We start from the raw sequence: 84,740 nt of genomic DNA, 5'->3' as shown, positions 1-84,740 counted from the left end.
CGTTCGCCGCTCGTGTACCCCGAAAGGCCTTACCGCTCGACTTGCATGTGTTAAGCACGCCGCCAGCGTTCGTCCTGAGCCAGGATCAAACTCTCCGTTGAAAACAACAACCACCCCACCACAAAAGCAAGGCAGCCAAGAGTTCCGAATCCCGACAAAAGAAACCATTGCTGGATCCTACTGTCATTCATCAAAGGAATCTCCACCCAAACCAACCCCACAGGGCCAGCCCAGGCACGAGACAAAAAAATATCGTCATTACATAGCATTGACTATAAAGCACGCTGTTGAGTTCTCAAGATTCGGGTGCGACCCACACATCCAACCCGTAGGCCATCCGCAAGGGGCAACTCGTGAAACTTTAGTGGGCCGAGATTGTGGAGTCAAATCCGCTTTCCTGGCCCCCCTCCAGGCATCATTCTCGAGGCCGACGAAGGCCTTCGTGGTGATGCTTGGTGGGTTGTGCCGCTCCGTGGAGCAACCTGAGTAACTCTAGACCTGCTGCACAGGCGAGTCAAATCGGCGTGGTGCCTGTCTGCTCATCGGCCGGCGACGTGGTCCTGACTAGCAGTGACGCCTCCCGGGGAGGGCACTCCCCCGGCGGTCACCCATGTCTCCGCTCTCCGACACGGTCACGTCGTCGTCCTCGGTTCGTCGCCCCCGCCCCCTGGAGACTGTCCTCAGCCGGTGTCCGCGACACCAGCTCGAACGCAGGCACGGACTGGGCGGCAACCCCACCCCCTGCTGCACGTGCACTCTCCTGCGGTCTCACGTCCGAGGCGAGCCGTCACGGTCGACCGGCGCCCTCCAGACCCGGCATCCTCCGGGCCCCGGGCCGGCGCGACGACGCCGTCGATGGACGGCGACCGGAAGGGACCGTGAACACAACAAGACCGGGGTCGCCCACGAAGGACGACCCCGGTCTGGAGTTCAGAGCAGGTGGAGGCTCAGGCCTCGACGGGCTGCACGTTGATCACGCGACGGCCGCGACGGGTGCCGAACTCGACGGCCCCCTCACGCAGTGCGAACAAGGTGTCGTCGCCACCGCGTCCCACACCCTCACCGGGGTGGAAGTGGGTGCCACGCTGACGAACGATGATCTCGCCGGCGTTGACGACCTGGCCGCCGAAGCGCTTCACGCCGAGGCGCTGCGCGTTCGAGTCACGACCGTTCTTGGACGAGGATGCGCCCTTCTTGTGTGCCATGTCAGTTCTCCCTCAGGCCTTGATGTCCGTGACCTTGACCTGGGTGTACCGCTGGCGGTGCCCCTGGCGCTTCTTGTAGCCGGTCTTGTTCTTGTACTTCACGATGCGGATCTTGGGACCCTTGGTCTCGGCCACCACCTCAGCGGTGATCGAAGCCTTGTCGAGAACGCTCTTGTCAGAGGTGACCTTGTCGCCATCCACCACCAGCAGAGCCTGCAGCTGGACGCTGCTTCCGACCTGGCCTGAAACCTTGTCGATCTCGACGACATCGCCCACGGCAACCTTGTGCTGGCGGCCGCCACTGCGCACGATCGCGTACACGTTGACCTCTTCCATTAGTTCAGTCTTGTCTCGGGTGGCGCTGCGCGCCCACACGTCCCACACGCTTCAGATGAACTGCTTCAACGCACGCGGGAACACCGAGGGACAAGTCTACGGGTGACCCCCCCTGACTGCAAACCCAGCGGCCGGCCACGACCTGTCACACCCACATCCTAGAGTGGAACCATGAGCGAAGACACACTGTTGTTGGGCCCTGCCCCTCGTCCCCAGACCAGCGAAGCACTCACCGCCGCCCTGCGCAGCGCCGTCGCCGCGCTCGTGCCCCGAGGTGTGCAGGGAGTTGACCGGGCGACGATCCAGGCGACGCTCGAGGGGTCGACGATCTCGAACCTCACGGTCGACCTGACGGGGGTCGAGGTGCCCAGCGTGAGCGACGACCTGCTGGACGTGCGCCTCCCTCAGGTGGAGACGAGGTCGTCCGAGCCTGCCACGATCAGCCATGCGACCCTGTCGGCCAACCCCATCACGGTCGCCGGTGCCCGGGTCAGCCTGTCGGGCCAGGTGAACGACCTGCCGGCGTTGTGGGTCGAGACCACGCAGGGGCAGGCCGGTCTGCAGGTGCTCGAACCGAAGGACCCGGCACGACCCGTCTCGGGAGAGGGCCAGGCGTCAGTGGCGAAGGCCGAACTGCAGGCCGCGGCCCTCAGGGTCGGACAGCAGTTCGCCAAGCAGATGGGCGTGACCCTGGACGACCTCACCCTCGACCTGGTGCAGGTCTCGCCGCAGCAGATCAAGTTCGGGGCCGATGCCCGCGTCAAGAAGGGATTCGTGGGCGCAAGCGCGCAGGTGTCCGGTTCCGCCACCCTCGACCAGGCGATGAACGTGACCCTGTCGAACATCGAGGTGGGCTCGAAGAACCCCATCATCAACGCGTTGCTGGGTGCGATGAAGGGTCGCGTCGAGCGCTACAACGGCAAGACCATCAGGATCAACGAGCGGCTGCCCCGGGGGGTACGCCTCACCCATGCCGAGTTCCAGGTCACCGACCAGGTGGTGGTGAAGGGCCGCATCGGCTGACCCTGCCAGAGGGCAAGGACGAGCCACGCAAGGGCGCCCCACCGACATGCATCGGTGGGGCGCCCATGGTGTCTCACAGCCGCAGGTGGGCGGCCTCAGTCTGCGTCGGATGAACCGCGGCGACGACGACCGCCCCGCCGTCCGTTGGAGCCGGAGTTGCCCGAGGAACCGTTGTTCCCCGATGAACCACGTCGGTCTCCACCGTCGGCCGGCGCCTGGGAGGCCACCGGCTCGTCCGAGCGGTGGTAGCCGCGACCGCCACAGTGCTCGCACTCCTCGGTGAAGGCCTCTGCCAGCCCGGTACCGATCTTCTTGCGGGTCATCTGCACCAGCCCGAGGCTCGTCACCTCCGAGACCTGGTGGCGTGTGCGATCCCGTCCCAGACACTCGACCAGGCGGCGCAGCAGCAGCTCGCGGTTGTTGGGCAACACCATGTCGATGAAGTCGATGACGATGATGCCGCCGATGTCACGCAGGCGCAGCTGACGGACGATCTCCTCGGCCGCCTCCAGGTTGTTGCTGGTGACGGTGGCCTCGAGGTTGCCCTGGGTGCCGGTGAATCGTCCGGTGTTGACGTCGATCACCGTCATGGCCTCGGTACGGTCGATGATCAGCGAGCCACCCGAGGGCAGGAACACCTTGCGCTCGAGCGCCTTGGTGATCTGCTCGTCGATGTGGTGGCTGGCGAAGATGTCGCCGCGCTCGGCGACATCCCAACGGGTGAGTCGTTCTGCCAGGTGTGGCGCCACGTGCGAGACGTAGGCCTCGATGGCGTCATAGGTGTCCTCGCCAGAGCCATTGCCCTGCACCGCCAGCTCCGCGAAGTCCTCGGTGAACAGGTCACGGACGATGCGAACCGTGAGGTCGGGCTCACCGTAGAGGGCTTGGGGCGCGGAGCCCTGCTTGACCTTCTTCTCGATGACGTCCCACTGCGCCTTCAGTCGGTTGACGTCGCGGACCAGTTCGTCCTCAGTCACTCCTTCGGCAGCGGTCCGCACGATGACGGAGGCCTTCTCGTCGATCAGGTGACCCAGGATGTCCTTGAGTCGCTGACGCTCGGTGTCTGCCAGCTTGCGACTGATCCCGGACAGGTGGCCACCCGGCGAGTAGACGATGTAGCGGCCGGGGATCGAGATGTGACTCGTGAGTCGGGCCCCCTTGGCGCCCACGGGGTCCTTGGTGACCTGGACGAGCACCGTCTGGCCCGACTTGAAGACCGTCTCGACCTTGCGCTGGTCACCCTGCGCCCCAAAGGCGTCCCAGTCGACCTCACCGGCGTACAGCACGGCGTTGCGGCCGCGGCCGATGTCGATGAAGGCGGCTTCCATGCCGGGAAGCACGTTCTGGATGCGGCCGAGGTAGATGTTGCCGATCATCGAGGCCGAGGTGTCGCGGTCGACGTAGTGCTCGACCAGCACGCCGTCCTCGAGCACCGCGATCTGGGTGTAGTCGTCCGCCTGACGGATCACCATGCGGCGCTCGACGGCCTCGCGACGGGCCAGGAACTCTGCCTCGCTCAGGATGGGCGCACGCCGACGCCCGGCGGCTCGTCCTTCCTGACGACGCAGGCGCTTGGCAGCCATTCGGGTCGATCCCTCGATCCCGGTGACCTCGTCGGACGACGACGAGCCACGTCCACGGCGCGGTTCACGAACCCGGACGACGACCTCACTGGGGTCGTCCTCGGCGCCGGAGGTGTCCTCGCCGCGACGACGGCGACGGCGACGGCGACGGCGACCGTCGCCCAACTCGTCCGCGCCCTCGTCGGTCGCCTCCGAGTCGTCCGCAGCCTCGCTGTCGGTGGAGTCATCGGCATGGTCGTTGCTGTCGTCGGTGGAGTCGGGGTTCTCGTCCTCGGCGACGTCCTGGTCGTCGTCGGAGTCATCGTCGGCCCCGCGGCGACGCCTGCGGCCCCCGCGGCGACGGCGACGGCGACGGCTGGATCGTTCGCCCTGCTCATCGAGGGCCGCGTCATCCTCGTTCGACTCGTCGTCCTCCGCGACGTCCGCTGGCTCGTCGGCCTGGTCGGTGTCGGCGTCCTGCCCCGTGCCGGCGTCCTCGGCCTCGAGGTCCTGGCCCTCAGGGTTCTGGGCGTCGGGGTTCTGGCCGTCGACGTCTTGGCCCGCACCCTCGATGTCCTCGGCATCCCCGGTCGGGACATCCAGCGTCTCGTCGGTGGACGCCGGTGACGGCAGTCCGGCGATGGAGGCCGCGAGCGATTGGAGCGCCAACTCGGGTGACCTGAAGGGATCGGCGATTTCGGGGGCAACCGTGCGCTGGCGACGGCTCGAGGCCTGGGCGCGAGCCGCCTCCAGCCGCGAGTCGAGGTCATCGGCGATCGAGGGGGCTGCGACGGCCTCTTCGCGGGCGGGCGCTTCGGTGGTGGCCTCGGACCTGGCTGGCGTGCGTCGGGTCCGCCGGCCACGCGTGGCCCGGGCTGCAGGCGCCGCGGGGGCCGATTCGACCGGAGCGGCATCGGATTCGGGCGACGCCTCCACCTCGGGGGTGGGCTCGGACACACCGAGTTCCGCCCCAGGGACCTCGACCGCGGAGGAGTCCACGGGGGTCGACTCGGCAGCGGGGCTGGTGGCCGTCCCTTGCGCCCTGGTGGCTCGGCGACGGGCCGGACGCTTCGCGGTGGAGGCCTCGGTCACCTCGACCTCCGGGGCAGGGCTCGCCTCGGCGGCGGCCTTCGTCAGGGGTTCCGCGGCGGGGGCGGCAGACTCGACCTGGGGAGCCTTCACGGGGGGGCCGGCGGGGCGGGATGCCGCTCGTCGGCGGCGGGGGGCCTGCGTGGCTCCGGACCGGGCCTGAGCAGCCCCGGTCTGATCGGGGTGGGTCTGATCGGGGTGGGTCTGATCGGAGGTGGCCGCCTCCGGCTGCACGGCACCGGGCTGTGCGTCGTTCGGCTGGTTCAGATCATTCTCGTCGAGCATGTGCGCTCCTCTGCATCCACGTCAGGATGCGGCCAAAGGCGCAGCCACGGCCGCGCCAGAAGTCGGTGGGCGGGCGAACACTCCCTGCGCCCCCGCGGTCGATCCCTCGTCGCGGTGTGGCTGGTGAACATCCGGCTCCGTCGAGCACCGGGTCGGTGCTCATCCCTACCCGGAAGTATGGCACAGACACCCCGATGGGGCGGTCAGCCGCGCCTCACCACGGTCGCCGGGCGGCACCTGTCAAGGGGTCCAGCAGCGTGGCGCCCACGCCCTCGCCGGTCAGGGTTCCCTGCATCAGACGGTTCAGCAGGGGCGGACGATCACTGGCCAGCGAGGGGCGCAACTGGCGCAGCGCCTTCACCACGTCGTCCGGTCGCACCAGCGGGGTCTGGTGCAGGCTGATCAGTCTCAGCTGTGCCGTCCCGACCGGGGAATCGTCGATGATGCCGAGTTCGACGACTGCCGATCGGATGTCGAACTCGCGCAGCCCGTTCTTGGTCATTCGCGTGACCAGCAGTGAGTCGGTGGCCAGCAGCTCAGCCACCGCTCCCTCGAGCTCGTGGCGGTCGACCGGACCCAGGTCGATGATCCACGCCGAGCCTGTCAGCCGATCCGGCAACGAGGTGCCCTCGGCCTCCCAGACCTCGAGGATGCGCAACCCCGGCGGCAGCACCTCGTTGAGAGCCGTCAACACTCGCTGCGGGTCACAGGCCTCGCTCAACCCGATCTCGAGGTACTCCGCCTCGGTGGCAGCCGAGGTCGGTGAGGCGTTCGCGTACGAGATGCGTGGGTGAGGGGAGAACCCGGACGAGTAGGCCATCGGCACCCCCGCACGACGCAGGGCTCGCTCGAACGCCCGCGAGAAGTCACGGTGGCTGGTGAAGCGAGCCGGCCCTCGTTTGGCGTACCGCACCCGCAACCGCTGCACGGGCGGCGCCTGTTGCTCGGGCTGGGAGCGTCGCTTCGAGTACGACTGACTGGCTTCTGACATCAGGCGACATTGAACCACAGGCACCACGGCGCACCCGCCACGAGCCGGGGCTGCGGAGGGGGGCGCGCAGGTAGACTCCGGCAACTGTGAGCACTCCCACCCCATCCCCCGTTCGAGCTCGGTGGGTCGCCTCCGCGGGCATGGTGGTCGCCATCGCCGTGCTCGCTTTCAACCTCCGCCCGCTGGCCTCGGCCGTCGGGCCGGTACTGCCCCAGTTGCAGGCCGACGTGCACCTGACCGGGGCCACTGCCGGAATCCTGACCAGTCTTCCCACGGCCTGCTTCGCCGTGATCGGGGCCGTGGCGCCCGCCTTGGCCCGCCGGTTCGGCGTGCACCGCGTCATCGGGGTTGGACTGGTGGCCATCCTGGTCGGATCGCTCGCCCGCACGCGGGTGTCGGACCCGGTCAGCTTCCTCGCCGTCTCAGCGGTGGGGCTGGCCGGGATGGCGCTGGCCAACGTGCTCGCCCCCAGCGTCGTCCGCCGCCACTTCTCGCGCCACGTGGGCCTGATGACGGCCGTCTACTCGTTGACCTTGTCGATCGGTGTCGCGGTGTCGAGCGCGTTCACCGTGCCGCTGAGCGAGGCGCTCGACGGCTGGCGCCCTGCCTTCCTGGTCTGGTGCGTGCCGGTCGTGGTGGCGCTGGTGGCCTGGCTCCCCGCTCTCCCCCACGACCGGGACCATGCCGAGCAACGGGCGAATGCCGGCCGCGGGATCTCACTCGCTGCCGTGGCCCGCACCCGCCTGGGTTGGCTGTTGGGCATTTTCTTCGGATTCCAGTCGGCTCAGGCGTACTCGATCTTCGGCTGGCTGCCCTCGATCTACATCGCTGCGGGGCTGTCCCAGGCCGGCGCCGGTGCCATGCTCGGCATCGCCACCGGTCTGGGGATCCCCCTGGCCTTCCTGTGGCCCGCCTACATGGGGCGCAACCCTCGTCCGAAGGGACTTCTGGTGCTGGTGGTGTGCTCGGGCGCCATCGGATACCTGGGCCTGCTGTTCGCCCCGGCGACGCTGCCCTGGTTGTGGGCCGCACTGATCGCTCTGGGGACCAGCAGTTTCCCGATGATCCTGGCCCTGTTCGGCATGCGCGCCCGCACCGCCGAGGGCACCGCCGCCCTGTCGGGTTTCGCTCAGGCGGTGGGTTACTGCATCGCGATCCTAGGCCCCTTGTCGCTGGGAATCGTCCACGACCTCACCCACGGCTGGTTCTGGCCGGTGGCCCTGCTGGGAGCCCTGCTGCTGCCCATGTCGGTGGCCGGTTTCCTGGTCGTCGGTTCCGGCGACATCGAGGACGAGCTACCGTCCCACCCGCACGCCGGGGAATAGCCGAAGGGTCGCACCCGTTGCAGGCAGCACACGCGTCACACATCGAAAGGGGGACGCGCCGTGTTCACCCTGCTCACCCTCGAAATGGCCATCCACGCCTTCGACAGCCGCGACTACAAGAACGCCGCCGAGCGATTCGAGAAGGTGCTCGAAGCCGACCCGACCAACCGCAACGCCCGTGAGTACCTGGCCCGTTCCTACTACCACCGGGCCTCTCTGCCAAAGGCCGAGGCGGTGCTGCGTCAGATCATGGACGAGGACCCGACCAACGACTACGCGCTGCTGCTGATGGCTCGTACCCTCGAGCGCCAGTCGCGCCACGACGAGGCGGCTGCGATCAGGCGCCGTCTCGCCGCGCTCACCGGCGATGAGTCACACTTGGCCGGGTACCGCTCGTTCAGCTGACCCGACCCGCAGCATCCTGCTCAGCAGGTGTGCCTGGCCCCGTCGGGGCCAGGCACACGGCGACCTCTCAGAGAGCGGGGCGCAGCGCGTCTGCGTAAGCGCGCTCCCCCGCGGCATTCGGATGGAAACTGGCCGGCGAGATGACCGGAGCCGAGGTGACTGGGTCGACCCCCAGGATGATCAGCGGGTTGATCCACGCGTCGGCTCCTCGACACAGGCCGTGCCCCTCGAACTCGTCGGTCACGTCGACGTACTCCACGTTCGGGTCACCCGCTGCGGTGACACCGGCTGAGATGGCCCGATTGAGGCCCAGCGCCAGCTGGTCCAGGGGTGCGAGGGCCGCGCTCTGGATGGCGAGTCCGGGAGCGACGGTGCAGGTCGCGGCTGCGGGGTCGAACAACTTCGGGTACCCGGTGACAAGGATCCTGGCGTGCGGTGCGGCCAGCCGGAGTTGCTGGACAGCGGCCGCGGTGCGTGCGGGCTGACTGCTGATGGCCAGCGCGGAGGCCTGCGTCGCCGCACCGCAGGACGGACTGGGGGCCAGACAGGAGCGCAGGACACTCAACCAACCGACGTCGTTGCCGCCCAGCGTGAGAGTGACCTGGCTGGCCCGGAACAGGGTTCGCCCGCCCTGGTCGCTGGCGGCGGGTGAGAGATCGTTCGCCGCTGCGATCTGTGCGGTCAGGGAAGCGGAGGTGGCCCCCGAACAGGCGACCGAGACGGCACGGGTGCTGAGCAGTTCGGGGTAGGCGCTGGAAGAAGCCAGGCAGGGACCGCTGGCGTCCCCCACCCCGGTACCGGCTGCGAAGGAGTCACCGAGAGCGACGTATCCGGAGTTCCAGCTGGCGGCACTTGCTGTCACGGGCGCGAGGCCGCTGGTGATGACGAGGACGGCGCCGATGATGGCCAGCCCGAGACGATGAAGCATGGTTCCCCCGATTGACGAGCTGGCCCGGACGACGCCTGGGCTGGGCGGGGATCAGGGCTGACCCCGTGCTCATCATCTGCGACAACTCGGGAGGCCACAAGCCCCCGCTGGGAGGTGACGTTGGCAGCGGGAGCGGTCAGCTGAGGTCGCGGCCCGCCACGCTCAGCGGCAGCAGTTGACGACCGGTGGGGCCGATCTGGATCTCCGTCGACATCTGGGGGCACACCCCGCAGTCGTAGCACGGGGTCCAGCGGCAGTCATCGACCTCGACCTCGTCGATGGCGTCCTGCCAGTCCTCCCACAACCAGTCGCGGTCGAGACCCGAGTCCAGGTGGTCCCATGGGAGCACCTCGTCGTACTCGCGCTCCCTCGTCGTGTACCAGGCGAGGTCGACCCCGGTGCCCTCGAGGGCGGTCGTGCAGGCCTCAGCCCACCGCTCGTGGCTGAAGTGCTCGCTCCACCCGTCGAACTGGCCGCCTTGGCGCCAGACCTCCTCGATCACCTTGCCGACCCGTCGGTCGCCCCGGCTCAGCAATCCCTCGATCTGGCCGGGCTTGCCATCGTGATACCTCAGGCCGATGGCCTTGCCGTACTGCTTGTTGGCCCGGATCTTGTCTCGCAACAGCATCAGCCGCCGGTCGATCGTCTCGGGGGAAGCCTGCGCCGCCCACTGGAACGGCGTGTGCGGCTTGGGCACGAAACCGCCGATCGAGACGGTGCAGCGGATGTCGCGGGACCCAGCCGCCTTGCGTCCGGTCTCGATCACCCGCGCCGCCATGTCGGCGATCGCCACCACGTCCTCGTCGGTCTCGGTGGGCAGGCCGCACATGAAGTACAGCTTGACCTGCCGCCAGCCGTTGCCGAAGGCGGTCGCCACGGTGTCGATCAGGTCGTCCTCGGAGACCATCTTGTTGATCACCTTGCGCATCCGCTCCGAACCACCCTCGGGTGCGAACGTGAGCCCGGAGCGGCGTCCGTTGCGCGAGAGTTCGTTGGCGAGGTCGATGTTGAACGCATCCACGCGGGTCGAGGGCAGTGACAATGACACGTTGGTGCCCTCGTACCGGTCGGCCAACTGCTTGGTGACCTCCCCGATCTCGGAGTGGTCGGCGCTCGAGAGCGACAACAGACCGACCTCTTCGAGGCCGGTGTTGCGCAAGCCCTCGGCGACCATGGTGCCGATCGTCTCGATCGAGCGTTCCCTGACCGGACGTGTGATCATGCCCGCCTGGCAGAACCGGCACCCGCGGGTGCAGCCACGGAAGATCTCGACCGAGTACCGCTCGTGCACCGTCTCGGCCAGCGGCACCAAGGGCTTCTTGGGGTAGGGCCACTCGTCCAGGTTCATCAGCGTGTGCTTGCGCACCTGGAAGGGCACCCCCTCGCGGTTCGGTGCGATCCGCTGGATGCGCCCGTCGGGAAGGTAACTCACGTCGTAGAACGCGGGGACGTAGAACGCGCCGGTCGCTGCCAGGCGCAACAACAGGCCCTCACGGCCACCGGGACGCTCCTCTGCCTTCCACTCCCGGATGATGTCCGAGATCTGCAGCGATGCCTCCTCACCGTCGCCGACCACGGCCACGTCGATGAAGTCGGCGATCGGCTCGGGGTTGAAGGCCGCGTGGCCGCCGGCCACGACGATCGGGTCGTCGTCGGTGCGCTCGTCCGAGTGGATGGGGATGCCCGCGAGATCGAGGGCATTGACCATGTTGGTGTAGCCCAGTTCGGTGGCGAACGAGACACCGAACACGTCGAAGGCACGCACCGGCCGGTGCTGGTCAAGGGTGAACTGCGGCAGACCGTGGGCACGCATGAGGGCCTGCAGGTCGGGCCACAGGGCGTAGGTGCGCTCGGCCAGGATCCACTCCCGCTCGTTGAGGATCTCGTAGAGGATGGCGACGCCCTGATTGGGCTGACCGACCTCGTAGGCGTCGGGGTACATCAGCGCCCACCGGACCGTGGGCTGGCCGACGGTCGTGCCGCAGTCCCAGTCCTTGTGGACGCTGTTGTGTTCCCCTCCGACGTACTGGATCGGCTTGCTGACCTGCGCGAGCAGGGGCTCCAGACGAGGGAAGAGCGATTCGGGTGCATTCATCCCGGCCGATTCTACGTCGGGGATGCCCGAAAGTTCACAGCGCCGGACGAGGTCCCGCCTGCTCGAGCACGGGACGGGTCGCCTGCTCGGGGCCGACCACGGCCGGGCGCAGGCGCCGCACGAACACCTCGGCGATGCCCACGGCGAGCACCAGGCACACCATGCCGGGCCACAGGTCGGCGAGGCTGGCCGCCCCCTCCTGACGATCGAACATGTGGCTGATGTCGGTGAACGGCATGCTCAGCTCGCTGGTGACGTTGTTGACCACGTGCACTGCTATGGCCGCCTCGAGTCCTCCGGTGCGCCAGACCAGCCAGGCGGCGACGAGCCCGAAGAAGAAGTAGTAGGCGTTGAGCGAGGCATCCCCGGCGCCGTGGGCAGCCATGAACAGCAAGGCCTGCACCAGCGCCCCGATCGGGATGCCGATCGCGGGCCGGCGGACGAAGCTGGCGAACGTCCGCATCACCCCTCCCCTGAACAGGAACTCCTCACCCGCTGCCTGGAACGGAGTGGTGAGCAGGATGCCGACCAGCAGGAGCCAGGTGTCGGTGGTGACGGAGAGCTCGGCCCGGCCCCACCACAGGTCGAGTCCGGTCATCACCAGCCATGGGAGGCTGATCGCGGCCGCATAGCCCAGCATGAAACGCCACCGGATCCTGCCGACGACGGAGGCGAGATGGCGTCCGGGTTGGCGGAAGAGCCAGCGGCTGATGAGCATCACCACGGGGATCGACAGGCCCAGGGCGACGTTGTTGGCGAGGAAGAAGACCGGGGTGACCGAGAACCGACCCTTGGACAGTTCGTCGAGGTAGGTCTTGAGGACGATCCGTCCGGTGGCGACGTCGATGGCCAGTGCCACCACCATCGCCAGAACCTGCAGCAGCAGGAAGCAGCCGAACCCGACGATGAACGCGAGGATCGGGCGCCAGACCGACCATGCCGGAGTACGCCAGAACATGGGGTATCGGGTCGGCACCACCGGCATGGGCGAGGGTGGGGGCGGCGGTGCCCATCCCCCCTCGGGGAGGTAGGCGGGATTCAGCAGGACGGGCGGAGGCTGGGTCGACCAGTGCTGCTCACCCATCACGCCTCTTCGGGGAACCAGATGCCGATCTCACGGGCTGCGCTCTCGGCCGAGTCCGAGGCGTGCACGAGGTTCCTGTTGTGGAAGACCGACAGGTCACCGCGGATGGTGCCCGGGGCGGCCTTGGCAGAATCGGTCGAACCGTTCAGCAGTCGGACGATCTCGATGGCCCGCTCCGACTCGAGGACCAACGCAACCAGGGGCGCCGAGGTGATGAAGTCGATGAGGGTGGGGTAGTAGTCGCGTCCCTCATGTTCGGCGTAGTGGGCTGCGGCCGTCTCACGGCTGGTGAGCAGGCGCTTGAGGGCGACGATGACGAGCCCCTTGGCCTCGTATCGGGCAAGGATCTGACCAGTCAGCCCACGGGCGACTGCATCGGGCTTGAGCAGCACCAGGGTGCGCTCGACCGGCTGGGCGTTCGACATGCTCACACCCTAGCGAGCGTCGGGACGGGCCTGCTTCTCGATCCTCTTGCCAAGGACGAAACAGCCGGCCCAGACCAGCGCGAAGATGCCACTGGCGGCGAACATCATCGGGGTGAGGAAGCCCAGCGACAGGCCGGCCAGTTGCGCCAGCCAGCCCAACGGGTAGCCGACCGGACGCCGTAGCGTGGCGGCGGCGGCGAGGGCCAGCACCATGGCCACCGTCGTGGTGGCGACCGCGAGCCCCACCGGCACCCGGTCGAGCAGCAGCATCCCTGGAATCCCGAGACCGAACACGATCACCTCGAAGACCAGCGCCGACAGCAGCGCCCGGTTCATCGGGTTGGTCGGCGCGAGCCGCAGCGCCCTCACGAGATGACCTCTCCGGGCTCGCCCTCGGGTGAGTCGAAGTCCGAGAAGTCCCACTCCCGGGTGGTGGCACCGGCCAAGGGGTTCGTCAGGCCGGTGGCCGGGCCTCGTCCGATCAGGTGGTCGCGTGCCTCGCCGGCCGCGATGAACGAGCCGACCACCAGGATCCCCGCGCCCTCCCCCGCCTCGTCGGCCAGTTGGATGGCCCGGTCGAGGGCGTCGACCATGGTGTCTCGCTGCTCGACCCGGCCGGGGCCGAAGGCGTCCTCGGCGAGATCGGCCAGTTCGTCGGGGCGGAGGGCTCGGGTGGTCGACTGCACCGTCGTCACGACGACCCGGTCCATGACCTCGGCGAACAGGTCGAGCACCCCGGCGGAGTCCTTGTCGCGCATCATCGCCACGACCCCGATCAGGGGATCGAAGCCGAAGGCCTCCTGGGTGGCCGCCAGGGTCGCGCGTACCCCATGGGGGTTGTGGGCGGTGTCGAGCACGACCGTGGGTTCCCGGTGCACGACCTCCATCCGTGCGGGGATGGCCGTGGCCGCCAGACCATCGGCGATCACGTCAGGGCTCAAACCCTTGGCGCCGAACAGGGCCTCCGCGGCGGCCACGGCCAGGGCGGCGTTGCTGGCCATGTGCAGGCCGTGGAGCGGCAGGTGCAGGTCTCCGAGCGGTCCGTCGGCCGTCTCGATCCTGATGACCTGTCCACCCAGGGCGACCTCGCGTTGCAGCAGTCCGAAGCCTGGCCCCTCGAGCACGGGCTCCGCACCCACCTGGGAGCACCGGTCGAGCAACACCTGGGCGACCTCGGGGCTCTGTCCGGCCATCACCGCGATGGCACCGGCCTTGATGATGCCAGCCTTCTCGCGAGCGATCTCGACGGTGGTGGAACCGAGGATGTGGGTGTGGTCGAGGTCGATGGGGGTGATGACGGCAACCTTGGCGTCGGCGACGTTGGTGGCGTCCCAGGAACCACCCATGCCCACCTCGAGGATCATCACGTCGACGGGGGCATCGGCGAAGGCCGCGAACCCGAGGGCGGTGTAGATCTCGAAGGCGGTCATCCTGACACCGTCGATGAGTTGGGAGTCGACGATCTCGATCAGGGGCGCGAGTTCGGTGTACAGCTCGTCGAAGTCGTCGACGGCCATGGGCTCGCCGTCGATCAGCACCCGCTCGGTCACGTCCTGCAGGTGCGGGGAGGCCATCCGGCCCGTGCGCAGACCGGCGGACCGCAGCAGGGCGTCGATCATGGCCGCCGTGGAGCCCTTGCCGTTCGTCCCGGTGATCTGGATGACGGGAGCGCACCGTTCGGGGTTGCCCATCAGGTCGCAGATGGCGCGCATGCGTCCCAGCGAAGGGGCGATCCGGTGCTCGGGCCAGCGGGCGTAGAGCGCCTCGACGATGGCCTGGTGCTGCTGTTCGTTCATCTCGTCCAGCCTACTGGCACGCACCCGAACGCGTGCCCGCCGAGGATCCGCTTCGCGACGCCCCGTAGACTCGTGGCCAGCACCGGTCGTTCAAGGCTCAACCAAGTTGGCGTGACGACCACCGCACCCACGACCCGCCGATTCCGGAGAGAGCAGATCGTTGAGCAAGAACACCTCCAGCGCTCGCGCAGACCAGACCCGTCGCGAACAACTGCGCGCCCAGCAATTGGCTGACGCCAAGCGGGCTCGCACCCGGATGCGGATCCTCTACGCCGTCGCTGGCTTCGTGCTGATCGCCATCGTGGCCACCGTCGGTGTCGTCATCTACAACGACCGACAGAACAAGCGTGACATCGCCGCCAGGGAGGCCGCGTCCCAGGTGAAGCCGCCGCACCTCAACGCTGACGGCTCGGGCATCGTGGTGAACCCGCAGGTCACCGGTGACGTGCCCACCCTGTCGGTGTACCTCGACTTCCAGTGCCCGGCCTGCAAGAGCGCCAACGACTACTTCGGCGCGACGGTCAACAAGTTGGCCGCCGACGGCAAGGTCAAGCTCGAGTACCGGGTGCTGACCTTCCTCGACACGAACCTGCGCAATGACTCCTCCGAGCGTGCCGCGCGGGCCTCGTTCTGCGCCGACATCGCGGGCTCCTTCGGCGCCTTCCACGACGCGGTCTACGCCAACCAGCCCGCCGAGGGCACCGGCTTCACCGACGAGCAGTTGCGGGTGACCTACCCCACCGCGGCCGGGATCACGGGTGCGAAGCTGACCGCTTACCAGAAGTGCTACGACGACAAGGCCACGGCGCAGGCCGTCCGCGACGAGGAGTCGAAGGCCCGCACCACGTGGGAGGGCTCCACCCCGCAGTACTCGGTCAACGGCAAGAGCCCCAAGGTGAAGAACGAGAAGGGCGAGGACACCGATTGGTGGCGCGTGCTCGAACCCACCGAGCAGTCCTGGGTCGAGGCCATCGACAAGATCAAGTGAGCCCCAACGGCTGGTCCGAGTCGCTGGTTCGGGCCGATCGTTAGGGTGTGGTCATGTCTGGACGCAAGGTCTCGCCGCCCTCCCAGCCCACCAGGCGGGAGCAGCTGAGGGCCGAACGGGAAGCCCAGTTGAGGAGATCCGACCGCCGGATGCGCATCATCTGGCTGGTGGCGGCGGTCGTGGTGGTGGCCATCATCGCGACCGTGGCGACGGTGGTCGTGCGCAACCGGTCAGCCGGGCACCGGCTCACCGACCAGCAACTGGCGGCGCAGGTCTCGCCGCCCAACCTGAATGCCGCCGGGAGCGCGATCGTCGAGAACCCCCGCACCACTGCCGACGTGCCCACCATCACGGTCTACCTCGACTTCCAGTGCCCCGCCTGCAAGAGCTTCAACGAGACCTACGGACCGGTGTTGAACCAACTGGCCGGCGCCAGCGAGATCAAGCTGGAGTTCTCCATCCTGACCGTGATCGGCAAGAGGCTGGGCAACGAGGACGCATCGGAGCGAGCCGGCAGGGCGGCCATGTGCGCCGACGTGGTCGGGGTGTACCCGACCTACCACGACGCGCTCTTCGCCGGACAACCCGAGCAGGAGGGAGCGGGTTTCACCGACGAACAGTTGCGGGTCACCTTCGCCAACCAGGCGGGGCTGCAGAATCCTGAGCTGGCGAAGTTCCAGCAGTGCTACGACCAGCGGGCCACCGCCAACGCTCTGGCCTCCCAGCAGGAGAAGGCGCTCCCCTCCTTCGACGGGTCGACCCCGCAGGTCAGCATCAACGGCAAGAACCCGATGGTGAACGCCGACGGCAAGCAGGTCGCCTGGTGGCAGGTGCTCGACCCGAGTTCCGCGGCCTGGGAACAGGCCATCGCCCAGTACAAGTGATCCCGCGGCAGTGGTGCCCGCGCCCAATCGTGCGGATCGTGTCGTCCCAGCACCACAGTGGCGCTCGGGGCGCAACAACTGCCACCGGCGCACACGATCTGCACGAATGGTCCTCGGGCCGGCGAACTGGTCGACTGTGAGCCTCCCGCCGTGGATCACTAAGCTGTGGCCCCATGAGCACAGCAGACCACCTCTCGTCCGAGCCCACCGCGACCGCCACCGCGTCGCAGGTACCGGACAAGCCTGTGCTCGAGGGTCTGGAGGCCAAGTGGGCGCAGACCTGGAAGGAACGTGAGACCTACGCCTTCGTGCAACCCGATTCGCGCGACGAGGTGTACTCGATCGACACCCCACCGCCCACGGTGTCGGGTTCCCTGCACGTGGGGCACGTCTTCAGCTACACCCACACCGACCTGATCGCCCGCTACCAGCGCATGCGTGGCAAGCAGGTCTTCTACCCGATGGGCTGGGACGACAACGGGCTGCCCACCGAACGGCGCGTGCAGAACTACTTCGGGGTTCGTTGCGACCCGTCGCTGCCCTACGTGGAGGACTACACGCCTCCGGCGAAGCCCGACCCCAAGAAGCAGCAGCCCATCAGTCGCCGCAACTTCGTCGAGCTGTGCGAGCAGTTGGTCGAGGCCGACGAGCAGGTCTTCGAGTCGCTGTGGCGCACCCTGGGCCTGTCGGTCGACTGGTCGCAGAACTACACGACCATCGGCGCCAAGGCCCAGAAGGTCTCGCAGACCGCGTTCCTGCGCAACCTCGGACGCGGTGAGGCCTACCTGCAGGAGGCACCCACCCTGTGGGACGTGACCTTCCAGACCGCGGTCGCCCAAGCCGAACTGGAGGCCCGCGAGTACCCGGGCGCCTACCATCGGGTCGCCTTCCACGGCGCCGACGGGCCCATCCACATCGAGACCACCCGACCGGAACTCATTCCCGCGGTGGTGGCCCTGGTCGCCCACCCCGACGACGAGCGCTACCAGCCGTTGTTCGGCACGACGGTGACCTCGCCCATCTTCGGCGTCGAGGTGCCGGTGCTCCCCCACCCTGCCGCCGAACCCGACAAGGGAGCCGGCATCGCCATGTGCTGCACCTTCGGTGACCTCACCGACGTGCAGTGGTGGCGCGAACTCAACCTGCCCGTGCGAACGGTGATCGGTCGCGACGGGCGCCTGTTGCGCGAGGTCCCGGAGTGGTTGGGTGGGGCCGAGTTCTGGACCGAGCTGGCAGGCAAGACGACGTTCTCGGCCCGCGAGGCCGTCGTGGCCAAGCTGCGCGAGACCGGCGACCTGGACGGCGAACCGAAGCCGACCCAGCGCATGACCAACTTCTACGAGAAGGGCGACAAGCCCCTCGAGATCGTCTCCACCCGACAGTGGTACATCAGGAACGGGGGGCGCGATGCCGGCGTGCGCGAGCAGATGCTCGACCGTGGCGCCGAGCTGAGCTGGGTGCCCACCCACATGAAGCACCGCTACGACAACTGGGTCAACGGACTCAACGGGGACTGGCTGATCAGCCGCCAGCGCTTCTTCGGCGTCCCCTTCCCGGTCTGGTACGCACTCGACGGCGATGGTGAGCCCGACTACGGCCACCCGCTGCTGCCCAGCGAGAAGCAGTTGCCGGTCGACCCCTCGTCCCAGGCCCCGCAGGGCTACGACGAGAGCCAGCGCGGGGTGCCCGGCGGATTCATCGGTGATCCCGACGTGATGGACACCTGGGCCACGAGCTCGCTCACCCCCCAACTCGCCGGTGGTTGGCTCACCGATGCCCAGCTGTTCGCGTCGGTCTTCCCCTATGACCTGTGCACCCACGCCCACGACATCATCCGCACCTGGCTGTTCAGCCGGGTCGTCCGTGCGCACTTCGAGGAGGGCTCCGCACCCTGGCGGGTGGCCATGATCTCGGGCTTCATCGTCGACCCCGATCGCAAGAAGATGTCGAAGTCGAAGGGCAACGTCGTGGTGCCCACCGAGATCCTCGACAAGTACGGCGCCGACGCGGTGCGGTGGCGTGCCGCCATCGCACGACCCGGGCTCGACTCCCCATTCGACGAGACCCAGATGAAGGTCGGACGACGCCTGGCCATGAAGGTGCTCAACGCCTCGAAGTTCGTGCTGGCGATGTCGAGCGCCGATGCCACCCGTGACCAGGTCACCAACGCCCTGGACCGGGCGATGCTGGTGGGACTGGCGATGACCGTCGAGCAGGCGACCTCGTCGTTCGAGGACTATGACTACACCGGCGCCCTCGAGGCGACCGAGCAGTTCTTCTGGTCGTTCTGCGATGACTACCTTGAGGTCGTCAAGGAGCGCGCCTACGGGGCCCAGGGTGACCAGGCCGCCGCTTCGGCCCGGGCGGCCCTGAGGATCGCCCTGACGGCGATGCTGAAGCTGTTCGCGCCGTTCCTGCCCTTCGTCACAGAAGAGGTGTGGTCGTGGATCTCGGACCAGTCCGTGCACCACCAGCGGTGGCCGAGAGTGGACGAGATCGCCGTGGAGGGCGATGCCCAGTTGCTCGCCGACGTGGCGGCGGCCCTGATCGCCATCCGTGGGGCCAAGTCCACCGCCAAGGTCTCGATGAAGACCGAGGTCACCCGGGCCGTCTTCACCGGTGCCGGGGTCGAGCGCCTCGCCGCCATCGAGAACGACCTGAGAGCCGTCGGACGCATCACCGGTGAGGTCAGCTGGGTCTCGTCCGAGGAACCGCTGACGGTGGCCGTCGAGCTGGTGCAGCCCGAGGGCTGATCTGCAGCAGAATGGCGCCATGTTCGACCTGACCCCGGCCACCGAGACCGATCTGGCCACCGCCTACGCGCACCCGCAGGGCCCGTGGCTGCGCGCCAACATGGTGATCTCGCTGGACGGTTCCGCCACGGTCGAGGGACGGGTGGGTGGTCTGACCAGCCCGGAGGACCAGGTGCTGCTGCACCTGTTGCGCAGCCTGGCCGACGTGACGCTGGTCGGCGCCGGCACCATCCGCGCCGAGGGCTACGGACCGCTGGGGGTCAGCGCTGAGGTGGCCGCGGCTCGGGCCTCCCGGGGTCAGACGCCCGAACCCGGACTCGCCATCGTCACCCACTCCTGCGACCTCGACCCGACCACTTCGTTGTTCACCGAGGCGACCACCCGTCCGATCGTGATCACCCACGAGGGGGCCGACCCGGGCCGTCGAGCAGCCCTGGCCCGGGTCGCCGACGTGGTGCTGGCGGGCGAGCGGCGGGTGGACCTGGCCGAAGCGGTGCGCGCCCTGCACGCCCGCGGCCTCACCCGGGTGCTCACCGAGGGAGGCCCGAGCCTGCTGGCTGACCTGTTCGACGCCGACCTGGTCGATGAACTGCTGTTCGTGCTGAGTCCACAGTTGGTCGGTGCCGGTGTACCCCTGACGACCGGAGCCCAGACCCCGCGGCGGCTCAGCCTGACGGCCGTCCATCGGGGGGACGACTTCCTGTTCCTGCAGTACCGCCGCGCCTGACGGCACTACCGTGGCACGGACACGAGGAGGCCCCATGCCACGCACCGTCCCGGACTGGGCCCGGGTCAGCTTCGCGTTGGGGGCGATCGGCTGGGGAGCCAACCAGTTCGCCCCGATGGTCCAGGTCTACAGGCAACAGGTCTCGCTCTCGGCGTCCACGGCTACGGCACTGTTCGGGCTGTACGCGGCGGGTCTGGTGCCGACCCTGTTGGTCGCCGGGTGGTGGAGCGCCCACCGGGGCAAGCGCCCCTTCGTCCGGTTCGGGGCGGTCACCTCGCTGGTCAGTTCGCTCGTGCTCGCCGTCAACACCCATCACACGGGCGGACTGTTGCTCGGCCGCATCCTGGCCGGTGTTGCCATCGGCGCCGCGATGGCTCCGGGCACCGCCTGGGTGAAGCAACTGTCGTCAGGTTCGCCGGGGATCGGGGCACGCCGGGCCACGGTGGCACTCTCGACCGGATTCGGGGGTGGTGCGCTGGTCGCGGCGCTGCTCACCGAGCTGCCCCACCCGACGGTGCTGCCCTACCTCGTGCACGTGTTGGTGGCCATGGCCGCAGCGGTGCTGGTCTGGCGTGCGCCGGAGCTTGACCAGGCGGCACTGGACCTGACAGAACGACCAGCGCCGCGGGCCGGCACCGTGGTCATGGCCCTGCGCTCCCGCTGGTTCCTGGCCTGGGTGCCCCTCACCGCCCCGTGGGTCTTCGGCTCGGCCACCCTGTCGTTCCTCGCCCTGCCGACGGCCGTCGGCGCCACTGCGGGCCCGCTCGCCGCCCACGTGGTGCTGCTGATCGGTGTCGGTGCCGCTCTCACCCTGGGTACAGGGGTGGCCCTGCAGCCCACCATCAGGCAGGTGGAGGACGCCCACCCGGGCGTCACGCTGCCGACTGGCCTTGCCGTGCTGATTGCCGCGCTGGCGCTGGCTGCTGTCTCGCGTACGCAGCATCCGTTGATCCCGGTGGCCTGGGTGGTGTTCGGCGCGGCCTACGGCCTGCTGCTGGTCGGTGGGCTGCGCACCATCGAGACCCACACCCCCGTCGAGGTGCTGGCGCCGGTGAGCGCCGTCTTCTACGCCCTGACCTATGTCGGATTCGCGGCGCCGTGGACGATGACCGTCGCCACTGGAGGACAGGGAGTCGGCCGGTTCAGCTTCGGGAGCGTGCTGGCGGCCGGCGCCGCGGTCGCCCTCCTGGGACTGGTGGTGGGCTGGTCAGTGGCGCGCCTCGATCGGCCAGGAGTCGAGCCGGCCGTCGGGGAAGACAGCCGTCAGACCTGACCACATGTTGACCGTACCGCAGGCATGGTTGGGCACGATCCGCACCAGGTCACCGACCTCGAGCCCCGACACCTCACCGGTGAGGAAGCCGTGCTCCTCGTTCGCCTGCTCGAAGTGGATCCCCTCCAGCGGTACCAGATCGGGATCGCAGACGATGCCGCCACCGGTCTGGGCCGTGAAGGCATCGGCAGACATGGCCTTCGTCCCAGCATCGATGATGACCCGGTCGGCGTGCTTCGAGACGACCGTCGCCAGCACCGACAGGGCGCACTCGTCGAGCGTGCAGGTACCCCCGCGCACCTGGTTGGCGTCGTAGTAGACGTAGGTGCCGGGGCGGCCCTCGCTCACCCCGGTGGCAAACGGAGCGGTCTGCCAGCCGGGGGTGCTTCCCACCGAAACGATGCCCAGATCGATCCCCGCGGCTCGCAGTGACTCAGCCACCTCCGCCATGTCGGAGCCCACCCGCGAGCCCAGGTCCGCCCGGGCCGGAGCCCCGGAGGCGGCACCCACATGCCCCTCGTGGGTGAGGATGCCCACGACCCGGATCCCGGGCAGCGCGGCAATGGCGCTGGCCACCCCGACGGCCTCGCCAGCCGTCACGCCCGTCCGGTGTTGCCCCGAGTCGACCTCCACCATGACAGCGAGGGTGACACCTGCCTCGATCGCCTTCTGGGAGAGGGGTTGCGCCACGGCCACCGAGTCGGCGATCAGGGTGACCCCCCATTCGCGGCCAGCCCTCACGGCGAAGTCGACCTTCGCCGGGCCGACCGGCTGGTGGGCCCACAGCAGGCCGGTGAAACCGGCACGGGCCAGCCACTCCACCTCGGCAGGGGTGGAGCACGTGTGGCCGATCGCACCGGCGGCGCGCTGCCGGGAGGCAACCTCCAGACACTTCGAGGTCTTCACATGGGGACGAAGGTCGACCCCGGCCTCGGTGAAGCGATGCTGCACCTGGGCGATGTTGCGGTCGAGCCGACCGACGTCGACGAGCAGGATGGGGGTGGGATGCTGGCCGACGAGTCCGGAGAGGTCCATGGCCACCATTCAACCGGGTCCCTCACTAGAGTGGGCCGCATGCCCGCGATCCACCTGCCCGACCAGCCCGCCCCCTCTGCACCCCTGAGCCCCGGCTACTCCGCCGGTGGCGTGCTCTACGTCTCGGGACAGGTGGCCAACGCCCCGGACGGAGGGATCCTCGTGGGTGACTTCGAAGCCGAGGTGGAAGGGACGCTGGACAACGTCGAGAAGGTGCTCGCTGCCGGCGGAGCCACCTGGGACGACGTGGTCAAGGTGGGTGTCTACCTGTCCAACTCGCTGCTGTTCGCGCCGTTCAACGAGATCTACGCCCGCCGACTGGGTGACCACCGTCCGGCCCGGACCGCCCTGATCGTCGACTTCGGGCACCCCAATGTCAGGGTCGAGGTCGACGCCGTGGCACACGTGGGCTCCGCCGCCTGAGTTCTGGCTGCGTCAGCCGCCCAGCGTTCCGAACAGCAGGCCGACACCGTAGGTGACGGCCATGGCGGTCGCCCCACCGAGAACATTGCGCAGCGTCGCGGGAACGGCAGGAGCCTCGCCGAGCTTGGCGCTGCTGGCTCCCGTGATGGCCAGCGCCACGGTGACGGCCAGCACGGTGACCGGAATCTTCCACGAGACGGGCGTGAGCAGCACCGCCGCGAGCGGGAGCAGGGCTCCCAGCGTGAACGACAACATCGACGCCCAGGCAGCATGCCAGGGGTTGGTCAGCTCCTCGGGATCGACCCCGAGGTCTGCTTCGGCGTGGGCGGCGAGGGCGTTGCGACTGGTGAGTTGCTCGGCGACCTGCTCGGCGAGATGGGCGTCCAACCCCTTGGCGCGATAGAGCGCAGCGAGCCGCTCCAGCTGCCCGTCAGGATCGGCCCGCAACTCCGATCGCTTGCGGTCGACGAGGCTGCGCTCCCCGTCGCGTTGGGTCGAGACCGACACGTACTCACCGGCTGCCATGCTGAGCGCACCCGCGATGACACCAGCCACACCGGCCACCAGGAGAGCGTGGCTGCTGGTGGTGGCAGCGGCAACGCCGACCACCAGACCAGCAATGCTGACGATCCCGTCGTTGGCGCCGAGCACCGCAGCGCGCAGCCAGTTCAGTCGGGTGTGGAACCCCTGGGTGCCCGAGTCACCCTCAGACGCGAGGGTCCCGAGCGAACTCGTCTGTGTCATGAGCCCACCCTGCACCCGAGTGAGATCTTTCACAAGCTAGCTTAGGCTGCCCTCACTAGGGGTGATGGTGCCGATCCGGGTCTGGTTCAGGAGTAGATCTCCTCGATGACGGGGCTCATCGCGTCGAGGAATTTCTGCCGCTTGAGCTTCATGGTCGGGGTCACATAACCCGCGTCCTCGCTGACGTCGGCGGCGACTGCCACCCAGTGGCGTACCCGCTCGGCATTGCTGACCTGGGCGTTGGCCCGGTCGACCAGGTGCTCGAGCGCCGTCAGGAGTTGGGGGTCGGTGATCTTCTCCCCGGGCAGTTGCCCCGGCTTGGCCCAACGCGTGGCCAGATCGGGGCGGTTGTTGGCCGATGCCCAGTCCGCCACCCCGGCAGGGTCAACCACCAGCAGGGCGGCGAGGTGGGGCCGCCGGTCACCGATGACGACGGCGTTGGCCACCAGGGCGTCCCGCTCGAGCACGCCTTGCCACTTCTGCGGGGAGACGTTCTTGCCCGAGTCGGTGATGATCATGTCCTTCGCACGGCCCGTGATGAACAGGCGACCGTGGTGGTCGACGCGCCCGAGGTCGCCGGTGCGGAAGAACCCGTCAGCGTCGAACTCGTCGCCGTCGCCATGGTGGTAGCCCGCGAAGACGCCGATGCCCTTCACCAGGATCTCGTCGTCCTCGGCGATCTTCAGCGTCGATCCCGGGACCAGGGTTCCGACACCGCCGATCACGCTTGCCCCCGGACGGTTGACCGTGACGGGAGCCGTCGTCTCGGTGAGCCCGTATCCCTCGAGCACCTCGATGCCGACACCGCGGAAGAAGTAGGCCAGTTGCTGGTCGAGGGGCGCGGCGCCCGAGACGAGGGTGCCGAGGTTGCCACCGAGGGTCGACCGAATCCTGGCGTAGAACAGCTTGTCGAACAGGGTGTGGCGCAGACGCAGGCTCAGGGGGGTGCGTCCCTTCCGGCCTTCCTGAACGGCCTCGAGATGACGACCCCACTCGATCGCGTCGTGCTCGGCGCGGTCGAAGACCTTGCCCAGCTTCTTCTCGGTTGCGCTCTTGCGCACTCCGGCCAGCACCTTGGCCATCACCCGCGGGACGACCACCATCATCGTCGGCCGGGCAGCCGCCAGGATCGGGATCACGCGCGAGGCGTCACGCACGTGCGTGATCCGGGTGCCGCTCACGTAGGCCCCCAGCTGCACGAACCTGGCCAGGATGTGCGCCAACGGCAGCAGCAGAACGGTGGACGCACCCTCGAACAGGATGTCCTGCAGGGTCTCGATGACATTGACGGCGAGATGGGCGAGGTTGCGGTGGGTGATGGCTGCCCCACGGGGCTCCGCTGTGGTCCCCGAGGTGTAGACCAGACTGGCGATGGTGTCGGGCGTCGCCAGGTCGGAGCGGGCGAGCAGGTCCTCGTCCGAGACCCCGGCACCCAGCGCGCGCAGGTCGTCGAGGTCGGACGAGCCGTGCATCCTCCAGATGGCGCTGAGCTCCACCCCGGCCTGTGCCGCCGCCTCGGTCACCACCTTCACGTGCCGGCCTCCCTCGGCGAAGGCGGCGACGGCTCCCGAGTCCTGCAGCACGAAGGCGGTCTGGCCCACCGTGTTCGTCTCGTAGACGGGCACCACCACACCGCCGGCGAACAGGATGGCGAAGTCACACACGGTCCACTCGTACCGAGTGGCCGACATCACGGCGACATGGTCACCGGGCTGGAGACCGTGGGCGATCAGACCCTTGGCCAGGGACTCGACATCGGCCAGGAACTCGGCCCCGGTCACGTCGACCGTTGCCTCGCCGCGGTGGACCGAGAACGCGACGGCGTCGGGATGCTCGGTGGCTCGACGCCTGACGAGTTGAGGGACGTTGCGCAGGTCGTCGGTGGGAACCGTCTGGGCAACATCAATGACAGGGGTACTCACGGTGGTCGTCCTCGTGGTGGTCTCGGGCGGCGGTGCGCGGATGTCTGCTCCACCCTACCGGCCGACCCACCCGCCCACCGGTAGGCTCGTCCGAGTGCGCGCGCTCTGGGAATTGGTCATCGGCGGCTTCCGCCGATGGGCCAGGTATCGCGTGGCCACGCTCACGGCGCTGCTGGCCAACTCCGTCTTCGGACTGATCCGGGCCAGCCTGCTGCTGGCAGCCGTCCAAGCCGCCGGGGGCACCGTCAACGGGTACACCGCAGCCTCGGCGGCCACCTATGTCTGGGTGACCCAGGCGATGCTGGGTCCCGTCGAGCTGTGGGGCAGCTACCCCCGCGAGGTCGGATTGCGCATCAAATCCGGAGACTTCGCGGTCGACCTGTTGAGGCCGGCGCATCCCTTGGCCCAGTGGTGGGCGACCGACCTCGGTCGAGGCGCATCGCAACTTCTCCCCCGGTTCATCCCGATGATGCTGGTCGGTGCCGTGACCACGGGTCTGGTGTTGCCCACGCAGCCGTGGCTGTGGCTGGCCTTCCTGTGCTCGATGGTGCTGGCCAACACGCTCTGCCTGTTCTGCTGGCTGGTGGTCAACCTGCTGGGGCTGTGGCTGGTCGACATCCGTGGCTTCCTCGTGTTCTTCATGGTCGTCTTCAACACGTTGTCAGGCTTCCTCGTCCCCGTGCAGTGGTTCCCCCACTGGTTGCGCACCCTGGTCGAACACACCTTCCTGCCCAGCATGTGGCAGACGCCCGCCGACCTGGCGACCGGCCTCGCCCGCGGCCGTGTCCTGGAGGTGCTGACCACCCAACTCGGATGGGTGCTGGTGCTGGGGCTCGTCGTGGTCCTGGTGCTGCGCTGGGGCACCCGCAGCCTGGAGGTGCAGGGTGGCTGAGCCAGTGGTCGGTTCCCGACCACGCACGGTGCTGGGCTTGGGCGACGATCGTCCGGTCACGTGGTTGGCCATGATCAGGGTGCTGGTCGGGTCACGGCTGCGCTCGCAACTGGCCTACCGCACCTCGCTCGCCCTCGACCTGTTCAGCCAGGCCTTCCTGGTGGCCAGCGAGTTCATCGAGATCTGGGTGCTGCTGGTGCACGCCCCGGTGCTGGGCGGTATGACCCTGTCGCAGGCGGCACTGGTCTACGTCTGCAGCCAGTTCGGTTTCGGACTGGCAGACCTGCTGTTCGGGGAACTGGAGAACGCTGGCGACTTCGTCAAGCAGGGCCGGCTCGAGACGCTGCTGGTACGCCCCACCTCGCTGCTGACCCAGTTGGTCACCACCGATTTCCAGTTGCGCCGACTCGGACGAGTGCTGGTCGGCGTGATCGCCTATCCGTGGTTGCTGGTGGCCACGGTGGATGACTGGACCGCCGCCAAGGTCGGTCTCGCGGTGATCGCACCCTTGGGAGGTGCGGGCATCTTCACCGGGCTGCAGGTCTGGGCCGGCGCCTTCACGATGGTGGTGGTCGACGGCAAACAGGCTTCGAACGCCGTCATGTACGGCGGCAAGTTCGCGTCGGGGGTGCCCGGAAGGGCCCTGTTCACCCCCGTTCGCGTGTTCTTCACCTTCGTGGCACCGACCCTGCTGTCGGCCTGGTTGCCGATGGCGGTCGTCTCGGGCGCAGGTCTGCCCCATGGCTGGCCCGCGTGGCTGGGGTGGTTGTCGCCTGTGGCCGCGTTGGTCGTCTGGGCGACGGGACTGGTCGCCTGGGGGCGGGCCATCAGGCACTACACCGGAGCAGGAGGGTGACATGATCATCGAGGCGAAAGAACTGGGCCGTGACTACGTGCTCCACGAGGGTTCACTGTGGCGACGCCGACGCGTGGTCAAGCCTGCACTCGACGGCTTGGACCTCACGGTGGAGGCGGGGGCCGCCGTGGGTTACCTGGGCGCCAACGGGGCTGGGAAGTCGACCACCATCAAGATGCTGACGGGCATCCTCACCCCCACCCGGGGACAGGTGCGCACCTGCGGGCTCGACCCCGTCCCGCGGCGGCGTGAGCTGGCCAGACAGATCGGGGTGGTCTTCGGACAGCGCTCCCAGTTGTGGTGGGACCTGCCGCTCGGGGAGTCATACCCGATCCTGTCGGCCATGCACCGGCTCCCGGGCCGCATCTGGAAGCCGCGATTCGACACCCTCGTGGACGAACTGGACCTGTCAGGCTTCCTCGGCACGCCCGTGCGCCAGCTCTCGCTCGGGCAACGGATGCGCGGTGAGGTGGCCGCCGCCCTGGTGCACTCCCCCGACCTGCTGATCCTCGATGAACCGACCATCGGTCTCGACATGCTGTCGAAGGAGCGGCTGCGCCATTTCCTGGTGAGGGAACGCACGGAACGGGGCACCACGCTGTTCCTGACGACCCACGACCTGTCCGACGTGCAGCGTCTGTGCGAACGCATGGTGATCATCGACCGCGGCCGGGTGGCATTCGACGGCACCGAGGCCGAACTGGCCGCCGTGACCGGGGCTCGCCGCAGGCTTGTCGTCGATGTCGTCGCGGACGACGAGCCGGTGCTGCTCGACCTGCCGGCCGGTGCCGAACAACTGCCCACGGACGACGCCAGCCGCCTGCAGGTGGAGTTCGCCTCACCCCTGACCGCGGCAGGAGTGCTGGCAGCGGTGCAGGCCCAGTGCTCGGTGGTCGACATCGCCCTGACCGAGCCCACCATCGAGGAACTGGTGGGCACGATCTACCGGCGCGCCTCGATTTCGAGCCGCACGTAGTCGACGACGGGCTCGTGCATGGCGCCTCGAACCCGTGAGAGGAAGGGCCGGTGCTCGTCGGCTGGCAGCTCGGCCAGGTACTGCCCGAGGCAGACGGCTCCCAGATAGGTCTCGAGCAGGTCAGGGTCCTCGATCCGCAACGGGTCGGGCCGAAGCTCAACGCGTTCCACCCGCCAGCCGGCTCGGGTCAGCGCCCGCTCGGTCTCGGCGACCCCGGCGAACCGGATCCCCTGCTTGGGTCGTCCGGTGACCTCGACCAAGGCCTCGTCCAGGAACGCCAGCTGGCCCTGCCCGCCGCAGTCACTGACCAGTCGCCCGCCGGGGACGACCGAGCGGGCCAGGTTGGTGAACAGGGCCTCGTGGTCGGCGATCCAGTGGAAGGCCGCCACGCTCATCACCGCGTCGACCGGCTCGATCGGAAGGGGTTCGGTGAGGTCGGCGACGAGCAGTTGGACGTGGCCCCCCAGCCGCTCTCGGGCGGCGCTGATCATGGCGGCCGAGCCGTCCACCCCGACCACCCGGGCGGTGGGCCAGCGTTCCAGCAGGGCGGCGGCGTCGCGTCCGGTACCGCAACCGGCATCGAGTACGCGCTCGTGGCCGGTCAGCGCCAAGTGGTCGAGCACTCGTTGTCCCCACGCCACGTGCGGCAGGGGAAGGGCGTCATAGGTCTGGGCATCCCATTCGCGGGTGGCCATCCGGCAGCCTCGGGCAGCGACTCAGGCGGACAACTCGCCGCGAGGGGCGAGTTTGGCCCGCGGCAGCAGTTCGGGTGCGTCCTCACCACGGACGACGGCTCCCGTGATCCGCACCCCTGCGACGTCTTCGCGGCCGGGCACCTCGTACATGACCTCGAGCAGCGTCTCCTCGAGGATGGCGCGCAAGCCGCGCGCGCCCGTGCCACGCTCCAGCGCCTTGTCGGCGATGGCGTCCACGGCGTCGGGGGTGATCTCCAGTTGCACGCCGTCGAGTTCGAACAGCTTGCGGAACTGCTTGACCAGTGCGTTGCGCGGCTCCACCAGGATGCGCACGAGGGCGCCCCGGTCGAGCGGGGAGACGGTCGAGATCATCGGCAGGCGTCCGATGAACTCGGGGATCAGGCCGAACTTGTGCAGGTCCTCGGGAGAGACGTGGCTGAACAGGTCGGTCTCGACCGCGCGGGAGGCGATCTCCTTGTTGAAACCGAGGGGGCGCTTGCCGATCCGCTGGCCGATGATGTCCTCCAGGCCTGAGAACGCACCACCCACGATGAACAACACGTTGGTGGTGTCGATCTGCAGGAACTCCTGATGGGGGTGCTTGCGGCCGCCCTGCGGCGGCACGGACGCCTGGGTTCCCTCGAGGATCTTCAGCAACGCCTGCTGCACCCCTTCACCCGAGACGTCGCGCGTGATCGAGGGGTTCTCGGACTTGCGGGCGACCTTGTCGATCTCGTCGATGTAGATGATGCCGGTCTCGGCCTTCTTCAGGTCGAAGTCGGCGGCCTGGATCAGCTTGAGCAGGATGTTCTCGACGTCCTCACCCACGTACCCGGCCTCGGTGAGGGCCGTCGCATCGGCCATGGCGAAGGGCACGTTGAGCATCTTCGCCAAGGTCTGCGCGAGATAGGTCTTGCCACATCCGGTGGGCCCGATCAGCAGGATGTTCGACTTGCCGAGTTCGACCCCGTCGTCCTCGGCCCGACGGGCAGGCGTGCTGCTGGCGGCCTGCGCCTGTACCCGCTTGTAGTGGTTGTAGACGGCCACCGCGAGGGTCTTCTTCGCGGAGTCCTGACCGATCACGTACTCATCGAGGAACGAGCGGATCTCGACGGGCTTGGGGAGGTCGTCCAGCAGACCCACGCTGGGGGTCTCGGCGAACTCCTCCTCGATGATCTCGTTGCACAGGTCGATGCACTCGTCACAGATGTAGACGTGCGGTCCGGCGATGAGCTTCTTGACCTGCTTCTGACTCTTGCCGCAGAAGGAACACTTGAACAGGTCGCTCGACTCCCCGATGCGTGCCATGTCTCCTCCTCTCGGCGCCGGTCAGCGCTTGTTTCCTTGTGTGCTGTTCTCCTTGACCGGGTGTCAAGGGCGGTTCGATCGGGTCCCGACTCTACCGTGGTGAACTTTTCGCCACCCTAACCCCGGGCCGACAGCGATGTCGGATGCACGGCCGGGACCTGGGATGGCCCGGGGTTTTGTGTCCATTCCGTGACCTGTCGGCGGGAGGCGGCAGACCCCACGGGCCGGGCCGCCGCCCGTCGACACGAGTCTCAGGAGTCCTTGAGCGAGGGCAGGATCTCGTCGATGATGCCGTACTCGACGGCCTCTGCGGCCGTCAGGTACTTGTCACGCTCGATGTCGTGGCTGACCTTGTCGAGATCCTGCCCGGTGGCGTCGGCGAGCATCCGTTCCATCAACGAGCGGATGCGCAGGATCTCGTTCGCCTGGATCTCGAGGTCGGAACTCTGCCCGTAGCCGCCTTCGGTGGCCGGCTGGTGGATCAGGATGCGGGAGTTCGGCAGGGCCAGGCGCTTGCCCTTGGTGCCGGCCGCCAGCAGCACGGCGGCGGCCGAGGCAGCCTGGCCGAGGCAGATGGTCTGCACATCGGGCTTGATGTAGCGCATCGTGTCGTAGATGGCCGTCAGCGCGGTGAACGAACCACCGGGTGAGTTGATGTACATGCTGATAGGGCGATCGGCGTCCATCGACTGCAGGCACAGCAACTGGGCCATGACGGCGTTGGCGATGTCGTCGGAGATGGGGGTGCCGAGGAAGATGATGCGATCCTCGAACAGCTTGGTGTAGGGGTCGACGCGACGCACGCCGTAGCTGGTGCGCTCTTCCCACTGCGGGATGTAGTAGTCCATCGAGGGGCCGGCCGGAGCCATCCCCCCGGGGAGTTGCGGGGTGTGCATGGTGTTGATCACTTCAGGCCTCTGGATCACTGGATGGGTGGGATCACTGGTTGGGGGCGTCGGTCTTGATCTGACTGGCCCGCTCGTAGACATGGTCGATGAACCCGTAGTCGAGTGCCTGCGCCGCGGTGAACCAACGGTCACGATCGGAGTCGGCGTTGATCTGCTCGACGGTCTGACCCGTCTGCTGCGCGATCAACTCGGCCATCTCGCGCTTGATGTGCAGCGACTGTTCGGCCTGGATCCGGATGTCGGACGCGGTACCACCGATGCCACCGGAGGGCTGGTGCATCATGATGCGGCTGTGCGGCAGGGCGAACCGCTTGCCCTTGGTGCCGGCGGACAGCAGGAACTGGCCCATGGAGGCAGCCAGGCCCATGGCCACGGTGGCCACGTCGTTCGAGATCCACTGCATGGTGTCGTAGATCGCCATGCCGGCGGTCACCGATCCACCCGGGGAGTTGATGTAGAGGTAGATGTCCTTCTCGGGGTCCTCCGCGTTGAGCAGCAACAACTGCGCGCAGATGGCGTTGGCATTCTCGTCCTTCACCTCGGAGCCGAGGAAGACGATGCGGTTGACGAGCAGCGACTGGTACACGTTGTCGCTGAGCCCGAACGGCGAGGGACCACCCGCTGCGGCACGGGGGCCCTGCCCGACGGGCGCCGGGATCAGGGGCAGATGCGATGTGTTGTTCACACCGCGAACCTACCGTGCCGACCCGACAAAACCGGAGTGGGTTCCGGTCCTTTCGCTGTTGGCGTTCGCTCAGGCTCGCGCAGTGACCGGCTCGGGATCGACGGCGGTGGCCGGTGACTCCGCGTCCTCGATCCGCGACGAGATCAGGGCATTGGCCCAGCGGGCCGAAGGATCGGCGTCGATCAGCAGCGCCTTCACCAGCAATGAGCTGGGCAGCGCCAACAGGGCGCCGAGCGGCCCCAGCACCCAGGTCCACAGGAGCAGCGAGATGAACGACAGCGTCGGGCCGAGTCCGACGGCGTTCCCGGCGATCTTGGGTTGGATGATCGACTGCACCACGAAGTTCAGCACCGAGTAGGCAACCACCACTGCGATGGCCGACTTGGGGCCGGACTGGAACAGCGCCAGCAGCGCCGGCGGAACCAACCCGATCACGAAGCCGATGTTGGGGATGTAGTTGGTGAGGAAGCTGAACAGGGCCCACACCAGCGCCAACGGAACCCCGAGTCCGAGCAGCACCGCCAGGTCGAGCACCGCGACGATCAGCCCGAAGACGGTGGTGACCACCCAGTACTTGCGGATGCCCTCGCAGAAGTGCTCGAGGGCCCCGATGAAGCGGCCGTGGCTCTGGCGGGCCACCGCCATCCTGCGCCCCATGTCGGGGGTGTCCATGACCATGAAGATCATCGCGGTCATGATCACCACCAGCATCGACAGCACCCCGCTGGTGGAGTTCACCACCGACCCGAGCACGTTGAAGACGCTCTGGGGGTTGATGCCCTTGGCCTGCTGCACCAGCCAGTCCTCGGAGTAACCGAACCGGGCCAACAGGTTGATCCCGTCCTGGTAGAGCTGCACGAACTGGTCCTGGTAGTCGGGCAACTTGGTGACCATCGCAGCGACGGACCAGCTGAAACCGGCCACGAAGAGCAGCAGCACCAGGAAGACGACCAGGCCGGCAACCGTCGCGCTGAGCCAGCTGGGCACCCTCCACTGCACCAGCTTGCGGTGCAGGGGGTAGGCCGTGATCATCAGGTTGAGCCCGAAGAACATGGGAGTGATCAGGGTCTGCAGGTCGCGCATGAACGTGAGCGCCAGCCCGGTCGCCGCGACGCCGATGACGACCATCAGGAAGCGCGGCAGGCCCGGACGACTCCCGACGGTTGACGCCTCACCGGCGTTCGACGCTGCCCGGGCCACCGGTGTCTCGACCGAGGACGAGCGTGTCGCCGCAGGTTCGACGGGTGACTGCGCACTGGCCGGCTGCACCGGCTCCAAGCCCTCGGGGTCGGGCATCGCGGTCAATTCCAGCGGCTGCTTCTTCGCTGTCCCGCCACGAGCAGAGCGCACCAGTCGGGTGAGGAAGTTCACGGTCGTCCTTCGGGGAGGGTCGGGATGGCCACCAGCACAGAGGCGCCGCCCCAGCGGGACGGCGCCTCTCAGTATGCCCGGTTCGGGGCCTTCGGCAGATCAGGCCTGCGCGTCGGTGTCGACCTCGGCGTCGGAGGCATCCGCCTCGGCGTCGGCCTTGTCGGACTTCTTGGCGGCAGGCTTCTTGGCAGCAGCCTTCTTGGCGGCAGGCTTCTTGGCCGACTTCTTCTCGGCAACGGCTTCCTCGGCCGCCTCCTGCACGTCCTCGTTGAGCGACCCATCGGGGTTGAGGGCCGACAGCACGATGACGGCACCCGAGGTGTCGGTCACGGTGGCGGCATCGACCAGCCGGGCGAGGGCCTTGCTGCGACGGATCTCGGCCATCCACTCGGGCAGGTGGTTGTGCTCCATCATGTGCTGCATCTCCTGCTCGGGGCTGGTGCCCGACTGCTGAGCCTTGCGCATGATCAGTTCGGTGAGCTCCTGCTGCTCGACCCCCACCTCGTCGTTCTCGGCGACCTGGTCGAGCACGAGCTGTGCCTTGAGGGCGTCGAGCGAGCGCTGCTCGATGTCGGCCCAGAAGGCCTCCTCATCGGTCGCGGTCTCGTCCTCTGCCTCTTCGAGGTATTGCTCGAGGGTGAGGCCGGCCTGGGTCAGCTGCTGCGTGATCTGGTTGCGACGCGCCTCGAGCTCGGAGTCGGCCAGCCCCTGCGGAAGGGGGATCTCGACCTTGGCCAGCACGGCCTCGAGCACCTTGTCACGGGCAGCGGCGGCCTGCTCCAGGCGGGCCATGCGCACCAGGGAGTCGCGCAGGTCGGCCATCATCTCGTCGATGGTGTCGAACTGGCTGACCATCTGGGCGAACTCGTCGTCGAGGGTGGGGAGCTCCTGCTCCTGCACCTTCTGCACGGTCACCTTGATGTCGGCGTCCTGACCCTTGAGGGGGCCTCCGACCAGGGTCGAGGTGAACTGCTTCGACTCGCCCGCCTTGAGCCCGGTGACGGCTTCGTCCAGGCCGTCGAGCATGCCGCCCGCACCGACCTTGTAGCTGATGCCATCTGCGGTGGCGTCCTCCAGGGGCTCGCCGTCGCGGGTGCCCTCGAGGTCGACGACCACGACATCGCCCTCGGCAGCGGCGCGGTCGACCTCCTTGGTGGTGGCGAAACGCTGGCGCAGCATGTCGACGCGCTCCTCGACGGCGGCGTCATCGACCTCGACCGGCTCGACCTCGACCGCGATGTCGTCGGTGGCGGGCACCTCGAACTCGGGGCGGACGTCAACCTCGGCGGTGAACTCGACCAGGTCGTTGTCCTCCAGCTTGGTGACCTCGATGTCGGGCTGACCCAAGGGAACGATCTTGGCCTCGTTCACGGCGTTCCCGTATGCCTCAGGAAGGGCATCGTTGATGGCCTCCTGCAGCACCATGCCTCGCCCGAATCGCTGGTTGATGACCGTGGGGGGAACCTTCCCCTTGCGGAAACCGGGGATGTTCACCTGCTCGGCGATGCTGCTGTAGGCCTTGTCGAGGCTGGGCTGCAGCTCGGCGAACGGGATCTCGACGGTCAGCTTCACCCTGGTCGGGGACAGCTTCTCAACGGTGCTCGGCACTGATTTCTCCTGATGGTGTACTGGGGCAGCGCACACCACCGGGGCGAACGCATTCCTGACAATCCTAGCGATGGCCCCGGTCGCTCACCAACCGGGGCCATCCGCTCACCGGAGCCGGCCACCTCGCCGGTTGTGGTGGGGGGTGCACTGCGAACTCGGCAACGGTGCTTGCGCGGCGACGTAGCCTCGATCCAGTCCCGGCCGTCCCGCCGGACCTGCAGTCGGAGGTGGCGGCGTGACCCGAGTTGAACCCAGTGCTGACATTCCTGAGTCCCTCGAGCAGGCCGGCAACCTGGCGGGTGAGGCCTCCCCCGCCACCGCCGCGCCGGACCGGGCGCTGCCGCCATCCTCGTCCAAGCCTTCCGGCGAGCCGCCCTCTTCGCCCCGGCCGAAGACCGGACCCCGCGCCTTCCTGGGTGTACTCGGGCCGGGGCTGGTCACGGGCGTGGCCGATGACGACCCATCCGGGGTGGCCACGTATTCGCAGGCCGGGGCGGCACTCGGTGTCGGCATGTTGTGGACGGCCCCGGCCAGCCTTCCGCTGATGTACGCCGTGCAGGAAATCTGCGACCGGACGGCCCTCGCCACTGGCGACAGCCTCGGCACCTTGGTGCGTCGGCGATTCCCCACGGCGGCACGCTGGGTGGTCGGCGTCCTGGTCGTGGCGCTGATCGTTGCCAACTGCCTCAATGTCGCGGCCGACCTGGCCGCGATCGGGTCGGGCATGGAACTGCTCCACGCCGGTCGTGACCACGTGTGGGCCGCCGTCGCCGGCGCCGGGCTCACCGCCGCGCTCGCCTGGGGGTCCTTCGAACGACTGGCGAAGGTGTTCAAGTGGTTGTGCCTGGTGCTGTTCGCCTACGTGGGGGTGCTGTTCGTCGCGAACGTTCGCTGGGGCGCCGTGGCCGCCGGCACGCTCGGCCTCCGAATGACGTGGAACTGGACCTCCATCGGGCTGGTGGTGGCGGTCCTGGGAACCACCATCTCGCCGTACATGTTCTTCTGGCAGAGCGGCCACAGGGTCGAGGAGATGCGCGCCGAGTCCGACACGACCCACGCGTCCCAGCCGCTCCCGCAACGGCCGAGGAAGGCCGCCCTGCGCAACCTGTTCCTCGCCCGGATCGACGTCTTCGTCGGAATGCTGGTGAGCACGGCCGCAATGTTCGCCATCATGGTGTCGACGGCCTCCACCATCGGACGCAATGGTCCGGCCACGATCAAGACGGCCGCAGACGCCGCCGCAGCGCTCGCCCCCATCGCGGGACAGTCCGCCTCGATCATCTTCGCCATCGGCTTCGTCTCGACCGGCGTGCTGGCCGTGCCCGTTCTGGCCAGTTCTGGGTCCATCGCGTTGGCGGGGTTACTGGGGAAGCCCTGGGGATTCGACCTGTCGGTGCGCCGGGCGCCGGTGTTCTACAGCCTGATCGGGGCCGGAACCGTGGGAGGGATCGCCATCTCCTACTTCTCCGACAACCCGGTCTCGCTGCTGGTGCTGAGCGCGACGATCAACGGCATCGCGGCGGCCCCCTTCCTGGTCGTGGTGATGCTCATCTCGAACAGTCGGACTTTGATGGGCCAGTACCGCAACGGTCGACTCTCCACCTTCTTCGGCTGGTTCACGGTGGCGGTGATGACCGCCGCCGGCCTGGCCGGCCTCTACGTCACGATCTGGAATCCCCACTAGGCGCCGGTCACCGCACTGCCGGTCAGCGGCTGAGCAGATCGCGTCGCCGGAAGCCGACCAGTCCCCCCGCCAGCAGGACCACGGCGATCACTGTCTCGATGATGACCGGCACCAGGTCGAGCGGTTCGGAGGGCAGCCGTGGCAGATGGCCCCACGGTTGCAGATCGATCAGCCACTCGGGCAGGCCGAACAGGGGCGCCAGCCAACTGCAGAACATCGACCACCCGACCGCCACCCACGCCAGCGAGAACCAGCGCGGCGCCCACCCCAGCAGCGCCATGGCGATGCCGAGCACCAACAACAGACCCGGCAGCAGCACGGCGGCCGCCCCGAGGTAGTCACCGATCATTGACCAGCGGCCGAGCTTCGCCGCCTCAGCCAGCGGCACCAGTACGCCACTGGCGAGCGCCAGCACGACCGGCACGACCAGGGCGATGCCCAGATGACTGCGGGCGAGGGCCCATCGGGAGGTCGCCGTCGAGGCCAGCACCTCGGCGTGTCCGGTGAGCTCCTCGGCATGAAGACGCGAGAGGAACTGCACTGCAGCCAGCGAGACGACGGTCACCATGATCCCGAGCATGGCGATGTAGAACGCGTTCTTCAGTTCGCCCGTTCCGCCGAGCTTCGCCATCATCTCGGCGACCTGCGGGTTGTTCGCCAGCATCGCGTCGATCTGGCTCCCGATCGAACCCATCCCGTAGGAGAAGACCAGCACCCCCAGGCTCCAGCCGATCACCCCCGTGCGGTGCAGGCGTCTGGCCAGACCGGCAGCATCGCCCAGTCCGGGCGCGGCGTCGGCTCGTCCGAGTCGGGTGGAGCGCAACCCGGAACCGAAGTCGCGTCGCGACTCCAACGAGAACGCCACGCCGATCAGCAGGAAGCTCAGCACCATTGGGAGCAGGAGCACCCACCACCGCTCGTCCGCGTAGGGACGCACCAACTGCGGCCACTCGAGGGGGATCAACCACCGCCAGGCCTGCACCCTGACGGACGAAGATCCGTCGAGCACGGCCCGGACGAGGAAGAGTCCGCCCAGAACGATGCCCGCCGCCCAGGACCGGGCCGACCTGGCCGATTCGAAGACCTGGGCGCACACTGCCGCCACCCCTGCGAAGACCCAGGAAATGGCGGTCACACCGAGCCCAGCTGCGAGGGAGCCCTTGGCCGGAGTACCAGCACCGACCATGCTGAGGGCGATCAGAACACCGAGGACGAGCGTTGCCACCATCGTCACGAGCAGTGAGCCCCCGAGAATCGCGTGTCGTCCGACGGCACCGGAGCGGACCAGTTCGGTGCGCCCCTCCTCCTCGTCGGCCCGGGTGCCGCGGATCACCCCGAAGGCGGCCACGAAGGCCGCCGTCCATCCGGTGAAGGCGCCCACCCGCCACATGGTGAAGCCACCGGCCGTCGACAGGTCGTGGGGAACACCGAGGATGGCCCGCATGGTGGGGTTCGAGCCCAGCGTGGCCATCAGTTGTTCCGGGCTGGAGCCCGGTGGAACGAGGTCGTGGTACTTCGTGACCGTCAGGGGCATCAGGGTGAGCAGGGCGAGCACCCACAACACCCAGTACAACCGGCTGCGTCGCCACGCGATGGCGGTGGTCGCACCGATGCCCGACTGTGACCTGAGCGACCACCACGGCTGACTCGGCAGCGAGAGGGTGGTCATGCCGACACCCTCCTGCCCGCGGAACGAGGAGTCCGCGCCTGGTCGGACGTGCGGGGGCGCACTTCCTGGCCGGGGACCGGTGAGGTGTCGTAATGCGCCAGGAACAGTTCCTCGAGCGAGGGCGGGTTCGACGTCAGGGCGGTGACGCCCGCCTCCCCCAGCGTGGCGAGGAGGGCCGAGAGGGCGTCGTCGTCGACCTGCGCCCGGAATCTCGATCCGTCGATCTCGACGTTGTGCAGACCGGGGCGGGCCGAGAGGTCTGCGGGGACGTCGCCGTCAAGCTCGGCCACCACCTCGGTGCGGTGCAGGTGGCGAAGTTCCGACAGGGTTCCGGACTCGACGATCCGGCCCGCCTTGATGATCGAGACCCGATCGCAGAGCGCCTCCACCTCACTGAGGATGTGGGACGAGAGCAGCACCGTTCGTCCCTCGGACGCCTCGGAGCGGAGAAGGTCGGTGAACACCCGCTCCATCAGCGGGTCGAGGCCAGAGGTCGGTTCGTCGAGCAGCAGGAGTTCGACGGGGCTGGCCAGGGCGGCGATCAGGGCGACCTTCTGCCGATTGCCCTTGGAGTAGCTGCGGCCCCGCTTGCGGGGATCGAGGTCGAACAGCTCGATCAGGTCGCGCTTGCGGTTGCGGTCGAGACCGCCCCGGGCGCGTCCGATCAGGTCGATCGCCTCTCCCCCGGTCAGATTGGGCCACAGGTTCACGTCACCGGGCACGTAGGCGAGCCTGCGGTGCAGAACGGGGGCGTCGCGCCAGGGATCGCCCCCCAACAGTCGGGCCGTACCCGACTCGGCCCGGAGCAGGCCGAGCAGCACCCGAATGGTGGTGGACTTGCCCGATCCGTTCGGCCCCAGGAACCCGTGGATGTCGCCGGTGGCGACGACCATGGTGAGCTGGTCGAGGGCGGTGACGGGCCCGAAGGTCTTGGTCAGGTCGGTGATCTCGATGGCTGTTGTCATGCTTGCCTCTCAGATGGGACGGGACGGGCCTGGTCGAGCAGATGACTGTCGGTCAGCAGGCCGTGGGTGAACAGCTCGAGGGCGGCCACCGCGTAGCGCTGGTAGACGCCCGGGTCAAGCAGGGTGGTGCCGCCCAGGCGGGCAGCAATCAGCGGTCCCAGCACCGAGGCACCGGTCGAGAAGGCGACCATGGTGGCGATGGCGGCCTCCCGGTCAGTGGGCTCGCGCATGGTTCCGGCGGCGATCCCTTCGTCCAGCAGTTGCGAGGTGACTGCGCAGAGCCGGTCGAACACGGAGCTCGCCATCTCTCCCCCCTGCTTCAGGGACGCGACGAGGTAGTTCATGATCGGGGCGAGCTCGGGATGGTCGGAGAGGTACACCTGCAGTTGCGGCAGCGAGCCGCCCGAACTGACGATCGCCTTCTCGTCGAGGATGACGGCGGTCACCCAGTCGTCACACGATTGGCGCAGCCCTTCCTTGCTGCCGAAGTGGTGGATCACCAATCCGGCCGACACCCCCGCCCGCTGCGCGACCTGCCGCACGGTGGTGCGGTCGTAGCCGAGGTCACCGAAGAGTTCGAGGGCCGCGTTGCGGATGCGTGCCTGCGGGGTGAGGTCGTCCGGTCGCGTCATTGAACTCATGTTCACCATATTGAACGCTTGTTCAGCCCTGGTCAAGATTTCTCGCCGCAAAATGCAGGATCCCGGAGGCCGACGGCCTCCGGGATCCTTGCTCAACCCGATCGGAACTTCTTCTGGTCAGGTCTTTCGCACCTGAGCGGATGACGGGAATCGAACCCGCGTAGCTAGTTTGGAAGACTAGGGCTCTACCATTGAGCTACATCCGCATGCCCCGAAGGGCGCCGCCCAGCATAGCGGTTGGCGCATCGGGCGGGCCAATCCGAAGCTGTGACCGCCGCGTGTCACCCGGCGGTCACCCCAGGGGAACGGTGACGCTCGGGGCCTTGGCCGGAACACCGTCACCAGCGTTGGCCTGGACCCTCAGCACACCCTTCTGACTGAAGACGTCGAACGTGCCGATGTCGGTCGGGTCGATGCCCATCACCGAGGCTGCCTTGGTCAGGCCCCGCTCGATGGCGGCTCCCGACACCTCACTGCGCGCGAAGGTGCCGTCCCCGAAGGGCTCGGCCTGGTCGCAGCCTCCCCAGTCCAGGGTGCCCAGCGCCTCGTCGGGGGTGCCGAAGCGGGTGACCGTGACCATGCACGGCTTGCCGTCGACACCGGTCACGGGAGCACCGATGTCCCTCACCAGCAGCTTGCCCCCCACCGTGCCCGACTTGGGCGTGGAGAAGGAGAGGTGACGAGCCTGGGGTCCCTGCACGGCCGCCACGTCCTTCAAGGCAGTGTCGATGCCACCGGTGTCCCACTGCTTGATCGGGGCGAGTTCGGCACCACCCACGGCAGTGCTCACGACCTTCTGGTTGCAGGTCACGAGCGACAACAGGGCACCGGTCGTGGTGGCCCCGACCTGGCCCTCGAGGCCCTGCTGGCACTGCTGCTCGTGCCGGGTCATGGCCTGCTCGAGGTCGGAGACCTTGAGGTCGGCGGTGTCCACCTGCTTCCAGCCGAAGTCGGACGACTCCGTCCCCTGCACCTTCGACGTCTTGCCGGTGAGCGTCGCTGTCTGCCACGCGCCATCCTTGACCGAGCGCACCCACACCTGGTCGGAGGTGACCTGCGCCCAGCCGACCTTCTGGATGCCCAGATCGGACGTCAGTTGCAGCACCCGGTCGGCGCCGGGTTTGCTGCCACCGGTGGCGCACGAAGCCAGGAGGACCACGGCCGCCAGCGCGGCCCCGACGCGGTGAATGCTCGTCACGCGGTCACGCTAACAGTCGGCAGGGCCCACGGGCTCAGCCGAAGATGCCACCCTGGTTGTCGAGGTCGATGCCACCGCCGCCGCCCGAGGTCGAGGTGGACGAGTGGGTGGTGCCGCTGGTGCCAGTCTGGTCGTCGACATTGGCATCGCCGGTCACCTGCGCCTTGGGGTCGGGCCACGCGCCGCCCTCCTTCAGGTTCACCACCGAGGAGGTGACCGTGGGAATGTCGGAGGCGACCTGTTGGGCCGACCCGCTCCACTCGCCCCGAGTCGTGATGAACGAGTCGAGCCAGGTGCGCAGTGCCGAAAAGTTGGCCTTGGCCGTCGTCGTCCGCTGGTAGTAGTTGAACGAGACGCAACCGTTCGAGCTGTCGGACGATCCGGAATCGGACCAGAACTCGAGGTTCTTCACGGGCTTGCCCGCCGCCTGCTTCACAGCCGTCTCGACCAACACCAGGGACTGGTAAACGGCCTCGAAGATGCCTGCATTGACCGCTGCCGAACTGGTGATGACGGTGTCTGCGCGGTAGCAGAGCTCTTCGAGTTCGTACATCGCCTTCTGCTGGGTTGGCAGGGCTGCCTTGAACGTACGGGCGCCCTTGGAGTTCCAGTCGTCGGCCTTCAGGTGTTTGTCGATCGTGGTCTGGTAGCCGTCGAGCGTGGTGCCCACCTGGCTCCACTTCTTGGCCTTCGACATCAGCGCATCGATGGTCTGCGACTTGGTCTCGATGGAGCTGGTGAAGGTCGTCCAGACCGCAGTCAGCAGGCCGTCGGTCTCGGTGACGAGCGCATTGACCTTCTGTTCGAAGTCACCGCGGTCGGCACAGGCGGCAGCATCCGCTCCCTGCTGGGCCTCGGTGTGGTCCTTGCTCTTGCACTCCCCGTAGAGACCGTCGATCCGCTGCAGCACACTGCGGATGGCCGGCACGCCGTGGTACGTCTTGGTCGTCGAGTAACCCTCGGCGAGAGTCACCTCGATGGTCTGGGTCGGGTCAGCCATGCGAACTCCTCAACTGCTGTGCGCCGGCTCAGTGCCAACGCGTGGATGGCGTCGCCGAGACGTGTCGTCGCACGTCCCGGTTTCACTGGTTGATCGTTGACGAAGCCTGTTGGGCCTCGGTGGTGTTGTCGCGGTACCCCTGGGCGTCCTTGGCGAGTTGCTCCGCGATGGTCGCGAAGCTCTTCGAACCGTTGGTCGACCAGCTGGTCATGTCGGACTGCAGCTTGGAGTACTCCGGGCTGACAATGGTTCCCGCGAATCCGAACTCGTCCGAGGTGGCCTGAAGTCCCTGGAGCTGTTGCGACGTCGTGCCCATGTCGGTCGAGAGCTGGTTCCAGCCGCTGGCGGTCTTCGAGATCGAGTCGGGGTCAGCGGTGATGTTCCCACTGCCCGCACCACCGGCGGAGGGGATTCCCCCTCCGCCGGCTCCGCCCAGTCCCCCGCCCGAGCCCAGTCCCCCGCCCGAGCCCAGTCCCCCGCCCGAGCTGAGCCCCGAGCCTGTTCCGGCGCCCGAGATCCCCGACCCGGCCAAGCCCGACCCGGACAGGCCGGATGCGGGGCCGGTCACGTCGGACCCGCTCAGCCCGGCACCCGTCGAGCCGGGATCCCAGCCGATGTCCGCGCCGGACCCGGCACCGGGATCGAGGGGAGCGGTGTCCGTGGTCCACCCCGCGCCGGGCACCCCGCTGCCTCCTGCGTCGCCGCCGGACAGCCCGGACGAGGTCCACGTGTCATCCACCCCGGTGTTCGCGTACTGGTCGGGAATGCCGTCGCCATCGGTGTCGATGCCACCGTCGGCAAAGGAGTCGGGAATGCCGTCCCCGTCGGTGTCGACACCGCCGCCTGTGCCGGCCCCGGCCGCTGAGGTGCCCCAGCCACCGGCCAGGCCTGCACCGCCAGCACCCAGACCGCCAGCACCCAGACCGCCAGCACCCAGACCCGCGCCACCACCACCAGCACCCAGGCCTGCGCCACCACCGAGACCCGAGGCGCCCAACCCACCACCGACACCTGCGGATCCCAGGCCGGCACCAGCACCGCCGGCACCGAGGCCCGACCCTGCTGCGCCCGCACCGGCGCCGTAGCCTGCGACGCCGGGAACCACCCCTGGGGCACCGGTTCCCGTGCCACCCAGCCCGGCAGCACTCGCGCCACCGGAGCCTGCACCAGCGCGGCCCCCACCGACAGCGCCCGGGGGCATCATCATCGGCGAGCCACCCGACTGCCCCGGGCCCTTGCCACCGGCGGCTCCGTTCGGGTCGATCAGCGCCTCGTAGACGTCGAGTTCGCCGAGTTCGTCGTCGGAATCTGCGCGGTAGCCCTCATGTCCGCTCTGCTGCGCACGCCTGATGTGCTGATCGGCGCCACGCTCGTCCGGATGGTTCGTCACCTGAATCCTCGTCTCATCATCGCCAATGCCTCATTGCGAAGCCCCTGCAGTTCACCGGTGAGTCGATCGGCCTCCCCGGGCTCGTACTGGGCGGGCTGGAAGTTCGCCAGCGCCGCCGCGTGTGCCTTGACCACCGCATCGGTGACCTCGCGCACCCGGGACTGCGCGAGCTTGCGCTCGTTGAACTGGATGCTGCCGAGATCACCGTTGAGTTCGAGGCGGATGGCGCACAACTTGTCGGGCGACTCCCCCACGGCCTCGGTGCCCCGCCACTGCCCCTCCGACTCAGGGCCGAGAGCCCCCAGACGTTCGGTCAATTGTTCGGTGCGACGCGCCAACTCGTCGATCTGTTCCCACGAGAAAGGGCGGCTGGCCTCACCCTCGTCCACCTGGAGGAGATCACTGGGGCTGTCGTCGCGGCCGTAGCTGTTGATGTAGGTGAAGGACGACGCGAAGGCCATCACCAACGGGGTGCGACCCGACTTCTCGCGCCAACTGGGCGAGAGCCGCACCTTGGTGATCCGCTTGTCGTCGTCCACCCAGACGCGGACGACTCCGTAGCCGTCCGGGAAGCCATGGGAGGGTTCCCAGGGGCCACGCCCCTCGGCAAGGACGTCGACCTCGTCGTCCCCCTGCCAGTCGTCCTGGTCCACCAGGTCCTGGTCGGGTGGGGTGAATCCACTCACCGGCGCCGCCATCGGATCCAGCTCGTCGAACTCCTCGTCGAGACCCAAGTCGTCCACCTCCTGCCACCTCGTCATCGCGCCTCCTGATCGCCCCCATCGTTCCATCCGAGGGGTCCACGTCGGGTCCTCGGGAACCCGGGACGCGCGTCCGGCGACGCGCACCGGCCTCTTGCGGCCAAGCGCTCGCGAAGACTGCGATTCGGCGAGATGCTGAAGCATGAGTCGCCGAAGCCAGCCCTTGTCAGCCATGACCCTGCAGTTCCTGGGGGCCGCCGGAACCGTCACCGGTTCGAAGTTCCTGCTCAGCCTCGGTCAGCGCCATCTGCTGGTCGACGCGGGCCTGTTCCAGGGCGAGAAGGATTGGCGTCAGCGCAACTGGGAGGATTTCCCCCTCGATCCGTCCCGGATCGGTGACGTGCTCCTGACACACGCCCACGCGGACCACTCGACGTACCTGCCACGGCTCGTCCGAGAGGGGTTCACGGGTTCGGTGTGGCTGACGGAGGGCACCGCCAAACTGGCCGCGATCGTGCTGCGCGACGGGGCCAAGTTGCAGGAGCAGCAGGCCGACGACGCCAACCGGGGGGGCTGGACCAAGCACCGGCCCGCCGAGCCCCTGTACACCCGCCAGGACGCCGAGCGGGCGATCGCCCTGTTCCGCACCGTGGAGTACGGCAGCCTCGTCGACCTCGGGGACGGCATCGCCGCCACCTGGACCAGGGCCGGGCACATCCTTGGCTCGGCCAGCATCAACGTGTGGGCCGGTGAGTCCGAGGTGCTGGTCTCGGGCGACCTGGGGCGGCACGACCATCCACTGCTGAAGCCCAGAGTGGTACCGGAGGGGGCCCGCTTCGTGCTCTGTGAGTCGACGTACGGGGATCGCGAACACCCCGAGCCCGAGGGTGAGGAGCACGAGGGGTTCGCGGCGGCCATCCGACGGACGATCGATCGCGGTGGGCAGGTGGTCGTGCCGGCCTTCGCCATCGACCGCACCGAGATCGTGCTGCGCGCACTCACCCAGATGTTCGCGAGTGGGCGGATCCCGGACGTGCCTGTCTTCGTCGACTCCCCCATGGGTCTGGCTGCGCTCGAGGTGTACTCGACGACCCATCTCGACGAGTTGCGCGAGGGCGTCACGGTCGCCGACTTCAGGGGGCTGCCCAAGTTGAAGGCGTTGCGGTCGTCCACCGAGTCAGCCCAGCTCGACCACTTCCGCAAACCCTGCATCATCGTCTCGTCCTCCGGCATGGCCGAGGGCGGGCGGGTGCTGCACCACCTGGCCAGGTTGCTGCCCTCGGAGCGCAACACGGTCGTGCTCACCGGCTACCAGGCCGTCGGCACCCGGGGCCGCCAGTTGGAGGACGGCCGACCGCAGGTGAAGATCCACGGCCACTACGTGCCGGTGAGGGCCGAGGTGGTGCGTGACCGGGAGTTCTCGGTGCACGCCGACGCGTCCGACCTGATCGACTGGCTGGCCGCGCTCAATCCGCGGCCCACGCAGATCTTCGTGGTGCACGGCGAGCCCGAGGTGGCATCCGTCTTCGCTCGCCGCATCCGTCGGGAGCTCAAGATCGACGCCGTCGTGGCGCGCCACGGAGAGGTGGTCTCCCTGGCGCCGCGGCCCGCGTCCGTGGACCCCCATGACGAGGAACTGGACTTCGAGTCCATCGTCGCCACCGGGCACACGGACTGACCCTGGTGGCGCTGTGGTGCGCCGCCCACCCCGGGAGTAGCGTGCGACCTGCTCGACCAGCGTTGGCGAGCGAGGCCGTTCGGCGAGGAAGGCTCGACCATGCGCGTGTCAGTGCCCACTGAGGTCAAGAACAACGAGTTCCGCGTGGCCATCACGCCGGTGGGTGTGCACGAGTTGGTGCGCCGCGGCCACGAGGTCATCATCCAGTCCGGAGCCGGCCTGGGGTCATCCATCGCCGACGAGGAGTACATCGCCCAGGGGGCCCGACTGGTCGACGACCCGGACGAGGTGTGGGCCCACGCCGACCTGGTCGTGAAGGTCAAGGAGCCCGTCGCCGAGGAGTACCACCGACTACGCGACGACCTCATGCTGTTCACCTACCTGCACCTGGCAGCGGATCGGGCCGGCACCGACGCCCTGCTGGCGGCCGGCACCACCGCCATCGCCTACGAGACCGTGCAACTACCGTCGGGTCTGCTTCCCCTGCTCTACCCGATGAGCGAGGTGGCCGGCTGCCTCGCCCCCCAGGTCGGCGCCATGGCGATGACCCGTACCCACGGCGGTCGCGGGCTGCTGATGGGAGGGGTGGGTGGCGTCGCCAACGCCAAGGTGGTCATCCTCGGTGGTGGCACGGCCGGGCAGAACGCCGCCAACATCGCGATGGGCATGGGAGCCGACGTCACCATCCTCGACACCGACCTGGACAAGCTGCGGTCGACCTTCTGGCGGTTCCAGAACCGGGTGACCCAGCTGGCCAGCTCGGAGTTGGCGGTGCGCCATCAGGTGCTGGAGGCCGACCTGGTGATTGGCACGGTGCTCGTGCCGGGCGCTCGGGCGCCGAAGCTGGTCACCCACGAGATGGTGGCGCAGATGAAGCCGGGGTCGGTGCTCGTCGACGTGGCCATCGACCAAGGGGGCTGCTTCGAGGACTCACACCCCACGACCCATGGCGACCCCACCTTCACGGTCGAGCAGTCCATCTTCTACTGCGTGGCCAACATGCCGGGCGCGGTGCCGCACACATCGACCTGGGCACTCACCAACGCCACCCTGCCCTACACCGTGAAGCTGGCCGAGCACGGTTGGCAGGAGGCGATGCGTGGTGACCCTGCCCTGGCCGGCGGGCTCAACACCCACGCCGGACGAGTCGTGCACCCGGCGGTTGCCGAGGCCTTCGGCTTGGAGCATCGTCCGGTGGCTGAGGTGGTCGGCTGAGCTCCCCACGCATCGCGACCGATGGTCGGGGCGACAGGACTCGAAGTAAGGGCGCATGGAACCGCGGAAGTCCCAGCCATCGTACATAATCGCGAGTTGACAAGGGGTTTTGATCTCGATCAAGTGAAATCGAGACACCATGGATGCCAGAGAGATTTGGCACCGACTTGGCACGATTGGCAGACCGGCCTGCCGCCCCAAGGACGCGAAGTGCTCCGTGTGCGGCGTAGGCCCACCCAAGGGAGTCTGGCACCTGCCGTCGAAGAAGTTCCAGGACCGGTTCACCGCTCCCGATCGCACCAGTCGCTCTGCCTTGTTCGAGACGTCTGCGGACGCTGAAGCGTGCTGGGTGGACCCGCTTGGGAGAGTACTTCGTAGGGGAAGATCCCTCCCGGCACATCAGCGGGGCGAAGAAGGCCGAAGAGCGGGTGCGTTCAGCACTGGACATTCGCCCTGTGCCTCTTGATGAGCGGTTCGAGATGTTCGCTAATCAGCCGCTGGACCCCTTCGGCGCCTACCCCAACACCGGGGCTGGCGCTAATACCGGACCCTTCCCGCTCCCCAGCAACTACCACGAGCTGCTGTGTCGCGAGGTGTTGAAGCAGCGCCTGCGGCAAGACGCTCAGGGAGTGTTGGTTGACGAGCGCACGCAGATCGTTGCGCTGCCCGAGCTCGAGTCCCTGGCGCAGCTGCTGGCTGAACCCGACGTGGATGCTGAATACCAGGTCGAAGGCCTCTGGCCCACCGGTGGCCGCGTGGTACTGGTCGCCCCGCACAAGGCTGGCAAGTCCACACTCGTGGCGAACCTCCTGCGAAGCTTGGTGGACGGCGAGAAGTTCTTGGATGAATTGAGAGGGCCCCTGCGCGCCGAGTCGTCCTTCTTGACGACGAACTTAACGAGCGATTGTTGCGGCGCTGGCTCCGCGACCAGGGCATCCCACGCCAAACGGCCGTTCGGTGGTCAGCCTGCGGGGAAACTTGGGCACCTTTGACATCCGCGAGCGTTTGCCGCAGACGATGTGGGCCGGCGTTCTGTCCGGGGACGACATCGTAATCCTCGACTGTCTCCGCCCGGCTCTCGACGCGCTCGGGCTGTCAGAGAACACGGAAGCCGGCCAGTTCCTCACCGCTTTCGGCGAGCTCTTGGGGGAAGCATGTGTCCCGGAAGCGATCGCGATCCACCACACGGGCCACGCCGGTGAAAGGTCGCGGTGGGACTCGCGCATTTTGGACCCAGATGCCATCTGGTCGCTGCGCCGCGATGGCGAAGATGCTGGAGCCAACGTGGCCTCTGCGCCTAGGTACTTCTCTGCCTACGGGCGTGACGTCGAGCAGCCAGAACGTCGTTTGGACTTCGCCGCACGCGGACAGCGGTTGACGTTGAGTGGAGCAACGCGTAAGCAGGATCGTGCGGCCCCAGCCCTGAACTGGCTGTTGGAAGACGCGCTGGACAGCACCGCGGAGTTGAGCCGACGCGCTGTCCTCGAAAAGGCAAAGGGTGTACACACACGCACGGACGTCCTCGCCGCTCTCGACCTGGGGGTTGCTCGCGGCCTCGTTATCCTGCACCTGGCCCCAAGAACGGTTTTGTGTACCGTCGTTGTGACAGTGCGCCGGAGCGCCCCGGCAGTGCGCCAGAGCAGTGAGTGTCAGTGCGCCATAAGAGTGGCGCACGGCGCACACAGGTCTGCGAGGAGTCAGTGCGCGGAGCAGTCACACCACGGAGGGAGGCTGTAGGCGCTAGGACAAGTCTCTAGTCCCAATGGCCGAGTCTTGCTCGACCTCATTCGAGGACCCGCCCTGACGCAGGAGGTTTGCGTACGCGCGCCCCGCGGCCACCAGTTCGTCGTGTGTGCCCCGTTCCACCACCCGGCCCCGGTCGATGACGAGGATCTGGTCCGCGTTGCGGATGGTGCTGAGCCGGTGGGCGATGACCAGGCGGATGACGTCGGGAGACATCTGCTCGATGGCAGAGGTGATGGTGTGTTCGGTGGCTGGGTCGAGATGTGCGGTGGCCTCGTCCATTATCAGGATCTGGGGCTTCCCGAGCAGGATGCGGGCGAGGGCGAGGCGCTGGCGTTCGCCGCCGGAGAGCCGGTAGCCGCGGTCGCCGAGTGTGCTGCTGAGGCTGTCGGGCATCTTGCGGATGGTGTCCCCCAGACAGACCTGGTCGAGGACGCGCAGCATGTCGTCGTCGGTGGCGTCCGGGCGGTAGAGCGCCAGGTTCTCCCGGACCGATGCGTGGAGAACCAGTGCGTCTTGGGTAAGGACTCCGATGAGTTCGTTCCGAGGTTCTCGCGTGAGCTCGTGCACCTGCGTGCCGTTGACCGTGACCCGACCGGTGGTGGGCAGGTAGACCCCGCTGGCGAGCATCGCCAAGGTGCTCTTGCCCGAGCCCGTGACTCCCACCAGTGCAGTGACACCGGGGGTCAGGGTCATCGAAACATCGGAGATGGTCCACTCGCCGGTATCAGTCGCGCGGGAGCGCAGCGACGGGGCGGTGGCTTCGGGGCCAGTGTGACGGAACCAGACGTGGTCAAAATCCAGTGACGTGACCCGACAGTCCAGTTCCCGGTAGCCCTCTCTTCGTCCGGAGGGGTAGTCGATGATCTCGAAGACCCGGTCGACCGCGACCATGGCTGGCACGAGTCCGATGCCTTGCATCGCGATCTGGGTCAGTGGCCGGTACAGGAGCGCGACGAGCCCAGCTTGGGCTATCACGTCGCCGATGGACACAGGGCCGGACCCCACGCGGACGCTGGCCACCAGGTAGACGCTCGTGACGCCGAGCCCGCTCAGAGCATTCAGCAAGAATGAGGACCGGAAGAAGTTGATGTTGCGAAGCCGCGCCGCCGCTTGGATGTCGCGGGCAATGCGCTGGAACTCTGACTCCACGCGGGTGTGGGTGCCGAGGATTTCGCGGCCCACGGCGGCAGGCACGTTGAGCTGCTCGGTCATGTGGTGGTTCAACTGCGATCTGGCCGCGGCCTGACGGTTTCCGGCCTCGTGAAGGCGCCGCTCGATGGGCCGTAGCGGAGCAAGGAGCAGGGGGGCGGCCAACAGCGCCACGAGCGCGGCCATGGGGTCCAGATAAACCAGACCAGCCAAAGCGAGCCCGAAGGTCAGCGTCTGGCCAACGATCGTCCCCAAGACGACCTGGATCAACGACTGGGCATCCGAGGCGTCCCCCGAGATGCGGGACACCAACTCGCCGGCCTTCGACTGCGAGTAGAAGTCCACAGGGCGCCGGACCATGCTCCGAAAGACGTCGCACCGCAGCTGGTAGGTGATCTGTACCGACACCAGAGAGCCGAACCAGCTCCCCAGCGCAGAGCTCCCGGCAGCCAGCAACGTTGAAGCCAGTCCCGCCCAGGTCCACGCCAGGGCCACGTCGCGCTGCAACCGCACCAGACCGTCATCGACAGCCCTGCGGAACAGCAAGGGGGCAGCAGTGTCAGCCAACGCATCGGCCACGAGACACACCGCAAACCCCACCAGTCGAGCCCGGCCAGCCGCATCCCGAAGGCCGAGGTCCACCAAACGCGGGAGCAACACCCGCAGGCTCCTCGTACCTGCTGCACTTGCGCGCCCTGTCAAGCGGGCAACCGGCACAGTGCGCCCCACCTCGCGGCCCACAGGCCAACTGAACCGACCACAGTCACGCGCCCATGCTCGCAGCCGAGCACACAGTTCGCACGGCATTTTGTTGCCCGCGCGCCCGCTCGCGCCACGTCGCGTCATCCCTCACACGCCCAAACTCGGTTGCAGTGATCCCTTTCGTCAGCGAGGGTCTGAATCGTGATCGAACACGCTCTGACCCCCATTGCCGATGACGTCAACTCGCTCGGGCTGCCTTGGGCAGTCGTCGGCGGGCTCGCGTTGTGCGCCCGTGCCACCCCGCGCGCCACCGCAGACGTCGACATCGCCCTCGCCGTCCCCAGCGACGCGGTGGCAGGGAGCGTGGTGGAGCGCATGACCGACGCAGGCTACGTCGTGAACGAGTCGATCATCCACGACGAAACCAAGCGCCTCGCGACCGTTCGGCTCACCACACCCGCCCACCTAGGAGCACTGCCCCTCGACCTCTTCTTCGCCAGCTCAGGCGTCGAGACAGAGGTGGCGTCCGCCGCAACACCAGCCGAGCCCATCGCCGGGCTGGCACTGCCTGTCGCCACCCTCAGCCACCTCATCGCGGTCAAGTTCCTGTGGCGAGCCAACGAGAAGCGAGACCGCGACCTGAGAAACCTGCTGAGCTGTGCCACCGAAACCGACATCACAGATGCCCGGTACCTGCTCCAGACCATCACCGAACGCGGCTACAACCGAGGACGCGACCTCACCCAAGGGCTTAGCGATTGGCTCTCCGCCAGCAGCGTTCCTGCCGTCCGTGACGGTCAAGTCTGATCGGAGTCACAGGCTGCAACGCAGCAACCGTCGCCCTGAACATGAGGCGGGCCAGTTTGGCCCCCATTTACATGCGCCAGACCTGCCAGCCCAGAACGGCCTTCTGACTACGTGGAACACAAGTCGGGGCGACAGGACTCGAACCTGCGGTCTCCTGCTCCCAAAGCAGGCGCGCTAGCCACTACGCTACGCCCCGTTCCGAGCGACCCGGTCGCACGGCGTCGTCCAGTCTATCCAGATCCGCGGACCTCGCTGCGCCACCCCGGACAGCCCGGCAGACTTGAGCCCGGTGACGTCGGCCAGACCGCCGCCCGCCCCAAGCACCGATCAGAGCCGATTGCAGGAGAACCTCGTGAGCGCACCCACCGTGATGGTCGTCGGAGTCGGCGGCATGGCCCGCCACCACCTCGACACCATGATCGAACTGTCCCAGCTCGACGCCGATCGAGCGCTGGGAAAGGTGGTGTTCGTCGACCCGCTGCCCAGTTCGATCGAGGCTGGCCTGGCCAAGTTCGAGGCTGCCGGACTTCCTGCACCATCGGTGTACACCAGTCTGGACGAGGCCTTGGCAGACCCCGAGCTCGGAGTCGACCTGGCCCTGATCGCGACCCCCCACAACCTGCACCACCGGTTGGCCGTCGCCTGTCTCGAGGCCGGAATCGACGTCTGGCTCGAGAAGCCGATGGTCTGCACCGAGGCGGAAGCCCTCGACCTGATCCGGGTGCGTGACGAGACCGGACGACTGTTGGTGATCAGCTTCAATGGCTCCCTCTCACCGCAGGTGCGCAAGGCCCGAGAGCTGATCGACGCCGGCGCCATCGGCACCGTGACAGGCATCCACGCGTCCGTGTGGCAGGGCTGGAAGGCCGAGCAGACCGGCACGTGGCGCACCGACCCCGTGCAGTCGGGCGGCGGGTTCATGTTCGACACCGGGGCGCACATGCTGAACACCGTCAGTGACCTGGCCGGGGCCGACTTCACCAAGGTCAGCGCCTGGCTGGACGAGTCAGACCTTCCCGTCGACGTGCTCGGCTCGATCAGCGCCCGCACCGCGACCGGTGCCATGGTCACCCTGGCCGGATGCGGCGACACCATCACCGTCTGTGAGTCGGACGTCAAGGTGTTCGGGACGAAGGGGATCCTGACCACCGGCGTCTGGGGCGAACGACTGCTGCTCCAGACCGATCCGCGGGTTCCGGCCGAGGAGGTCGAGGTTCCCCGTGCGGTGGGGCCCTGGCAGACCGTGCTCGAGGTGCGAGAGGGCGTGATCGACAATCCCTCGCCGGCCGAACTGGGACTGCGCATGTCCCGGCTGTGGGACATGGTGAAGGCATCGGCCGCCCGCGGCGGGGCCCCGGTCGAGCCCACCCGCTGAACCCGGGGTCGTCCAGTTCGGGTCACGTCCGCACGACGGCGAGGGATGGCTCAGCGCACGGGAAGGGCGTGCAGGGTCCGGGTGAAACCACGCTCCAGCAGCACCAGCCAGACGATGGTGGGCACCAGCGACAGCAACGACACCACCAGACCGACGGGTCCCACGTTGGGCGGGACCACCATGGTGGCGCCCGTGATCAGTCCCACCAGGCCGACGGCCGGGCCGAGCAGGCGGTGACGCCAGATCGGCCACGAGAACAGCAGCGTGCTGGTGGCCCCGAGCAGATAGCTCACGCCGAAGGTCCCGCCGTTGTACAGGGTCAGCAGCAGTTGGCCCGATGCCACCAGCGCAGGGCGCTCCGCCTCGGTCGCGGTCTGGTACTGCGACGACAGCGCCCACATCGAGAAGGTGGCGTCGCGGGAGACGACGAACAGGGTCACGCTGACCAGACCCGCGATCAGCGCGAGCGTGGCCACGGTCGGCGCGTGGGGCCGCACGACCAGGAACATGGCGAGGTACAGCGGCACCATCACCAGGTAGTCGAGTGTCAGCAGCAGGTCGAGGTCGAGCAACCCCAGCAGGGGGTTGCGCTGGAACAGCGAGAAGTACTCCAGCACCGTCTGGGGAGGTGGGCTGAGCAGGTAGATGGCGGCCTGGATCGGGATCAGGCACACCACGATCAGCACCGAGACCCTCGCCAGCGCCACCATCGGACGCCACCGCCCCAGGTCGTGCACCTGGTCGGATTGGTCGACAGCCATGATCCCCAGCCCCCCGGGGGATCCCGGGCCTCCCCCACCCTTGGCACGCTAACACCGCACCCGTACCCGGGAGTCGCGCGGTGGAGGTTGTCGACGTGGACTCGCGCACACGTCGTCCTGCCTCGTCAGACGGGGATTAAGGGTGCTCCATCCGGGGTGGGCCGCCCGCCTCTTCTGGCCAACTCGCGCTGAGCCAACGCCAACCCACCGCGCTCGAGCCCGGCCATGGCTGAGTAGGCGCTCCACACCACTCGTCCCCACTCCCGGACGACCACCCTCAGGTCACCGGTCAGGTGTTCGAGGGCGCCAGCGGTGTTGCGATGCTCGCTCGGCAGCGGCACTGGGAGCACGTGCGCTTGACCCACCGGGGCGTGGGCTTCGACGTCGATGCGCCAGCGGGAGGATCGTCCGCTCAACTGCCAGCGATCGTCGCCGACGGTCGCCCGCACGGGCGTCACCACCGGGTCGCCCAGGCGCACGAGCCTCCCGTCGGGCAATCGGACGACCAGTCCCGTGACCTCGGTGCGCAGGGGGCCGGCGCCGACCTGGCCACCCGCGAAGGCCACGCAGGCACCCTCATCGGCGAATCCGTGGGCCTGCCCCCACCACCATGCCTCGGGGAAGCCGCCGCGGCCCCAGTTCTTCTCCCCGTAGACCTGGGCGTCGGTGAATGAGAACTCGTCCTCGGCCACCGTGACACGACCGGTGGCACGCCCACCCAACAGCCAGGGGTGCCAGTACTGGTTGAGGGCCGGCACGATCTGGAACACGCTGGACCCTCCCCAGACCGGACGCGGCCACCGCAGGTCGGGCTCGATCGTCGCCTCGAGGTGAGCACCAGGCAGGTCGACCCGCAGCAGGCGATCCGTGCCGTGGAAGACCTCACCGCTGTGCGCCCCGAGCCCGCCGGGGTCGGCCCGACCACCCTTGTGGGCTGTGGTCACGAGCCGGCCGGGCACGAAACCCTTCCCCGACCCAGACGAGGACGTCGCCACACCCACCGTTGACCACGGGCCGCGGGTCCCCCGGTTCACCCCGATCAGTGCCACCACCCCCGTGACGGCGTGGTGATCCGCCAGAAATACCCCTCCATCGCCACCCCATGGGCGCGCTCCGGTTTGCCCCAGGGGAGGTCGGCGCCGGTTCCGCGATAGCGCCTCAACCAAGCTGAGGCCGGTCCCCTGGTCGCCATCATCCGGCCATGTCGGCAGCGACCCTGAAGCCGGTGTGCCCGAGCGATGAGTCCGGGCTGGTGTGGGTTCGAGCCGAGGTGCGGTAGCGGTGACAGTACGAGGCGTGGCACAGGTACGAGCCACCCTTGGTCACCCGGTCGGCGCCCGTGTCGGGTCCGCGGGGGTTGAGTCTCGTCTGAGGACGGTCGGGTCGATGCCAGGACGGGGAGAACCAGTCAGCTGTCCATTCCCAGACATTGCCCGAGGTGCAGTACAGGCCGTACCCGTTGGGCCGGTAGCTGTTCACGGGGGCGGTGGCGAACCAGCCATCGGCCCTGGTGTTGTGGTCGGGGAACTCCCCCTGCCAGACGTTCATGCGATGCTCGCCGCCCGGCTCGAGTTCGGCTCCCCACGGGAACCTCTGGTGCTCAAGCCCACCCCGGGCCGCCTTCTCCCACTCCGCCTCGGTGGGAAGTCGTCCGCCCACCCAGGCGCAGTAGGCCAGGGCATCGTTGAACGAGACGTGCACGACCGGATGGTCCCCGAGGCCCTCCAGGTCCGAACCGGGTCCGAAGGGGACGCTCCAGAGCGCTCCTCGCACGCCTCGCCACCAACCGGCGCTCGGTACCCGTCCCTCGAGCACATGGGCCCGCGCCGTGGGGTGCACCAGGTCGGCGAAGACGAACGACCAGCCGTACCGCTCCGCCTCGGTGACGAAGCCCGTTGCCTCGACGAACTGCGCGAACTGGTCGTTGGTGACGGTGTGGGCGTCGATCCGGAACTCATCGACGTGCACCCGGCGCGCGGGACCCTCACCGTCGGCGACGAAGACCTCCCCCGAGTCCGATCCCATCACGAAGTCGCCCGCCGGAACCGTCACCAGACTCGCGGGAAGGGATCCCTGGTGCGTCCCCACCCCGGGCGAGGACCAGTCGGACGCCATGGGCACGGGCCCTGACCCGCCCCGATCGGCGGCTGGTGCGCAACAGTGGTTCACCCGGACGACCCTACGCAGAGCTCGCGGACCGCGTCGACGATCACCTGTGGACGGTCGAGCATCATCAGGTGCCTGGAGGTCACGACCTGGTGGCGGGCTCCCAGTAGGCGGGCCCACCGTGCCTGGGTCCGAACCCACCGCCTCGTCCAGCGGCGCAGGTGTGAGTCTTCATGGGCGGCCGTGAGCACGATCGTCGGAAGACCGTCGGGCCAGGCTGCCCGACGCCTCAGCTCGATCAGGTCCCACGCCTGCCAGTCATAGGCGAACGACTCGGCGGTGGCCGCGGCCAGGGTGTCGGGGTCGGCGTAGGTCTGGGAGAGTCGCCCGCCGTGCAGGTTGCGGAACTCACGCGTGCTCTGCACCCAGGTACCCAGGTGCCAGGCCAGACTGCCGACGGCCCCCAACGGGGCGGACCCGGTCGCCGAACCCACCAGCCCCGCGAGCCGGGCCGTACCCTCCCTCGGCGGACGCACGGGCCATTCGACGGAGCCGTCGACCATCACCACCCCGGCCACCAGCTCGGGACGGGTACGGGCCACTGCCTCGACGATGAACGAGGCCATCGAGTGGCCCACCAGCACCGCAGGTGAACCCAACCGTTCCAGGAGGGCGACCAGGGTTGCCTGCTCCTCGGTCAGGGTGGGGAGGGTGCCCGGCCAGGGGGTGCCGCCGATCCCCGGCCGGTCATAGGAGACCAACCATTCGCGACCGTCGAAGGAGTCGGCGACATCCCGCCAGAACTGCATGGCCAGTCCGCACCCGGCGATCAGCACGATCGGCCGTCCTTCACCGGCCCGCGTCCTCACCTGAACCGTCCGTCCACCCAGGTCGACCACTTCGCCGTGGGGTTCAAGGCCGGCCATGTCAGCCCCCCACCCTCGACCGTGGCCGCACCAGGGGGAACGCGATGGTCTCGCGGATGCTGGTGTCGGTGAGCATCATCACCAGACGGTCCATGCCCATGCCGAGGCCGCCCGAGGGCGGCATCGCGTACTCCAGGGCGGTCAGGAAGTCCTCGTCCAGCTCCATGGCCTCGGGATTGCCCCCGGCGGCCAGCAATGACTGGGCCGTCAACCGCTGGCGCTGCACGACCGGGTCGACGAGTTCGGAGTAGGCCGTGCCGATCTCGGCCCCGAACGCCACCAGGTCCCATCTCTCGGCCAACCGGTCGTCCTCGCGATGACCCCTGGTCAGGGGGGAGACGTCGGCAGGGAAGTCGCAGTAGAAGGTGGGCGCCACCGTCTTGTGCTCCACGAGGTGCTCGTACAACTCGAGGACGACCTCACCCCTCGTCCAGCTGGGCGCGGTCGGGATGTCGAGCCGGTCGGCCAGCGAGACGAGTTCTTGCTGGGTGGTGTCAGCCGTCACGGTCTCACCGGTGGCCATCGACAGCGCGTCGTTGACGGTCATCACCCGCCAGGGCTGCGACAGGTCGACCTCACGGCGCACGCCGTGGTGATCGGTACCGCGCACGATGGTGTGTCCGTTGGCCGCGAGTGCGGCCTGGACGATGATCTCCTCGGCGAGACCACGCATCACGGTGTAGTCGCCGTAGGCCTGGTAGGCCTCGAGCATCGTGAACTCCGGGTTGTGGGTGGCATCGGCTCCTTCGTTGCGGAAGTTGCGCCCGATCTCGAAGACCCGGTCGACGCCGCCCACCATCAACCGCTTGAGGAACAGCTCGGGGGCGATCCGCAGGTACAGCTCGAGGTCATAGGCGTTGATGTGGGTACGGAAGGGCCGGGCGTTGGCGCCACCGTGGATGGTCTGCAGAATGGGCGTCTCGACCTCGAGGTACTCGCGGTTCTGCAGGGTCTCGCGTACGGCACGCAGGGCGTGGGAGCGGGCGCGCAGCTGGTCGCGGGCAGCTTGGTTGGTGATCAGGTCGAGGTAGCGCTGGCGCACCCTGGTCTCGGCATCGCTGATGCCCGAGTACTTGTCGGGCAGCGGGCGAAGGGCCTTGGCGGTGAGCGTCCAGCTGTCGGCATGGAGCGAGGGCGTCCCCCGTTTCGACGGAGCCACCTCGCCACTGAACCCGACGTGGTCGCCCAGGCTGACGACGCCCACCAGCTCACAAAGCCGCTCGGGCCCCAGCCGGCCTCGGTCGAGCAGCACCTGCGCCTCGCCGTACCAGTCCTGCAGCCGGATGAAGACGACCCCGCCGTGGTCGCGGATGGCGAGCACCCGGCCGGCGACCGTGACGTGGGCACCACGGTTGGCCAGCACCACCGCGCTGGTCGCGGCGTCGGGAACGAACGAGGCCGGGTAGGGCTCGACTCCTCGGTCGAGGAGCCCCGCCCGGGTCCTCATCCGGTGGGCGACCTGCTCGGGCACCCTCACCTGGGGCAGTTCGGGAGCCGGCGGCTCGAGCGCAGCAGCGAGCCCGGGATGTTCCGAGAAGCGGATGCGGGGTTGAGCCGGGAGTGGCAGGGGACGAAGGATCCGGGGCGCATCGACATAGCCCTCCGCGATCCCCAGGGCCAGGCCGACCGTACCCAGGTCGACGGTGTCCTCGACTGCCAGGTAGCGGGGTGACCACGTGGGGCTGTACTTCACGTTCGAGCGGTAGAGCTGTTCCAGTTGGAACCACCGGGAGGCCACCAGCAGCATCCGCCGCTTGAACCTCTGCACCGGTGTCGCACCCAGTTGCACTCCCTCCTCGAAAGCGGTGCGGAAGACGGCGAAGTTGAGCGACACCCGAGCGATGTCCTGATCGCGGGCCTGGTGCATCAGGCCCACCACCATGAGCTCGTTGACGCCGTTCTCTGCCTGCGGCGATCGCCTCATCAGGTCGAGTGAGACCCCGTCTCGCCCCCACGGCACGAACGACAGCAGTCCCATGGTGCGTGCAGACCCACCGGAGGCGGCAGGAGCGAGAGCCTCGACCATGAGGCAGTCACCGTCGAGGTCATCCCCCAGCCGACCCAGGGCCATCGAGAATCCGCGTTCCTCACCACCGACCCGCCACTGGTCGGCCAGGTCGGAGAGCTGGCCCAGTTCGCTGCTGGGGATCTGACTGTGTCGACGTACGCGCACCGTCCACCCCTCACGCTGCAGGTGGTGGGCCGCCTGACGAACCCCACGCAGCTCCCGGCTCTCGAGGTCGAAGGTGGAGGGGGTCAGCACCGCTTCGTCCCCCACCCGGATGATGCGCATGCCCGCCTCCTCCCACCGTTGCGCGGCGGTGGACGAGGCACCCACGACCGCCGGCGTCCACCCGAAGGTGCGGGCCTCCTCGACGAAGGCCTTCATGACGGCGGGCCAGTGTTCGACGGCACCGATCGGGTCGCCGGAGGCCAGGCACACCCCCACCTCGACCCGGTAGGCGATGGCTGCACTGCGATCAGGGGAGAAGACCGCCTGCTTGTCGCGGCGGGTGGCGAAGTACGACAGGGAGTCGCCGCCGTGCCGGGCCAACAGTTGTCGGATGGCGATCTCGTCGTCCAGGGCCAGGGTGGCGCGGGACCGTTGGCTGCGCAGCAGGGTCTGCAGCGCCAGGAAGAAGCTGGCGGCGATCAACGCACCGACGATGGTGGCGACCCACGGTGGCGGGATCGCGCCCTGCGGGGTCGACCCGGTTGCCATCCGGCTGAGCAGGGCGAGCAGGCGGCTTCGGGGCCGCCCCTGGCCACCGCTCAGCCAGGTGAGCACCCAGCCGATCAGCACCGAGGTGACCAGTCCCACCGCCAGCACCAGCCCCGCCTTGCGCAGGTTGCCCCGGGCCGAACGTGCCGAGAAGTCCCGCCGGCGCACGATCAGCACCACCAGGAGGCCACCCAGGGCGACCGCGCTGAGCACCAGTTCGGGGAGGGTCTCGATGTCGTGGCGCTCAGGACGGTCGAAGGATGGGAGGTGGAGGGCGGCGACACCGATCAGCGCGACCGCCGTTGCCAGCCACAGCAGGCCCAGGTAGCCGACCGCGATCCACCACGCCAGTCGTTTCCTCCTCATCAGTCCGACCCCGAGGACCAGCAGGAAGGCGGCCGCACCAAGTCCGGAGCCGTCGACCGGCACCAGCAGGGTGGAGTAGAGCGAGAGCAGCAACCGCACCCAGGGTGTGTGGCGGAAGAAGGTGTCCAGCACCAGCAGCGTCACACCGACGAAGAAGACGCGGCTGATGAACACAGGGGCGAAGCGATCGCGCGGAGTCACGCCGTCCAGAATGTCACGGGGTCGATGACTGCGGAGGTGCCCCGCGCGTGCTCACCACGGCTGCCCGAGCACGAGCCACGCGATCACCTCTGGCGAGGGCTGGCCCGCCAGCAGCGCGGCTGTGGCTTGGCGGGCACACTCGGCCACCGGCGCGACCCACCTGTTGAGACTGGTGATCTGCGCGGGCGCCAGCGGGGCCAGCGCCACTGCGACCGCCACTGACAACGGGTCGGCGTCCACCTCGCCGGGCAGCCCCGAGCCCAGCAGCGCCAGCAACCGCAGCGCGCCGGGGGTGGCCCTACCGGTGATCAGGTCGAGTTCAGGTCCCGGCTCCCCCGCGCTTGGGCTCGGCCCCGGGGCGGGATGGCCTACCACCGAGAGCGCCATCAGTGCGTGCAGCCGGGCGACCTGGGACCCCGGCGCCGGAGCCAGGCGCGGCAGGGCGTCGATGATTGCCTCCGACACGTCGGCCGATCCGGTGTGGACGAGTTCCCGGGCGGCAGCGGCGAGCGCCAAGGGCCTCACCGATCCGCGTGCGAGGCCCTCCTCGACGGCACCGAGCAGGTCGTCGTCCGTCCATGGTCTCGCCAGACCCGACTGGCGTGCTGACTGGGCCAGCACCAGGGTCGGGATGGTCAACCGTTCCGTCTCGGTCAGGGCGCGGGTGAGCACGTCGTCCAGATCAGGCAGTGTGAGCACGGTCAGGACCGTCTCGCCGCGTTCCTCCGGCACGGTGACGTGTTGGGTCTCTCCGAGCGAGGGCGGGAGTTCGGAGCCATCGCCCAGCAGCACCGGCTCCCCGGCGCTCCTGACCAACCGGTCGGGCCACCAGACGGGCAGGTGCCTGAGGAGACTGGCCGGGGCATCAACCCGCTCGACCACCCACTCGCAGGTGCTCGCGGTGCCGCCCCGGAACAGCGGCAGGCCGGGCTCCGCGTCGGTCAGGGTGAATCCGGCGACCTGCCGGACGACCAGACAGTCGGTGCCGCGGTCGACCAGCAGGAAGGCTCGCGCTCCCCCACCCCACCGCTGCACCACCGAGTCGTGGTCGAGACCGAGCCGCAGTCCGGGAAGCGCGATGGGATCGCCCGTCGCACCACCCAGCGGCGCTCCGGTGGCGTCGACCACCCGGACCCGCAGGCGCAATTGGCCACCGACCACCCAGCGGACGGTGGCCACCTCACCTGAACCGGACAGCCAGACGGTCTCCAGTTCGTCGTCGACGGCGAGTTCGGCGACCAGGCTCCAGTCGTCGTCGAAACGGACGCCCAGACGACGGGCGATGGCCCGCTCGCGATCGGCACCGGCCTCGACCAGGTCGACCAGACCCCTTCCGACCGGATGCACCCTGCTGCCACCCCAGGCGAGCGACCCGGTCAGCGGTGCTGACACGTGGGGCACCAGTAGAGGTTCCGTCCGGCGAGTGGTTCGGTGCGCACCTCGCTGCCGCACACGTGGCAGGGCAGTCCGGCCCTTCGATAGACGTACACCTCGCCGCCGTGCCGGTCGATTCGGGGAGGCCGGTCCATCGCCTCGGGGGTGTGGTCGGCCGTCACCGTGTCGATCCGCCCCATCGCCACACCGTCGGCCATCAGCACCACGAGGTCGTCCCAGATGGCGCGCCAGATCTCGTGCGGCACCTGGTTGCCGGGCAGGTAGGGGTCGATCCGGTGCCGGTACAGCACCTCGGCGCGGTAGATGTTGCCCACCCCGGCGGCGACCTGCTGGTCCATCAGCAGGGCGGCGATCGGCCGGCCCGACGCATGCAGCCTCGACCATCCGCGTTCGGGGTCGGCGTCGGGACGGATCGGGTCGGGGCCCAGCTTGGCGATCTCCAGTGTCTGCTGCTCGACGGTGATCAGTCGGCATGTCTGGGGGCCACGCAGGTCGGCCGCAGTCGTCCCGTCACTGATCCGCAGTCGGACCTGACCCCAGGGGGCCCGGTCGGGAGCGATCATCAGCTTCCCGATCAGTCCCAGGTGGATCTGCACGACCGAGGGCAGGGGCACGTCGAAGCTCACGAACAGGTGCTTGCCCCACGCCTCGGCGGTGACCAGGTCGTGCCCGTCGAGATGGGAGGCCTCGTCGGCGAAACGCCCCTGCGGGCTGCTCACCCGCACCGGGCGTCCCGCGAAGTCTGCCGTCAGGGCGTCGGCGAGACGGTGGATGACGTGTCCCTCGGGCACCTCAGGCCTCGATCGAGCCGGTCACCTCGTACGTGGTCAGCATGTCGATGCGGCGCTGGTGGCGCTCCTCGAAGCTGAACGGGGTGGTCAGGAATGCGATCGCGATCTCGAGGGCAAGTTCCTCCGTGGTGAAACGTCCGCCGATGGCCAGGCAGTTCGCGTCGTTGTGCTGGCGGGTGAGGCTGGCCAGTTCCACCGTGTTGGCGAAGGCGCAGCGCACACCCTTCACCTTGTTGGCGGCCATCAGTTCACCGTTGCCGGAGCCACCGAGGACGATTCCTCGGTCACCGGGCTGGGCGGCCACTGCCTCGGCCGCCGCGATGATGAAGGGCGGGTAGTCGTCCTGGGGGTCGAGCACCTCGGCGCCATGGTCGACGACCTCGAAACCGGCGTCGCCCAGTTTCTCGGCGAGGTACTGCTTGAGCTCGAAAGCGGCATGGTCGGTGGCCAGATGAACGCGCATGCGTCCAGTTTGGCAGCCTCATCTGCCTTTGTCGTGGCCGCTGCCCGTTCGGTAGCGTCCTCGACATGAGCGACCTTGAACTGCGCACGCTGACCACCACCGACGATCCGACGTCCGAGAACATCGCGTGGCTGCAGGCTGTCGCGCTCGGTTTCCACGGCCAATCGCTCACCGACGAGCAGCTGAAGCGATGGAACTCCGAGGCGCACCGGCAGGGCATGAGGGCCCGGGGCGTCTACCGCACCGACCTTCCCGAAGGCGCCTACCCGGGCCCCGTGGGTACGTTCATGAGCTACGACGCCCTCGTGAACACCGGCGGGGGCCACCTGGAGACCGCCAACCTGATCTCCGACGTGACGGTGCGCGCGAGCCACCGACGCCGCGGCATCCTGCGCACGATGATGACCGCCGACCTGACCGAGGCGCATGAGCGAGGTCTCGCCTTCGCCTCGCTGACCGTCACCGAGGCGGTCATCTACGGCCGTTTCGGATTCGGGGTCTCGTCGCTGCACCAACACGTGGAACTGGACGTGACGCACGACTTCGCCCTGCGACACCAGCCGACCGGGCATTGCGAGATCGTCGATGCCCGCTCGGAGTGGGTGATGGACCAGCGGGATGCCCTGTTCCGCAAGACGCTCGAGAGCACCCGTGGGGCCCATGACCGGCAGCTCTTCTACCGCGACCGGCTCTCGGGCGCCTGGGACTACGACCAGGGTGGCGAGAACCGCAAGTTGCGCACCGTGGCCCATTGGTCGCGGGCTGGCGAACTGGACGGCATGGCCACCTTCGAGTACGGGGACTGGACCGATCACGAACTGGTGATCAATGACCTGGTCGCCCTCACCCCGCAGGCAGAACTCGCCCTGTGGGACCACTTGGGACACCATGACCTCGTCCGCAAGGTGACCTGGCGGGTCGCCAACCCGCACTCCCCCTTGCGGTGGGCCCTGGTCGACTCGCGACGACTCGAGGTCAAGGGCCACCGGGACTGCACGTGGCTCCGGGTGCTCGACCCGGTCAAGGCCCTGTCGGTGAGGGGTTGGCGCGACGACGGGACCGCCGTCATCGACGTGGCAGACGACCTCGGCTTCGCCGCTGGCCGGTTCCGGATCACGGTCGAGGGGGGCACCGCCTCGGTCGAGCGGACCCATGACGAACCCGATGCACACGTGGGCGTGCAGGAACTGGGCAGCCTCTACTTCGGAGTGGTCGAGCCGAGCACCCTGGCGGCAGCCGGGCGAGTCCACGGGACGCCCGAGGCGATCGCCCGACTCGACGACCTCTTCGAGGTGGACGACCAGGCGTTCAACAACTCGCACTTCTGAGGACCCTGCCACACCGCTCCAGGCGTGGCCTTCACAGGGCCGAGGGGCCCCCTTCGAGGAGTTGGACGAAGCCGGCCTCGTCGAGGATGGGACGCCCCAGTTCCTCCGCCTTGGCTGCCTTCGAGCCCGCGTTCTCGCCGATCACCACGAAGTCGGTGTTCTTGCTCACCGACCCCGAGGCCTTGCCGCCCCTGCTGATGATGGCCTCTTTGGCCTCGTCGCGATTGAAGTGCTGCAGGGAGCCGGTGACCACCACGGTCAGGCCTTCGAGTGTGCGCGCGACCGACTCGTCCCGTTCATCGGCCATGCGCACCCCGGCGGCCGCCCAGCGCTCGACCAAAGCGCGGTGCCACTCGACGGAGAACCACTCGGTGATGGCCTCCGCGATCACCTGACCGACCCCGTCGGCCGCAGCCAATTGGTCTGCAGTCGCCTCCCGGATCGCTTCGATGGATCCGAACTGGGTGGCCAGGGAGCGGGCGGCCGTCGGGCCGACGTGCCGGATCGACAGGGCCACCAGCACCCGCCACAGCGGTTGGAGCTTGGCCTTGGCCAGGTTGTCGAGCAGTTTCGCCCCGTTGGCCGACAGCACTCTCGGGGTGCCGTCAGCAGTCTCCCCGCGGCGCGCGGCGCGAGTGAAGAAGTCCACCCTCAGCAGGTCGTCGGCCGTCAGGTCGAAAAGACCGGCCTCACTGGTGAGCACGCCCGCCGACAACAGGGCGTTGGCTGCTTCCCAGCCCAGGGCCTCGATGTCGAGGGCACCGCGGGTAGCCAGGGCGAACAACCGTTCGCGGAGCTGGGAGGGGCAGCTCTCGGAATTGGGGCAGCGGATGTCCTTGTCGCCCTCCTTCTCCGGACGCAACGGACTGCCACAGGCGGGGCAGTGGGTCGGCATCACGAACTCGCGTTCGGTGCCGTCGCGCAGCTCCGCCACGGGTCCGACGATCTCGGGGATGACGTCACCCGCCTTGCGCAGCACGACGGTGTCCCCGATCAGGACACCCTTGCGCTTGACCTCCCACCCGTTGTGCAGGGTGGCCATCGACACCGTCGACCCCGCCACGACCACCGGCTCCATCATGCCGAAGGGGGTCACGCGGCCGGTTCGCCCGACATTGACCTGGATGTCGAGCAGCTTGGTGTTGACCTCCTCGGGGGGGTACTTGTAGGCGATGGCCCACCGTGGTGCTCGCGAGGTCGACCCGAGGGCCCGCTGGGAGGCGATCTGGTCGACCTTGACCACCACTCCGTCGATCTCGTGCTCGCCGTCGTGGCGGTGTTCGCCATGGTGTCGGACGAAGGCCTGCACCTCGGCGGCCGTGCTCACCACGGCGGCCGATGCCGGGGTGGGCAGACCCCAGGCCCGGAGTCGCTCGTAGGCCTCGGACTGGCTGGGCACGTCGAAGCCCTGTCGCGCCCCGATGCCGTGCACCAGCATGCGCAGGGGACGGGTCGCGGTCACCGCGGGATCCTTCTGTCGCAGTGACCCGGCAGCAGCGTTGCGAGGGTTCGCAAAGGGGTTGCGCCCCTGCTCGACCAGCGAGGCGTTGAGGTCGGCGAAGGCCTCGATCGGGAAGAAGATCTCGCCACGCACCTCGATCAGGTCGGGGATGTCGTCGCCGGTGAGCCGCTGCGGGACGCCGGCGATGGTACGCACGTTGAGGGTGACGTCCTCACCGACCCGGCCGTCGCCCCGGGTGGCCGCGCTGACGAGTCGCCCCTGTTCGTAGGTGAGGTTGATCGCCAGACCGTCGATCTTGAGTTCGCACAGGAACGAGATCTGGTCGGCACCCAACTGTCGCTGGGCCCGCGCCATCCACTCGTCGAGTTCCTCGGCCGAGAAGACGTTGTCGAGCGATTCCATGCGCTGGCGGTGCTCGATGGGGGTGAACTCCGTGATCCGGGCCGCACCCACGTGCTGGGTCGGGGAGTCGGGGGTGCGCAGGTCGGGATGACGTTCCTCGAGATCCTGCAGGTCGCGCATCCAGGAGTCGTACTCGGCGTCCGAGACGGTGGGCGAGTCGGTGCCGTAGTAGGCCTCCTGTGCGTCACCGACGCGCTGCGCAAGATCGGTCCACCGGTGGCGGTCTTCGGTGCTGGCGGGGTCGAGGTCTGGTGTCTCGGTGCTCACAGGGTGATCCTGCCAGCCACCCCCGACAGATTTGGCCCGGACAGCGCACTGCCACCCGGATCGACGCCGACGCGACGGGGCGACGTGTCAGGGGTGTGCAGTGGCGAGCAGTTCGGCGGCAGGGCCCTGCAGCCGTCGGGCTCCGGCCCACACGGCGTGGAGCGGACGCCTGATGCGCGTCGCCAACGGCACCGCGACCAGGGTGCCCGCCGAGACGGCGTCGGACACGGCGAGCCGACTCAGCACCGCCGGGGCCGCGCCGGAGGCCACGGAGACCCTCACCGCGGCATTGCTGGCCACCTCGAGGAAGGGAGTCACGGGGGCGCCGACGGCCTCGTCCAGCGCGATGCGGGTACCCGACCCCGATTCACGGGTGATCAGCGGGGTCGCGGACAACTCCTCCAGCGACACCGGACGACGCCGTCGAGCCCAGACGTGGTGCGGGGCGACGACCAGAACCATCTCGTCGTGGGCGACGACCAGACTGTTGACACCCTTGGGGACCGTGGGGTCCTCGATGAAACCGAGGGTCACGCGGCCTGCGCGCAGGTCTGCCACCACGTCGTGGCTGTTGTGGACGTGCACGTCGACAGAGATCTCGGGGTGGTGTTGACGCAGGGCGGCGAGCCAGGTGGGGAGCAGGTGCTCGGCGATCGTCTGGCTCGCCCCCACCCGGATGGTGGCGGACGTCGGCGACCCGTTCGCGGCGGTCACGTCCACGATTGTGCGCACCGCGGAGAGCGCCGCCCGGGCATGGTCAAGCACCATGAGACCACCGGGGGTGAGGCTCGATCCACGCGGACCGCGTTCGAGCAGGGTGCATCCCAGGCGACGCTCGAGCCTCGCCAGGGAGCGGGTGGCGTTGGGTTGATCAGTTCCGCGTGAGCGAGCCGCAGCGCCGACGCTTCCGTGTTCGGCGACCGCCACCAGCAGGTCAAGGGCCATCAGGTCGGGCCACGTCTGTGCCATGTGCACAGGATATGCCTCCATGGTGAGTTCGCCCCTACCGCCCGGCCAGGCCAGCGGTCAGTCTTGGAGCGTGACCACCTCCACACTTCCCCGTGTCCAGAACCCACGCGCCCTGACCACTGCATCCGGCCCGACCCTGGCCGGGGCCGGACCGGCCTGGTTCGGAGCCGTGATGGGCACCGGCATCCTCGCCACCTTGCTGCACACCTTGTTCGGTCAGCACGGCTTGGCCCGGTACACCTCCCACGCCCTGGTGGTGACGGCCTGGCTGCTGCTGGTCGGACTGTCCGCGGGCTTCGTGGCCCGGGCTGCCAGGGGCTCCTCGGTGCTGAGGACGAGCGTGGGCGACCCCACCCAGTTCATGGCGTGGGGCATGGTTTCGATGGGTGTGCTGTCAGTCGGATCGGCCACGGTGACGGTCGCTCCGCGCCTGCGGGTCGACGCGCTGCTGTGGACGGTGGGCACCGTGCTGGGTCTGGCGGCGGCGTTGGGCTTCGTCGTCCACGCCGTGCAGGGGTCGCTGCACGGCCGCTCCGCCACCTTCAGTTGGGGCCTGCCCGTGGTGGCGCCCATGGTGTCGGCCACCACGGGGGCGGCACTGGCCGTCCGCCTTCCGGATGCTCGCAGCCTGATCATGGCCCTGTCGATCGGCTGCTTCGCGCTCGCCCTGGGTCTGGGGTCGGTCGTCTTCGCCCTCGCCTACCGCGAGCACTGGGCACGCACTCCGCTGACGGCGTCGGCGGCCCCGACCAGTTGGATCCCGCTGGGCATCGTCGGTCAGTCGACGGCAGCCGCACAGGCGATCGCGAGGGTGGCGGGTGGCAGCGAGTCGTCGGTGGCCCGACTCGCCCACGCCTATGGGTGGGTGATGCTGGTGCTCGGTGCGCCGCTCGTCGTCTGGGCCATCTGGACGACGGTGCGCGCCTTCGCCCGGGGCCTGGACTTCACGCCCGCATGGTGGTCCCTGACCTTCCCGCTGGGCACCCTCTCGCTGGGGACGCACCTGATGGGTTGGGAGACCATCTCACGCGCCTGCTGCCTCGTGCTGGTGGCGACCTGGTCGTTGGCCGCCACCGGCAACTGGCGGGCGGTGGCTCGTCAGCGGGCTCAGTCGAAGATCGGGCCCACGGTCCGCGAACGCTTGAGTTCGTAGAACCCGTCGTAGGCAGTGACCTTCTCGACCCCGTCGAACAGGTTTCCTGCCTCCTCGCCCTTGGGCGCCGGGGAGATGACGGGTCCGAACAGCGCCTTGCCGTTGATGTGGACGACGGGAGTGCCGACATCGTTGCCCACCGGCTCCATCCCGGCCGCATGGCTCTCACGGAGCAGGGCGTCCCACTCGTCGGTGGTGGCCCGGTCCGCGATCGACTCGTCCGCCCCCACCTCGGCCAGCGCCGCTCGCACCGTGTCGACGGTCTGGGGTTCCTTGCCGAGGTGGTAGCGAGTACCCAGGGCGGTGTAGAACTCCCGCAACTTCTGCTGGCCGTGGAGCTCCCGCACCCCGATCGCGGCGCGCACGCCCACGAAACCCTGCTGCATGGCCGCCTGGTAGTCGGGGTCGAGGTCGCGACCCTCGTTGAGCACCGAAAGACTCATCACGCCGAACGTCAGGTTCACCTCGCGCACCTGCTCCACCTCGAGCAGCCAGCGAGAGGTCATCCAGGCCCAGGGGCACATCGGGTCGAAGTACATCTCCACATTGGTCGTCATGGCGCAAGCCAAGCCCGAGGTCCGCTGTCGGCACAAGCAATTCCGCTGACGGCGAGTGATTTGCGGCGGGTCGCCGACGGCGCCCCCGCGTCGAAAGCACGTAGTCGCTACGCTCGATGGGTACGTTTCACCAATCTGGAGGATCCAGTGTCGAACCCTGCGAACATGACCCGCGAGACCGCACAGAAGCGGTCGTCCGTGGTCTCCACCCACGCCTACCGCGTGCTGGTGGACCTGACCGGACGCGATGTCAGTGACCCCGAGACATTCATCTCGTCGTCCACGGTCACCTTCCACACCACCGGTCAGCAGACCCACATCGACCTGATCGCAGACCGCGTGCTCTCGGTGGAGCTGGACGGGCAGCACCTCGACCCGGCCGCCTTCGCCGACCACCGCTACCCGATCGAGGCCCCCGAGGGCGAGCACGAACTGACGATCGTGGCGGTGTGCCGCTACAGCCACACGGGCGAGGGACTGCACCGGTTCGTCGACCCCGCCGACGACCGCGTCTACCTCTACACCCAGCTCGAGATCGCCGACGCACGTCGGGTCTACGCCTGCTTCGAGCAGCCCGACCTGAAGGCCACCTTCCAGTTCACGATCGCCGCTCCCGCTCACTGGGTCGTGGTCTCCAATGCGGCCGCCGTCACTCCCGAAGCCTTGGACGACGACACCGAGGGCCACCAGTTCGCCCAGTGGATCTTCGACCCCACCCCCCCGATGAGCACCTACATCACCGCCATCGTCGCCGGTGACTTCCATGTCGTCCACGACACCATCGCATCGACCTCGGGTGAGGTCCCCGCGTCCATCCTGTGTCGGCAGTCGGTGAAGGACTCCCTCGACGCGGAGCGCATCTTCACCACGACCAAGCGCGGGTTCGAGGTCTTCGAGGCGGAGTTCGACCACCCGTACGCCTTCGGGACCTATGACCAGGCGTTCGTGCCCGAGTTCAACGCCGGAGCCATGGAGAACGCGGGCTGCGTGACCATCCGCGACGAGTACCTGTTCCGCTCCCGGGTCACCTCCGCCTCGTACGAGGCTCGCGACAACACGATCCTGCACGAACTGGCGCACATGTGGTTCGGCGACCTGGTCACCATGAAGTGGTGGGACGACCTGTGGCTGAACGAGTCGTTCGCCGAATGGGCGTCCCACTACTGCCAGTCGAAGATCGTCGCGAAGTACGGCGGCGTCGACCCCTGGGTCAGCTTCGCCAATGCCCGCAAGGGCTGGGCATACACCCAGGACCAGTTGCCCACCACCCACCCGATCGCCGCCGACATGGTCGACCTCGAGACCGTCGAGCAGAACTTCGACGGCATCACCTACGCCAAGGGCGCCTCGACGCTGAAGCAACTGGTGAGCCTCGTCGGCGAGCAGGACTTCATGGCCGGGGTGCGGGCCTACTTCAAGGAGCACGCGTTCGGCAACACCGAACTCAATGACCTGCTCGGCGCCCTCGAGCAGGCTTCTGGACGCGACCTGAGCTGGTTCGCCGGCGAGTGGCTCGAGAGGGCCGGGGTGAACACCCTCCACGCAGACTTCGACGTCGACGACAGCGGCGCCTTCACCCGCTTCGAGATCGTGCAGACCGCTCCTGCCGAGTGGCCGACCCTGCGCACGCACCGGCTGGCCGTCGGACTCTTCGACTCCCGCGAGGGCCGCCTCACCCGACGCGACGGGGTCGAACTCGACATCTCGGGCGAACGCACCTCGGTGGATGCGCTGGTCGGGGCCGTGCAGCCCGACCTGGTGCTGCTCAACGACCGCGACCTGACCTACGCCAAGGTGCGTCTGGACGAGCGCTCGCTGGCCACTGCCGTCGAGCAGATCGACGTGCTCGATGACGACCTGGCCCGCGCACTGATCTGGGGTGCTGCCTGGGACATGTGCCGCGACGCCGAGATGAAGTCCTCCGACTACGTCGGGCTGGTCGCGAGGGGGGTGGGTCGCGAGAGTGACCTCACTGCCGTCGGATCACTGTTGCGGCAGGCACAGTTGGCAGCCACGGGATACACGGCCACCGCTCGTCGGCCCGACGCCCGTTCCACGCTGGTGGCCTCGATCGCGGGCCTGCTCAAGCAGGCAGAGCCGGGCTCAGACCACCAGCTGGCCTTCGCGAACGCCCTGATCGCCTCGGTGCACACCGAGAAGGGCGCCGAACTGCTGCAGGGCTGGTTGCGCGGCGAGGAGGTGCCGGCTGGTCTGACGGTCGACACCGACATGCGCTGGAAGATCATCACCGCCCTGGCCCGGATGGGCGCCGTCGGCGAGGACGAGATCGCCGCCGAGCAGGAACGGGACCACACCATCCAGGGGGCCGAACTGGCGGCCGGGGCCCGCGCAGCGCGTCCCACAGCCGAGGCCAAGGCTGCCGCGTGGGAGCGGGCCGTCAACGAACCGTCCATTCCCAACGGCACCCACCGCACGCTGGCGGCCAACTTCGCCCAGTACGACCAGGACGAGGTCCTGGCCCCCTACTACGAGAAGTACCTGGAGGTCTGCGAGCAGATCAGCCGGGGCGACAACGGATGGCATGACCGCGGGCACGCCTCCACCCAGACGGCCCTCACCTGGTTGTTCCCGATCGACGGGGACGAGGCGTGGGTGGCTCGGGTGGACGAATGGCTGGCCTCGAGCCAGCCTTCGGACCAGGTGCGCCGCACCGTGGTGGAACGCCGTGACGCGACCGCCAGGGCGCTGCGGGTGCAGGCCCAGGGATGACCGGGCCGGCGCTGATCGAGAAGTGGGGGTTGGTCAGCTGGTGATCTCAGCGTGGCGTGCGCCCACGGGGGCCTCGATGGCCTCGTGGGCGGGATCGCCCAGGCCAACGGCTTCTGCCTCTGCCCGGTTGCGCTTCATCATGCGAGGCGCCCAGGCGATGGCTGCGATCACCAGCCCGAACGTCAACGGACCCAGCACGGTGATCAGCAGCAGGTGGAGATCGGAGACGGGTTGGGGCTCCGGCCAGCCGGGCAGCACGCGCAGGAAGATCATGGCTGCACTGTAATGCACGTGGTAGCTTCACTGGCGCGACGAGACGGAGGGCTGCCATGACGGCACCAGACCTTGACCAGTCCCGGCCGAACGGGTCACTCCACCCCTACGGTGAGGGCGAGCTGTTCGGCAAGGGGAAGCATCTGCTGAGCGTCTCTCAGTTCGATCGGCCCACCCTGGTGGACCTGTTCACCCTGGCCGACACGGTCGCCCCCATCGCCCAGCGACAACTGGGGCGCGGCGACCGGCAGTTGGCGACCGGGCAGACCGTCTGCAGCGTGCTCGACGGTGCCGTCCTCGGCAGCCTGTTCTTCGAACCGTCGACCCGCACGCGACTCTCCTTCGAGTCCGCCTTCCTCAGGCTCGGCGGCGAGGTCACCACCACCACGGGCTTCACGTTCTCGTCGATGGCCAAGGGCGAATCCATCGAGGACACCTCCCGCGTCGTCTCGGGGTACTCCGACGTGCTCGTGGTGCGCCACCCAGACGAGGGTTCCGTGGCCCAGTTCGCGGCAGCCAGCGTCGTCCCGGTCATCAACGCCGGCGATGGAGCCGGTGAACATCCCAGTCAGGCCCTGCTGGACCTCTACACCCTCGAGAAGGAACTGGGCCAGCGGGGCGGCACCGTCGACGGGAGCACGATCGCCGTGGTCGGTGACCTGCGTCACGGCCGCACCGTGCACTCCCTGCTCAAGCTGCTGACCGTCTACCGTGACGTGTCCGTGCGGCTGTTCGCACCCGAGAGCCTGGAACTGCCTGACGAGACGGCCCGCCACCTCACCTCGGCCGGCCACCGCCTGACGGTCTGCGACACCGTGGTCGAGGCACTGCGGGGAGCCGACGCCGTCTACACCACCAGGGTGCAGCGCGAACGGATCACCGGTGAGGTGCCCGCCAGCATCCAGGGCAACCTCATCGACCGGTCGGTGCTGGCCGAGGCCAACGCCCTCGACATCGTGATCATGCATCCGTTGCCGCGTGACTCACGCCACGATGCCTACGACCTCTCCTCCGACGTCGACGACCTGCCCGGGCTGGCGATCTTCCACCAGACCGACAACGGGGTCAACGTGCGGATGGCCATCTTCCTCACGGCCCTCGGCTGCTCGCCCGAGATGGTGAGGGTGACCACCAAGCAGCGCCCCTGGGACGCGACCCTGCACTGGAACCGATGATGGACGAACCCAGCAGCTGGACGTTCACCGGCATCGCCCTGCCCGACGGGCGCCGTCGCGACCTGCACGTGGTCGACGGGCTGATCGCCCCCGAGGCGGGACCGGGTGCGCGGGTGGTCGACGCGGACGGCCTGCTGGCGTTGCCGGGGCTCGTCGACCTGCACACCCACCTGCGCGAACCCGGCCAGACAGAGGCCGAGACCATCGCCACCGGCACCGCCGCTGCGGCCCGGGGTGGGTACACCGCCACCCTCGCCATGGCGAACACGTCCCCGGTCACCGACTCGGGGGCCCGGGTGCGCGCCCTGCGTGAACTCGCGGCCGCCTCCGGGAAGCATGGTCCGAGCACGGAGGTCGTGGCGATCGGGTCCGTCACCCGGGCGCTGGCGGGTGAGGAACTGGCCGACCTCGACTCGATGCTCGCCGTGGGGGTCCGGGTCTTCTCCGATGACGGGTTCTCCGTTCCCACCGCCGGCCTGGTGCGTGCCGCGATGGAGGCGCTGCTGCCCTTCGACGCGGTCCTGGCCGAACACTGCCAGGACCCGACCCTGGCCGGGTCGTCCGCCTGTTGCCACGAGGGTGAGGTCTCCCGGGACCTGGGCCTCCATGGCTGGCCCAGCATCGCCGAGTCGGTCGTCATCGCCCGCGACGTGCAGGTGGCCGGTTACCTCGGAGCGCGGCTCCACCTGTGCCACGTGTCGACCGCTGAGGGCGTCGAGGTGCTGCGCTGGGCCAAGGCCCGGGGCATCCGGGTGACAGCCGAGGTCATGCCGCACCACCTGTTGCTGTCGGTCGATGATCTTCGTCAATCCTTCGAGGGTGGCGCCGGCGACACGACCTACAAGGTCAATCCCCCACTGCGGCCGGCCGACGACGTCGAGGCGGTCCGGCAGGCGCTGGCCGACGGGACGATCGATGCGGTGGCCACCGACCATGCACCACACCGCCCATCCGACAAGGACAAGCCCTTCCCCGAGGCGAAGCCGGGCATGGTCGCGGTGGAGCAGGCGCTGTCGGTGGTGGTCGAGACCATGGTCGACCAGGGACGACTCAGTTGGGCCCAGGTCGCAGATCGGATGAGCCACACCCCGGCTCGGATCGGCGCCCTGCGACAGCAGGGGCGTCCGCTCGTGGTCGGCGAACCGGCCAATCTCGTGGTGGTCGATCCCAGCGCGCGCACGGTGGTCGATCGCGACCGGTCACTCTCGCTGGCGCGCAACAATCCCTACCACGGACGATCGCTCCCCGATCCGGTGGTGGCGACCTTCTGGCGCGGGCGCCAGACGTTCACCCGCGGCTGAACCTGCCAGCGAAGTGGGACCCTTTCTTTGGACTGAGTCCAAAGACGCTACCGTGGACCCATGACCACCGATCTTGCCGCCTCTCTGCTCCTGCAGCGCGGCGGACTCCGGGTCACCCGCCAACGGATAGCAGTCATTGAGTCACTGGCCGACCATCGCCACGTCACCGCCGACGAACTCGTCAAGCTGAGTGCGGGGGTGGGCATCAGCCGGCAGGCGGCCTTCGTGATCGTGGCCGACCTGACGAGGGCGCATCTGTTGCGCCGCCTCGACCTGCCGGGCCAGCCAGCCCGATACGAACTCGACCTCGGTGACAACCACCACCACGCGGTCTGCACCTCGTGCGGACGGGTCACCGACGTTGCCTGCGTGGGCACCGACGTGCCCTGCATCCTCCCACCCCATGACCTCGGCATGTCCATCGAGGTGGCCGAGGTCCTGTACCGAGGCCTGTGCAGCGAGTGCCGCACGAGTCCCCCTGCGAGCCGGCGGGCAACCGCGCCCAGCCGGTCGAGAACTGATCCCGTACCACCAGAAGGAGCATGATGTCCGACGAGACCACCCCGATGAAGTCCGGGTCGACGACCCAGGCCGGTATCCCGGCCGTGAGTGATCGAAACTCGCTGAGCGTCGGAGCCAATGGTCCGATCGTGCTGCACGACCACCACCTGGTCGAGACCCTGCAGCATTTCAACCGCATGAATGTGCCGGAGCGTCGTCCGCACGCCAAGGGCGCCGGCGCCTTCGGCGAGTTCGTCACCACCGAGGACGTCACCGCCCACACCAAGGCGGCCCTGTTCCAGCCGGGGGTGAAGACCCGTGTGCTGCAGCGCTTCTCGACCGTCGCCGGCGAGCTCGGATCGCCCGACACGTGGCGCGATGTGCGGGGCTTCGCGCTGAAGTTCTACACCACCGAGGGCAACTTCGACCTGGTGGGCAACAACACCCCTGTCTTCTTCCTGCGCGACCCCATGAAGTTCCCCCACTTCATCCGCTCGCAGAAGCGCCTGCCCGACTCCGGACTGCGCGATGCCACCATGCAGTGGGACTTCTGGACCCTCAACCCCGAGTCGGCCCACCAGGTCACCTATGTGATGGGTGACCGTGGCCTGCCGAAGTCGTGGCGCACCATGAACGGCTACGGCTCCCACACCTACATGTGGGTCAACGCCGCCGGCGAGAAGTTCTGGGTCAAGTACCACTTCATGAGCCAGCAGGGGGTGCACAACTTCTCCGCGGCCGATGCCGAGGCCCTGGCCGGGGCGGACGCAGAGCACCATCGCCGCGACCTGTTCGACGCCATCCGCAACGGTGACTTCCCCAGCTGGGACCTGTACGTGCAGGTGATGCCCTACGACGAGGCGAAGAGCTACCGGTTCAACCCGTTCGACCTGACCAAGACCTGGTCGAAGAAGGACTACCCGCGCATCAAGGTGGGCACACTCACCCTGAACGAGAACCCGACCAACTTCTTCGCCCAGATCGAGCAGGCGGCGTTCGCGCCCTCGAACATGGTGCCGGGCATGGGCATGAGCCCCGACAAGATGCTGCTGGGGCGAAACTTCGCCTACGCAGACGCCCAGCGGTACCGCATCGGCACCAACTTCCAGCAGGTGCCGGTCAACAAGCCGATCACCGAGGTTCACTCCTACAACTTCGAGGGCAACATGACCGTCGACCACCGTGGTGCGGCCTCGGTCTACGCCCCGAACTCGTTCGGCGACTCGTGGTCAGACCAGACCGGCCCGGTGGACAACTCCTTCGCGGCCGACGGCGAACTCGTCCGCTCGGCCTATGAACTGCACCCCGAGGACGACGACTTCGGTCAGGCGGGCACGCTCTACCGCGAGGTCTTCGATGAGGAGCAGCGCGTCCGCTTCCTCAGCACCCTGATCGGGCAGGGCAAGGCAATCGCCAACGAGACGGTCCTGGAGAACTTCTTCGGCTACTGGGGATCGGTGGATGCCGGTCTGGGTACCGCGCTGCGGGCAGCCGTCGCCGCCTGACCCGGAAACGAAAGCGGACGCAGCCGAGGACTTCCGCCCTGAGGGGCAGGGATCCTCGGCTGCGTCGGTTTCTGTCTCGCTGGGTCTGTAGCGCAGGTGGGTCACCTCTTGACGCGGGCGTTGCCCTTCCAGATCGACCACACCTGGTCCTCGTCGGCCGGGGCGCCGTAGTCGGTGATGGAGGTCGCAGCCAGGGCTCCGGTGGCCCAACCGAACTGCATGGCCTTCTCGGCCGGCCAGCCCTTGAGGATGCCGTAGAGCAGGCCGCCGACGAAACCGTCGCCCCCGCCGACACGGTCGTAGACCCCGATCTCGCGCAGGTCGGCGACCGCGAACCGGCCCCCGTCGCCCTCAGTCCGGGCCCACACGACGGCCCCCCAGAGGTGACGGTTCACCGTCTCCACCTCTCGCAGGGTGGTCGCGACATACGAGGCATGCGGGAAGGCCTGGGTGATCCGGCCGATCATCTCCTTGAAGCCGTCGATCTTGTCGGTGAGCGCCGCACCACCCTCCTCGGGCCCGGCCACGCCCAGCGCGAGCTGGAAGTCCTCCTCGTTGCCGATCAGGATGTCGGCCTCGGAGGCGATCTCGGTGAACGCGGCCCGCAACTCGTCCTCTCGTCCCTTCCAGAAGGAAGCCCGGAAGTTGAGGTCGAACGCGATCGCGGTGCCATGCTGCTTGGCCGCGCGTGCCAGGTCGAGACAGAACTGCGAGGTCTCGGGAGACAAGGCGGCGATCAGGCCCGACAGGTGCAACACCTTGACGCCCTCGTCACCGAAGATGCGATCGAGGTCGAAGTCGGCGGCAGTCAGTGACAGACCCACCTCACCGGCGCGGTCGTTCCAGACGCGGGGGCCACGCAGACCGTAGCCGGAGTCTGCGATGTTGAACTGGTGCCGGTAGCCCCAGGCGTCGCCCTGCGGACGATCCGGGCCCTCGTACGACATGCCACGCGCGCGCAGGTTCGACTTGATGAAGGCCGAGATCGGCGATCCCTCGACGAAGGCGGTGAGCACCTTGGTGGGCTCGCCGAGGTAGGACGAGACCGAGGCCACGTTCGACTCGGCCGAGGTGGCCTGCATGAAGAAGTGGTCGGAGGTCTGCACCTGCTGGGCATGGTCGGGGGTGATGCGGATACCCATCGACGTGGCGACCACCAGGGACCACTGCGCATTGTCTCGAAGCTGCATGATGACTCTTTCCGTATGAGGTGCCTGGTTCTCGTGGGGGTGCAGGGGGTCATCCCCCGCCCCGTTCTCGTGGGGGTGCAGGGGGTCATCCCCCGCCCCGTTCTCGTGGGGGTGCAGGGGGTCATCCCCCGCCCCGTTCTCGTGGGGGTGCAGGGGGTCATCCCCCGCCCCGTGATGCTGGTGCTGATTCAGAGCTTGAAGACTCGGGTGGGTTGGTCGACGACCAACTGGTGGGCGACCTCGTGGGCGTCGTCCTCGGTGAGGCGGTGTTCGACCACGAGTTCGGCCAGGTGGCCACAGTCGAGGCGACGCGACATGTCGTGGCGGGCGGGGATCGAGCAGAAGGCCCTCGTGTCGTCGATGAACCCCGAGGTGCGCGAGAAGCCAGCCGTCTCGGTGGTGGCCTTGCGGAACCTACGGATGGCGTCGGGGGCATCGATGAACCACCACGGCACGCCCACGTACACCGAGGGGTAGAAACCAGCGAGAGGGGCGAACTCCCGACTGAACATGGTCTCGTCCAGGGTGAACAGCACCAGGTTGAGGTTCTTGGACGTCCCGTAGGCGTTGAGCAGCGGCTGCAGCGACCGCGTCGCCTCGACCGCGATCGGGATGTCGCAGCCCACATCGGCGCCATAGGTCTCGAAGGTGGGCCGGTGGTGGTTGCGCGCCACCCCGGGGTGCAGGGTCATGGTGAGCCCGTCCTCGGTGGCCATCCGGGCCTGCTCGGTGAGCATGTTCCGGCGCAGCACGGTGGCCTCGTCCTCGGAGATGCGGCCAGCGCGGGCCAGTCGGAACAACCGCTCCGCCTCGGAGGGTTCCAGCACGATGGTGCCCAGGTCGGGGTGGCTGTGGTCGGTCGAGACCGCACCGTTGGCCTTGAAATATGCGCGCCGGTTCTCCATTGCCGCAACCCAGCCCGAATAGCTGGAGATGTCGACGCCCGAGACCTCGGCGAGACGGTCGGTCAACTCGTTCCAGTCGTCCCGGAACGGCTCCAGGTACTTGTCCGGACGGAAGGTGGGCACCACGCGACGGGTGAACGACGCGTCGTCCGCGAGCTTTCGGTGGTGGACGAGGTCGTCGCACGGGTCATCGGTGGTCGCCATGAACGTGATGTCGAAGGCGCCCATCAGGGCGCGCGGCCTCGAGGAGTCCTGGGCGATCCAGGCGGCGACGGTGTCGTAGATCTGGTCGGCTGTCTGGGCCGAGGGCACCACGTCGACACCGAAGATGCCGACCAGGGCATCTTCCAGCCAGTACTTCACGGGCGTGCCCCGGAAGTCGTTCCAGTGCTCGCACAGCGCACGGAACGCGGTGCGGGCGGCGGTTTCGTCCAGCTCTCCCTGGTTGACGCCCAGGGTCGAGAGCTCGACACCGTTGGCGTGCAGCATCCGGTTGACGTAGTGGTCGGGGGTGATCAGCAGCGAGGCGGGGTCGCGGAAGGGGATGTCGTCCGCGATCCAGGCCGGCGGCACGTGGCCGTGGGGGCTGATGATGGGCAGATCCTTGACCTGCGCGTAGAGCCGACGCGCCACGTCGCGCGTCGACGGCTCCGCGGGGAAGAGCCGATCCGGGTGAAGGGTGAGGGAGACCATGGTCCCAACTCTCGCGAGCGGGAGGGGTGACTGCCAAGGGTTGCCAAGCTTTGCCGGTCCCCGGCCCCCTGCTTGCCCGCCCGCTCGCAACGGCGTTCACTGGACGCATGAGCGACATCCTGGCTACCAGTGAGACCCCGATCGGGCCCGTCACCTGCGAACTGATCGGCGGTCCCCACCAGCACGTCGCAGACGAGGAGCTGGAGGAGTTCGTCGCTCGCAAGTTGGGCGAGGTCGACCTCGACGGCAAGAAGGTGGTGCTGGTGGTGCCCGACGGCACGCGCTCGATGCCACTGCCCGAGGTGGCGACGATCCTGCACCGCCACCTGATCGACCGGGTGGCCTCGCTGACCGCGGTGATCGCGCTCGGCACGCACAGCTACATGGAACCCGATGAGATCGAGCGCATGTTCGGGGTTGAACCCGGTGGGCTGGCGCAGCGCTACCCGGGGCTGACCATCGTGAACCACGAATGGGCCGACCCCACCATGCTGGTCAAGGTCGGACGGATCGAGGGTGATCGCATCGGCGAACTGTCCGAGGGCAGGCTCGACGTGGGTGCCGACATCGTGCTCAACCGCCACGTGGTCGAGGCCGACGTGAACATCGTGGTGGGACCCGTCTTTCCCCACGAGGTGGTGGGCATCTCGGGTGGCAACAAGTACTTCATCCCGGGCGTGGCCAGCCAGGAATTCATCGACATGACCCACTGGGTGGGGGCCCTGATCAGTTCCGCGGCGATCATCGGAACCCGCGGCATCACCCCGGTGAGGGCGATGATCAACGAGGGGGCGCGACTGATCCCGGGAGCGCGGCTGGCGCTGAAGCTGGTGGTCGAGTCCGGCACCGGTCTGATCGAGGCCGCCGCCTTCGGCACCACCGAGGATGCCTGGGGGGCCGCCGCCGACGTGGCCGCACAGACCCACGTCACCTACGTCGAGACCCCCTTCCAGCGGGTGGTCTCGTGCATGATGCCTCGCTACGAAGACATCTGGACGGCCGCCAAGGGCTTCTACAAGCTGGAACCGGCCGTCGCGGACGGGGGCGAGGTGATCATCTACGCCCCCCACGTCACAGAGGTCTCGGAGACCCACCCCGAGATCTACGAGATCGGCTACCACTGCCGCGACTTCTTCGTGAAGCAGTGGGACACCTACAAGGACGTCCACTGGGGAGTGCTCGCCCACTCCACCCACCTGCGCGGCGCCGGCAGCTACGACGCCGAGACCGGGGTCGAGAGCTGTCGGGTGAAGGTGACCTTGGCCACGCGGATCCCCCGCGAGGTGTGCGAGTCCATCAACCTGGGCTATCTCGACCCCGACGAGATGGACCTCGAGGCGATGGCGGCCGAGCCCGGCACCGTGGTGATCGAGAACGCCGGAGAGGTGCTCTACCGGCACCGGCCGAGTTGATCCGCGCCGATCCGGGCAGCTGAGCGGCTTCCTCGTCACGCCACGTGACGGCCAGGCCCCTCACGTGCCCCAATTGGCGTGGATTTCGCCCAGCGGCGGCCGCGCGAACCACGGGATGGATCGGACCGGTATGGCCGACTGACGCTCCGGGTCAGCCCGGCTCCCCGCTCGACTCGCGGACGATCAACTGGATCGGCAGGATCTGGGGCTCGACCGGCGGGGTCGAGGGACGCTGGATCATGGTGATCACCAGGGCCGTGGCACGGCGTGACAGTTCCGACAGCGGTGCCGCGACCGTGGTCAGACTGGGGCTCACCAGGTCGGAGGCGAAGGTGTTGTCGAAGCCCACCACGGACAGGTCACCGGGCACGCTCCAGCCCAGTTCCTTGGCCCGGCGGATCACCCCGATCGCGGTCAGGTCGTTGAAGCAGACCGCCGCGGTGGCGCCGTTGTCGCGCAAGGTGTCGGTGACACTTGCCCCACCCTTGACCGTGGGGGCAACCGGTCCGACCCGCTGGTCGATCAGGTCGAGTTCGTAGCACCCCTCCCGGAAGGCCCGGTAGCGGGAACCATTGGCCCACGAGGCCTCCGGACCGCTGACATAGGCCACCCGACGGTGGCCGAGCGAGGCGAGGTGCTCCAGGGCCCGGCGCATGGCTCGTCCGTTGTCGGCGATGACACTGGGAAGACCAGTGACGACGCGATTCATCACCACCGTGGGCACCTTCCGGGCTGCGGCCCGCAGGCCGGTGTCGGAGATGCGTGACGAGGCGACGAGCAGGCCGTCGACCTTGTCGAGCGAGCGGTCGAACAGGGCCTGCTCCCGGGTCTGGGACTCCTGGGTGTCGGCCAGCAGCAGTTGGTAGCCACGGGCCGTGGCCTCGTTCTCCGCCCCGCGGATGATGGAGAAGAAGAACGGGTTGGTGACATCGGAGACCGCCAGCGCCAACAGCTGGGTGTGCCGCGTGGACGGGGCCCGGAACACGGCCTCGGCTCGGTATCCCATCGCCTGGGCGACGGCGTGGATGTGGGCTGCGGTCTTGTCCGAGACACGACCGGGCCGCGAGAAGGCTCGGGAGACGGTCGACGGGTTCACCCCAGCCGCGGCGGCCACGTCATAGATGGTCGGGCGCTTCTGCATCCCAGCGGCGAACTGGCGTGCCGTGTCCGAAGCCTCGCTGCTCGTGTCACTCACGTGGTCACCCAATCAGACCGCGCCCGCCACGGCAAGAGTTGGCAACCAGTGGTTGGTCACCGCTGTTCCAGCGCTCGGGCCATGCGGTCGATCATCTCCAGGACGATCGGACGGGCCGTCCCGAAGTTGAGCCGCACGTCACCCACTCCGGCGGCACCGCAGGCCGCTCCATCAGTGAGGGCGACCTTGGCGTCCTCGAGGAAGAATCGCTGTGGGTTCTCGAGGCCCAGGTCGGCCGTCTCGAGCCAGGCCAGGTAGGTGCCCTGGGGGGAGACGTGCCCGACCCCGGGAAGCTTCGACGCGATCGCATCGGCCAGGGCGACGCGGGTGCCGTCGAGGTAGGTCAGCACCTCGTCCAGCCACGGCTGCCCCTGGGTGTAGGCGGCCACGGTGGCCACCACGCCCGGGGTGGCGGTGCCGTGGCTGCGCCCGAAGGCGATCGGCTCCCACAGTTCCCGCAGCGACGGGGAGGTCACGATGAACTGAGCGGCCTTCAGCCCGGGCAGGTTCCAGGCCTTGCTGGCAGCCATCGAGGTGACGGTGTGGCCCGCGGTGACCTCGGAAAGGGCGTGATAGGGCACGTGCACCGCCTCGCCGAACACCAGCGGGGCATGGATCTCGTCGTTGTAGACGAGCCCGTGATGGGCATCGACGATCTCGCTCAGGCGGGTGAGCTCCTCGCGGGTGGCGACCTTGCCGATGGGGTTGTGCGGGTTGCACAGGATGAGCAGGTCCCCCTGCTCGTAGACCTTGTCGAGTGAGTCGAAGTCGTACTCCCAGCCCGTCTCGGTGCGCAGCATGGGCACCTCGACCAGCTCTCGCCTGGCCCTGCCGGGCATGGTCAGGAAGGGCATGTAGGCAGGCGTCGGCAGGATCACCTTGGCACCCTCGGCCAGCATCAGGTCCATGGCGATCTCGAGCCCCGACAACACGTCGGGCAGGGGTGTCACGTGCCGCGGTTCCAGCTGCCATCCGTAGCGCCGGACGTAGTGGGCGGTGGCCTCGCACATCTCGTGGGCCAGGGAGTCGGGCAGGTATCCGAAGTTGAACCCGTCCACCATCCGGTGCAGGGCCTCGGCGATGGGGTCGGCCAGTCCGAAGTCGTGCTCGGCCACGAAGGCGCCCAGGGTGCCGGGGAACCTCGTCCACTTGCCCGAGCCGCGGGCCACGAGGTCGTCGGGGGTGAGGGCATCGATCCGGTCAGCGAAACTCATGGGAGCAGCTTCTCACGGGTCAGTCGCGCACCAGTTCGCGGCCCAGCCTGCTGCGCGTGGTGGTCGGCAGTTGCTTGGGTCGTCCCTCGTCATCGGCACAGACGAGCACCGTCCGGGCCCGGACGAGCACCTGGTCCTCCGCCAGGGGGTCGACCACTTCGGCGGCGAAGGTGACCGAGCTGTTGCCCAGCCTCGCCACTCCCGTGTCGACCCGGTAGGGCTCGACCCGATAGGGGATCTGGGCCAGGTACTCCACGTCCTGCCGGGCGACCAACCACAGCGAGTGCTCCTCGGCCGCGTGGGCCGGGTCGAGACTGCTGCCGTGGCGCAGCATCGAGGCGTCCACCCAACTGGACGCCGCGATCCGGGCCTCCTGCACGTAGTCGAACAGGCGCACGTTGTTGACGTGGCCGAAACGGTCGACGTCAGACCATCGGGGACGAAGCGGGTGCGGCACCCCCCTCCCGAGCAGGGCCGGAGCCTGAAGATCACGGAAGGGCTCGACCTCGATGCGGTGCCGCTCGAACCAGCCCCGCTCCCCCGCGGAGAGCCGCCTCACCTGTTGGGAGGCGAGGTCGAAGGGGCACAGCACCGAGCGGGCCCGGGCGCACTCGACCCCGTCGTGGCTCAGCAGGTAGGCAACCTCGAACCGAGCGCCTCCGATGTGGGTGATGCCCAGGTCGACCACCACCGGCCGGGGCGAGTAGGTGATCGGTGCGAGGTACTCGATCTGGTGTGAGATCACCACCACCCCGGTCTCGAGCATCTCGGTCACGCCCGCGGCGTGCAGGAAGTCGACGCGCGCCTCCTGCAGGTACTCCGCCACCATGCCGTTGTTGACGTGCGCCTGCGCGTCCATGTCGCCCCACCGCAGGGGCACCTCGACCCGCATCGTGGTGGTCACAGGTCGGCCGGGTCCTCGTCGTAGAGGCCCGCGATCACATCGGCGTACTGGGACTCGACCACGTTGCGGCGCACCTTCATGTTGGGGGTGACCCCGCCGTCGTCCACCGAGAACTCGCGCTGCAGCACCTCGAACCGTTTGACCGTCTCCCACCGCTCCAGCGTGGAGTTCGCGTGCGCGATCTGGTCGTCGAGCGTGGCCCGCAGATCGGGGGAGGCCAGCAGGTCGGCGTGGGTGGAACCAGCGTGACCGTGCCGCTCGGCCCAGGTCTTCACGGCCGCCTCGTCGAGGGTCAGCAGGGCAACCACGTACTTGCGGTTCTCGCCGAGGGCGACCACCTGCGAGACCAGTGGGCTCGCGGCCGTGACCGCGCCCTCGACCTTCTGTGGCGCCACGTACTTGCCCCCGGAGGTCTTGATCAGGTCCTTCTTGCGGTCGGTGATGGACAGGTAGCCGTCGTCGTCGAGCACGCCCATGTCGCCCGTGTGGTACCAGCCCTCGTCATCGAACGAGGCTGCGGTGGCGTCGGATCGTCCGTGGTAGCCGCGGGCGATGACGGGGCCGCGCAGCAACAACTCACCGTCGTCCGCGATCTGCACCTCCATGCCGGGCGTGACCTTCCCGACGGTGCCGAAGTGGGGCGTGGCGGGGTCGTTGACGAAGGCGATGGCGCTGGTCTCGGTGGCGCCGTAGCCCTCCACCACCGTGATGCCGGCCGAGTAGAACCACGCCTGCACCTTCTCGGAGAGCTTGGCGGAGCCCGACATGAAGAACCGGATCCGGCCACCCATCGTCTTCTTCAGCTTCGAGAACACAAGCCGATCGGCGAGCGCGTACTTCAGCTTCAGTCCGACCGGCAGCCGTCGGCCCGCGAGCCGGTACTGGCGGGAGTCGCGGCCGACGGCGAAGGCCCAGCGCGAGATCTTGTCGACGGTCGAACCGGGGGCGGCCTTGGTCATCACGGCCGAGCGCACCTTCTCGAAGATCCGGGGGGCACCGCACATGAAGGTGGGGCGCACCTCGCCCAAACCGGTCACGATCCGGTCGAGACGACCATCGACGGCCGAGGCGAACCCGCTGGTCAGCTGGACCGCCAGCAGGCACTTCCCGAAGACGTGGCTGAGCGGCAGCCAGAGGTACTGAAGGTCGTCCTCCCGGACGATGCCTGTGGCCTGCATGGCGACGCCCTCGTAGGTCCAGGATCGGTGGGTGAGCTCGACCCCCTTGGGACGACCGGTGGTGCCCGAGGTGTAGATCAGCGTCGACAGTTGGTCGGGGGCGATGGCCGCGACCGTGCGGGTGACCAGGTCGTGGTCGCCGTGCAGGGCCCTGCGCCCAGCCTCCTCGAGGTCGGCG

Annotated in this window: 71 protein-coding genes, 2 tRNA genes and 1 rRNA gene (1 of these 74 running past the window's edge); 26 read left to right on the top strand and 48 right to left on the bottom strand. The window is 68.3% G+C overall.

What is annotated here, in order from left to right:
* The 3 genes from QQZ11_RS09770 to rplU form a co-directional block, all read right to left on the bottom strand.
* Positions 1–101: ribosomal RNA gene (locus QQZ11_RS09770) — 16S ribosomal RNA — on the bottom strand; the annotation flags it as partial.
* 846 nt (positions 102–947) lie between these two features.
* Positions 948–1,205, bottom strand: a complete 258-nt coding sequence (gene rpmA / locus QQZ11_RS09765) for a 50S ribosomal protein L27 (protein WP_022910943.1) — start codon at positions 1,203–1,205, stop codon at positions 948–950.
* 12 nt (positions 1,206–1,217) lie between these two features.
* On the bottom strand, positions 1,218–1,526 hold the full coding sequence (gene rplU / locus QQZ11_RS09760) for a 50S ribosomal protein L21 (protein WP_026378158.1): 309 nt from the start codon (positions 1,524–1,526) through the stop codon (positions 1,218–1,220).
* 186 nt (positions 1,527–1,712) lie between these two features.
* On the opposite strand from rplU, the gene QQZ11_RS09755 reads away from it, so the two are divergent.
* On the top strand, positions 1,713–2,564 hold the full coding sequence (locus tag QQZ11_RS09755) for a hypothetical protein (protein WP_284550108.1): 852 nt from the start codon (positions 1,713–1,715) through the stop codon (positions 2,562–2,564).
* A 95-nt stretch (positions 2,565–2,659) separates the two neighbouring features.
* Here QQZ11_RS09755 and QQZ11_RS09750 read toward each other — a convergent pair whose 3' ends face one another.
* Both QQZ11_RS09750 and QQZ11_RS09745 read right to left on the bottom strand, forming a co-directional pair.
* Positions 2,660–5,500, bottom strand: a complete 2,841-nt coding sequence (locus QQZ11_RS09750) for an Rne/Rng family ribonuclease (RefSeq protein ID WP_284550106.1) — start codon at positions 5,498–5,500, stop codon at positions 2,660–2,662.
* A 214-nt stretch (positions 5,501–5,714) separates the two neighbouring features.
* Positions 5,715–6,491, bottom strand: a complete 777-nt coding sequence (locus tag QQZ11_RS09745) for a TIGR03936 family radical SAM-associated protein (protein WP_022910939.1) — start codon at positions 6,489–6,491, stop codon at positions 5,715–5,717.
* An 86-nt stretch (positions 6,492–6,577) separates the two neighbouring features.
* Here QQZ11_RS09745 and QQZ11_RS09740 point away from each other — a divergent pair, with 86 nt between their 5' ends.
* The gene (locus QQZ11_RS09740) at positions 6,578–7,816 is read left to right on the top strand and encodes a CynX/NimT family MFS transporter (protein WP_284550105.1); all 1,239 of its coding nucleotides are present in this window, start codon (positions 6,578–6,580) and stop codon (positions 7,814–7,816) included.
* A 60-nt stretch (positions 7,817–7,876) separates the two neighbouring features.
* On the top strand, positions 7,877–8,221 hold the full coding sequence (locus tag QQZ11_RS09735) for a tetratricopeptide repeat protein (protein WP_022910937.1): 345 nt from the start codon (positions 7,877–7,879) through the stop codon (positions 8,219–8,221).
* A gap of 67 nt (positions 8,222–8,288) precedes the next feature.
* On the opposite strand, the gene QQZ11_RS09730 is transcribed toward QQZ11_RS09735, so the two are convergent.
* The 6 genes from QQZ11_RS09730 to QQZ11_RS09705 form a co-directional block, all read right to left on the bottom strand.
* The gene (locus QQZ11_RS09730) at positions 8,289–9,149 is read right to left on the bottom strand and encodes an SGNH/GDSL hydrolase family protein (RefSeq protein ID WP_284550104.1); all 861 of its coding nucleotides are present in this window, start codon (positions 9,147–9,149) and stop codon (positions 8,289–8,291) included.
* A gap of 136 nt (positions 9,150–9,285) precedes the next feature.
* The gene (locus tag QQZ11_RS09725) at positions 9,286–11,244 is read right to left on the bottom strand and encodes a TIGR03960 family B12-binding radical SAM protein (protein ID WP_284550103.1); all 1,959 of its coding nucleotides are present in this window, start codon (positions 11,242–11,244) and stop codon (positions 9,286–9,288) included.
* Between the two features lie 34 nt (positions 11,245–11,278).
* Positions 11,279–12,328, bottom strand: a complete 1,050-nt coding sequence (locus tag QQZ11_RS09720; protein ID WP_284550101.1) for a CPBP family intramembrane glutamic endopeptidase — start codon at positions 12,326–12,328, stop codon at positions 11,279–11,281.
* Positions 12,328–12,753: a nucleoside-diphosphate kinase gene (gene ndk, locus QQZ11_RS09715; protein WP_284550100.1), complete on the bottom strand. Its 426-nt coding sequence runs from the start codon at positions 12,751–12,753 to the stop codon at positions 12,328–12,330. The genes QQZ11_RS09720 and ndk overlap by 1 nt, the downstream gene beginning before the upstream one ends.
* A 9-nt stretch (positions 12,754–12,762) precedes the next feature.
* A complete protein-coding gene (locus tag QQZ11_RS09710; protein WP_284550098.1) occupies positions 12,763–13,122 on the bottom strand; it encodes a DUF4233 domain-containing protein in 360 nt (119 codons plus the stop codon).
* Positions 13,119–14,549, bottom strand: coding sequence for a bifunctional folylpolyglutamate synthase/dihydrofolate synthase (locus QQZ11_RS09705; protein ID WP_284550097.1), 1,431 nt, complete (start codon positions 14,547–14,549; stop codon positions 13,119–13,121). Before QQZ11_RS09705 ends, QQZ11_RS09710 begins: the two co-directional genes overlap by 4 nt.
* Positions 14,550–14,709: 160 nt before the next feature.
* Between QQZ11_RS09705 and QQZ11_RS09700 the strand changes: the two genes are divergently transcribed.
* From QQZ11_RS09700 to QQZ11_RS09680, 5 genes are all read left to right on the top strand, one after another.
* Complete coding sequence (locus tag QQZ11_RS09700) at positions 14,710–15,537, top strand: DsbA family protein (protein WP_284550095.1); 828 nt, start codon at positions 14,710–14,712, stop codon at positions 15,535–15,537.
* A gap of 53 nt (positions 15,538–15,590) precedes the next feature.
* Complete coding sequence (locus tag QQZ11_RS09695) at positions 15,591–16,421, top strand: DsbA family protein (RefSeq protein WP_284550093.1); 831 nt, start codon at positions 15,591–15,593, stop codon at positions 16,419–16,421.
* A gap of 173 nt (positions 16,422–16,594) precedes the next feature.
* Positions 16,595–19,174, top strand: coding sequence for a valine--tRNA ligase (gene valS, locus QQZ11_RS09690; protein ID WP_284550092.1), 2,580 nt, complete (start codon positions 16,595–16,597; stop codon positions 19,172–19,174).
* A 19-nt stretch (positions 19,175–19,193) separates the two neighbouring features.
* The gene (locus tag QQZ11_RS09685; RefSeq protein ID WP_022910926.1) at positions 19,194–19,901 is read left to right on the top strand and encodes a pyrimidine reductase family protein; all 708 of its coding nucleotides are present in this window, start codon (positions 19,194–19,196) and stop codon (positions 19,899–19,901) included.
* 34 nt (positions 19,902–19,935) lie between these two features.
* Positions 19,936–21,174 (top strand): MFS transporter, encoded by a 1,239-nt coding sequence (locus tag QQZ11_RS09680; RefSeq protein WP_284550090.1) that lies wholly within the window; start codon positions 19,936–19,938, stop codon positions 21,172–21,174.
* On the opposite strand, the gene QQZ11_RS09675 is transcribed toward QQZ11_RS09680, so the two are convergent.
* Positions 21,109–22,209, bottom strand: a complete 1,101-nt coding sequence (locus tag QQZ11_RS09675) for an alanine racemase (RefSeq protein WP_284550089.1) — start codon at positions 22,207–22,209, stop codon at positions 21,109–21,111. The genes QQZ11_RS09680 and QQZ11_RS09675 overlap by 66 nt on opposite strands.
* A 39-nt stretch (positions 22,210–22,248) precedes the next feature.
* Here QQZ11_RS09675 and QQZ11_RS09670 point away from each other — a divergent pair, with 39 nt between their 5' ends.
* Positions 22,249–22,632: a RidA family protein gene (locus QQZ11_RS09670; protein ID WP_284550088.1), complete on the top strand. Its 384-nt coding sequence runs from the start codon at positions 22,249–22,251 to the stop codon at positions 22,630–22,632.
* 12 nt (positions 22,633–22,644) lie between these two features.
* Here the strand turns inward: QQZ11_RS09670 and QQZ11_RS09665 are convergent, their stop codons facing one another.
* Positions 22,645–23,376 carry a VIT1/CCC1 transporter family protein gene (locus QQZ11_RS09665; protein ID WP_284550087.1) on the bottom strand — a complete coding sequence of 244 codons (732 nt, stop codon included), beginning with the start codon at positions 23,374–23,376 and terminating at the stop codon, positions 22,645–22,647.
* Positions 23,377–23,462: 86 nt separating this feature from the next.
* Positions 23,463–25,298, bottom strand: a complete 1,836-nt coding sequence (locus QQZ11_RS09660) for an AMP-dependent synthetase/ligase (protein ID WP_284550086.1) — start codon at positions 25,296–25,298, stop codon at positions 23,463–23,465.
* Positions 25,299–25,392: 94 nt separating this feature from the next.
* Between QQZ11_RS09660 and QQZ11_RS09655 the strand changes: the two genes are divergently transcribed.
* The 3 genes from QQZ11_RS09655 to QQZ11_RS09645 are packed head-to-tail and all read left to right on the top strand — an operon-like array spanning position 25,393 to position 28,022.
* On the top strand, positions 25,393–26,190 hold the full coding sequence (locus QQZ11_RS09655) for an ABC transporter permease (RefSeq protein ID WP_284550085.1): 798 nt from the start codon (positions 25,393–25,395) through the stop codon (positions 26,188–26,190).
* The gene (locus QQZ11_RS09650) at positions 26,183–27,046 is read left to right on the top strand and encodes an ABC-2 family transporter protein (protein ID WP_284550084.1); all 864 of its coding nucleotides are present in this window, start codon (positions 26,183–26,185) and stop codon (positions 27,044–27,046) included. Before QQZ11_RS09655 ends, QQZ11_RS09650 begins: the two co-directional genes overlap by 8 nt.
* A gap of 1 nt (position 27,047) precedes the next feature.
* Positions 27,048–28,022, top strand: coding sequence for an ABC transporter ATP-binding protein (locus QQZ11_RS09645; protein ID WP_022910919.1), 975 nt, complete (start codon positions 27,048–27,050; stop codon positions 28,020–28,022).
* Here the strand turns inward: QQZ11_RS09645 and QQZ11_RS09640 are convergent.
* The 6 genes from QQZ11_RS09640 to tig all read right to left on the bottom strand — a co-directional run bounded on the left by QQZ11_RS09640 (position 27,989) and on the right by tig (position 34,597).
* Complete coding sequence (locus tag QQZ11_RS09640) at positions 27,989–28,717, bottom strand: class I SAM-dependent methyltransferase (protein ID WP_022910918.1); 729 nt, start codon at positions 28,715–28,717, stop codon at positions 27,989–27,991. The two genes, QQZ11_RS09645 and QQZ11_RS09640, sit on opposite strands and share 34 nt — an antisense overlap.
* 21 nt (positions 28,718–28,738) lie before the next feature.
* The gene (clpX, locus tag QQZ11_RS09635) at positions 28,739–30,025 is read right to left on the bottom strand and encodes an ATP-dependent Clp protease ATP-binding subunit ClpX (protein WP_022910917.1); all 1,287 of its coding nucleotides are present in this window, start codon (positions 30,023–30,025) and stop codon (positions 28,739–28,741) included.
* Between the two features lie 251 nt (positions 30,026–30,276).
* Entirely contained in the window at positions 30,277–31,014 is a 738-nt protein-coding gene (locus QQZ11_RS09630; RefSeq protein ID WP_446698820.1) for an ATP-dependent Clp protease proteolytic subunit, read from the bottom strand.
* The gene (locus tag QQZ11_RS09625; RefSeq protein ID WP_281166943.1) at positions 30,965–31,594 is read right to left on the bottom strand and encodes an ATP-dependent Clp protease proteolytic subunit; all 630 of its coding nucleotides are present in this window, start codon (positions 31,592–31,594) and stop codon (positions 30,965–30,967) included. The genes QQZ11_RS09630 and QQZ11_RS09625 overlap by 50 nt, the downstream gene beginning before the upstream one ends.
* A gap of 93 nt (positions 31,595–31,687) precedes the next feature.
* Positions 31,688–32,914 (bottom strand): AI-2E family transporter, encoded by a 1,227-nt coding sequence (locus QQZ11_RS09620; protein WP_446698844.1) that lies wholly within the window; start codon positions 32,912–32,914, stop codon positions 31,688–31,690.
* Between the two features lie 174 nt (positions 32,915–33,088).
* Positions 33,089–34,597, bottom strand: a complete 1,509-nt coding sequence (tig, locus tag QQZ11_RS09615; RefSeq protein ID WP_284550082.1) for a trigger factor — start codon at positions 34,595–34,597, stop codon at positions 33,089–33,091.
* A 235-nt stretch (positions 34,598–34,832) separates the two neighbouring features.
* On the opposite strand from tig, the gene QQZ11_RS09610 reads away from it, so the two are divergent.
* Positions 34,833–36,281: an NRAMP family divalent metal transporter gene (locus QQZ11_RS09610; protein ID WP_284550080.1), complete on the top strand. Its 1,449-nt coding sequence runs from the start codon at positions 34,833–34,835 to the stop codon at positions 36,279–36,281.
* Between the two features lie 22 nt (positions 36,282–36,303).
* On the opposite strand, the gene QQZ11_RS09605 is transcribed toward QQZ11_RS09610, so the two are convergent.
* The 8 genes from QQZ11_RS09605 to QQZ11_RS09570 all read right to left on the bottom strand — a co-directional run bounded on the left by QQZ11_RS09605 (position 36,304) and on the right by QQZ11_RS09570 (position 43,905).
* Positions 36,304–37,950, bottom strand: coding sequence for an ABC transporter permease (locus QQZ11_RS09605; RefSeq protein ID WP_284550079.1), 1,647 nt, complete (start codon positions 37,948–37,950; stop codon positions 36,304–36,306).
* A complete protein-coding gene (locus QQZ11_RS09600; protein ID WP_284550078.1) occupies positions 37,947–38,915 on the bottom strand; it encodes an ABC transporter ATP-binding protein in 969 nt (322 codons plus the stop codon). Before QQZ11_RS09600 ends, QQZ11_RS09605 begins: the two co-directional genes overlap by 4 nt.
* Positions 38,912–39,556: a TetR family transcriptional regulator gene (locus tag QQZ11_RS09595; RefSeq protein WP_284550076.1), complete on the bottom strand. Its 645-nt coding sequence runs from the start codon at positions 39,554–39,556 to the stop codon at positions 38,912–38,914. The genes QQZ11_RS09600 and QQZ11_RS09595 overlap by 4 nt, the downstream gene beginning before the upstream one ends.
* Positions 39,557–39,691: 135 nt before the next feature.
* Positions 39,692–39,762 (bottom strand) — tRNA-Gly (locus QQZ11_RS09590).
* A gap of 86 nt (positions 39,763–39,848) precedes the next feature.
* Positions 39,849–40,754 (bottom strand): hypothetical protein, encoded by a 906-nt coding sequence (locus tag QQZ11_RS09585; RefSeq protein WP_284550074.1) that lies wholly within the window; start codon positions 40,752–40,754, stop codon positions 39,849–39,851.
* A 34-nt stretch (positions 40,755–40,788) separates the two neighbouring features.
* Positions 40,789–41,754 (bottom strand): hypothetical protein, encoded by a 966-nt coding sequence (locus tag QQZ11_RS09580; protein ID WP_284550072.1) that lies wholly within the window; start codon positions 41,752–41,754, stop codon positions 40,789–40,791.
* An 82-nt stretch (positions 41,755–41,836) separates the two neighbouring features.
* Complete coding sequence (locus QQZ11_RS09575; protein ID WP_284550070.1) at positions 41,837–43,144, bottom strand: hypothetical protein; 1,308 nt, start codon at positions 43,142–43,144, stop codon at positions 41,837–41,839.
* On the bottom strand, positions 43,141–43,905 hold the full coding sequence (locus QQZ11_RS09570) for a hypothetical protein (RefSeq protein ID WP_284550068.1): 765 nt from the start codon (positions 43,903–43,905) through the stop codon (positions 43,141–43,143). Before QQZ11_RS09570 ends, QQZ11_RS09575 begins: the two co-directional genes overlap by 4 nt.
* A 142-nt stretch (positions 43,906–44,047) precedes the next feature.
* On the opposite strand from QQZ11_RS09570, the gene QQZ11_RS09565 reads away from it, so the two are divergent.
* The 3 genes from QQZ11_RS09565 to QQZ11_RS09555 all read left to right on the top strand — a co-directional run bounded on the left by QQZ11_RS09565 (position 44,048) and on the right by QQZ11_RS09555 (position 47,730).
* Complete coding sequence (locus QQZ11_RS09565; protein WP_284550067.1) at positions 44,048–45,523, top strand: MBL fold metallo-hydrolase RNA specificity domain-containing protein; 1,476 nt, start codon at positions 44,048–44,050, stop codon at positions 45,521–45,523.
* Positions 45,524–45,622: 99 nt separating this feature from the next.
* Positions 45,623–46,738, top strand: a complete 1,116-nt coding sequence (gene ald / locus QQZ11_RS09560) for an alanine dehydrogenase (protein WP_284550065.1) — start codon at positions 45,623–45,625, stop codon at positions 46,736–46,738.
* Between the two features lie 359 nt (positions 46,739–47,097).
* A complete protein-coding gene (locus tag QQZ11_RS09555; RefSeq protein ID WP_284550064.1) occupies positions 47,098–47,730 on the top strand; it encodes an AAA family ATPase in 633 nt (210 codons plus the stop codon).
* A gap of 748 nt (positions 47,731–48,478) precedes the next feature.
* On the opposite strand, the gene QQZ11_RS09550 is transcribed toward QQZ11_RS09555, so the two are convergent.
* On the bottom strand, positions 48,479–50,374 hold the full coding sequence (locus QQZ11_RS09550; protein ID WP_284550063.1) for an ABC transporter ATP-binding protein: 1,896 nt from the start codon (positions 50,372–50,374) through the stop codon (positions 48,479–48,481).
* A 162-nt stretch (positions 50,375–50,536) separates the two neighbouring features.
* On the opposite strand from QQZ11_RS09550, the gene QQZ11_RS09545 reads away from it, so the two are divergent.
* Positions 50,537–51,142 carry a hypothetical protein gene (locus QQZ11_RS09545; RefSeq protein ID WP_284550062.1) on the top strand — a complete coding sequence of 202 codons (606 nt, stop codon included), beginning with the start codon at positions 50,537–50,539 and terminating at the stop codon, positions 51,140–51,142.
* A 123-nt stretch (positions 51,143–51,265) separates the two neighbouring features.
* Here QQZ11_RS09545 and QQZ11_RS09540 read toward each other — a convergent pair.
* A tRNA-Pro gene (locus tag QQZ11_RS09540) sits at positions 51,266–51,338 on the bottom strand.
* A gap of 156 nt (positions 51,339–51,494) precedes the next feature.
* Here QQZ11_RS09540 and QQZ11_RS09535 point away from each other — a divergent pair.
* Positions 51,495–52,517 (top strand): Gfo/Idh/MocA family protein, encoded by a 1,023-nt coding sequence (locus QQZ11_RS09535; protein WP_284550061.1) that lies wholly within the window; start codon positions 51,495–51,497, stop codon positions 52,515–52,517.
* Positions 52,518–52,567: 50 nt separating this feature from the next.
* Here QQZ11_RS09535 and QQZ11_RS09530 read toward each other — a convergent pair whose 3' ends face one another.
* The 8 genes from QQZ11_RS09530 to QQZ11_RS09495 all read right to left on the bottom strand — a co-directional run bounded on the left by QQZ11_RS09530 (position 52,568) and on the right by QQZ11_RS09495 (position 62,248).
* Entirely contained in the window at positions 52,568–53,278 is a 711-nt protein-coding gene (locus QQZ11_RS09530; RefSeq protein WP_284550060.1) for a DUF4386 family protein, read from the bottom strand.
* Positions 53,279–53,403: 125 nt separating this feature from the next.
* The gene (locus tag QQZ11_RS09525; protein WP_284550059.1) at positions 53,404–54,237 is read right to left on the bottom strand and encodes a tocopherol cyclase family protein; all 834 of its coding nucleotides are present in this window, start codon (positions 54,235–54,237) and stop codon (positions 53,404–53,406) included.
* Positions 54,238–54,469: 232 nt separating this feature from the next.
* A complete protein-coding gene (locus QQZ11_RS09520; RefSeq protein WP_284550058.1) occupies positions 54,470–55,393 on the bottom strand; it encodes a formylglycine-generating enzyme family protein in 924 nt (307 codons plus the stop codon).
* Between the two features lie 50 nt (positions 55,394–55,443).
* The gene (locus tag QQZ11_RS09515) at positions 55,444–56,310 is read right to left on the bottom strand and encodes an alpha/beta fold hydrolase (RefSeq protein ID WP_284550057.1); all 867 of its coding nucleotides are present in this window, start codon (positions 56,308–56,310) and stop codon (positions 55,444–55,446) included.
* Between the two features lies 1 nt (position 56,311).
* Positions 56,312–59,599: a bifunctional lysylphosphatidylglycerol synthetase/lysine--tRNA ligase LysX gene (lysX, locus tag QQZ11_RS09510; RefSeq protein ID WP_284550055.1), complete on the bottom strand. Its 3,288-nt coding sequence runs from the start codon at positions 59,597–59,599 to the stop codon at positions 56,312–56,314.
* 51 nt (positions 59,600–59,650) lie between these two features.
* Entirely contained in the window at positions 59,651–61,000 is a 1,350-nt protein-coding gene (locus QQZ11_RS09505; protein ID WP_284550053.1) for a hypothetical protein, read from the bottom strand.
* Complete coding sequence (locus tag QQZ11_RS09500) at positions 60,976–61,785, bottom strand: Fpg/Nei family DNA glycosylase (RefSeq protein WP_284550052.1); 810 nt, start codon at positions 61,783–61,785, stop codon at positions 60,976–60,978. The genes QQZ11_RS09505 and QQZ11_RS09500 overlap by 25 nt, the downstream gene beginning before the upstream one ends.
* A gap of 1 nt (position 61,786) precedes the next feature.
* Complete coding sequence (locus QQZ11_RS09495) at positions 61,787–62,248, bottom strand: ribose-5-phosphate isomerase (protein ID WP_284550051.1); 462 nt, start codon at positions 62,246–62,248, stop codon at positions 61,787–61,789.
* Positions 62,249–62,313: 65 nt separating this feature from the next.
* Between QQZ11_RS09495 and QQZ11_RS09490 the strand changes: the two genes are divergently transcribed.
* Positions 62,314–63,576: a GNAT family N-acetyltransferase gene (locus QQZ11_RS09490; protein ID WP_284550050.1), complete on the top strand. Its 1,263-nt coding sequence runs from the start codon at positions 62,314–62,316 to the stop codon at positions 63,574–63,576.
* A gap of 31 nt (positions 63,577–63,607) precedes the next feature.
* Here QQZ11_RS09490 and ligA read toward each other — a convergent pair whose 3' ends face one another.
* The gene (gene ligA / locus QQZ11_RS09485) at positions 63,608–65,707 is read right to left on the bottom strand and encodes an NAD-dependent DNA ligase LigA (protein WP_284550049.1); all 2,100 of its coding nucleotides are present in this window, start codon (positions 65,705–65,707) and stop codon (positions 63,608–63,610) included.
* An 87-nt stretch (positions 65,708–65,794) separates the two neighbouring features.
* Positions 65,795–66,676, bottom strand: coding sequence for a LysR family transcriptional regulator (locus QQZ11_RS09480; protein ID WP_284550047.1), 882 nt, complete (start codon positions 66,674–66,676; stop codon positions 65,795–65,797).
* 70 nt (positions 66,677–66,746) lie between these two features.
* On the opposite strand from QQZ11_RS09480, the gene QQZ11_RS09475 reads away from it, so the two are divergent.
* Positions 66,747–67,829 carry an SLAC1 family transporter gene (locus QQZ11_RS09475; RefSeq protein WP_284550046.1) on the top strand — a complete coding sequence of 361 codons (1,083 nt, stop codon included), beginning with the start codon at positions 66,747–66,749 and terminating at the stop codon, positions 67,827–67,829.
* Here the strand turns inward: QQZ11_RS09475 and QQZ11_RS09470 are convergent.
* Entirely contained in the window at positions 67,784–68,386 is a 603-nt protein-coding gene (locus QQZ11_RS09470) for a mycothiol-dependent nitroreductase Rv2466c family protein (RefSeq protein WP_284550044.1), read from the bottom strand. The two genes, QQZ11_RS09475 and QQZ11_RS09470, sit on opposite strands and share 46 nt — an antisense overlap.
* A gap of 165 nt (positions 68,387–68,551) precedes the next feature.
* Between QQZ11_RS09470 and pepN the strand changes: the two genes are divergently transcribed.
* Entirely contained in the window at positions 68,552–71,116 is a 2,565-nt protein-coding gene (pepN, locus tag QQZ11_RS09465; RefSeq protein ID WP_284550043.1) for an aminopeptidase N, read from the top strand.
* A 33-nt stretch (positions 71,117–71,149) separates the two neighbouring features.
* Here pepN and QQZ11_RS09460 read toward each other — a convergent pair whose 3' ends face one another.
* The gene (locus QQZ11_RS09460; protein ID WP_022910888.1) at positions 71,150–71,389 is read right to left on the bottom strand and encodes a hypothetical protein; all 240 of its coding nucleotides are present in this window, start codon (positions 71,387–71,389) and stop codon (positions 71,150–71,152) included.
* 56 nt (positions 71,390–71,445) lie between these two features.
* Between QQZ11_RS09460 and pyrB the strand changes: the two genes are divergently transcribed.
* Genes pyrB through QQZ11_RS09440 form a run of 4 tightly spaced genes read left to right on the top strand, consistent with a single transcriptional unit; the run spans position 71,446 to position 75,871 of the window.
* Positions 71,446–72,564 carry an aspartate carbamoyltransferase gene (gene pyrB, locus QQZ11_RS09455; protein WP_284550042.1) on the top strand — a complete coding sequence of 373 codons (1,119 nt, stop codon included), beginning with the start codon at positions 71,446–71,448 and terminating at the stop codon, positions 72,562–72,564.
* Complete coding sequence (locus QQZ11_RS09450) at positions 72,564–73,865, top strand: dihydroorotase (protein WP_284550041.1); 1,302 nt, start codon at positions 72,564–72,566, stop codon at positions 73,863–73,865. The genes pyrB and QQZ11_RS09450 overlap by 1 nt, the downstream gene beginning before the upstream one ends.
* Positions 73,866–73,925: 60 nt before the next feature.
* Positions 73,926–74,411 carry a Fur family transcriptional regulator gene (locus tag QQZ11_RS09445; protein WP_284550039.1) on the top strand — a complete coding sequence of 162 codons (486 nt, stop codon included), beginning with the start codon at positions 73,926–73,928 and terminating at the stop codon, positions 74,409–74,411.
* Positions 74,411–75,871: a catalase gene (locus QQZ11_RS09440; RefSeq protein WP_022910884.1), complete on the top strand. Its 1,461-nt coding sequence runs from the start codon at positions 74,411–74,413 to the stop codon at positions 75,869–75,871. The genes QQZ11_RS09445 and QQZ11_RS09440 overlap by 1 nt, the downstream gene beginning before the upstream one ends.
* Before the next feature lie 101 nt (positions 75,872–75,972).
* On the opposite strand, the gene QQZ11_RS09435 is transcribed toward QQZ11_RS09440, so the two are convergent.
* Together QQZ11_RS09435 and uxaC are read right to left on the bottom strand one after the other, a co-directional pair.
* On the bottom strand, positions 75,973–77,061 hold the full coding sequence (locus QQZ11_RS09435; RefSeq protein WP_022910883.1) for a PfkB family carbohydrate kinase: 1,089 nt from the start codon (positions 77,059–77,061) through the stop codon (positions 75,973–75,975).
* A gap of 188 nt (positions 77,062–77,249) precedes the next feature.
* Positions 77,250–78,659, bottom strand: a complete 1,410-nt coding sequence (uxaC, locus tag QQZ11_RS09430; protein WP_284550037.1) for a glucuronate isomerase — start codon at positions 78,657–78,659, stop codon at positions 77,250–77,252.
* Between the two features lie 107 nt (positions 78,660–78,766).
* Here uxaC and QQZ11_RS09425 point away from each other — a divergent pair, with 107 nt between their 5' ends.
* Positions 78,767–80,071, top strand: a complete 1,305-nt coding sequence (locus QQZ11_RS09425) for a lactate racemase domain-containing protein (RefSeq protein WP_284550035.1) — start codon at positions 78,767–78,769, stop codon at positions 80,069–80,071.
* Positions 80,072–80,222: 151 nt separating this feature from the next.
* On the opposite strand, the gene QQZ11_RS09420 is transcribed toward QQZ11_RS09425, so the two are convergent.
* The 4 genes in view from QQZ11_RS09420 to QQZ11_RS09405 are tightly spaced (at most 56 nt apart) and all read right to left on the bottom strand, a layout consistent with a single transcriptional unit that may run on beyond the window.
* Positions 80,223–81,266: a LacI family DNA-binding transcriptional regulator gene (locus QQZ11_RS09420; RefSeq protein ID WP_022910880.1), complete on the bottom strand. Its 1,044-nt coding sequence runs from the start codon at positions 81,264–81,266 to the stop codon at positions 80,223–80,225.
* A 56-nt stretch (positions 81,267–81,322) separates the two neighbouring features.
* Positions 81,323–82,480: a MalY/PatB family protein gene (locus QQZ11_RS09415; RefSeq protein ID WP_022910879.1), complete on the bottom strand. Its 1,158-nt coding sequence runs from the start codon at positions 82,478–82,480 to the stop codon at positions 81,323–81,325.
* 19 nt (positions 82,481–82,499) lie between these two features.
* A complete protein-coding gene (locus QQZ11_RS09410) occupies positions 82,500–83,384 on the bottom strand; it encodes an acyl-CoA thioesterase (RefSeq protein WP_284550034.1) in 885 nt (294 codons plus the stop codon).
* Positions 83,381–84,740, bottom strand: the 3' portion of a protein-coding gene (locus QQZ11_RS09405; RefSeq protein ID WP_284550033.1) for an AMP-dependent synthetase/ligase. It continues 560 nt past the right edge of the window; 1,360 of the gene's 1,920 nt are visible here — the last part of the coding sequence; its start codon lies off the right edge, out of view — the gene reads right to left on this strand; it ends in the stop codon at positions 83,381–83,383. The genes QQZ11_RS09410 and QQZ11_RS09405 overlap by 4 nt, the downstream gene beginning before the upstream one ends.

Origin of the sequence: Aestuariimicrobium sp. T2.26MG-19.2B, assembly GCF_950101875.1 — a bacterium.
Lineage (GTDB): Bacteria > Actinomycetota > Actinomycetes > Propionibacteriales > Propionibacteriaceae > Aestuariimicrobium > Aestuariimicrobium kwangyangense.
The sequence above is the reverse complement of the archived record's forward strand: the minus strand, read 5'-3'. Positions and strand labels throughout refer to the sequence as shown.

Coding starts and splice junctions, on each gene's coding strand:
- QQZ11_RS09445 (WP_284550039.1), top strand. CDS start 73,926: ATGACCACCGATCTTGCCGCCTCTCTGCTCCTGCAGCGCGGCGGACTC.
- QQZ11_RS09745 (WP_022910939.1), bottom strand. CDS start 6,491: ATGTCAGAAGCCAGTCAGTCGTACTCGAAGCGACGCTCCCAGCCCGAG.
- QQZ11_RS09425 (WP_284550035.1), top strand. CDS start 78,767: ATGAGCGACATCCTGGCTACCAGTGAGACCCCGATCGGGCCCGTCACC.
- valS (WP_284550092.1), top strand. CDS start 16,595: ATGAGCACAGCAGACCACCTCTCGTCCGAGCCCACCGCGACCGCCACC.
- QQZ11_RS09645 (WP_022910919.1), top strand. CDS start 27,048: ATGATCATCGAGGCGAAAGAACTGGGCCGTGACTACGTGCTCCACGAG.
- QQZ11_RS09415 (WP_022910879.1), bottom strand. CDS start 82,480: ATGAGTTTCGCTGACCGGATCGATGCCCTCACCCCCGACGACCTCGTG.
- QQZ11_RS09600 (WP_284550078.1), bottom strand. CDS start 38,915: ATGACAACAGCCATCGAGATCACCGACCTGACCAAGACCTTCGGGCCC.
- QQZ11_RS09570 (WP_284550068.1), bottom strand. CDS start 43,905: ATGACGAGGTGGCAGGAGGTGGACGACTTGGGTCTCGACGAGGAGTTC.
- QQZ11_RS09470 (WP_284550044.1), bottom strand. CDS start 68,386: ATGACGACCAATGTGGAGATGTACTTCGACCCGATGTGCCCCTGGGCC.
- QQZ11_RS09670 (WP_284550088.1), top strand. CDS start 22,249: ATGCCCGCGATCCACCTGCCCGACCAGCCCGCCCCCTCTGCACCCCTG.
- QQZ11_RS09450 (WP_284550041.1), top strand. CDS start 72,564: ATGGACGAACCCAGCAGCTGGACGTTCACCGGCATCGCCCTGCCCGAC.
- QQZ11_RS09725 (WP_284550103.1), bottom strand. CDS start 11,244: ATGAATGCACCCGAATCGCTCTTCCCTCGTCTGGAGCCCCTGCTCGCG.
- QQZ11_RS09665 (WP_284550087.1), bottom strand. CDS start 23,376: ATGACACAGACGAGTTCGCTCGGGACCCTCGCGTCTGAGGGTGACTCG.
- QQZ11_RS09630 (WP_446698820.1), bottom strand. CDS start 31,014: ATGTCTACGAGCGGGCCAGTCAGATCAAGACCGACGCCCCCAACCAGT.
- QQZ11_RS09620 (WP_446698844.1), bottom strand. CDS start 32,914: ATGCCCGACCCCGAGGGCTTGGAGCCGGTGCAGCCGGCCAGTGCGCAG.
- QQZ11_RS09680 (WP_284550090.1), top strand. CDS start 19,936: ATGCCACGCACCGTCCCGGACTGGGCCCGGGTCAGCTTCGCGTTGGGG.
- QQZ11_RS09480 (WP_284550047.1), bottom strand. CDS start 66,676: ATGGCACAGACGTGGCCCGACCTGATGGCCCTTGACCTGCTGGTGGCG.
- QQZ11_RS09675 (WP_284550089.1), bottom strand. CDS start 22,209: ATGGACCTCTCCGGACTCGTCGGCCAGCATCCCACCCCCATCCTGCTC.
- ndk (WP_284550100.1), bottom strand. CDS start 12,753: ATGTCGAACGCCCAGCCGGTCGAGCGCACCCTGGTGCTGCTCAAGCCC.
- QQZ11_RS09515 (WP_284550057.1), bottom strand. CDS start 56,310: ATGGCCGGCCTTGAACCCCACGGCGAAGTGGTCGACCTGGGTGGACGG.
- QQZ11_RS09460 (WP_022910888.1), bottom strand. CDS start 71,389: ATGATCTTCCTGCGCGTGCTGCCCGGCTGGCCGGAGCCCCAACCCGTC.
- QQZ11_RS09565 (WP_284550067.1), top strand. CDS start 44,048: ATGAGTCGCCGAAGCCAGCCCTTGTCAGCCATGACCCTGCAGTTCCTG.
- QQZ11_RS09750 (WP_284550106.1), bottom strand. CDS start 5,500: ATGCTCGACGAGAATGATCTGAACCAGCCGAACGACGCACAGCCCGGT.
- QQZ11_RS09595 (WP_284550076.1), bottom strand. CDS start 39,556: ATGAGTTCAATGACGCGACCGGACGACCTCACCCCGCAGGCACGCATC.
- pepN (WP_284550043.1), top strand. CDS start 68,552: ATGACCCGCGAGACCGCACAGAAGCGGTCGTCCGTGGTCTCCACCCAC.
- QQZ11_RS09580 (WP_284550072.1), bottom strand. CDS start 41,754: ATGGCTGACCCGACCCAGACCATCGAGGTGACTCTCGCCGAGGGTTAC.
- clpX (WP_022910917.1), bottom strand. CDS start 30,025: ATGGCACGCATCGGGGAGTCGAGCGACCTGTTCAAGTGTTCCTTCTGC.
- QQZ11_RS09640 (WP_022910918.1), bottom strand. CDS start 28,717: ATGGCCACCCGCGAATGGGATGCCCAGACCTATGACGCCCTTCCCCTG.
- QQZ11_RS09685 (WP_022910926.1), top strand. CDS start 19,194: ATGTTCGACCTGACCCCGGCCACCGAGACCGATCTGGCCACCGCCTAC.
- QQZ11_RS09695 (WP_284550093.1), top strand. CDS start 15,591: ATGTCTGGACGCAAGGTCTCGCCGCCCTCCCAGCCCACCAGGCGGGAG.
- QQZ11_RS09440 (WP_022910884.1), top strand. CDS start 74,411: ATGTCCGACGAGACCACCCCGATGAAGTCCGGGTCGACGACCCAGGCC.
- ald (WP_284550065.1), top strand. CDS start 45,623: ATGCGCGTGTCAGTGCCCACTGAGGTCAAGAACAACGAGTTCCGCGTG.
- QQZ11_RS09530 (WP_284550060.1), bottom strand. CDS start 53,278: ATGGCTGTCGACCAATCCGACCAGGTGCACGACCTGGGGCGGTGGCGT.
- QQZ11_RS09520 (WP_284550058.1), bottom strand. CDS start 55,393: ATGGCGTCCGACTGGTCCTCGCCCGGGGTGGGGACGCACCAGGGATCC.
- QQZ11_RS09495 (WP_284550051.1), bottom strand. CDS start 62,248: ATGCGCGTTCATCTGGCCACCGACCATGCCGCTTTCGAGCTCAAGCAG.
- pyrB (WP_284550042.1), top strand. CDS start 71,446: ATGACGGCACCAGACCTTGACCAGTCCCGGCCGAACGGGTCACTCCAC.
- QQZ11_RS09730 (WP_284550104.1), bottom strand. CDS start 9,149: ATGCTTCATCGTCTCGGGCTGGCCATCATCGGCGCCGTCCTCGTCATC.
- rpmA (WP_022910943.1), bottom strand. CDS start 1,205: ATGGCACACAAGAAGGGCGCATCCTCGTCCAAGAACGGTCGTGACTCG.
- QQZ11_RS09435 (WP_022910883.1), bottom strand. CDS start 77,061: ATGCAGCTTCGAGACAATGCGCAGTGGTCCCTGGTGGTCGCCACGTCG.
- QQZ11_RS09755 (WP_284550108.1), top strand. CDS start 1,713: ATGAGCGAAGACACACTGTTGTTGGGCCCTGCCCCTCGTCCCCAGACC.
- QQZ11_RS09705 (WP_284550097.1), bottom strand. CDS start 14,549: ATGAACGAACAGCAGCACCAGGCCATCGTCGAGGCGCTCTACGCCCGC.
- QQZ11_RS09490 (WP_284550050.1), top strand. CDS start 62,314: ATGAGCGACCTTGAACTGCGCACGCTGACCACCACCGACGATCCGACG.
- QQZ11_RS09720 (WP_284550101.1), bottom strand. CDS start 12,328: ATGGGTGAGCAGCACTGGTCGACCCAGCCTCCGCCCGTCCTGCTGAAT.
- QQZ11_RS09605 (WP_284550079.1), bottom strand. CDS start 37,950: ATGACCACCCTCTCGCTGCCGAGTCAGCCGTGGTGGTCGCTCAGGTCA.
- uxaC (WP_284550037.1), bottom strand. CDS start 78,659: ATGGTCTCCCTCACCCTTCACCCGGATCGGCTCTTCCCCGCGGAGCCG.